This window comes from Pyxidicoccus sp. M15 (assembly GCF_056858435.1).
Genome location: NZ_CM166495.1, coordinates 230,159 through 345,501, shown reverse-complemented (window position 1 = coordinate 345,501; position 115,343 = coordinate 230,159). Strand labels below are relative to the sequence as shown.

Annotated in this window: 78 protein-coding genes (2 of these 78 running past the window's edge); 51 read left to right on the top strand and 27 right to left on the bottom strand. The window is 72.0% G+C overall.

Features of this window, described 5'->3' with window-relative positions:
- The 6 genes from ACX9TP_RS01285 to ACX9TP_RS01260 form a co-directional block, all read left to right on the top strand.
- Nucleotides 1-1,352, top strand: the 3' portion of a protein-coding gene (locus ACX9TP_RS01285) for a tetratricopeptide repeat protein (protein ID WP_482977864.1). It extends 1,564 nt beyond the left edge of the window; 1,352 of the gene's 2,916 nt are visible here — the last part of the coding sequence; the start codon falls outside the window, past its left edge; the stop codon is at nucleotides 1,350-1,352.
- A 61-nt stretch (nucleotides 1,353-1,413) separates the two neighbouring features.
- The gene (locus ACX9TP_RS01280; protein ID WP_482977863.1) at nucleotides 1,414-3,147 is read left to right on the top strand and encodes a sigma 54-interacting transcriptional regulator; all 1,734 of its coding nucleotides are present in this window, start codon (nucleotides 1,414-1,416) and stop codon (nucleotides 3,145-3,147) included.
- Between the two features lie 161 nt (nucleotides 3,148-3,308).
- A complete protein-coding gene (locus tag ACX9TP_RS01275) occupies nucleotides 3,309-3,647 on the top strand; it encodes a hypothetical protein (protein WP_482977862.1) in 339 nt (112 codons plus the stop codon).
- A gap of 35 nt (nucleotides 3,648-3,682) precedes the next feature.
- Nucleotides 3,683-4,468: a hypothetical protein gene (locus ACX9TP_RS01270; protein WP_482977861.1), complete on the top strand. Its 786-nt coding sequence runs from the start codon at nucleotides 3,683-3,685 to the stop codon at nucleotides 4,466-4,468.
- 67 nt (nucleotides 4,469-4,535) lie between these two features.
- Nucleotides 4,536-5,051 carry a GreA/GreB family elongation factor gene (locus ACX9TP_RS01265; RefSeq protein WP_482977860.1) on the top strand — a complete coding sequence of 172 codons (516 nt, stop codon included), beginning with the start codon at nucleotides 4,536-4,538 and terminating at the stop codon, nucleotides 5,049-5,051.
- A 100-nt stretch (nucleotides 5,052-5,151) separates the two neighbouring features.
- Entirely contained in the window at nucleotides 5,152-7,704 is a 2,553-nt protein-coding gene (locus tag ACX9TP_RS01260) for a sensor histidine kinase (protein WP_482977859.1), read from the top strand.
- Between the two features lie 57 nt (nucleotides 7,705-7,761).
- Here the strand turns inward: ACX9TP_RS01260 and ACX9TP_RS01255 are convergent, their stop codons facing one another.
- Nucleotides 7,762-9,498: a sensor histidine kinase gene (locus ACX9TP_RS01255; RefSeq protein WP_482977858.1), complete on the bottom strand. Its 1,737-nt coding sequence runs from the start codon at nucleotides 9,496-9,498 to the stop codon at nucleotides 7,762-7,764.
- Nucleotides 9,499-9,721: 223 nt separating this feature from the next.
- Between ACX9TP_RS01255 and ACX9TP_RS01250 the strand changes: the two genes are divergently transcribed.
- The 3 genes from ACX9TP_RS01250 to ACX9TP_RS01240 all read left to right on the top strand — a co-directional run bounded on the left by ACX9TP_RS01250 (nucleotide 9,722) and on the right by ACX9TP_RS01240 (nucleotide 15,260).
- A complete protein-coding gene (locus ACX9TP_RS01250) occupies nucleotides 9,722-12,574 on the top strand; it encodes a PAS domain S-box protein (protein ID WP_482977857.1) in 2,853 nt (950 codons plus the stop codon).
- Between the two features lie 131 nt (nucleotides 12,575-12,705).
- Nucleotides 12,706-14,133 (top strand): vWA domain-containing protein, encoded by a 1,428-nt coding sequence (locus ACX9TP_RS01245; protein ID WP_482977856.1) that lies wholly within the window; start codon nucleotides 12,706-12,708, stop codon nucleotides 14,131-14,133.
- Nucleotides 14,134-14,150: 17 nt separating this feature from the next.
- Nucleotides 14,151-15,260, top strand: coding sequence for a hypothetical protein (locus tag ACX9TP_RS01240; RefSeq protein ID WP_482977855.1), 1,110 nt, complete (start codon nucleotides 14,151-14,153; stop codon nucleotides 15,258-15,260).
- Nucleotides 15,261-15,345: 85 nt separating this feature from the next.
- Here ACX9TP_RS01240 and ACX9TP_RS01235 read toward each other — a convergent pair whose 3' ends face one another.
- Complete coding sequence (locus ACX9TP_RS01235) at nucleotides 15,346-15,669, bottom strand: hypothetical protein (RefSeq protein WP_482977854.1); 324 nt, start codon at nucleotides 15,667-15,669, stop codon at nucleotides 15,346-15,348.
- 302 nt (nucleotides 15,670-15,971) lie between these two features.
- Between ACX9TP_RS01235 and ACX9TP_RS01230 the strand changes: the two genes are divergently transcribed.
- The 4 genes from ACX9TP_RS01230 (at nucleotide 15,972) to ACX9TP_RS01215 (ending at nucleotide 20,801) form a co-directional block, all read left to right on the top strand.
- A complete protein-coding gene (locus ACX9TP_RS01230; protein ID WP_482977853.1) occupies nucleotides 15,972-16,802 on the top strand; it encodes a sterol desaturase family protein in 831 nt (276 codons plus the stop codon).
- Nucleotides 16,803-16,944: 142 nt separating this feature from the next.
- Nucleotides 16,945-17,340 (top strand): BlaI/MecI/CopY family transcriptional regulator, encoded by a 396-nt coding sequence (locus tag ACX9TP_RS01225; protein WP_482977852.1) that lies wholly within the window; start codon nucleotides 16,945-16,947, stop codon nucleotides 17,338-17,340.
- Nucleotides 17,337-19,532, top strand: a complete 2,196-nt coding sequence (locus tag ACX9TP_RS01220; RefSeq protein WP_482977851.1) for a M56 family metallopeptidase — start codon at nucleotides 17,337-17,339, stop codon at nucleotides 19,530-19,532. Before ACX9TP_RS01225 ends, ACX9TP_RS01220 begins: the two co-directional genes overlap by 4 nt.
- A 111-nt stretch (nucleotides 19,533-19,643) precedes the next feature.
- The gene (locus ACX9TP_RS01215; RefSeq protein ID WP_482977850.1) at nucleotides 19,644-20,801 is read left to right on the top strand and encodes a 4-hydroxy-3-methylbut-2-enyl diphosphate reductase; all 1,158 of its coding nucleotides are present in this window, start codon (nucleotides 19,644-19,646) and stop codon (nucleotides 20,799-20,801) included.
- A 27-nt stretch (nucleotides 20,802-20,828) separates the two neighbouring features.
- On the opposite strand, the gene ACX9TP_RS01210 is transcribed toward ACX9TP_RS01215, so the two are convergent.
- The gene (locus ACX9TP_RS01210) at nucleotides 20,829-21,230 is read right to left on the bottom strand and encodes a hypothetical protein (protein ID WP_482977849.1); all 402 of its coding nucleotides are present in this window, start codon (nucleotides 21,228-21,230) and stop codon (nucleotides 20,829-20,831) included.
- A gap of 440 nt (nucleotides 21,231-21,670) precedes the next feature.
- On the opposite strand from ACX9TP_RS01210, the gene ACX9TP_RS01205 reads away from it, so the two are divergent.
- Entirely contained in the window at nucleotides 21,671-22,099 is a 429-nt protein-coding gene (locus tag ACX9TP_RS01205) for a fibril protein (protein ID WP_482977848.1), read from the top strand.
- 6 nt (nucleotides 22,100-22,105) lie between these two features.
- On the opposite strand, the gene ACX9TP_RS01200 is transcribed toward ACX9TP_RS01205, so the two are convergent.
- The 5 genes from ACX9TP_RS01200 to sitA6 (ACX9TP_RS01180) all read right to left on the bottom strand — a co-directional run bounded on the left by ACX9TP_RS01200 (nucleotide 22,106) and on the right by sitA6 (ACX9TP_RS01180) (nucleotide 30,866).
- Nucleotides 22,106-23,896 carry a DUF885 domain-containing protein gene (locus ACX9TP_RS01200; protein ID WP_482977847.1) on the bottom strand — a complete coding sequence of 597 codons (1,791 nt, stop codon included), beginning with the start codon at nucleotides 23,894-23,896 and terminating at the stop codon, nucleotides 22,106-22,108.
- Between the two features lie 53 nt (nucleotides 23,897-23,949).
- Nucleotides 23,950-24,897: a GRAS family protein gene (locus tag ACX9TP_RS01195; RefSeq protein WP_482977846.1), complete on the bottom strand. Its 948-nt coding sequence runs from the start codon at nucleotides 24,895-24,897 to the stop codon at nucleotides 23,950-23,952.
- Nucleotides 24,898-26,689: 1,792 nt separating this feature from the next.
- Nucleotides 26,690-29,215, bottom strand: a complete 2,526-nt coding sequence (locus tag ACX9TP_RS01190) for an AAA family ATPase (protein ID WP_482977845.1) — start codon at nucleotides 29,213-29,215, stop codon at nucleotides 26,690-26,692.
- 191 nt (nucleotides 29,216-29,406) lie between these two features.
- Nucleotides 29,407-30,171 (bottom strand): SitI6 family double-CXXCG motif immunity protein, encoded by a 765-nt coding sequence (gene sitI6, locus ACX9TP_RS01185; RefSeq protein WP_482977844.1) that lies wholly within the window; start codon nucleotides 30,169-30,171, stop codon nucleotides 29,407-29,409.
- The gene (gene sitA6, locus ACX9TP_RS01180) at nucleotides 30,168-30,866 is read right to left on the bottom strand and encodes a SitA6 family polymorphic toxin lipoprotein (protein ID WP_482977843.1); all 699 of its coding nucleotides are present in this window, start codon (nucleotides 30,864-30,866) and stop codon (nucleotides 30,168-30,170) included. The genes sitI6 (ACX9TP_RS01185) and sitA6 (ACX9TP_RS01180) overlap by 4 nt, the downstream gene beginning before the upstream one ends.
- 452 nt (nucleotides 30,867-31,318) lie before the next feature.
- Between sitA6 (ACX9TP_RS01180) and ACX9TP_RS01175 the strand changes: the two genes are divergently transcribed.
- The 6 genes from ACX9TP_RS01175 (at nucleotide 31,319) to ACX9TP_RS01150 (ending at nucleotide 39,329) form a co-directional block, all read left to right on the top strand.
- Nucleotides 31,319-34,027 (top strand): AsmA family protein, encoded by a 2,709-nt coding sequence (locus ACX9TP_RS01175; protein ID WP_482977842.1) that lies wholly within the window; start codon nucleotides 31,319-31,321, stop codon nucleotides 34,025-34,027.
- Nucleotides 34,028-34,308: 281 nt separating this feature from the next.
- Nucleotides 34,309-35,007, top strand: a complete 699-nt coding sequence (locus tag ACX9TP_RS01170; RefSeq protein WP_482977841.1) for an MBL fold metallo-hydrolase — start codon at nucleotides 34,309-34,311, stop codon at nucleotides 35,005-35,007.
- Between the two features lie 40 nt (nucleotides 35,008-35,047).
- Complete coding sequence (locus ACX9TP_RS01165; protein ID WP_482977840.1) at nucleotides 35,048-35,725, top strand: rhodanese-like domain-containing protein; 678 nt, start codon at nucleotides 35,048-35,050, stop codon at nucleotides 35,723-35,725.
- Between the two features lie 178 nt (nucleotides 35,726-35,903).
- Nucleotides 35,904-36,278 carry a hypothetical protein gene (locus ACX9TP_RS01160; protein WP_482977839.1) on the top strand — a complete coding sequence of 125 codons (375 nt, stop codon included), beginning with the start codon at nucleotides 35,904-35,906 and terminating at the stop codon, nucleotides 36,276-36,278.
- 122 nt (nucleotides 36,279-36,400) lie between these two features.
- Nucleotides 36,401-38,056 (top strand): formate--tetrahydrofolate ligase, encoded by a 1,656-nt coding sequence (locus tag ACX9TP_RS01155; protein ID WP_482977838.1) that lies wholly within the window; start codon nucleotides 36,401-36,403, stop codon nucleotides 38,054-38,056.
- 25 nt (nucleotides 38,057-38,081) lie between these two features.
- Complete coding sequence (locus ACX9TP_RS01150) at nucleotides 38,082-39,329, top strand: YybH family protein (protein ID WP_482977837.1); 1,248 nt, start codon at nucleotides 38,082-38,084, stop codon at nucleotides 39,327-39,329.
- 85 nt (nucleotides 39,330-39,414) lie between these two features.
- On the opposite strand, the gene ACX9TP_RS01145 is transcribed toward ACX9TP_RS01150, so the two are convergent.
- Nucleotides 39,415-41,016, bottom strand: coding sequence for a methyl-accepting chemotaxis protein (locus ACX9TP_RS01145; protein WP_482977836.1), 1,602 nt, complete (start codon nucleotides 41,014-41,016; stop codon nucleotides 39,415-39,417).
- 457 nt (nucleotides 41,017-41,473) lie between these two features.
- On the bottom strand, nucleotides 41,474-41,863 hold the full coding sequence (locus ACX9TP_RS01140) for a hypothetical protein (protein ID WP_482977835.1): 390 nt from the start codon (nucleotides 41,861-41,863) through the stop codon (nucleotides 41,474-41,476).
- Between the two features lie 355 nt (nucleotides 41,864-42,218).
- On the opposite strand from ACX9TP_RS01140, the gene ACX9TP_RS01135 reads away from it, so the two are divergent.
- The gene (locus ACX9TP_RS01135; protein WP_482977834.1) at nucleotides 42,219-42,686 is read left to right on the top strand and encodes a hemerythrin domain-containing protein; all 468 of its coding nucleotides are present in this window, start codon (nucleotides 42,219-42,221) and stop codon (nucleotides 42,684-42,686) included.
- A 26-nt stretch (nucleotides 42,687-42,712) separates the two neighbouring features.
- Here the strand turns inward: ACX9TP_RS01135 and ACX9TP_RS01130 are convergent, their stop codons facing one another.
- Both ACX9TP_RS01130 and ACX9TP_RS01125 read right to left on the bottom strand, forming a co-directional pair.
- Nucleotides 42,713-44,116 carry an ATP-binding protein gene (locus ACX9TP_RS01130; RefSeq protein WP_482977833.1) on the bottom strand — a complete coding sequence of 468 codons (1,404 nt, stop codon included), beginning with the start codon at nucleotides 44,114-44,116 and terminating at the stop codon, nucleotides 42,713-42,715.
- Between the two features lie 139 nt (nucleotides 44,117-44,255).
- Nucleotides 44,256-46,853 carry an Ig-like domain-containing protein gene (locus tag ACX9TP_RS01125; RefSeq protein ID WP_482977832.1) on the bottom strand — a complete coding sequence of 866 codons (2,598 nt, stop codon included), beginning with the start codon at nucleotides 46,851-46,853 and terminating at the stop codon, nucleotides 44,256-44,258.
- Nucleotides 46,854-47,080: 227 nt separating this feature from the next.
- Between ACX9TP_RS01125 and ACX9TP_RS01120 the strand changes: the two genes are divergently transcribed.
- Entirely contained in the window at nucleotides 47,081-47,758 is a 678-nt protein-coding gene (locus ACX9TP_RS01120; protein ID WP_482977831.1) for a cytochrome b/b6 domain-containing protein, read from the top strand.
- A complete protein-coding gene (locus tag ACX9TP_RS01115) occupies nucleotides 47,751-48,443 on the top strand; it encodes a molybdopterin-dependent oxidoreductase (RefSeq protein WP_482977830.1) in 693 nt (230 codons plus the stop codon). The genes ACX9TP_RS01120 and ACX9TP_RS01115 overlap by 8 nt, the downstream gene beginning before the upstream one ends.
- Nucleotides 48,444-48,453: 10 nt before the next feature.
- Here the strand turns inward: ACX9TP_RS01115 and ACX9TP_RS01110 are convergent, their stop codons facing one another.
- Both ACX9TP_RS01110 and ACX9TP_RS01105 read right to left on the bottom strand, forming a co-directional pair.
- Nucleotides 48,454-48,888 (bottom strand): hypothetical protein, encoded by a 435-nt coding sequence (locus ACX9TP_RS01110; protein WP_482977829.1) that lies wholly within the window; start codon nucleotides 48,886-48,888, stop codon nucleotides 48,454-48,456.
- Nucleotides 48,889-48,919: 31 nt separating this feature from the next.
- The gene (locus tag ACX9TP_RS01105; protein WP_482977828.1) at nucleotides 48,920-49,705 is read right to left on the bottom strand and encodes an alpha/beta fold hydrolase; all 786 of its coding nucleotides are present in this window, start codon (nucleotides 49,703-49,705) and stop codon (nucleotides 48,920-48,922) included.
- 190 nt (nucleotides 49,706-49,895) lie between these two features.
- On the opposite strand from ACX9TP_RS01105, the gene ACX9TP_RS01100 reads away from it, so the two are divergent.
- The gene (locus ACX9TP_RS01100; RefSeq protein ID WP_482977827.1) at nucleotides 49,896-50,645 is read left to right on the top strand and encodes a DNA methyltransferase; all 750 of its coding nucleotides are present in this window, start codon (nucleotides 49,896-49,898) and stop codon (nucleotides 50,643-50,645) included.
- Between the two features lie 33 nt (nucleotides 50,646-50,678).
- Here ACX9TP_RS01100 and ACX9TP_RS01095 read toward each other — a convergent pair whose 3' ends face one another.
- Nucleotides 50,679-51,353, bottom strand: coding sequence for a hypothetical protein (locus ACX9TP_RS01095; protein ID WP_482977826.1), 675 nt, complete (start codon nucleotides 51,351-51,353; stop codon nucleotides 50,679-50,681).
- Nucleotides 51,354-51,559: 206 nt separating this feature from the next.
- On the opposite strand from ACX9TP_RS01095, the gene ACX9TP_RS01090 reads away from it, so the two are divergent.
- Nucleotides 51,560-53,023: a DOMON domain-containing protein gene (locus tag ACX9TP_RS01090; RefSeq protein ID WP_482977825.1), complete on the top strand. Its 1,464-nt coding sequence runs from the start codon at nucleotides 51,560-51,562 to the stop codon at nucleotides 53,021-53,023.
- Between the two features lie 16 nt (nucleotides 53,024-53,039).
- On the opposite strand, the gene ACX9TP_RS01085 is transcribed toward ACX9TP_RS01090, so the two are convergent.
- Entirely contained in the window at nucleotides 53,040-53,930 is an 891-nt protein-coding gene (locus ACX9TP_RS01085; protein WP_482977824.1) for an EamA family transporter, read from the bottom strand.
- A gap of 517 nt (nucleotides 53,931-54,447) precedes the next feature.
- Here ACX9TP_RS01085 and ACX9TP_RS01080 point away from each other — a divergent pair.
- From ACX9TP_RS01080 to ACX9TP_RS01060, 5 genes are all read left to right on the top strand, one after another.
- Entirely contained in the window at nucleotides 54,448-54,765 is a 318-nt protein-coding gene (locus ACX9TP_RS01080; protein ID WP_482977823.1) for a hypothetical protein, read from the top strand.
- On the top strand, nucleotides 54,762-56,105 hold the full coding sequence (locus tag ACX9TP_RS01075; protein WP_482977822.1) for an ATP-binding protein: 1,344 nt from the start codon (nucleotides 54,762-54,764) through the stop codon (nucleotides 56,103-56,105). The genes ACX9TP_RS01080 and ACX9TP_RS01075 overlap by 4 nt, the downstream gene beginning before the upstream one ends.
- Nucleotides 56,102-56,839, top strand: a complete 738-nt coding sequence (locus ACX9TP_RS01070; protein WP_482977821.1) for a hypothetical protein — start codon at nucleotides 56,102-56,104, stop codon at nucleotides 56,837-56,839. The genes ACX9TP_RS01075 and ACX9TP_RS01070 overlap by 4 nt, the downstream gene beginning before the upstream one ends.
- Nucleotides 56,836-57,711 carry a methyltransferase domain-containing protein gene (locus ACX9TP_RS01065; RefSeq protein ID WP_482977820.1) on the top strand — a complete coding sequence of 292 codons (876 nt, stop codon included), beginning with the start codon at nucleotides 56,836-56,838 and terminating at the stop codon, nucleotides 57,709-57,711. Before ACX9TP_RS01070 ends, ACX9TP_RS01065 begins: the two co-directional genes overlap by 4 nt.
- A gap of 142 nt (nucleotides 57,712-57,853) precedes the next feature.
- A complete protein-coding gene (locus ACX9TP_RS01060; protein ID WP_482977819.1) occupies nucleotides 57,854-58,141 on the top strand; it encodes a hypothetical protein in 288 nt (95 codons plus the stop codon).
- A 70-nt stretch (nucleotides 58,142-58,211) separates the two neighbouring features.
- On the opposite strand, the gene ACX9TP_RS01055 is transcribed toward ACX9TP_RS01060, so the two are convergent.
- Complete coding sequence (locus tag ACX9TP_RS01055) at nucleotides 58,212-59,348, bottom strand: aminotransferase class V-fold PLP-dependent enzyme (protein ID WP_482977818.1); 1,137 nt, start codon at nucleotides 59,346-59,348, stop codon at nucleotides 58,212-58,214.
- 437 nt (nucleotides 59,349-59,785) lie between these two features.
- On the opposite strand from ACX9TP_RS01055, the gene ACX9TP_RS01050 reads away from it, so the two are divergent.
- Nucleotides 59,786-60,301 (top strand): carboxypeptidase-like regulatory domain-containing protein, encoded by a 516-nt coding sequence (locus ACX9TP_RS01050; RefSeq protein WP_482977817.1) that lies wholly within the window; start codon nucleotides 59,786-59,788, stop codon nucleotides 60,299-60,301.
- Here the strand turns inward: ACX9TP_RS01050 and ACX9TP_RS01045 are convergent.
- On the bottom strand, nucleotides 60,298-61,269 hold the full coding sequence (locus tag ACX9TP_RS01045; RefSeq protein WP_482977816.1) for a LysR family transcriptional regulator: 972 nt from the start codon (nucleotides 61,267-61,269) through the stop codon (nucleotides 60,298-60,300). The genes ACX9TP_RS01050 and ACX9TP_RS01045 overlap by 4 nt on opposite strands.
- Before the next feature lie 116 nt (nucleotides 61,270-61,385).
- Between ACX9TP_RS01045 and ACX9TP_RS01040 the strand changes: the two genes are divergently transcribed.
- The 6 genes from ACX9TP_RS01040 (at nucleotide 61,386) to ACX9TP_RS01015 (ending at nucleotide 72,689) form a co-directional block, all read left to right on the top strand.
- Nucleotides 61,386-62,042 (top strand): hydrolase, encoded by a 657-nt coding sequence (locus ACX9TP_RS01040; RefSeq protein WP_482977815.1) that lies wholly within the window; start codon nucleotides 61,386-61,388, stop codon nucleotides 62,040-62,042.
- On the top strand, nucleotides 62,003-62,695 hold the full coding sequence (locus ACX9TP_RS01035; RefSeq protein WP_482977814.1) for an NADPH-dependent F420 reductase: 693 nt from the start codon (nucleotides 62,003-62,005) through the stop codon (nucleotides 62,693-62,695). Before ACX9TP_RS01040 ends, ACX9TP_RS01035 begins: the two co-directional genes overlap by 40 nt.
- A gap of 220 nt (nucleotides 62,696-62,915) precedes the next feature.
- Nucleotides 62,916-64,169, top strand: a complete 1,254-nt coding sequence (locus ACX9TP_RS01030; RefSeq protein ID WP_482977813.1) for a metallophosphoesterase family protein — start codon at nucleotides 62,916-62,918, stop codon at nucleotides 64,167-64,169.
- Nucleotides 64,166-67,432 carry an AAA family ATPase gene (locus tag ACX9TP_RS01025; protein ID WP_482977812.1) on the top strand — a complete coding sequence of 1,089 codons (3,267 nt, stop codon included), beginning with the start codon at nucleotides 64,166-64,168 and terminating at the stop codon, nucleotides 67,430-67,432. Before ACX9TP_RS01030 ends, ACX9TP_RS01025 begins: the two co-directional genes overlap by 4 nt.
- 238 nt (nucleotides 67,433-67,670) lie before the next feature.
- Nucleotides 67,671-70,862, top strand: coding sequence for a carboxypeptidase regulatory-like domain-containing protein (locus tag ACX9TP_RS01020; protein ID WP_482977811.1), 3,192 nt, complete (start codon nucleotides 67,671-67,673; stop codon nucleotides 70,860-70,862).
- Between the two features lie 258 nt (nucleotides 70,863-71,120).
- Nucleotides 71,121-72,689, top strand: coding sequence for a cyclic nucleotide-binding domain-containing protein (locus ACX9TP_RS01015; protein WP_482977810.1), 1,569 nt, complete (start codon nucleotides 71,121-71,123; stop codon nucleotides 72,687-72,689).
- A 129-nt stretch (nucleotides 72,690-72,818) separates the two neighbouring features.
- On the opposite strand, the gene ACX9TP_RS01010 is transcribed toward ACX9TP_RS01015, so the two are convergent.
- Nucleotides 72,819-73,877 carry a hypothetical protein gene (locus ACX9TP_RS01010; protein WP_482977809.1) on the bottom strand — a complete coding sequence of 353 codons (1,059 nt, stop codon included), beginning with the start codon at nucleotides 73,875-73,877 and terminating at the stop codon, nucleotides 72,819-72,821.
- 80 nt (nucleotides 73,878-73,957) lie between these two features.
- Between ACX9TP_RS01010 and sitA6 (ACX9TP_RS01005) the strand changes: the two genes are divergently transcribed.
- Nucleotides 73,958-74,623, top strand: a complete 666-nt coding sequence (gene sitA6 / locus ACX9TP_RS01005) for a SitA6 family polymorphic toxin lipoprotein (protein WP_482977808.1) — start codon at nucleotides 73,958-73,960, stop codon at nucleotides 74,621-74,623.
- A gap of 12 nt (nucleotides 74,624-74,635) precedes the next feature.
- Complete coding sequence (gene sitI6 / locus ACX9TP_RS01000; protein WP_482977807.1) at nucleotides 74,636-75,364, top strand: SitI6 family double-CXXCG motif immunity protein; 729 nt, start codon at nucleotides 74,636-74,638, stop codon at nucleotides 75,362-75,364.
- 14 nt (nucleotides 75,365-75,378) lie between these two features.
- Here sitI6 (ACX9TP_RS01000) and ACX9TP_RS00995 read toward each other — a convergent pair whose 3' ends face one another.
- Entirely contained in the window at nucleotides 75,379-76,164 is a 786-nt protein-coding gene (locus ACX9TP_RS00995) for an MBL fold metallo-hydrolase (RefSeq protein ID WP_482977806.1), read from the bottom strand.
- Nucleotides 76,165-76,261: 97 nt separating this feature from the next.
- Here ACX9TP_RS00995 and ACX9TP_RS00990 point away from each other — a divergent pair, with 97 nt between their 5' ends.
- The 10 genes from ACX9TP_RS00990 to ACX9TP_RS00945 all read left to right on the top strand — a co-directional run bounded on the left by ACX9TP_RS00990 (nucleotide 76,262) and on the right by ACX9TP_RS00945 (nucleotide 92,661).
- A complete protein-coding gene (locus tag ACX9TP_RS00990; protein WP_482977805.1) occupies nucleotides 76,262-77,161 on the top strand; it encodes a LysR family transcriptional regulator in 900 nt (299 codons plus the stop codon).
- Nucleotides 77,162-77,267: 106 nt separating this feature from the next.
- Nucleotides 77,268-77,966 carry a lysophospholipid acyltransferase family protein gene (locus ACX9TP_RS00985; protein ID WP_482977804.1) on the top strand — a complete coding sequence of 233 codons (699 nt, stop codon included), beginning with the start codon at nucleotides 77,268-77,270 and terminating at the stop codon, nucleotides 77,964-77,966.
- Between the two features lie 63 nt (nucleotides 77,967-78,029).
- Nucleotides 78,030-81,347, top strand: a complete 3,318-nt coding sequence (locus ACX9TP_RS00980) for a carboxypeptidase regulatory-like domain-containing protein (protein ID WP_482977803.1) — start codon at nucleotides 78,030-78,032, stop codon at nucleotides 81,345-81,347.
- Nucleotides 81,344-82,201, top strand: coding sequence for a phospholipid scramblase-related protein (locus tag ACX9TP_RS00975; RefSeq protein WP_482977802.1), 858 nt, complete (start codon nucleotides 81,344-81,346; stop codon nucleotides 82,199-82,201). The genes ACX9TP_RS00980 and ACX9TP_RS00975 overlap by 4 nt, the downstream gene beginning before the upstream one ends.
- A gap of 45 nt (nucleotides 82,202-82,246) precedes the next feature.
- The gene (locus ACX9TP_RS00970; RefSeq protein ID WP_482977801.1) at nucleotides 82,247-84,970 is read left to right on the top strand and encodes a hypothetical protein; all 2,724 of its coding nucleotides are present in this window, start codon (nucleotides 82,247-82,249) and stop codon (nucleotides 84,968-84,970) included.
- A gap of 121 nt (nucleotides 84,971-85,091) precedes the next feature.
- Nucleotides 85,092-85,979 carry a cupin domain-containing protein gene (locus tag ACX9TP_RS00965; protein ID WP_482977800.1) on the top strand — a complete coding sequence of 296 codons (888 nt, stop codon included), beginning with the start codon at nucleotides 85,092-85,094 and terminating at the stop codon, nucleotides 85,977-85,979.
- Between the two features lie 224 nt (nucleotides 85,980-86,203).
- The gene (locus ACX9TP_RS00960) at nucleotides 86,204-86,860 is read left to right on the top strand and encodes a hypothetical protein (RefSeq protein WP_482977799.1); all 657 of its coding nucleotides are present in this window, start codon (nucleotides 86,204-86,206) and stop codon (nucleotides 86,858-86,860) included.
- 50 nt (nucleotides 86,861-86,910) lie between these two features.
- Nucleotides 86,911-88,308 (top strand): serine/threonine-protein kinase, encoded by a 1,398-nt coding sequence (locus tag ACX9TP_RS00955; RefSeq protein ID WP_482977798.1) that lies wholly within the window; start codon nucleotides 86,911-86,913, stop codon nucleotides 88,306-88,308.
- Between the two features lie 185 nt (nucleotides 88,309-88,493).
- A complete protein-coding gene (locus ACX9TP_RS00950) occupies nucleotides 88,494-90,608 on the top strand; it encodes a vanadium-dependent haloperoxidase (protein ID WP_482977797.1) in 2,115 nt (704 codons plus the stop codon).
- 241 nt (nucleotides 90,609-90,849) lie between these two features.
- On the top strand, nucleotides 90,850-92,661 hold the full coding sequence (locus ACX9TP_RS00945; protein ID WP_482977796.1) for an NUDIX hydrolase: 1,812 nt from the start codon (nucleotides 90,850-90,852) through the stop codon (nucleotides 92,659-92,661).
- Nucleotides 92,662-92,752: 91 nt separating this feature from the next.
- Here the strand turns inward: ACX9TP_RS00945 and ACX9TP_RS00940 are convergent, their stop codons facing one another.
- The 7 genes from ACX9TP_RS00940 to ACX9TP_RS00910 form a co-directional block, all read right to left on the bottom strand.
- Nucleotides 92,753-95,902 carry a serine/threonine-protein kinase gene (locus tag ACX9TP_RS00940; RefSeq protein WP_482977795.1) on the bottom strand — a complete coding sequence of 1,050 codons (3,150 nt, stop codon included), beginning with the start codon at nucleotides 95,900-95,902 and terminating at the stop codon, nucleotides 92,753-92,755.
- A 359-nt stretch (nucleotides 95,903-96,261) separates the two neighbouring features.
- Nucleotides 96,262-97,404 (bottom strand): trypsin-like peptidase domain-containing protein, encoded by a 1,143-nt coding sequence (locus ACX9TP_RS00935; protein WP_482977794.1) that lies wholly within the window; start codon nucleotides 97,402-97,404, stop codon nucleotides 96,262-96,264.
- A gap of 12 nt (nucleotides 97,405-97,416) precedes the next feature.
- The gene (locus tag ACX9TP_RS00930) at nucleotides 97,417-100,422 is read right to left on the bottom strand and encodes an ATP-binding protein (protein WP_482977793.1); all 3,006 of its coding nucleotides are present in this window, start codon (nucleotides 100,420-100,422) and stop codon (nucleotides 97,417-97,419) included.
- Nucleotides 100,412-101,449 carry a hypothetical protein gene (locus ACX9TP_RS00925; RefSeq protein ID WP_482977792.1) on the bottom strand — a complete coding sequence of 346 codons (1,038 nt, stop codon included), beginning with the start codon at nucleotides 101,447-101,449 and terminating at the stop codon, nucleotides 100,412-100,414. Before ACX9TP_RS00925 ends, ACX9TP_RS00930 begins: the two co-directional genes overlap by 11 nt.
- Nucleotides 101,450-101,464: 15 nt before the next feature.
- The gene (locus ACX9TP_RS00920; protein ID WP_482977791.1) at nucleotides 101,465-102,742 is read right to left on the bottom strand and encodes a hypothetical protein; all 1,278 of its coding nucleotides are present in this window, start codon (nucleotides 102,740-102,742) and stop codon (nucleotides 101,465-101,467) included.
- Between the two features lie 181 nt (nucleotides 102,743-102,923).
- Complete coding sequence (locus tag ACX9TP_RS00915; RefSeq protein WP_482977790.1) at nucleotides 102,924-106,850, bottom strand: hybrid sensor histidine kinase/response regulator; 3,927 nt, start codon at nucleotides 106,848-106,850, stop codon at nucleotides 102,924-102,926.
- Nucleotides 106,851-107,044: 194 nt separating this feature from the next.
- Nucleotides 107,045-107,458, bottom strand: coding sequence for a VOC family protein (locus tag ACX9TP_RS00910; RefSeq protein ID WP_482977789.1), 414 nt, complete (start codon nucleotides 107,456-107,458; stop codon nucleotides 107,045-107,047).
- 166 nt (nucleotides 107,459-107,624) lie between these two features.
- Here ACX9TP_RS00910 and ACX9TP_RS00905 point away from each other — a divergent pair, with 166 nt between their 5' ends.
- On the top strand, nucleotides 107,625-114,134 hold the full coding sequence (locus tag ACX9TP_RS00905) for a HEAT repeat domain-containing protein (RefSeq protein ID WP_482977788.1): 6,510 nt from the start codon (nucleotides 107,625-107,627) through the stop codon (nucleotides 114,132-114,134).
- Nucleotides 114,131-115,343 carry the 5' portion of an SWIM zinc finger family protein gene (locus tag ACX9TP_RS00900; RefSeq protein WP_482977787.1) on the top strand. Its footprint extends 626 nt past the window's final position, so only the first 1,213 of its 1,839 coding nucleotides appear in the window; its start codon is at nucleotides 114,131-114,133; its stop codon lies off the right edge, out of view. Before ACX9TP_RS00905 ends, ACX9TP_RS00900 begins: the two co-directional genes overlap by 4 nt.

Genomic DNA, 115,343 nt, shown 5'->3' with positions numbered 1-115,343 from the left:
CCCTGCGCGCGGCGCCGCGCCCTCCCGCCGACCCCGCCGTGCGGGCCCGGCTGGACGTGGCGCGCGGGCACATCGACGAGGCGCGCACCCTCATGGATGCGGCGCGGCTGAAGCCCGCCTTCGCGGCGCTGGAGAAGGCGCGGAGTGAAGCGCGCGCCCTCTCCGCGCTGGACGTGGAGGCCGAGGCCCTCACCGTGGAGGGGCGCGTGCACTGGCGCGCCGGACGCTACGACGTGGCGGCCGAGCGGCTGACGGAGGCCGCCAACGCCGCGAGCGCCGCGGGCGACGCGCCGATGCTCGCGCGCGCGTGGATTGACCTGGCCCAGGTGGAGAGCGGCCTGCTGCGCCGCCATGAGCCCGCGGCGCTGCGGCTCCGGCAGGCGCGGGTGGTGCTGGAGCGGCTGGGGCACCCCGAGCGGCTGGAGGCGCGCTACCACTTCGTGGCGGGGATGAACGCGGAGGACCGCGAGCAGCACGCCGAGTCGCTCGACGCGCTGGACCGGGCGCTGGCCCTCTTCGAGCGGCTGCCCACCCAGCTGCCGGTGATTCAGGTGCTGACGTTCCGGGCCAATGCGCTGATGGGCCTGGGCCGCTTCTCCGAGGCCGAGCAGTCCGTGCGGCGGGCGCTGGCCCTGCGCACGACGGTACAGGGGGCGAACCACCCGGAGCTCGGCGCGGGGTACGTCATGCTGGGCAACGTCCTCTCCTTCCAGAACCGGCTGGCCGAGGCCGTCGAGGCGCAGCGCCAGGCGCTCTCCCTCCTGGAGCCGGCCTATGGGCCGGAGAGCCTCCAGGTCGCGGCGGCGCTGCACAACCTGGGCATCCTCGAGACGTGGCGAGGCAACTTCCAGGACGCCCTGGACTCCGCCGAGCGCTCACGGACGCTCTACGAGAAGAAGCTGGGCGCGGAGCACCCCGAGGCCGCCAAGGTGCAGCGCACCGTCGCGGACCTCTGGCTGGCCCTGGGGCGTGCTCGCGAGGCCCTGCCGCTGCTGGAGCGCGCGCTCAAGCGCTTCGAGGCGAAGGAGGGGCGTGAGAACGAGACGCTCCTCCACTTCCTCACCAGCCTCGGTGAGGCCCACCTGGAATTGGGGCGGCCCCAGCGCGCCGTGGAGCTGCTGGAGCGCGCCCTGCCATTGAGGACGGCCCGCACCCGCGCCGAGGATGTGGCGCGCACGCGCTTCGCACTGGGACGGGCGCTGTGGGAGACGAAGCAGGAGCCGCGCCGGGCTCGCGAGCTGGTCGAGGACGCTCGGGACACCTACGCGGCCCATGCGCAGGCCAACGCCCGCGCGCTCGAAGCGGTGCGGGAGTGGTTGGCGACGCATGCGCTGGGGGAGCAGGCGCCTTGAGACAGGGGGGCCGGCCGGAGGCCTGCGCCGCGCGGAGCCCGTCTGATACAACCGGGAGCCGGTGAGCTCGGAACAGGACACGGTTCCCCTCGCGCGCGAGGGCGGAGAGCAGGGCCCGCGAGGAGGCCCGCTCCGGCTGCTCGTCTTCAGCCCCTCGCTGGCGCTGACATTCCCCCTGCCGGAGACGGGCACGGTCATCATCGGCCGCGGCGCCGAGGCGGACGTGCGCATCGACTCGGCGGCCCTGTCCCGACGACACGCGGAGCTGACGCTCGGCCCGCGCCCGACGGTGAAGGACCTGGGCAGCTCCAACGGCACCCGCGTGGCGGGACGCCGGCTGGCCCCGGAGGAGGTGTGCGAGCTCGCGCCGGGCGGCGTGCTGGAGCTGGGCGAGCTGACGCTGCTGCTCCAGCCCACGCACCCCGTGTCTCCCTCCACTCCCGCGCGGCCCCGCTCGCTGTGGAGTCACGCCGCGCTGGAGGCCCGGCTGGAGGAGGCCTGCCTGCGCGCGGAGGCCGGGGGCCCCACCTTCCGGCTGGTGCGCGTGCGCTGCATCCACGCGCCTCATGCCACGCGCGTGCGCGAGGCCGTGGCCACCGCGCTGGACCCACTGGACGTCCTGGCCGGGTACGCGCCCCAGGAATGGCATGCGCTCGTCTGGGAGGACGTGCCCGGGCGCGGGGATGAGGTGGAGGCCGACCTGGCCGACGAGCTAAGCCGGAACGGGCTGCCCTTCGCCATGGGCCGCGCGCGCTTTCCCCAGGAGGGCCGCACCCCCGAGGCGCTGATGGCCCGCGCGGGCGAGGGCGTCCGGGGAGACGTGACGGAGACGAAGGAGGGAGAGCTCGTCGTGGTGGACCCGGCGATGCAGCGGCTCCACGCGCTGGTGCGCCAGGTGGCCGCCAGCCCCTTCACCGTGCTGCTGCTGGGCGAGACGGGCGTGGGCAAGGAGGTCTTCGCCGAGGCCGTCCATCGCCACTCGCCCCGGGCGCGCGGCCCCTTCGTGCGGCTCAACTGCGCGGCCTTCTCCGAGTCCCTGCTGGAGAGCGAGCTGTTCGGCCACGACAAGGGCGCCTTCACCGGCGCGGTGAAGGCCAAGCCCGGCCTGCTGGAGTCGGCCAACGGCGGCACGCTCTTCCTCGACGAGGTGGCCGAGCTGCCCGCGGGCGTCCAGGCCAAGCTGCTGCGCGTGCTGGAGCAGCGCGAGGTGCTGCGCCTGGGCGAGCTGCGCCCCCGTCCGCTCGACGTGCGCTTCGTGGCGGCCACGCACAAGGACCTCACGGCGGAGGTGGCGCGCGGCACCTTCCGGCAGGACCTCTGCTTCCGCCTGGACGGCCTCAGCCTCACCATTCCCCCGCTGCGCGAGCGCAGCGCGGAGCTGTTCGTCCTCGCGCACGTCTTCCTGCAGCGGGCCGCTCACGCCATGGGCCGCGCGACGGTGCCGTCGCTGTCGCCCGAGGCGCGCGACGCGATGCTGCGCTACCACTGGCCGGGCAACCTGCGCGAGCTGCGCAACGTCATGGAGCGCGCGGTGGTGCTCGGCGCCGTGGACGTGCTGCGGCCCGAGCACCTGCCGCTGGAGAAGCTCCTCGCGCCGCGGCTGCCAGTCGCCTCCGCGCCCGTGCCCGTCGCCCCGGGCGGCGGAGAGCGGCAGCGCATCCTGGACGCCCTGGAGCGCCACGGCGGCAACCAGACGGAGGCGGCGCGCGAGCTGGGCGTGTCCCGCAAGACGCTGGGCGTGTGGATGGACGCGCATGGCATCCCCCGCCCCCGGCGCGGCGCCCCTCCTCGCTGAGCGACTTCCCTTCAAGGGAACCCGTCACTTCCCTTCAAGGCACCTTCCCCTCGCGCTTCCCACGGGGCCACGCGCCCATCCCCTCGGAGCGCCTGGAGCGCGGGGTGCGGCACGGCCCTTGAAAAGAGGCTCCTCCAACACCGCGACACCCGGAGGAACCCATGACGAGCATCGGACCGAAGCCGTTTCCCACCAGCCCCGCCATCCCCGCCACCCCGCCCCGCCCGCAGCCGGGCCCGGTGGCGCTGCCTCCGCCGCCACGGCGCGCGGCGCTCGACTGCTTCGAGGCGCCCGTGCGCACGTCGCCGTCCACCGCGCGCAAGCCGCTGCCCGAGCCGCCGAAGCCGCCGCCGCCGCAGGGCCGCACCGAGGACCCCGCCGTCAGTGCCCGGACGCCCGTGAAGGGCCCCTCGCAGCCGGGCAGCTCCGCGGGCGAGACCACCAAGGCCCGGGGCGTCCTGACGACGGCGCAGACGTCGACGGACCCCACGCGGCGCTGAAACTCCCCACCCTCCACCTCGCACCAGGACCCGACATGAACTCCAACGCCCATCGCGGACTGCTGACCGCCCTCGCCCTCCTCACCTGCGGCCCCGCCGCGCTCGCGCAGCCGGCCAGCAGCCCCACGCGCCAGCAGGAACTGGACGCCGCCATCGCCGAGCTCGAGGCGAGCCAGGCCGGCGCTTCGCCGGACCAGCGGAAGGCGCTCGCGCGGCAGGTCACCTCGCTGGAGAACGCGAAGAAGATGCAGCGCCTGGTCGACGAGGCGAGCGCGAGCAACAAGGCCCGCCGGCCCGCCGTCCCCGAGGCGCGCAAGGCGTTCTTCACGCCCGCGGCCGTCACGAAGCTCCCCACATGGCTTCCCGACACCCTCACCCGCGCCCAGGCGAAGGAGGACGCACTGAAGTGCCCGGCCGGCGCGCGCGTCTACGCGGACGCGCACTCGCTGGAGTGCCGCATCCCGGCCCAGGTCCCCGTGCCGCATGGACTGGCGCTGTGGTTCTACAAGTCCACGGGCCGGCTGAAGGCGCAGCGCTACTACGAGAAGGGGCTGCTGCGCTGGGCCATCTCCTACCACCACACCGGCGGGCGCGACTCCGAGGGGCGGTACGACGACGCGAAGCCGAAGCAGCACCGCGAGAGCGGCCTGCACACGGGCTACGCGCCCAATGGCACCATCGTCCGCCAGGCCGAGTACACCTCCGGTGTGCTCCAGGGCTGGACGCGGCTCTGGGAGGACGACGGCTTCCCCATGGCCGCCACGCGCTACGAGAATGGCAGCAGCGTGGAGCGCAGGGAGCCCTCCGGCCGCGAGGAGTGAGCCGCCCCCGTGGCGCCGGCCGAAAACTGGAGCTGTCGCGGGCCGGCGCTACAGTCATGTATCGACCATGCGACTCGACAAGCATGCACTCCTCACCCAGCTGGCCGACCGCCTCCAGCAGTCCGACCGCCTCGCCCACCGCGCCGAGGCCGAAGCCCGCGAGGCGGCCCGCAGCCTGGCCACGGAGTCGGAGAAGAGGGAGGACGGCCGCGCCGCCATCGAGTTCGGCAGCCTCGCCACCGGACAGGCCGCTCGCGCCCGCCGCGTCCAGGAAGAGCTCAAGGCGCTGTCCACCTTCGGCCAGGGGGAGCTGCCGCGCTTCCCGCGCCAGGGGCCCGTGGCGCTGGGCGCCATTGTCGACATGAGCACCGAGGACGAGGACGGCTTCGCCGAGCGCACCTTCTTCGTGCTGCCCGTGGGCGCCGGCACCGAGCTGACGGGCCCCGGCGGTGACGGCTTCCTCTCCGTCATCACCCCCGCGTCCCCCGTGGGCCGCGCCCTCATGGGCCGCAAGGCCGGGGACGTGGTGGAGGTGACGCTGGCGGGCGAGGTACGGGAATGGACGGTGCTCGAGGTGGCGTGAGGCCGGGTGTAGCGCCCCAGGCGCACACGATGTCCTGCCTCGGACGTAAGCCCCGGGGGCAGTAGAACCGCCAGGCCTGCTCGCGCGTGAATCCGGGAAGATGTTTTCTTCCCTTTCTCCGCAAGCCGAGGCGCCGGCCCCGCCTCCGACCCTGCCGCTGACCTGGCCCGCGGCCCTGGTGGGCCTGCTGTTCGGCGTGCTGATGACGTACGTGCCGTACGAGTTCCGGATGGCCTCGTTCCGGCCACTCTATCCGTACGTGCGCGTGCTCGGCCTCGCGTACCTGGCCGGCAGCATCTCCCTCATGGGGGCGCTGCTGTACCCGCACGCGCCCCGCTGGTTCGACCGGGGCGCGCGGCTGACGCTGGGCGCGGCCATGGCGCTGTACTGGTGGGTGCTGAATGTCCTGCCCGGCAGCCTCACCGGCATCGTCATCTACCCGCTGCTCTTCGGCGGAATGATGCTGGAGGGGTGGCCCTCCATGCGCCGGCGGCCCGTGCTGCGAGCCTTCCTGTCGCTCACCGGCACCGCCTTCGGCGTGGCCATGCTCGCCGCGCCCGAGCGCTTCCCGCTGTCCGTCTATGCGCACCTGGCGCCGCTGCGGCCGCTGGTGGGCGCCCTCTTCACCCTCACGGGCGTGGGGCTGCTCCTGCCCGCGGGCCGGCTGCACGCGCGGCTGCCCAACCTCCTCATGGGCGTGCTGGCCGTGCCCTTCGCGCTGCTGGCGTACGCGCTGGGCCGGGGGGCGTCGTGGCTCGGCGCCAGCGTGTACGCGGTGCTCACCCTGGCGTGCGTGGCGCAGTCGCTGGAGTGGCGTCCGCGCGCACCCCGCACGGTGGGGTGGAAGCTCCTGCGCGGGCTGGCCTTCGCGGGGCTGGTGCCGCTGCTGGCCCTGGGCGGGCTCGCGGCCTTCCTCGCGCAGCGCGCGATTGAGCAGCAGGTGCGCGACGACACGCAGCGCGCCGCCGCGGGGGAGGCGGACTTCCTGCGCCGCTACCTCGACGACTCGCGCGAGTCGTTGGACCTGATGCTGGAGTCGCCGGGCTTCCGCGCCGCCTTCGTCACCGGCGAGCGCGCCGCGCTGGAGCCGTACCTGCGCAACCTCGCCGCCCAGGCGCGCGCCTTCGACGCGGCGCTCGCGGTGGATGCCTCCGGCCGCGTGCTGGCCACCTCGCCGGGCGTGGAGGACTGGCACCTGCCCACGCACACCTTCCTCTCCGACGCGCTCGCCCACGGCGGCGCCGAGGTGTCCCAGGCCTTCATCCGCCCGCCGGACCGGCCGCTGGTGGCGGTGGCGCGCCCCTTCGAGCACGACGGCGAGCTGCGCGGCATGCTGGTGGGCCTGCTCTCGCTGGAGCGGCTGAGTGACGCCACCACGCCCGCGTCGCGGCGCTTCCGCGTGCAGGTGCTGGACAGACGCGGCCTCAAGGTGCTGCGCGACACGGCGCCCGGGGCTCCGCTGCTGGGCGAGGCCCGCCAGCCGGAGGTGATTCACGACGAGCTGCTGCGCCCCGGCAGCGGCGTCATGGAGGCCTTCGACGTGGCGGACCGCCGCATCCTCGCCGCCGAGGCGCCGGTGGAGGACACCCAGTGGAGCGTGCTGGTGACGCAGGAGCTGGTGGTGGCCTACGCGGCGATTACGCGCATGAGCGCCGCGGTGGTGGGGCTCGTCCTGCTGGGCGTGCTGCTGGCGCTGGGCCTGTCGCAGCTCGTGGCCCGCGACGTCATCCGCCGCCTGGACGAGCTGCGCGAGGCCACCGCCGCGCTGGCCGCGGGGGATTTGGAGCGGCGCGTGGAGGACGATGGGGAGGACGACGAGCTGGGGGAGCTGGCGCGCAGCTTCAACGAGATGGCGGCCCGCACCGGCGCCGCGCAGGCGGAGCTGAAGGAGGCGGTGCGCGCGCGCGAGGAGTTCATCAGCGTGGCCAGCCACGAGCTGCGCACGCCGCTCACGCCCCTCAAGGGCTTCGCCGCGCTCACGCTCCAGTGGCTGGAGAAGAACAGCGACTTCCCGGAGCGCGAGCGGCTGCTCAAGGCGCTGCGCTCCATGGCCCGGCAGACGGAGCGGCTGGCGCGGCTGGTGGATGACCTGCTCGACACCGCCCGGATTCAGGGTGGCCGCTTCGAGCTGGAGCGGCAGCGTGTGGACCTGGTGCCGCTGCTGCAGGAGGTGCTGGAGCGCTTCGAGGTGCGCGCGGAGAGCGGCCTCGCCTTCGAGCTGCGCACTCCCGGCCACACCGTGGAGGGCGACTGGGACGCGCCCCGGCTGGACCAGGTGCTCACCAACCTGGTGAGCAACGCCGTGCGCTACTCGCCGCAGGGGGGCACGGTGCGCATGTCGCTGGAGGAGGAGGCCCACCACATCGTGGTGCAGGTGAAGGACGAGGGCATCGGCATTCCTCCGGAGAGCCTGCCCAGCCTGTTCCGTCCCTTCGCCCGCGCGTCCAACGCGCAGGCGCGCCACTACGGCGGGTTGGGGCTGGGGCTCTTCATCTGCCGCGAAATCGTGGAGCGGCACGGCGGCACCATCTGGGCGGAGAGCGCGGGCGTGCAGCGCGGCAGCAGCTTCCACGTGCGGCTGCCCCGCTACGCTTCCACGTCCGAGCCCATCGCCCAGGTACCGACGAAGCCCTCGTCCGTGCACGCGGCCTGAGGCGCTGGGAAGCGCCGGGCTCGGAAGCACTGCGAAGAAGCGCCGGGCCCGGAAGCGCTACGCGGCCGGCGGCTCCGACGTACCCGGCACGGTCAGCCACTCCGCGGGGATGTCGCCGCGCGGCAGCTCCAGCACGAAGGTGGAGCCGTGGCCCAGCTCGCTGGTGGCCGTCACCGTGCCACCGAAGGCCTCCACAATCTGCCGGGTGATGTAGAGCCCCAGGCCCAGGCCGCCGTAGTGCCTGTCGCTCACCGCGCGCTCGAAGCGCTCGAAGATGCGCGGCAGATCCGCGGCGGAGATACCGATGCCGCAGTCCTGCACGGTGAGCCGCGCCAGCCGCCCGTCCGCCTCCACACGCACACACACCGGCTTGCCGGCGCCGTACTTCAGCGCGTTGGACAGGAGGTTCGTCACCACCTGCTCCAGCCGCTGCCGGTCCCACCGGCCCACCACCGCCATGGGCGCGTGCAGCTCCAGCGTGCAGTTGAGCTGCGCGGCGGACGGGGCGAAGCGGTAGAGGATTTCCGCCGCCACGCTCGCCAGGTCCATCTCCTCCAGCTCCAGCTTCAGTCGGCCCGCGGTGATGCGCGACACGTCCAGCAGGTTGTCCACGAGGCTGGTCAGCTTGCGCACCTGGCGCTGCACCACCTCCAGCGTCTCCGACACGCGCTCGGCGGACACCGGCTCGCCCCGGGCCGCGAGCAGCTCCACCTGCTTGTGCAGCAGCTGCACCTTGAGATGCAGCGGCGTCAGCGGCGTCTTCAGCTCGTGGCTGGCGATGCCCAGGAACTCGTCGCGCAGGCGCACCGCCTCGCGCGCCTCGCGCAACAGCCGCGCGCTGTCCACGGAGAGCGCCGTGCGGCGGGCCAGCTCCTCCGCCAGCCGCTCCTCCTCGTCGGTGAAGTCGTGCGCCGTGTCCCCCCGGAAGAGGGCGAGCGCGCCGATGATGCGCCCGCGCGCCACCAGCGGCACGCCCAGGTAGCAGCGCAGCTCCAGCGCCTGCCACGGCAGTGCCGCGTCCAGCGCCGCGTCGGCCCCGGCGCCTTGCGGCTCCACCAGCAACCGCCGCTCCGTCTGGCCGGTGTCGAGCAGCGACAGCAGGCTCCCCGGCACCAGCGAGTCGGACGGGTGCTCGCGCAGCAACTCCAGCAGCAGCACGTGCCGCTCCGGCTCCGCGTGCACCGCGGCCACCGCGCGCAGCGGCTCGCCGGGCGGGCCCAGGTAGAGCACTCCCGCATCCGCCAGCGCTGGAACGAGCAGGCGCAGCAGGGGCTCCACGCGTCCCTCGGCGTCCAGCGCCGCGCCCAGCAGCGCGCCGGCCTCCGCCAGCAGCCGCGCGGCGCTCGCCGCGTCCATCCCCAGCCGCACCTCCTCGCGCGTGCGCAGCAGCGCTCCGGCCGCCTGCCCGTCTCGCACCCCGAGTGGAACCACGGAGCCCCGCAGCAGCACCACCGTCCCGTCCGGCCGGCGCAGGCCCCAGCGCCCCTCCTTCACCCACTCGCCCGCCAGCGCTCGCGCCAGCGGCGACGCCTCCAGCGGACGCGACGTATCCTCCGCACGCACCCAGACGCACCCGGGGAGCCAGCCGTGCTCGATTCGCTCGGGCCGGGGGATCCGAAACTGGCGACCCGCCTCACTATTGAAGGCGAGGACACGGCCTTTCACGTCCACCAGGACGAGCGCGTCTCCTGCCTGCTCCAGGAGCAGCCGAAGTACCGCATCGTTCAGGAGGGCCGCTGCGCCCTCCTCGGGGTCCTGTTGAATCATCGAAGGCCAGGCGCTTCCAGAAGACATGAGGGACTTCCCGGCACTCAGCCATGGTGGCACCCCTGCCCATCCGGAAGGAAGCCGGGCAGAGTTCCCCGTGTCTCGCACAACAGCGGAAGAGGCGCCGCCGAAATCCCGGGGTCATCCCGGCCCTCTTGCTTGCCCGGACAGAAAATCCAGAATGGTTATGAAATTGTGAAGCGCCCGGACGCCCCCGCCCGGGCGGGCGTTCTCTTCCTCGAGCCTCATCATGCAGACGCCGCACTCCAGGCCTGACTGGACCGCTAGCGAGCGCCGCTATCGCCTGGTCCTCGACAACCTCAAGGAGGTGGTCTTCCAGACGGACACCCAGGGTGTCTGGACGTTCCTCAACCGAGCGTGGACGGAGGTGACGGGCTTCACGGTGGACGAGTCCCTGGGCAAGCCCTACGCGGAGTTCCTCCACCCGGAGGACCGGCTGCGCGCGCAGGAGTTGTTCGTCGCGCTCGTGGAGCGGGAGCTGGAGTTCGCCCGTACGGAGGTGCGCTACCTCACCCGCCTGGGCGGCTCCGTCTGGGTGGAGGTGTTCTGCCGGCCGATGCTGGCGGAGGACGGCACCCTGCTAGGCATGTCGGGGACGCTCAACGACATCACCGAGCGCAAGGCCGCGGACGATGCGCTGGCGAGGCGCGAGCGCTACCTCACCGCGCTGGTGGAGATGCAGCAGCGGCTGCTCGCGACGCCCGAGGGCGGTGACCTCTACGGGCCCGCGCTGGCGCCGCTGGGCCAGTCCTCGGGCGCCAGCCGCGTGTACGTGTTCGAGATGCACCGGGCGGACGACGGGGCGCTGTTGTGCAGCCAGCGCGCGGAGTGGTGCGCGCCGGGGGTGAAGCCGGAAATCGACAACCCGGACCTCCAGGGCCTGCCCATGTCCCTGCTCCCGCGCTGGGTGGAGGCGCTGTCGCGCGGGGACGTCATCTCGGGGCTGGTGGCGGACTTCCCGGAAACGGAGCGGGCACTGCTGGACCCGCAGGGTGTCCTGTCCCTGCTGGCGCTGCCCATGCGCGTGCAGGGCATGCTGGTGGGCTTCATCGGCTTCGACAACGTCGCCGAGGCGCGGGCGTGGGACCGGCTGGAGGTGGACCTGCTGTCGGCGGCGGCGGGCGCCATCTCCGTGACGCTGGAGCGGCGCGAGTCGGAGCGGGCGCTGCGCGAGCGCGAGCGGCGCTTCCGGCAGCTCGCGGAGAACGCGTCGGACGTGCTGTACCTCTACCGGCGCGAGCCGCCGCGCGGCTTCGCCTACGTGAGCCGCGTGGCCCACGCCAAGCTGGGCTATGGCCCCGTGGAGCACTACGGCGAGCCGGACCTCTGGTACCAGCGCGTGCACCCCGAGGACCGGGCGCTGCTGGAGCAGCTGCTGGAGGCGCCGCAGCCCTTCCAGGGCGCGCCGGTGGTGGTGCGCTTCCTCCACCCGGACGGGCGCACGCTGTGGCTGGAGCACGTGGTGGCCCCGGTGACGGACGCCTCCGGGCGCGTGGTGGCGGTGGAGGGCCTGGCGCGCGACATCACCGAGCGCCGCGAGGCGGAAGAGGCGCTCCGGCTGTCCGAGGCCAGCTTCCGCGCGCTGCTGGAGGGCGTGCCGGACGCGGCGGCGATTGAGCGCGACGGGCTGATTGTCTACGCCAACGCGGCGCTCGTCTCCACGCTGGGCTTCGAGCGCGCGGAGCAGCTCACCGGCCAGCGCTTCGGCGACTTCGTGAAGGACATGCGCGGGCCGGAGGCGGTGCGGGCCGGGGCGCTCACGGGAGAGCGGCGGCTGGTGCGGCGCGACGGGCGCACGCGCGTGGCGGAGGTGGTGTCGCTGCCCCTGAGCTTCGACGGGCAGCCGGCGGTGGTGTCCATCGCCCGCGACGTGACGGAGCAGCGGCAGCTGCAGGCGCGGCTGACGCTGGCGGACCGGCTGGCGTCGGTGGGCACGCTCGCGGCGGGCATCGCCCACGAAATCAACAACCCGCTGGCCTTCGTGCTCTCCAACCTGGGCTTCATGGCGGACGAGTTCCGCCACCACCTGCCCCCCGGTGACGGCGCGACGGCGCTCCAGGCGCGGCTGAAGGGGGAGCCCGACCTGGCCGAGTGGCACGAGGTCCTCAACGAGGCGTGCGAGGGCGCCGAGCGCGTGCGGCAGATTGTCCGCCAGCTCAAGACGTTCTCCCGGCCGGACGAGGAGCGCGTGTCGCCGCTGGACATGCACTCGGTGCTGGAGTCGGTGGCGATGATGGCGGCGAACGAAATCCGCCACCGCGCGCAGCTGCGGCGGGACTACGGCGACATCCCCCCCGTCATGGCGAACGAGGGGAAGCTGAGCCAGGTGTTCCTCAACCTCGTGGTGAATGCGGCGCAGGCCATCCCCGAGGGCGCGGCGCACCGGCATGAAATCCGCCTGGTCACCCGGCGCGACGGGCACGGGCGCGTGGTGGTGGAGGTGCAGGACACCGGCGTGGGCATTCCCCGCGAGGTCATCGACCGCATCTTCGACCCGTTCTTCACCACCAAGCCGGTGGGCGTGGGCACGGGGCTGGGGCTGTCCATCTGCCACAGCATCATCAGCGGGCTGGGCGGCGACATCACCGTGGAGAGCGAGCCGGGCCGGGGCACCGTCTTCCGCGTGCTGCTGCCCACCTCGGAGCCGAAGCCGCGCCCGGTGCTGGTGGCGGCGGAGCCGAAGCCGCACCGGGGCGCGCCGCGCGGCCGGGTGCTGGTGGTGGACGACGAGCCGGCGGTGGGACGGGTGCTGCAGCGCATCCTCCGCGAGCACCAGGTGGAGGTGGCCAACAGCGGGCGCCAGGCGCTGGAGCTGCTCGAGCGCGGCCTGGAGCCGGACGCCGTCCTGTGCGACGTCATGATGCCGGACCTCACCGGCCGCGACGTGTACGAGGCGGTGCGGCGCGAGCACGCGGGGATGGAGGGCCGCTTCATCTTCGTGTCGGGCGGCGCCTTCACCACCGGCGCGCGCGAGTTCCTCGCCAGCATCCCCAACCTCCTGCTGGAGAAGCCCTTCGACGAGGGCCGCGTGCGCAACGTGGTGGACGAGCTGGTGCGGCTGCGCCAGCCGGCCGGAGCCTGAGCGGGCGGCGCAAACAGGCCTCGGGCCTCCATCGGTCATCGGGAGGACCCTCCTCCCGCTGACCGATGCGCCGGGGGTGGCAGGCAGGCGAACGTGGCCTCACACGCCTTCCCCACCCCCTGAGGCCCTGAATGAACCGCACCCTGCTGCTGGTGTCCGTCGCCGGACTGCTCGCCCTCGGCGCGCTGATGGTGGGCAAACCCCTACCTCCCCCGCCTCCGCCCGTCACCGACACCAGCCACACGGTGGCGAGGCCGGACGAGCCCGACGCCACGGTGACGCTGCCGCTCGTCACCTCCACGTCCCCGGGCGGCGCGCTCACCCTGTCCGGCAAGCTGTCGGGCGCGTACGTGCAGACGGGCACCAGCGAGGTCTTCGCGTGGCTGGAGCTGAAGGCCCACCCGGCCGAGGCCGGCCGCCGCGTCCCCGTCAACCTGGCCCTCGTCATCGACCGCTCCGGCTCCATGTCCGGCCAGAAGCTGGCGGATGCGAAGCGCGCCGCCACGGAGCTGGTGAACCGCCTGACGGCCGAGGACCGGCTCGCCTTCGTCGACTACGGCACCGACGTGAGGGCCCTGCCCAGCCGGCCGGTGACGGAGGAGGTGCGCGCCGAGCTGCTCCTGGCCATCGCCCGCCTCCAGGACGAGGGCTCCACCAACACCAGCGGCGGCCTCACCGAGGCGGCGCGCGCCCTGCGCCCGTACCTGCGCGAGTTCCGCGTCAGCCGCGCCATCCTCCTGAGCGACGGCCAGCCCACCACGGGAATGGTGCGGGAGCCGGAGCTGTACGCGCTGGTGCGCGGCATGCGCGACGAGGGCATCACCGTGAGCGCACTGGGCGTGGGCGGAGACTTCAACGAGGCGCTGATGCGCGGCATGGCCGAGCAGGGCGGCGGCTTCTCCGGCTTCATCGACGACTCGGCGAAGCTGGCCGAGGTGTTCTCCCGGGAGCTGGACCAGGCCACCAGCACCGTGGCCCGGCGCGTGGAGCTGGAGCTGCGGCTGCCCGCGGAAGTCCAGGCCGTGGAGGTCATGGGCCTGCCCGCCACGCGCGAGGGACAACTCGTGAAGGTTCCGCTGTACGACCTGGCGGGGGACCAGAGCGTGCGCGTGGTGGCGAAGCTGACGCTCGCGACGGGGGCGACGGGCGGGGTGCTCCAGGTGCTGGACGCCCAGGTGCGCTACGTGGATGTGGGCAGGGACGCGGCGGTGGACACGGGGCTGAAGCTGTCCGCGGCGGTGACGGCCGACGCGGCGGTGGTGCGGGCGAACCTGGACCGGGACGTGCGCATCCATGCGACACGGGCGTTGGGCACCCAGCACATGGTGGCCGCGGCGGAGGAGATGAAGCGCGGCAACCGGCAGGCGGCACGTGGGCTGCTGGACAACGCCCGGAAGCTTTTCGGCACGTCCGCGTCGGCGCTCGCGGGGGAGCTTGCGGAGCTCGACCAGACAGAGGCAGCCTATGGGAGCGCGTCCGACGAGGAAGGGGTCCGCCGGGAGTCGCGGAACCTCTACAAGAAGACGATGAAGAACTTCGGCACGAACAACGCGTACTAGCCAGGAACGGTGCACCGATGGCCCTCTCCATGCAGTTCCTCCACCGCGAGGAGTTCGAGTCGCGCACCCTCCGCGCGCTGGGAGGCGCCGCCTGCATGGGCATCCTCGGGGCCGCCGCCCAGCGGCTGCACTTCCCCCTGGAGCCGGGCTACTTCGCGGTGGCCGCCGCCGCCATCGCCGGCGCGAAGGCGACGCCCCGCAACGCCATCAGCCTGCGCGTCGGCCTGGCGCTGCTGCCGGCCGTGCCCTTCTTCCTCGACCTGGATGATCCGCTCCCGCAGAGCCTGGCGGCGGCCATCGCCGCCGCGCTGGTGGCGTGGGTGGGCAACGGCCGGGGCGAGTCGGGCCGGCCCTTCTCCGTGGCCGCCAGCGCCGCCGCTGCGGGCGTGCTCGTCCCGCTGTCGCTGTACGTGCGCGAGGTGCTGGAGGCGCGCTTCGTGGGGCACACGGGGCTGCTCCCCGTGCTGGTGGGCTTCCTCACCGTGGCCCTCTTCTGGAGCATCGGCACGCTGCCGGCCAACGTGGTGATGGAGCTGGACGCGGTGGAGGCGCGAGGCCGGCTGCTGGAGGACACGCTCAAGGGCGAGGCCCGTGGGCTGGCCGTGCGCGCGCTGGGGCTCTACCGTCAGTGCAAGGACGTGGTGCGGGGCATGCCGGCCAGCCCCGGGCGCCAGGAGCTGCTGGGCGTGCTGGAGAAGATGGCCGGGGAGAGCTTCTCCCTCGCGGAGGCGCACGCGGGGCTGGAGGCGCAGCTGGGCTCGGTGGTGGCCAACGACGTGGACGCGCAGGTGCGCGAGCTGCGCAACCGCGCCGCCACCACGCAGGACGCGGTGGCCCGGCGCCAGCTGGAGCTGGCCGCATCGTCGCTGGGCGAGGAGCTCAACCACCTGGACGCGCTGTCGCGCCGCCGCGAGCGGCTGCTGGCCCAGCTCCACGCGCAGGTGGCGCTGCTGGAGCGCGCCCGCGTGTCCTTCGTCGGCGTGCAGGGCAGTGAGATGGGCGCCAAGGGCGCGCAGGCGGCCCAGCTGGCGCGCAGGCTCAAGAGCCTGGGCGAGGACTCCGCCGCGCCGCCCGCCGAGGACGCCGCGCCGGTGTCCGCCCCTCAGGGCACGCGCGTCGCGCCCTGAGAGCGCTGCTGCTTCGAGGCCATCGCCCCGGTGTCAGCATCCCGGGGCATGTGCCTCACGCCCCGGGGAATTGCTGCATCGCGGGTCAGTGCTTCTTCGCGGCGCGGCCGCTGCTCCGCTTGCGCGGGGCGTGCGTCTTGTGGTGGACGACGCGCGGCGTGTGGAGCTGGTCGGCGATGCGCTGCTCGATTTCCTCACGCGTGCTGCGGGCGATGACGAGCGCGGCCTCGATTTCCTCGCGCACCCGTGAGGCCTGCTCCTCGGCGGCGGCACGGTACTCGGACGTCGTGCGGCGCAGCGCGATGCTGCCCCGGTCCGCCGCGTTGCCCCCGGCCCGGCTCACGCGGGGCGCCGTGCGCCGCGTGCGACTCTTGGTGCCACTGCTCTGCTGTTGTTCCTTCTCCGCCATCGGAGTCCCCCTGGAAGGTCGTTTCGCTTCCCGGAAGGTGGGGTGCGATCGGGCGCCAGGGAAGCCCGTCCCCGAGTCGCATGCCGGGCAACCAGGGGGACAATCGCCCTACCCTCCAGCAGCGGCCCTTCTCACCGCCCCAAGAAAAGCGCTATAGCGCCCGGTGCCGTATCGGAGCTTTTCCAGGAGCCCCTGCTAGTGACAGTGGCGCCGTTCACCCCCAGGCCGGCGGGGGCGGCGCGGGCTCATCGCCGCTCCATCTGCTCCGGCCGGGGGCAGAGCGGCCACCTGCGAGGGATACCGTGTCAGTCAGCGCACCCTTCTCATTCCTGAAGAATCGCAAGCACAACCTGGACCGGATGACGCTGGGCGACCTGGTCTTCTCGTTCTTCACCTACTACGCCGTCGTCGCCTACATCGCGGTGGGTGTCACCAGCCTGGTGTTCGCGGTGAAGTGGTTCGAGAACCCCGTCCGCATGCTGCTGGCCATGCTGGCCGCGAGCGTCGTCTTCCCGCTGGGCTGGTACCTCGTGCACCGCAACATCCTGCACGGGCGCTTCCTCTATAAGAACCCGCTGACCGCGGCGATGTGGAAGCGCGTCCACTTCGACCACCACCAGGACCCCAACGACTTGCGCGTCCTCTTCGGCGCGCTGGGCAACGTGCTGCCGCTGGTGAGCGCGGTGATTGGCCCCATCGGCTATCTCATCGGCGGGCGCGCGGGCGCCGCCGCGGCGCTGGGCTGGGCCATGGTGGTGGTGTGCTTCTACGAGTTCTGCCACTGCATCCAGCACCTGAACTACACGCCGAAGCTTGGCTTCCTGAAGGAAATCAAGCGGTTGCACCTGTCACACCATTACCACAACGAGCAGGGCAACTACGGCATCACCAACTACTTCTGGGACCGGCTCTTCCGCACCTATTACGCGAAGGCCGGCGAGCTGCCCAAGAGCCCCACCGTCTTCAACCTCGGCTACACCGCCGAGGAGGCGAAGAAGTACCCCTGGGTGGACCGGCTCTCCGGCGGCACCCGCGGCGACGGCCACCCCCGCCGCTTCTGGGAGGGCAAGAACCCCGACTCCGTCCAGACGGTGGTGGAAGAGCCCGCCCGCGCCGCCAGCGGCAAGCACTGACAGCGGCCCACATCCACGGTGCCGCACGCCAGGCCCCCTCCTCCCCGACGGGACAGGGGGCTTTCTTCCGCCACCATCTACGAAGACCTTCGTTGACATCTACGAATGGGTTCGTAATATAGCCGTGTCGAGAGGGAGCGTGATGAGCGAGACGAAGCTGCCGCGTCCGACGGATGGGGAGCTGGCCATCCTCCGGGTGCTCTGGGAACGCGGAGACAGCACGGTGCGCGAGGTGCACGAGGCGCTCACCCGGCACGAGCCGGAGGGCACCGGGTACACCACGGTGCTGAAGCTGATGCAGATCATGACCGAGAAGGGGCTCGTGGAGCGCGACGAGTCCCAGCGGGCACACGTCTACAGGGCGAGGGCCACGGAGCAGCGCACGCAGCGGCAGCTGGTGACGGACCTGGTGGACCGTGCATTCGGCGGCTCGCCTGCCCGGCTGGCGATGCAGGCGCTCTCCTCGAAGAAGACGAGTCCCGGGGAGCTGGCGGAGCTGCGCCGGCTGCTCGACACGCTGGAAGGAGCGGAAGAATGAGCAGCCTCCTGATGGAGTCCCTGGGTTGGGCCCTGCTTCACTCACTCTGGCAGGGCGCGCTGGTGGCGCTGCTGCTCGCGGTGGCGCTCGCCACGGTGGGCCGGCGTGCCGCCCATGCGCGTTATGCGCTGGCATGTGGCGCGCTGGTGCTGGCGCTCGCGCTGCCGGCCGTGACGGGCTGGCGGCACTACTCCGAGGCGCGCGGCGCGGACGTGCTGCCCGTGGAGCGCGGGGCCTCGGTCCGGGCAGCTGAGCGGCAGGCAGTGCTGCCGGGGGCGCCCGGGCGCGTGTCCTCGCTGGAGCGGGCGCGCGGCGCGGCGGCGGACACGGGGACACGCGTGTCGTCGGTGGAGCGGATGCGCACGGCGTCGCGCGTGCAGGCTCCCGAGCGCGCTTCTCCGCTGGACTGGCTGCGCTCCACGGTGGCGGCCCACCTGCGGTGGCTGGTGCTGGCATGGGTGGCGGGCGTGGGACTGTGCTCGGGGCGGATGACGGCCGAGTGGGTGAAGCTGCGCCGGCTCGCGGCCCGGGCCCGGCCCGCGCCCGTCGAGTGGCAGGAGCGGCTGGACGCGCTGGCGGCGCGGCTGGGCCTGGGGCGCGCGGTGCGGCTGCTCCAGTCCGCGGCGGTGGACGTGCCGGCGGCGGTGGGCTGGCTTTCCCCGGTGGTGCTGCTGCCGGTGTCCGCGCTGTCGGGGCTGTCGACGCGCCAGCTGGAGATGGTGCTCGCGCACGAGCTGGCCCACATCCGTCGCCATGACTTCGCGGTGAATCTGGCGCAGGTGCTGGTGGAGACGCTCCTCTTCTACCACCCGGCCGTGCGCTGGGTGTCCCACGTCATCCGCGTGGAGCGCGAGCACTGCTGTGACGACGTCGCCGTGGGCGCCAGCGGCGGTGCCCTCTCCTACGCCCGGGCGCTGACGGCGCTGGAGGAGCTGCGCGTGCTGCCCACCGTGCAGGGCCCGGCGATGTCCGCGCTGGGTGGCTCGCTGCCGGAGCGCGTGCGCCGGCTCGTCACCGCGCCCACCGCGCGCTGCTCCTCGAAGTGGGTGGCCGGAGCGTCGGTGCTCACCCTGGCCAGCAGCCTCGCGGTGGCCGCGCCGCTGACCTCGCTGGTGCTGGCCAGCGCGGAGAAGGAGCCGTCCGCGGAGACGACGTCCGCGGGCTCGCTCACGCAGGAGCACGAGGCTTCGCTGGGTGAGCCGCGCTCGGGAGTGCCCGCCATCCCCGGCGCCGGCGTCCGGGGGCTCTCCGCGGCGCCGCCCGCACCGCCCGCGCCCCCTGCTCCACCGCGGCAGGCCGGCCCCGCCGCGCCGCCCGCGCCGCCCGCCCCCGGGGTCGCCTCCTCGGCGGTGAAGAATGCCCTCACCGCTCCCCCGCTCATCGCGCCGGTGCCCGGAGCCCTGGCCGCGGCTCCAGCGCCCGCGCCCCTCCCGAGGCCGAGCCCGCGTGACTCCGACGACGACGTGGACGAGCGCACGCGGGTGGGCACGGGGCAGCCGCTCTCCGTGGACCAGCTCGTCGCGCTGAAGGTGGCGGGCGTCACGCCGGCCCGCGTGCAGGAGCTGGAGGCCATGGGCTACGCGCCCACGGTGGCCAACCTCGTCGCCATGGGCCACGCGGGTGTCACCCCCGAGTACGCGAAGGACATGAGCGCCCGCTTCGGCCGCAAGCTGGACGCGGACGACCTGGTGCAGATGAAGCACCTGGGCGTCACCCCGGCGTACATCGAGGCGCTCAAGGCCGCGGGCTTCACCACCAATGACCCGGACGACCTGGTGCAGGCGCGCGCCCTGGGCGTCAACGAGGCCTTCGTCCGCGAGCTGAAGAGCGCCGGCTACTCCGGCATGTCGCTGGAGGACGTCTCCCAGCTGCGCGCGGTGGGCGTGGACGCCGGCTACATCCAGGCCCTGGGCCAGCGCGGCCTGCCGAAGCTGGCCGCCGATGACCTGGCGCAGCTGCGCGCCGTGGGCGTCACGCCCGAGTGGCTGGACCGCATGCGCGAGGCCGGCGTGCAGACGAAGGACGCGGACGAGCTGACGCAGCTGCGCGCCCTCGGCGTCGACCCCGCCTTCCTCCGCGAGCTGCGCGACGCCGGCCTGAAGGACCTCTCCGTCGACGAGCTGGTCCGCCTGCGCTCCGGCGGCGTGGACGCCGACTTCATCCGGAAGCTGCGCGACTCGCGGCAGAAGTAGGCCCGCGCGCCGTCGAGCAGTCCCCACCGTTCTCTCAATCTCCCCCGCCCTCACGGACGCGTCCCACCGGACGCGCGCCGGACGGGCGGGGTCTGTCCGAAGGAGCCCACCATGCGTCGCCTGTCGTCCCTTTCCCTCGTGGCCGTGCTGCTCGCGGCCTTCACCGCCACCGCGGCCCCCGAGCTGCGCGGCACCTGGACCGCCCAGCCCCGGAGCAACCGCGACGGCAAGGAGCTGCACCTCCAGCTCCAGCGGCAGGAGGAGCACGGCCAGATGGGCTTCAGCGAGCCCCTGTCCGCCTTCCAGGGCCTGTCCACCAACGACGGCCCGGTGTCCTTCACGATGCCGCGCGAGGCCGGCACCTTCAGCTTCGAGGGCCAGTTCAAGGGCGGCGAGGGCGCGGGCCACTACCGCTTCGCCCCGAGCGACACCTACGCGAAGGCCATGGCCGGGCTGGGCTATCCGAAGCTGTCGTCGGAGGACCACTTCAAGCTCGCAGCCACCGACGTCACCACCGCTCGCATCAAGGACCTGGCGGCCATCGGCTACAAGAACCTGTCGATGGACGAGCTGATGCAGGTGGGCATCTTCGACGTCACGCCCGCCTATGTGAATGAGCTGGCGAAGGCCGGCTACCCGGGGCTGACAATGGAGCAGCTCGTAGCGGGCCGCATCCACCGCGTCGACGGGGCGCGGGTGCAGGGCCTGGCCTCGGCCGGCTTCGCGAAGCTGTCATGGGATGACCTGCTGTCCATGTCCATCCACGGCGTCACGCCCGAGTTCATCAAGGAGGTGCGCGCACTGGGCTTCAAGGACCTGGACGGCGACGAGATTGTCGGCTTCCGCATCCACGGCGTCACCCCGGCCTTCGTGAAGGAGATGCGCGAGCTGGGCTTCAAGGACGTGGACGCCGACGGCTTCACCGGCTTCCGCATCCACGGCGTCACGCCCGCCTTCGTGAAGGAGATGCGTGACGCGGGCTTCAAGGACCTGGACGCCGACGGCTTCACCGGCTTCCGCATCCATGGCGTCACACCCGCCTTCGTGAAGGAGATGCGCGAGCAGGGCTTCCCCGACCTCACCGACGAGCAGCTCATGGCCTTCCGCATCCACGGCGTCACGCCGGACTTCGTGAAGCGGATGCGCGCGGCGGGCTACACCCGCATCACCCCGGACGAGCTGGTGTCGCTGCGCATCCACGGTGTGGATGAGAGCTTCATGCGCGCCATGTCGGGCACCGGGGACGGCGGGGCGGCGAAGAAGAAGTAGGCCGGGCGACGGCGCCCGCTCCCGGGCTCAGCGGGCGCCGCAGGCGGTGGTGATGGCGGAGCGGGCGCCAGTCACGGCGGCGGCGTGGACGGACATCATCTCTCCGAGCACCACCAACCCGGCGCCGGGAATGCCCGCATCGGCGCCAGCGTCCGGGAGCGCGGGCGGGGCCGCGGCCTGGGCCCAGGCTTCCGCGAGCCGGTCGATGCTCTCGTGGTAGCGCTGCACGGCGGCACGGAGGTCCGCGTCCTGGATGTCGAGGGCGCGAAGCCCCGCGCTCACCTCGCGCAACCGCCGGGAGTGGAGGACGATGGACTCCGCATCCTGGACATGGTCATGGAAGCCATCCACGACGCGCACCTCCTCCAGCACGCGGGCCTGCAACGTCGCGCACTCGTCCTGCCTGCGCGGTCTGCACGCGAGCGCCATTCCGAGACACAGGAGCCAACCCCAGGCTCCAGGGCTCCAGGGTGCGCGACGGCCGGCTCGCCCCCGCCGGGCCGGAGGAGATGATTGCCATTGTCTGGCGAAGTCGAACGGCACCCGCCAAAGCTGGCCGCCCGCTCCTTCCCTGTCAAATCCAGACATACGAATGAGGGGCATCCCGCAGCCAACCGTCCTGAACCCTGACATGACTCGCACCGGGAGCGCAGTCAGGAGGTGCAAGGCATTGCGTCACCGACCGGGGCGGGGCGGGAGGCCGGGCCGGGCGGGCGGACCTGGCGGGGCGGACGCAACCGGGCGCGTGGACTGCACGGCAGCGGGCACTCCGGGCGTTGTCCGGAGAACGAAGGGAGGGCAGGCGGCGTGCACGGACGGGGGCGCGGTAACAGCTTCCCCGCAGGTCGATGGTGGGGGTGGAGGGTCGAATGTTCGCGCTTCGCGTTGCCTGCGCAGGGCTGCTGTGCCTGACGGCGTGTGCCTCATCCAACAAGTCCGTGGCACCCGTCCAGGAGTCACGCGCTCCGGCGCGCGCCGCCCCGGTGCGGCAGGGGGGCGCCTACGGCTTCGGCCCGGAGGACCCGGTACGGGTGGGCTGGGGGAATGAGGGGATGATGGCCTTCCTCGCGCTGCTGCGCGGCCCCGAGGGCCAGCGGGTGGCCTGGCGCCGCCTGGGGCCCAGTCAGGGACTGGAGGTCTTCGAAGTCACCTACGAGGGCCTCGCCGCGCCCGTGCAGCTCTACCTGGACCCGCTCAACAGCGGCGCCATCCGCGCGCCCTCGGGCTTCAACATCGAGGGGCTCACGTCCCGCGAGCCCCTGCCGCCCGAGGAAAAGCCCCAGGTCATCGAGCTGTAGCCCGGCTCATTCCAGCGACGGCGCGGTGTCCCCGGGGATGAGGACGCCGCGCGCCAGCGACACGGGCAGGCCGAGCCGCAGGAAGCGGTCGTGGAAGTCCTTCAGCACGAAGGGCTCCCCGCGCGCCTCCAGGTGGCGGCGGTAGTCCTCGCGCAGCTTGAGTATCTGCATGCGCCCGAGCGCGTAATAGAGGTACGTCGGGTTGGACGTGCCGCGCTCCACCTCGCGCAGCGCGGGGAAGGGCTCGAAGTACGCAATCTCCGCGTAGCGCTTCGCCACGGCCTCCACGGGCTCGCCGTAGACGTGGAGCGCCAGGGCCGCGTACCAGCGGGCATGGCGCTGGAGCGCGCGGCGCAGCTGCCCCAGGCGGATGCGCGGGTCTCCGTCACCCAGGCCCTCGTCCACCATCATCTGCTCGGTGTAGTGGGCCCAGCCCTCGACGACGGACGTGGGGGAGAAGACCTTGCGCACGTCGGTGGGAATCTTCGACTCGTAGAGCAGCTGCACGAAGTGGCCGGGAATGCCCTCGTGCACGGAGATGCCGAGCAGGCCCGCGCGGTTGAAGTACGTCAGGTGCTGCGCCTGCTGCTCCGGCGTCCAGCCCGGCTCCACGGGGGTGATGTTGTAGAAGGCCTCGGTGGCCTTCGTCTCGAAGGGGCCCGGCGTGTCCATGGACGCGAAGCCCAGCCGCGCGTACGGCGGCGTCTCGCGCACGGTGGGGAGCCGGTCCGACGGCAGCGTGAGGATGTTCCGCTCGCGCACGAAGCGCTGCAGCTCCACGAGCTGCGCGCGGGCGGTGGGGATGAGCTGGTCGGCGGCGGGGTGGTCCTTCACCAGCTCGGCCATCACCTGCTCGGGCGTCTTCTTCGGGTCCACCTTCGCGGCCTCGCGGGCGACCCAGGCCTTGTACTCGCGGATGGAGCGCTCGTTGATGTCGCGGAGCGGGTCCGCGCCCAGCGTCACGTGCTCCTCCAGCGCGAGCTTCTTCTCGAAGCGCTCGCGGCCCAGGCGGAAGTCGCCGTCCGCGCGGGGCAGCAACTCCTGCTCCAGCCAGAGGGCGTAGACCTCCAGGTGCCGCGCGGCCTGCTCACGGGCGGCGGTGAAGGCCTCGCGCTCGGAGGCGTCCACGTTGGCGAAGCCCTGGGCCTCCAGGGCCCGGGGCAGGTCCGTGCGCAGGAAGGACGCGACGCCCTGGGCATCGCGGTGGGAGAGCCGGGCCCACAGCTTCGGCACGCCGCGGAGGTTGGCCTTCGCCGCGTCGAGCACGCGGGGGATGGACGCCATGCGCGAGCGCAGGGAGCGCATCCGCTCGGCGACGGGGGCGAACTCGCGGGAGGAGAGGTTGGACAGGCCGCTGGCGATGACACCCACGTAGAAGCCGGGGTGGTTCTCCCAGGTGCGCTGCTCCTCCAGCTCCGCGAGGTCCGCGCGGATGGCGTACTCCAGCACGCGCGCGTCGACGGCGGAGTCTCCGGTGAGGGCGCCGCGGTCCACCGTTTCCAGGCGGGTGAGCCAGTCCTGGAGGGCCTTCGACTTGCGGGTCAGCGCGGCGGCGGAGACGTCCGGGAGCCGGGCGTCGTGCTGGTGGAAGCCGAGCGACGTGGCGCGGGTGGGGTTCGTCTCGGTGTACCAGTCGAGGTACTCGCGGGCGAGGCGGGTGTACGCGGCCTCGGCCGCGGACGGGGACGCGGTGGACATGGCGGAGGTCTCCGGCGCGGTCCGCGCGCGAGGGGCGCAGGCGGACACACAGGCCAGCAGGACGAGGGCGGAGCGGAAGCGCATGGGGGCTCGAGGCATGGCGAGGCCTCGCAGTGTCGGCGCTCGGGCGCGATTCGGGAAGGGCGAACGGCTCAGCGGGGGCGGGCGTCCCGTGCCGGAGTGGCACACAGCACGGCGACGAGGGTTTCGTCACCGACGTCGAGGCCCACGTACCCGGGATAGCGGCGCGGGTGCATCTGCGGATGCGAGCCCAGGTCCAGGGAGGTGGGGACGTCGTCCCGCGAGAAGCCCGCGCGGGCGAGCCTGCGCCACCAGCCGCGCACATGCTCGTACCGCTTCGAGCGGGAGTCGTCCGAGTCGTCGAGGACGGCCTCGAGCTCGCGCACGAGGAAGCGCCGGATGGCGTCGCGGTCCTCCTGGGGCAGGGCGAGGCGGTCCACCAGCTGGAAGGTGAGGCCGACGTAGCGCCAGCCCTGGCGGAAGCGCTGCTCCGGGTCCGGGGTGGAGACGTCCAGGCTGGGCTCGGCGAGGACGAGGGCCCTGGGCTCCAGCATGCGCAGCCGGCGCAGCAGGCTGTCCCGGGCCTCCTCGTCGGCCACCTTCCCGCGGACGTGGTGCAGCGCGAAGGCCGAGTGCACGAGCAGCGTCCCGGGCATCGCCGCCATGATGGGCCAGAAGGACGGGTCCAGCTCCTCCACGAGCGAGTGGAAGGCCATGACGTGGACGTCGAGTCCGTAGGCCTGCGCGGCCTCGAGGAGGTTGTGCTCGGCGGCGCGGAGGCTCACGGCATCGGGCTCCACGGCGACCACGGTGAGGTGACGGGGCCGGTCCCCGCGCGCACCGAGCCGCCGCAGCAGGTCCACGCCCTGGCGTCCGGTGCCGGGGCCGATGTCGAGGAGCACGGCCTCGTCGAGGCCGGCGAGGTGATGACACAGCCACTCATTGGCGATGTGCCCCGCCAGGGCCACGGTGGGCAGCGCATCCGAGACGCGCTCCGCCAGCGCCTGGCGCGATTGCGCTTCTCCATGCCCCGCGAGCCCCGAGAGGAAGGACGTGAGACGTTGAAGGTTCTGGCTCAAGACGACGGTCCCCCCGTGGCGCCCCGGAGGCCGGGGGCACACCGAGGATACGCTGACTCGGGCGTTTCCTGGTTGGGGCTTGTGGGCCCTGGCTCGCGGGGCCGCCGTGGATGAGGATGACCTCCCATTGACAGGCTTTGGCGCGGGTCCGACGCTGCTCCAGATGGATGCTCACGTGACGAGTCGCATCGGGAAGGGGCTCCTGCTGCCGCTCCTGCTGATGGGAGTGGGCTGCGCCTCCTCGTCCTCACACGGGTTGACCGCATCAGAGCCGGCTCCCATCCGAGGCCCATGGACGGAAGTGCCCCTCGTCGAGATGCCCACGGGGGACACCTCTCTGCCCATCGAACTGCTCCGGGACGTAGCGGGCGCACTGCTCAAGCTTCCTGGCGCCAGGGTGTGCGACCCGGCGACGAAGAAACCCATCGTGGGCCTTTCCACGGAGTACTGCTCGACGGTCTATGTCGCGGGAGACCGCAACTCACTCTCGTGGCGCGTCACGGCCCCAGTCCGGGGAAGTCATGACCGATGCCGCATCTCTTCTTCAGTGGGGGATGACGACTACCCTTCCGAACAGGTGTGGGTCGTCGGGTATGTCCACAACCATCCCTGTGCCGCGGCGCCCTCTTCACTGGACCTCAGCGCATGGCCGACGGCGACCTTCGACCCATTCGTGGCCATGGCCCAGGTGCGATTGATTCCTGGAAACCCCACGCCCGCCGTCTTCAGGAGCACGGCCATCGAAATGGCCTCGGCGCTGGTGGCGGAGCGTCAGGATGGGACACGCGTGTACCTGCGCTACTTTCCTACCGGTGAAGTACAGCAATGGAGCGACGCCAGGGCTCGATGGGTGACCTTGGGAACCTGTGCTCCAGAGCTGACCCGCTATAACTCGATGCCACGATGCGATAACGGACCTGTGCGACTGCTGCGCGAGTAGGAGCTCGAGATGCTCAAGGCGTTTGCGCTGACAGGACTGGCAGCAGTGCTCTCCGGGTGCGCCTCACGTGCTCCGGCATGGAGGGGAAAGGTCGAGTGGCCCAACGAGGACTCAGCCCGGCTCGTAGGACAGCCCATGGAAGCGGGGGCCGCGTTCGCTGCTGCTGGAGCCGTCCGCGAGATGGTGCGGACCAATCCGTATCCAGACCTGTTCCATGGCTGCGCCAGTCCGGAGCAGGGATTGGATGTCGTCGTCTTCACGGGCCCGACGCCGGGCCTGTATTACGTGGTGCTCCACCAACGTTTCAACCGGTGTGGCGGCCCGGCGGTAAGAGTGCTCGACGGATGGTACTCCTACGCGGTCACGCCCCAGGGCGAGGTGGTCGCCGAGGCGCCACCTCCCGCGGAAGAGGACACTTCGGAGGCCGCGCCTCCCGATACGGCTCCGCGCTCTTCGGAACCCGCTGTCGAGACGAATTCCCAGGTGCCCTCACCACCCGCTGAGCCCGCGCCATCTCCAAAGCAGCCACCAAAGACAGCGCCGACACCAGTGACGCCCTCCTCCCAGCCCGACCCTACCCCTGGGCCGTGAAGCCGGGCCCCCCTTCCCATCCGCCCCCACCGTGTACAAATCCGGAAACTGTCGGGTGGCAGGGGGCGCCATGAGGGCCGGCTGGCGCCCCCGTTTTTCCCGCTTCCGGGGCAGCCGTGCGTCCTCCGACTGTCGGACGCCGTGCATTTCCCCGGGCCAGCGCCGTCAGTTCCCGTGAATGTCTCTCTGCTGCCCCAAGGCAGTTCCACTGCGTCTGGGACGTGCGGACCTACCCCGCCGCACGGAGGATGCGCCGCGCCCCTATCTCAGGGCGGACGCGCCACCGAACCGGTAATGAAGACTGTCGGCGACGCCTTGCCCGCAGTGCCGCTGCGCCTCCGCGAGGAAGCTCTTCACTGCCTCCACGTCCACCGAGCGCGGGCCGGCCGCAAGCGTTGAGGCCAGCATGCTGACCGGGAGTGTCACAGCCACGCGCGACCCCACCGGGGGTGGAGCATTCGACGGCAACACTTGCTGGAGCGCTTGGAGGAACGTCTCATTCACGGCGGCCTCCAGGTCAGCCCCACAGAAGAAGCGCAGCTCGTCGATGTTCGACTCGAAAAGGGGCGTGAGGGCGGAACGGAGCTCACCCACGCCGGGCACCGTCACGTCAGGAGCACCGTGCCCCTCCCGCAGGGTGAGTCGGCGGAGGTAGTAGGCGAGAATGGCCACGGCCTCATCCAGGTCCGGCGGAGGAACGGGAACGAAGAGCCCGAACCGACCGCTGCGGATGGCCGCGTCGTCCAGAGAGCTCACGTAGTTGGTGGTCCCCACCACGAGCCGCCCCAGCCGACTTGCCCGGTCCAGTTGTACCAGGAGCTCGTTCACACTTGCGCGCTCATCGTCGTGCATCTGACCCGTGCGGCGAGAGCGCGCCACTGCGTCCAGCTCGTCGATGACGAGCATCCGCTTCTCCCTCTCGGCCACCCAGTCGAACTGCTCGCGAATCATCAACTGGCCCCAACCGATGTAGGGCCCCCGCAGATCCGAGGGCCCGAGCAACCGCACCTCCTGCTCCAGTTCGCCCGCGATGGCACGAGCCAGACGGGACTTGCCGCAGCCCGGGGGGCCGAAGAAGAGGATGCCGGAGGCCCGCGACAGCCCGCGCATCAGGCCCCGGTGCCGCTCGGGCCAGAGGATGCTGCGCTCGATGCGCTCCTTCGCCGAGGCGTAGCCTGCGATGTCCGCCAGTCGGATGGCCTGCTCGGCAGGTTTCGCCTCCTTGTCGATGGGAGAGTCCCTCCGAGCTTCCTCCTCGGGCTCGGTCACCTGGGAGGCGCTGGCCGTGAGCGCTCGCGGCTCCAGCTGAAGACACACGCCCTCCGCGGCGGGCAGGAGCACTCGGCCGTTTTCTCCCAGGTGGTATGCGATATCCGCGAGGAAGGGCCCGGCCCACAGCAGCGCATCGCTCGGCACGACCAGGGAGAACTGCTCTTTGCGACGCACCCGGGAGAAGACCTTCTGCTGATAGAAGCCTTCCATCGGACCACTTCCGGCCAGGGTCTCCACCTCGAAGACCCCTTCGCCCTCGACGAAGAGGTCCACGCGGGTCGCCCTCCGCACATCGCCGTCCTCGTCCTGGTCCTGCTCCTGACGAGCCTCGAACTTGAGCTGGGCCTTGGGATTGCGGCGTTGCACCCAGCGAGCCAGGTGCGCTTTGAGTGCGAGGGCGGTGCCGCCCTCGCTACTCCCCTTCAACTTCGGCACCTTGCTCCCGGTGAGAACCTCCCCCACCCGGGTCACGGCCTGGGCCTCCACCTGGGCGCTCGCTTCGCGTGCCCAGAGTAGCGCCTTCAAGGGAGAAAGCCTGGAGGCAACCTTGCTGTCCTGGGCCTTGTCGGGTCTGCCTCCCACCAACAGCAGCAACTGCGCGACGTGCGTACCCCCTTGGGTCACCTCCGAGCCATCGAACTCGAAGATGGGACCAGGCCACGCCGCCTTGAGGCGTGGAAAGTCCACCGGAGACTCCGCGTCCTGCCGGAGTGCGATGAGGTTGAGGTTGTGGGGAGCGTCCAGGAGTTGAGGAACATCCGAGGAGATGGCAGTGGGCTTGAGGTAGCTGTGCAGCAGGCCAGCGGGCCCTCGCACCACCTGAGGAGCGGCATGGTCGCTCACCGCGCGGCCAAATCGCTGCGCTCCGTGGAAAGCCCAGGTCATCACGCCTTCCCATGTGGCCTGAAGCCAACCGTGGGCGGCGACGTCCTCCGGAAGATAGAGGAGGGCTAGAATGGGCTCGCGCCCGGTCAACGCCCTCAGGAAGGCCACCTCGCGATCGGCGGGTAGCCCCATTGCAGCTGGCCAGAAGGGCTCGGGCAACGAGGCCTCGATGAGGTTTTCGCTGGCCTCGACCTCGTCGTCAGTTTCCTCGACGGTATCGGGGCCTTCGATGGCGGCTCTCTTCAGCCGGAGCGCGAACGTGTCGTTGCGGTCCCATTCGTCGGATGACGGCTCCACCTCGAGCCCCGCTCGCTCCAGTTGGCGCACCACCCGCTGAAGCGAACTGCGCTTCATCCTCACATCCGCCGAATAGCCGAACTCCCCAACGAGGTCCGCCAGCGTGGAGCCGCCGGTGAGGCTCAAGGAGTTGCTGAACTTCGTCTTGCCCTCCCGCGCTTGTGCCATCCAGAGGGCCAGTGGTGCGATGGCGTCGCGCGGAACCTTCTCCAACTGGTTGTCTTTGTCTGGACGTCGGACGGTGAGCAGACCACCGCTCCTCTGCGTGACGATGGCGATGGGGCTCCCAGACTCTTCCTTGAGAACAATGGTGTCCCCGAGCATCACCTTCATGGCTCCCTCCCTTCGGTGCTCACATGCGCAACCGAAAACCGGGAGCAATTCTACTCCACCTTGGCTGGGCTTTCCGTCTGGGCCCGTACGGCCCCAGGGCCCAGGGCCCGCTCCACTGATTCGACCGTGCGCGGTAACAGCAGGGAGCGACGCCCGGTGGATTCGTGAACCGTCGCTCAACCGGGCGCCGCTCACCTGCGAATGATGATGGCGGCATTGCCAGCGAGCCGCCGAGGCGGCTGGATGCCTGGAGGTCTGGACGTCAAGAGGAGCTTGAGGGTGATGTCGTTCGGCTCGAAGCGGCGAACGACGCTAGCGAATCGCTCGCTGACGACGATGATGCCGGGGAAGTCCGCAAGCCTGAATGCATCCAGGTCTGTTGGGAGTGATGCCGGGTCAGCCCAGTAGTGCAGGGGCCGCATCTCCCCATCGCAGCCGCATACCGCGCACGGCTCGCGGCGGCCCGGCGGAAAGCAGTCGGGGGCCAACCGTCCGTGCGGGAGCAGTTGTAGCTCCGCGACGGCAGGGGCGGGAGAGCGGCGGAACTTCGGCCATACCGGCACGATGCCGCGTAGGTTCTCCAGGGCCCGGAGCGCGTCCTCACGAACGAAGAGCGCGGCCAGGTCCACCAAGGTAAAGGCACCCCACTTGCCGCGTGTTGAGCCCACCAGCGGGCCGAGTCCTGTTCCTGGCTCCAGCGGAGCGCCCGGTGGGCAGTACGGGCGCACCAGGTCGCGGAGCCGTACGTACTCCTCGAACGACGCTGGACGGGGCTTCAGCTCGCGGGCCTCTGGCAGCTCCGAAAGGTCGACGGTTGGGTAGGTGAGGCAGCTGCCGACTGTTGCGCGGCAGCTCGGGCACTGCTCCACGGAGGGCAAATGCCAGCGGCGACTGACGCGGTAGGTGCTGCTCCAGGTGGGCTCGGGGCTCCATGTAATCTCGTAGAAGCTTGTCATGGGCTGGGCGGAAGCGGGGGGAGCTCGAAGGTCTGCCAGTACGTTGCAGGCATGCCCCATAGGTTGTGTTTCCTGATGAGGTAGCTGGCGAACTCGAAGAGCATCGCCTTTGTTACGTCCGGCCAGTGCAGGTCAAGCCAGGTCTTCCACTCCGTGTTCCACGGTCCCCTCATCGCCAACCTGTGGACTCTGGCGTGTTCCGCCGCGTCCATGACGAGCGTCCATTGATGGATGTTGATGCCCCTGGCGTTGAAGTGGCCTTCAAATACCTGGGGAAAGATGTGGTGCCGCTCGTGCGGCCGCTGTCGCCATAGCTCCAGCCGGCGCGCGGTCTCCTTCTGGCTGGGTAGCTCCTCGGGGCGATACCACTGGAAGACGAACACCGGCAGCGCGTCCCCTGGGAGTGCCTCGCTGCTCCCCCAGTTGCGCTGGCTGTTCGCCGGCGGGCGCACAGCCGACACTCCGCGAGTTCGGACGATTCGGTCTGGAGCGAGGTCTTCGCAGCGGTAGAGCCCACACCCGGCCGGCGTGCAGGTAGGGACAAGGCACTTGTCTTCGTCGACGTCCTCGCACTCGTCATCGTTGGAGTCGGCCGCGTCCCACGTGGCGGTGGCGTCGTACAGGTCTTCGTGGGCGGGCGCGGTCGCGCACGCCTGCAACGCCGCGATGAATAGCAGTGACCAGCAGAGCCGCATTCGGTTCCCCCCGGGAGGTCCCGGCAGCTTACCGGCCAGCGCCACTCCGGCTGGATATTTGGAATCCCATAGGGGCCCACCCCTCCGGGGGTATGGCGGGGGTGCTCGCGGTCAAAGTCCACGCCTGACGAGCCCCCTGCCCCCCTTCCCATCCGCCCCCACCGTGTACAAATCCGGAAACTGTCGGGTGGCAGGGGGCGCCATGAGGGCCGGCTGGCGCCCCCGTTTTTCCCGCTTCCGGGGCAGCCGTGCGTCCTCCGACTGTCGGACGCCGTGCATTTCCCCGGGCCAGCGCCGTCAGTTCCCGTGAATGTCTCTCTGCTGCCCCAAGGCAGTTCCACTGCGTCTGGGACGTGCGAGCGGACCGAGGCTGAGCTAAGCGTCTGCTGGCTCCCCGGGCCCCGCACCGAGCCATCCGCCCGTGGCCTGCTCGCTGGAGGAGGTACCAAGCGATGTCCAACACCGTCGTCACCAAGAAGCGCCGCTGGCCCTACGTCCTGGGCGGCATCCTCGCGCTCCTCGTCATCATCGTCGCCGTCGCCCTCTGGCGGCTCGACGCCATCCTGCTCAAGACGGCCAAGGACCAGGCCGCCACGTACTCGCAGAAGCTCGGCCGCCCCATCGAGATTGGCGACATCTCCACCAAGCTCTTCCCCACCCTCGGCGCGGAAGTGGAGAACGTCACCATCGGCCCCGCCGAGGGCGAGGAGCTCCCCCTCGCGCAGCTGGCCTCCATTGACGTCCGCGTCGCCGCCGGCCCCCTGCTGTCCTCGCGTGGCAAGGACATCCAGGTGAAGAACGCCGAGGTGTCCGGCCTCACCGTCAACGTCGTCCGCTTCCCCGACGGCACCACCAACGTCCAGCGCCTCATGAAGCGCCTGGAGGAGCAGTCTCCCAAGGAAGAGGAGAAGCCCGAGGAGGAGCAGCCGCCCACCGACCTCTCCGGCGTCCACGTCGAGCGCGCCGCCCTCACCGACGGCACCATCCGCTTCGTGGACCGCTCGGCGGGCGCCCAGGCCCGGGAGCTGGCCGTGAAGGACCTGGACATCGAGGTGAAGGACTTGCGCGCCGGCAAGCCGCTCGTCGTCGACCTCGCCGCCGCCGTCCTCGCCGACAAGCAGAACCTCAAGATGGCGCTCAACGCCGCGCCCCTGCCCCCCACCCTCATCCCCACCCCCGAGCGCGTGACGCTCAAGGCCGAGCGCATCGACCTCGCGCCCCTGGGCCCCTTCCTCCCTCCCGACGTGGGCCTCCAGGCCGGCACCGTGGACGCGGACTGGCAGGCGGACCTCGGCGGCGCGGTGCCCGGCGGCACGGGCCCCACCCGCCTCGTCGGCGTCGTCAAGGCGCTCGGCCTGCGCTTCGCCGGCACGGAGGGCGGCAAGGCGCTCGACGTGGTGCTCGACACCGACGTGACGGGCGACGTGGCCGTGGGAGACCTCGCGCTCGACAAGCTCAACCTGGACGTGGGCCCGGCGAGCATCACCGGCAAGGGCCGCGTGAAGGGCCTGCTCACCGAGAAGCCCTCGGTGGAGGGCTTCGAGCTTTTGGGGAAGAACCTCGACCCTGCCGCCATCGCCGAGTACTACCCGCCGCTGCGCAAGCAGCTCGACGGCATGATTGCCGGCCCCATCGGCCTCGCGGTGCGCGGCAGCGGCACGCAGGACGCCCAGGCCATCGACATCGACGTGGACCTGACGCCCGTGCGGCTGCGCGTGCCCGCCCAGCTCACCAAGGACGCGGGCGCGAGCATGAAGCTCACCTCCCGCCTCACCGGCGCGGCGGCCAGCGGCGGCGCGCTGCGCTTCACCGCGGACGCCAACCTGGACGGCGTGGACCTGCGCCCCGGCCTCCTCGTGAACAAGGCTCCCGGCCAGCGCATGCAGGTCAGCGCCGCCGGCACGTACACGCCGAGCAAGACCGGCTCCGGCATGAAGGTGGACCTCCCGAAGCTCACGGCGAACCTGCTCGAGGACACCGTGACGGGCAGCGCGTCCTTCGCGCTCGCCGGCCAGGGCAAGAAGCAGACGACGACGTTCTCCGCGGACGTGAAGAGCCCGAAGCTGGACGCGGACGCGCTGCTGATGAACGAGGAAGAGGTCCTGGCCCGCACGGGCGGCGCACCGGTGCCCCCGCCGCCGGATGACCCGACGCGCTTCAACGGCTACCGCGGCGACATCCGCTTCGCGATTGCGGCCCTGCGCTACACGAAGATGGACCTGAGCAACGTGACGGGCGTGGTGAAGATGACCGACGACCTCATCACCGTGGAGAAGTTCTCCTCCGGCCTCTACGGCGGCAAGGTGACGGCGGACGGCACCACCGTGCGCCTGGGCCCGCTGCCGGAGAAGCGCCCCTTCGACGCCAAGGTGAAGGTGGAGGGCGTGGAGATGGCCGAGGCCCTCACCCAGTTCACCCCGCAGAAGGTGATGACGGGCAAGTTCAACGGGAATGTGGACGTGAAGGGCGTGGGCTACACGCCGGACCAGCTCCAGCAGACGCTGCTGGGCGCCATCAACGGCAACATCCTGGGCGGCACGCTCCTGGGCAAGGACCTGGTCGCGGCCGTGTCCGAGCCGCTCGCCAAGGCGCTGCCCTTCGCGGCCAAGAGCCTCAAGAGCGAGCAGGTGACGTCGCTCGGTGACAACCTGCCCTTCGGCGTGGAAATCAAGAACGGCGTGGCGCAGCTCGAGCGGCCCCTGTCGTGGACGCGGCCCGAGGCGGCGCTGAGCTTCAGCGGCGGCATCCGCCTGGACGGCACGCTCGACTTGACGGGCGGCGTGTCGCTGACGCCGTCCACGGTGAAGACGCTGACGCTCGGGAAGGTGACGCCGCCGGAGGCCATCCCCGTGGGCATGAAGCTGACGGGCAAGGCGTGGAAGCCCGAGGTGACGGGCGTGGACGTGAAGCCGGCCGTGACGACGATTGCGAAGCTGGCGGCCTCGTCGCTCGCGGGCAACCTGATTGGCGGCGAGCGCGGCAAGCAGGTGCAGGCCGTCATCGAGGGCGGTGAGGAGAAGGCCCGCGCCGAGGCCGAGGCCAAGAAGAAGGAGCTGGAGGCGAAGGCCGCCGCCGAGAAGGCCCGTCTGGAAGCCGAGGCCAAGAAGAAGGCCGAGGACGAAGCCAAGAAGCGCCTGCGCGGCATCTTCGGCGGGAAGTAGTCCACGCGCCCGGCGCTGGAGCAGGCCGCCACCGTGCGGCCGCTCCAGCGCGGTGACACCACCCTCTCCACCCACCCGACCACGCCGGTGAAGTGCGCCGGGGCGCCGCGGAAAATCATGGACCCGGCCGCGGACCACTTCCGCCGCACCTCCCCCGGGACGGAAGGACATGTGTGGCTCGCGATGGAGGGTAGCCCTCGCGCCCCATCTCATGTCATCTCCATGTCTGGCACGGTGCTGGCAATCCGAGCGCGGCACTCGAACCGAGCAGGAGGTGGACCATGGTGTTCCGGCAGCTGTTCGACGCCGAGTCCTCGACCTACACGTACCTCCTGGCGGACGAGGCCACGCGCGAGGCGGCGCTCATCGACCCGGTGCTGGAGCAGGTGGAGCGAGACCTGCGGCTGGTGGAGGAGCTGGGGCTGAAGCTCGTCCTGGTGCTGGACACCCACGTCCACGCCGACCACGTCACCGGCGCGGGCCTGCTGCGGGAGCGGACGGGTGCCACGGTGATGGCCTCGGCACGGGGCGCGCCCTGTGTGGACCGGAAGCTGGCCCACGGGGACGGGGTGCGCCTGGGCCACCTGGAGCTGAAGGTGCTGGAGACGCCGGGCCACACCGACGACAGCCTCAGCTACCTGTGCGAGGGCCGGCTCTTCACCGGTGACGCGCTGCTCATCCGCGCCACCGGGCGCACCGACTTCCAGAATGGCGACCCGGGCCAGCTCTACGACTCCATCACCCACCACCTCTTCACCCTGCCCGAGGACACCGTGGTGTATCCGTGCCACGACTACGCCGGCCACGCGCTGTCCACCATCGGCGAGGAGAAGCGCCTCAACCCGCGCCTCGCCGGCAAGACGCGCGACGCCTTCATCGCGTTCATGAAGAGCCGCCAGCTCCCGCCCCCGAAGAAGCTGGACGTCGCGGTGCCCGCCAATCGCGCGTGCGGCCACACCGGGCCCCAGCCGAGGCCCTGAAGCCCCGGGCAGGCAGGCCCTCCACGCCCGCTTCCAGGGCGTGAATCCCGCCCCGCCCACCCTCATCCGCCACCTGCTCGCGCCTCACCTGGGACGCGAGATGGAGCCGCTCATGCCCACCCTCTTCGACAGTGCCACGCCGAACCCCGCCGGCTACCGCGACGTGGACGTGCGCCAGCTCGCGGCGCTCCCCGCCGCGGCCGCTCCCCTGCGGGTGGACGTGCGCGAGCCCTCCGAGTTCGACGGCATCCTCGGCCACCTCGACGGCGCGCACCTGGTGCCGCTGGCCACCCTGCGACACGCGGCCCCCGGGTGGCGGCCCGACGCGGACGTGCTGCTGGTGTGCCGCTCCGGGGGGCGCTCGGCGAAGGCGGCCGCCCTGCTGGTGGAGCTGGGCTTCACGCGGGTGATGAACCTGCGCGGCGGCATGCTCGCGTGGAACACCGCGGAGCTGCCCGTGGTGAGGCCGACGTCGGGCCCGCCGCCCGCGCTGTCGCGGGTGCTCGATGAGCTGCTCGTGGGCCTGCACCGCGCCATGGCCCCGGAGACACCCGCCCCCATCTACGGGCAGGGCCCTTCACGTGAGGCGCTGACCGCCCTGCTCGACACCCTCCAGGCGTCCCCTCCCCGGACGGTCCGCGACACCGGAGGCTTCGAGCAGCTGCTGCGCGAGTGCCGGGACCTGCTCGCCGTCGCGCGGCCGGAAGGCCGGCATTGACGCGGTGAGTGGGCGTCGGGCGCGTCGCGGCCCGGCGGCGGCGCCCTGGAGTCCACCCACCTCGACTTGCGGGTTTTCCACGATACCGGCCCGCACCGGGCATTCCTATCTCCCCGAGCCGCAACACCTGGCGGCTTCCAGCCGCCGGCGGCGGTCCAACCCCCACGAGGAGCATGCAATGGCTCGGCTCATCAGGTTCTGTGTGACGTTCGCAGGTGTGGCGATGTTGTGTCTCGGCGCCCAGACGGCCCTGGCGGCGGACAGCGAGGAGCTGCTGGCGTGTGTGCCGGACGGCGGCATCGACGACTCGGGCAGCGCCACGTACTGCTGCAACGGCTACGCGATGCCCGGCAGCACGTACTGCAGCTCCAGCGGCTGCTACCAGTTCTGCGCCACGCCGCCGGTGAATGGCTGCGTGCAGCCGGGTGGCTGGGAGGACACGCTCTACGTCACCAGCTGCTGCAGCGGCCAGGCGGTCCCCGGCAGCACCAAGTGCCTGGACCCGGCCGACTACGGCACCGACTGGAAGACCTGCATCCAGCAGTGCCAGTAGCCCTCGCCGCGAGGTAGGCAGGCCCTCCCGCTCCCTCAGGGGCCGGGAGGGCCCGCCGCCCGAGGCGCCCCCCACGCACCACAATCGTTGACCCGTGCCCGCGCCGCGCGGAGAGTCGCGGCATGACGCTGAGACCCATCGCCGAAGTGGGCGCCGAGCTGGGCCTGTCCCCCGAACACGTGCTGCCGTGGGGCACGAACCGCGCGAAGGTGTCGCTGGACGCGCTCGGCGGGCGGAGCGGGAAGCAGGGCCGCCTGGTGCTCGTGTCCGCCATCAACCCCACGCCTCCGGGCGAGGGGAAGACCACCATGTCCGTGGCCCTGGCCATGGGCCTGCGCAAGCGCGGGCGCCGCGCGGTGGCCGCCCTGCGCGAGCCGTCCCTGGGCCCCGTCTTCGGCGTGAAGGGCGGAGGCACCGGCGGCGGTCAGGCCAGCCTGGAGCCCGCGGCCGACATCAACCTGCACTTCACCGGCGACCTGCACGCGATTACCAGCGCCAACAACCTGCTCGCCGCGCTGGTGGACAACGCCGTGTATTACGGCCAGCCGGTGGCCATCGACTCCACGCGCGTGCGCTGGCGGCGCGCCATGGACATGAACGACCGGTTCCTGCGCAACGTCATCGTCGGCCTGGGTGGCAAGGCGCACGGCGTGCCGCGCGAGGCCGCCTTCGACATCACCGCCGCCAGCGAGGTCATGGCCATCCTCGCCCTGTCCGACGGGCTCAAGGACTTGGAGGCGCGGCTGGCCCGCATCGTCGTGGGCCACTCGCCGGACGGCAAGCCGGTGCGCGCGCGGGACGTGGACGCGGCGGCGGCCATGGTGGCGGTGCTCAAGGACGCGCTGATGCCCAACCTCGTGCAGACGCGCGAGGGCGGGCCGGCGCTGGTGCACGCGGGCCCCTTCGGCAACATCGCGCACGGGTGCAGCTCCGTGCTGGGCACGCGGATGGGGCTGGCCTACGCGGACGAGGTGGTGACGGAGGCCGGCTTCGGCTTCGACCTGGGCGCGGAGAAGTTCCTCGACATCAAGTGCCGGAGCGCGGGCGTCTGGCCCCGGGGCGTGATGCTGGTGGTGACGCTGCGCGCGCTGAAGCACCATGGCGGCGCCGCTGCCGCGCGCGTGGCCGAGCCCGACCGCGAGGCGCTGGTGCGCGGCTTCGCCCACCTGGAGAAGCACCTGGAGTCGGTGGCGGCCTTCGGCCTGCCGGCCGTCATGTGCGTCAACCGCTTCCCGCAGGACACGGAGGCGGAGCTGGAGGAGCTGCGCGCCTTCGGCCGGGAGCGCGGCGTGGAGATGGCCGTGTGCGAGGGCTTCTCGCGCGGCGGTGACGGCTCGCTGGAGCTGGCGGACCGGGTGCTGGAGATGCTGGACCGCACGGACGCCGCGCCGCCCCGCCCACGCTTCCTCTACGAGCTGACGCAGAGCCCCGAGGAGAAGGTCCGCGCGATTGCCCGCACGGTGTACGGCGCGGACGACGTGGCCTTCACGGCGGGGGCGCTGAAGGACTTGCAGATGGTGCGCGAGCTGGGGGGCGCGGAGCTTCCGGTGTGCATGGCGAAGACGCACCTGTCGCTCTCGGATGACCCGACGAAGCAGGGGCGGCCTCGCGGCTTCACGCTGACGGTGCGCGAGGTGCGGCTGTCCGCGGGCGCGGGCTTCATGGTGGCGCTCACCGGCGACATCCTCACCATGCCCGGCCTGCCTCGCGAGCCGGCGGCCCGCCGCATCACCGTGCACGATGACGGCCGCATCACCGGGCTGATGCAGGGCGAATGAGAATGAAGACACCACGGAGGAAGTCATGAAGCAGCAGCTCACGGGAGCCGTCGTCCTCGTGTCACTGGTCACCACGGCCTGCGCCGGTCCGGGCGCTTCCGGACGCGCGCCATCCACGGAAGAAGCCCCCGTCACGGCGAAGGCGGCGCTGTCACCGGCCGAGGCGCGCGAGTCGCTTCGCGCCGCCGAGGCCGCGCTGGCCGACGCGATGGCGAAGAAGGGGTCCGCGGAGGGCATCGCCTCCTCCGCCGCGGAGGACGCACTGCTGCTGCTGGAGGGGCAGTACACGCTGCGCGGCGTCGACGCCATCCGCGCGAAGCTCTCCGCGGAGCCGCTGGAGCGGGATGGTGTCCTCAGCGCGGAGGCCCTCGTCTGGGACGTGAGCGCGGACGGACGGATGGGGTACGCGGTGGGGCAGGTGCTGCTCGACTCGACCGGCGGCGCGACGGGAGGTGCCGCGGCGCCCGGAGCCGCGGGAGCGACAGGGGCCCCCGGTGCTGGCGTTCCCCCGGCGCCCGGCATCTCGTCGCCTGGAGCACCGGCCGCGCCCGCTGCACCTGGTGCACCGGCGGCGCCCGCTGCACCTGGTGCGCCCGGAGCACGCAGCGCCCCTGCCACTCCCGGAGCGCCCAGCGCCTCTGCCGCGCCCGCGGCACCGGGAGCGCCCGCGGCACCGGGAGCCCCTGGAGCGGCGCCCAGGCTGAAGCCCGGCAAGCGCTACCAGCGCTACCTCACGGTGTGGACGCGGACGCCGGAAGGTCCGTGGCGTCTCGCGGCCGCCGTGCTCGGCAGGGCTCGCGGCCCGCTCGCCGTGCCGCCCGCGTTCTCGGCGAGGTCCACCGCCACGGCTCCGGCCGCGGCCACGCCCGCGGCCCCCTCGGACGTGCTCGCGGAGGTGTTCGCCGCCGACTCCGCCTTCTCCGAGCAGTCCACGCGCGAGGGCATGGGTCCGGCCTTCATCGCCTGGGCCGCGCCCGACGCCGTGATTCCCAGCGGCCCCAGCGGCTTCTTCGGCAACGCCGGCATCAAGGAAGGCTACGGGCCCATCCCCCGTGAGGTGGGCCTGCGCTGGGAGCCGAAGCTCGGCGCCGCCGCCAGCTCCGGCGACATGGCCTACACCGTGGGCCGCGCCGTCTCCGTCTCGCCCGGCCCGGACGGAAAGAGCGACACCACGTACGTGAAGTACCTCTCCGTCTGGCGCCGCCAGCCCGACGGCCAGTGGCGCTACGTCGCCGACAGCGGCAACGGCAACCCGGGCCCGGACGGCCCTTGATTCATCGGTAGCGCCCCGCGGAGCCCGGAAGCAGGCCGGGGCGCCACCTCGTACGGTGGCGCCCTCACGGCCCAGCCACGGCGGCTCAGACGCGGAAGGCGGTGGACAGGTCCTTCAGCTGACCCAGCGACGTGTTGATGGACATCACGGCCTCCTCGGCCGTCATCGTCGCCGTCACCACGTCCGCCATCATCGTCGACAGCTGCGTCATCACCTCGGTCATCTGCGCGATGCCCGCGTTCTGCTGGGTGACGGAGGCGACAATCTGCCGGGCGGCCTGGCTGCTCTCCTGCACCACCGTGGTGATTTCCTTCAGCGTGTTCGCCGAGGAGAGCACCTGCTCGATGCCCTCCTCCATCTTCTGGCTGTCGCCCTCCGCAATCGACACCGTCTGGCGGATGGCCTGGTTGATCTCCAGGAGAATCTTGCCGATGCGCTGCGTGCTCTGCAGCGACTGACCGCTGAGCGAGCGCATCTCGCGCGCCACCACCGCGAAGCCCCGGCCCTCTTCGCCCGCGCGCGCGGCTTCAATCGCCGCGTTCAGCGCCAGCACGTTGGACTGGTCCGCCAGGTCCTTCACGCTGCTGATGATTTCGCCTGCGTGCACGGCCTGGTCGCTCAGGTGCGCGATGCTGCCCACCAGCGCGCCCACCCGCTGGCGAATCTGCTGGAGGCCTTCCGCGCTCTGCTCAATCGACTGCTGGCCCGAGGAGCTGAACGCGTCCGCCTGCGCCGCCACCTTCAGCACCATCTCCGCGCGGCTGGCCGCCATGCTGGACGTCTGGGCGATTTCGGCAATCGTGGTGCTCGCCTCGGTGAGGCTGCGGGACTGGTTGGTGAGGAAGTTCACCTGGTCCTGGCTCGCCTGCGTCAGCCGCCCCGCCGCCGCCGTCAGGTCCGTCACCACCGAGGCGATGGTGCTCGGCACGCTGCGCAGCCGGTCCACCATCACCTTGAAGCCGCGCGCCAGCTCGCCCACCTCGTCCTGCGCGCTCGTGTCGATGGCCTGCGTGAGGTCGCCCTCCTGCGCAATCCGCGTGGCCACCGCCGTCAGCCGGCCCACCGGCACCGTCACCTCGCGGTGCAGCCAGAGCGCCAGCAGCACCGTCAGGGCAATGCCCGCCACCACCAGCACGATGACCAGCACCTGCATGGTGACCTGCAGCCCCTTCAGCTCTTCGTACGCGACGCCGATGGTCTGCGCGTCCTCCTCCGCGGCCTGCTTGAACGCGCCGTGGAGCGACTGGTAGGAGGCCTCGAGCTTCGAGCGCGCCGCGTCCGCCTGCGCGTCACCCTTCACCGCGAGCGCCAGGGCCTGCTCGGCATCCGTCCAGTACGCCGTCAGCGCGCCCTTGAGCGCGTCGGCCCGCTCCACCTTCGCGCCCGACACCTCGCGCGCCAGGTCGAGCTTGACCTGGAGCTCCTTCATCTCCGTGCGCAGCGGCTCCAGGCCGCCCTCCGCCTTGCGCGTCACCTCGGCCATGACCCCGCGGTGGAGCCCCGGGTAGCGGAGGTTCACCTCGCGGCTCAGCTCGATGGTGGGCACGTGGGAGGAGTTGATGCGCTCGTACACACGGCCCGACAACATGCCCAGCGTCACGAACGCCACGAGGATGGCGACGAGGAACACGCCAGCCACCGCGGGCACCACCATCATCTTCTGCATCAACTTCAGCTTCAGACGCACCGGGCACTCTCCCTACCGTGAGCGGTCCCCGGGCACTCCAAGCCCTCGCCATTCCTGGCCAGAGCCCGGCAATTGAAGCGCGGCCCAGAGCAGGGCCTGCTGCGCCAGCACATGTCGCCTTCCTTCCGCGGGCCCGAAAATGAGGGCCCCCGATGCCCGGACGGACCGCTGATCCGCCGCGCGGCGTAGGATACCGGACTGAACACCCCCTGCTAAGCCCCCACGGTCCTTGGAGCCTCAGGTGCCAGGGCCGGCCGAAGCGTCGTGGGTATTGCCAGACCCCCACGCGGTGTGACAGGCCGTGCGCCTCCAGAGGGGAGCCGCCTGCTTCGGCTGGGGGAAGGCCGGCTCGCAAAGGCCGGGCGGGGATGTAGGCCCGGGAGCGGCCGGGCGTTCAGCGCGTCGTCGGCCTGCCCGGTGGTGAGATCAGCCGGGTGCCGGTGACGTGAGCGTCCGCCTACCGGGTCGCCGCCGGCATGAAGGGCTCAATCTCGCGCCGGCACGCTTCGTCGCACTCGGGAAAGCGGGCGAGGAAGTCGGCCTGCTTCGCGCAGCGTCCCTTGAAGGCCTTCTTCACGCCCGCGTCGCCCATGCACATCAACCGGATGCTGTCCCGCGTCTCCTGGAACAGGGCCGTTCGCTGCGCGGGAGACATGGCATTCAGCGCCCGGTTCTCTCCGCCCTGCAGGTACAGCCACACGCCGCCGAGCACCAACAACACCACGGCCAGCAACACCATCTGGCGGGCCCGCTTCTCCCCGCCCGAGGGCGGGCGGTCCCGCGTGAAGATGTTGTCGTCGCCATCCCCCGGCGGCGGCCCGCCGGCCATCATCCCGTTCAGACGCATACCCCGCTGTTTCACTGCAACGCGGGGACCAAAGCCAGCACCACTTTGCGGGGTGTGCACGAGACGTCACCGGAACGCGCGGGTTGCGGACTGCAACCAGGATGACGCCCCGCGGTTGCGAGGTGCAGGGAGCAGGGTGGGGGAAGGCCCGGGTGGCTGCTCGTGCCGGACATCACCCGGCCGGGCGCGGCGACCGGCGTCGGCACTGCCGCCCGCGCTGGAGAGGCCGCAGTGGAGCGGCACCGTGCCTCGGGGTGGGAAGCGTGCGAGGCCCCGCGCGCCCGTGCCAGTGATTGCGACACCCGGCGGTCATGCGGACGTTGGATGGCACAGGACCCCAACAAGGAGCGCATCCGTGGACGTCATTGACCTGTTGATTCAGCAGCACCGCGAGGTCGACGCGCTGTTCGAGGCCTTCCGGAATGCCCAGGACGACGCGAGCAAGAAGGAGCTGTGCATCCAGCTCGCGGAGGCGCTCACGCTGCACGCCACCATCGAGGAGCGGTGGATATACCCCGTCGCGCGCCGGGTCATCGGCGAGGACAAGATTCAGCACTCGGTGGACGAGCACGGTGAGATGAAGAGCATCATCGCCGACATGCTCCGCTCGCGGAACGACGTGAACGGGCTGGCGGCGAAGGTGGGCGAGCTGGAGAAGGTGGTGAAGTCCCACGTGGCCGACGAGGAGAAGAACGTGCTGCCGCAGTTCGGGCAGAAGGTGACCGAGAAGGAGATTGGCATGTCGTGCAACGACATCGTCCGCACCGCCTCCGCCGTCCGCCGCGAGGAGATGAGCAAGCTGGAGGGACAGGCCAACGCCTGAGGCGCTGCCGCGCCCCTGGGAACCGCTCAGCCCCTGTCCCCGGTGAGGTCCGACAGCTCCACGATGAACGTGGCTCCGCTCCCGGGCTCGCTCTCGACGCGGATGACGCCACCGTGGGCCTCGACGACCTGCCGGCTCATCCAGAGCCCGAGCCCGAGCCCGCCATGGTTCCGCGAGGACACCGCGCGCTCGAACCGGTCGAAGATGCGCGCCTGGTCCTCGAGCGGGATGCCCATGCCGTAATCCCGCACGGACAGCCGCGCGCGGTTCCGGCTCGTGCCCACCCGCACCTCCACGGGACTGCCAGCCCCATACTTGAGCGCGTTGGAGAGCAGGTTCGTCACCACCTGCTCCAGGCGGAGCCGGTCCCACGTCCCCCTCACGTGCGGCTCCAGGCTCACCTGGAGCTGGCACCGCGCCTGGGCCATGGACTCCGTGGAGCGGTCCAGCACCTCGTGCACGAGCGCCGACAGGTCGCACTCCTCCAGTCGCAGCGTGAGCCGACCCGCGCTGAGGCGCGCGACGTCCAGCAACTCATCCGCGAGCGTGGTGAGCCGCTCGGTCTGCCGCCGCGCCCTCTCCAGCTTCTCCTTCAGGCGCTCGTCCCCCCGCTCCCGCGCCATGCCCAGCAGGGAGTGGACCTGGAGCTGGAGCGCGGTGAGCGGCGTCTTCAGCTCGTGTCCGGCGACGGACAGGAAGTCGTCGCGCAGCTTCAGCGCCTCCAGCAACTCCGTCTCGACCCGCTTGCGATGCTCGACCTCAGCCTCCAGGGACTGGGCCCGCTGCTGGAGGACGGAGACCTCGCGCAGGCGGTCGTCGGAGGACTCGGCGCAGGAGTAGCGCTCGGTGGGAACCACCTGGGAGTGCATGGAACAGACGGCCTGGAACGCCCGCGCATCCTCCTGGGTGCGGAAGTTCCCCATCGCGTAGGCGCACAGCAGGCGGAAGGGGTACTCCCTGCCCAGGTCGTTCCACTGCTCCTCCAGCAGGAGCGCGGCCCGCGGGTTTCCATCCTTCCAGAGCAGGTCCACCATCTCGCCGTAGGCACGGACACACGCCGCCCCGGCCCCCCGATGGCTCTGCTCGAGGACCGGCCCGATGACACTCCTGACCCGATTCCCGTCGGGCAGCCCGTCCACCATGAACCGGTTGAGCGTCTCGCGCGCGTCGAGGAGGACGAGCCGCCCCTCCTCACATGCGCGCTCCACGTCGACGCCCAGGGCCTTCAGCCGCTGCACGAAGCCCGCCCGGTGGTCCTCCGTGGCGATGACGACCGCGGGTTCTCCGAGCTTGAAGCCGGCGTCGAGGAACCGGGCCACGACGTCCGACAGGAACGTGGCGTCCTCGTAGAACTGGACGACGTGGTGGTCCGTGGCGCTCCGCGGAGCCTGGCCATGACGGTGTTCTGAAATGCCAGGTGCGAAGGTCATGTCACAACCATACAGCCAGGGCGCGGCCAATCATCCCCTCCAAGCCCCTGGGTGTTGGCCACCCGAACCCAGCAGGGTCACTCAGCCACACTGTAGATAGAGAGCAGCGCCCGCAGGCCCGGTTGCCAGGCCCCGACGCTCACTCCACCGTCTGCGCCTGCGACGCGCTCACCCCGTCCCCCGTCACCGACACCGTGACGGCTCCGGCCTGCGCGGCGCGGAAGTAGAACATCGCCTCCTGGTGCGGCGCCTCCAGCCGCAACTCCACGCCCGCGCCCGACGCCGGCAGGGCCAGCGTACACCCCGCATCCGAGTAGAACGTCACGCCCGCGCCCTGCACCACCAGCGCGGGCGCCGCCAGCGCGGACAGGTTGCCCACCGTGTCCTGACTCTGCACCACCAACGCCCCCGAGCACGCCCCCGCCGCCACCCGCTGCCCCTCCGTCAGGAAGGCCACGCGCGACGCCGTCCCCGCCACCACGTCCACGTCGAACGTGGCCCCCGGAGACGTCGCCCGGTCATACCCCGCGCCGCTGATGTGATTGCGACTGATGAGGTTGCCACCGCCATAGTCCGAGATGCCCGCCTGGTACGGATACACATTCGTCAGCGCCGCGCTGCTCAGCGTGTTGTCCACCACCAGGATGTTCGTGGACTCCGGCAGCGGCCCGCCGTCCGCCGCCGCCTGCGACAGGTTGATGCCCACGTCGTTGTCCTCCACCGTGTTGTCCTGGATGACCACGTCCCGGCTCAGCGGCACGCCGTAGTACGGCCCGCCCACCACCAGGACGCCCGAGGCCACATAGCCCGGCCCGCTGTACGCGTTGCCCTTCACCACGTTGCCCGTCACGCGCCCCGTCGCCCCGGAGCTCACCTGGATGCCGTTGCGCGCAATCTGTGCCACCGGCCCGCCGCCCTCCACCGTGTTCGCCTCCACCCTCAGGTCCACCTTGCCCGAGCCCAGGATGCCCACCTTCTGGTAGCCCGCCACCCGGTTGCGCAGCACGTCCACCCGCACCACCGTCGCCGCGTCCTGCGCGTTGCGCACCTCGATGGCCGTGCCCTCCTGGCACGCGCCATTGCCGCCCTGCTGGTACAGGTCCTCCACCTCGCTGTCGACGATGGTGCCGCTCGCGCCCTCCAGCCGGATGCCGCTCAGCGCGTCGGCGCCGGCGTCACACTTCCCCGCTCCCGTCAGCGCCCGCCCCCGCACCTTCACGCCCCGCACGTCCGCCGACGCGCCCCGGTTGCGCAGCACCGCGCCCAGGTAGCGGCCCCCTTCCGGGTCCACCGCCGTGAGCACGTGCCCCGCCCCGTCGAACGTGTACCCGTCCGGGATGAACACCGTGCCCTCCGTGGTGCAGTCCGCCCGCAGCGTCACCGTCGCGTCCGCCAGCGTCACGTCGCACGGGGGATGCTGGCCGCACCGCCCACCGCCCCACTCCACCGTGAAGGTGTGCGAGTCACTCAGCCCCGACACGTTGGTCACCGTGAGCTGCACCGTGGGCACCACGTCCGACGGCAGGCAGGACAGCGCGGCCCAGTCCACCTCGCCCGTGCCACCCGACTTCGCCGGAGGCCCCAGCAGCCCCGTGTTCGTCGTCCACGTGAAGGTGAGCGGCTCCTGCTGCGGGTCCTCCGCCGTGGCCAGCAGCCGCACCAGGTCGCCCGCCACGGCGCCCGGCGAGGACTGCGTGGCGGACACGATGACCGGCGGCAGCTTGCGCACCACGCACAGCTCCACCGTGCCCTCGCGCTCGCCGCCGAACCCGTCGCGCACCGCGAACGTCAGCGTGCAGTTGTTGCACGTCCCCGCCGGCAGCGCGGTGGGCGTGAAGCTCGCCCGGGCCGCCGTCGCGTCGTCGAAGGTGCCCTCGCACGAGGCCTTCCACTCCAGGCTGAGCGCGTCCCCATCCTCGTCCACGCTCACCGCCTGGAGCGACACCGGGCTGCCCTCGCTCACCTCCGGCGACGGCTCCGCCGCCAGCTCCGCCAGCGACGGCCAGCGGTTGAAGACGGGCTGTCCGGCCACCTCCGCCCCACCCGCATTCACGCCCATCACGAAGTCCAGCGTCGCCGCCGCGCCCCGCGAGTCCGTCACCTGGAGCGTCAGCGTGACGTCCCCCGGCTCCGTCGGCGCCTTCCACACCGGCGTGGAGGACGTGTCGTCGGAGAAGCTCCCGCCCGTGGCCCGCCATGCGTACGACAGCGTGTCCGCCGCGTTCAAATCCTGCGCGACGGCGCGCAACGTCAGCTCCGCGCCCGGCTTCACGCCCGGCGCCGAGGCCACCACCGCGTCGATGACGGGCGCCACGTTGCCCGTGGGCGCTTCCGGGGCCGGCGGCTGGGGCACCAGCACGAGCAACTCCGAGCGGTGCCGCACCAGCGTCACCCCGGAGACCCGCGCCTGCGCCACCGCCGCGCCCTGCGCGTCGAACACCGCCGCCTCCACCGTGGCGCCCTCGCCCGAGCGCACCCGGCGCAGCCCGCCCCGCCACGACGTGCCCTCGCCGGACAGCTCCTGGGAGACGGGCTCCCCTCCGGCGGGCGTCGCCGTGGCCACCACGCGAGACACCGTGGCCTCCGGCAGCGAGCGCGGCAGCGCCACCACCACCCGCACCGCTCCGGAGGGCTCCAGCTCGATGGGGACCTCATCCTGCAGGTGACAGCCCGCCATCGTGGCCAGCACCCATGCGCCAGCCAGCAGGGTCAGGCGCGTCGTTTCGATTCGGTGCATGTGCATGTCCTCTGTGCGGAGGGGCGGGCCCGCAAAGGATACCGGCAAGCTCCCAGCCCCCCAAGCAACCGCCCCACACTCTACGAACGCGCCAGCCCGCTCTCCGGCGTGGCATCCTCCAGGGCAACCCGCACGTCGGATGCATGACGGACGTGAAGCCCCGGCGTCCGCTGGCGGTCGTTGCGCGCCCGTCCGCGCATGCCGCAGCCGACGCAGGAGGACTCGCGGTGCTCTCCTGCACCGCCGTGCATGCCCCGGAACATCGCCGGCCGCAGCCGTGGCCCATCCGCGTGAGCCATTGGCTCAACGTCCCGCTGCTCGTCATCATGGCGGCCAGCGGCCTGCAGATTCTCGCCGCGTACCCCATGCTCGGTGCGCAGGGCCGGCCCTCCGGCTGGTATCCGTTCCAGGGCGTGGTGCCGCCGGAGTGGAGCCGGCTCGGAGACTGGCTCGCCGGGGCCCGTCACTGGCACTTCGCCTTCGGCTGGTTCCTCGCCCTCAACGGCGCGGCGTACGTGCTCTACCTCGCCTTCAGCGGGGAGTGGCGCCGCCGCCTCTTCCTGCCCCGCCGCGACACGCGCAACGCGCTCGCCACGCTCGCCTTCTACGTGCGCCTGCGCAGGCACGCCCCCGAGCAGGGGCTCTACAACGGCCTCCAGCGACTGGCCTACACGGGCACGCTGGTGCTGGGCGCCCTCTCCATCCTCTCCGGCCTCGTGCTCTACAAGCCCGTGCAGCTCGGGGCGCTCACCCGCCTCTTCGGCGGCTACGACTCGGCGCGCGCGCTCCACCTCCTCGTGCTCGCGGCGTTCGCCCTCTTCACCGTGGGCCACGTCGTCCTGGTGCTGCTCCACCCGCGCACGCTGGGGGAGATGGTGACGGGCGGGAGGAAGCCGGATGCGTAGGCTCATCACCCGGCGCACCGCCCTGCTCGGGGCCGCGGCGCTCACCAGCAGCGCGTGCGACAGCAGCCGCCCCCGCGAAGGCTTCCTCGGCGCCATGGAGCGCTTCAACGCGCGCTTCCAGTCCGCGCTCTTCGATGAGGCGCAGCTCGCGCCGGAGCTGCCCCCGTCGGAGGCCACGCCGCCCGGCGCCTTCCCGCAGTACTTCATCTCCGACGCCATGCCGCGCGCCCCCGCGGGCTGGGCCCTCAAGGTAGGCGGCCTGGTGCAGCGCCCGGGCGTGCTGTCACTGGAGGAGCTCCAGCGGCTGCCGCGCACGGAGTACCGCATCCGCCACCACTGCGTGGAGGGCTGGAGCGCGGTGGCGTCCTGGCACGGCGTGCGCCTGAGGGACTTCGCCGAGCACGTGGGCGCGGACCCGCGCGCCGGCTACGTGGAGTTCCGCTCGTTCGACTCGGGCTACTTCTCGTCCTGGGACAGGCCGAGCGCCTTCCACGCGCAGACGATTCTGGCCTGGGGGATGAACGGGCAGCCGCTGCCGCCGGCGCACGGCGCGCCGCTGCGCCTCTACTCGGCGGTGAAGCTCGGCTACAAGATGGTGAAGTACCTCACCGAGGTGAACTTCCTGCCCGAGCCCACCGGGGGCTACTGGGAGGACCGCGGCTACGAGTGGTACGCGGGCGTGTAGCGCCCGCTGCTCACGCCTTGCTGGGCGAGAAGCCACCGCCGAAGGGCGAGAAGCCCCGCTTGCGCAGCGCCTCGCGCTCGGACTGCAGCGCGGCCAGGGCCTCGTCGCGCGTGGCGTAGTGGTTCACCGCCGCGCCGTTGATGGCCCCGCTGGTGAGCACGAACATGCGCGTCATCTCGTCACCGCCGAAGCGGTAGGAGCGGTGCGTGTAGCGCTCGAGTACCTCGCGCCGCTCCTTGCCGAAGATGCGCCCGGCGGTGAACTTCACCACCAGCCCATCCAGGTTGATGAGCAGGTCCACCTTCCCCGGGTACTTCGAGAACTGCTCCTCCACCTCGCGCCGCCAGCGGAGGACATCCGCCTCGTTGCTCAGGATGCAGTCGGTGAAGTGCGCGGTGACGACGTCGTTCTGCGCGTCGTACTCGAAGTTCATGCTCCAGGCCATCGGACTGCCTCCTGCAATGCCTTGGATGGCGCTATGCCGGCGAGGAGCCGGCGAGGAAGGCGGTCAGCATCGCCGCGGCCTCCACGGGGCGCTCCACCTGCGGGTAGTGGCCCGGGCCCGGCAGGTACGCCAGGCGCGCGCGGCGGATGGGCTTCACGACGGCGTCGCGCAGGAAGGCGGGCGGCAGGAAGGCGTCGTCCGTCGCCACCACCAGCGTGGGCGCCGTAATCGCGGACAGCTTGTCGGCGAAGCCGCCCTTCGTCCACGCGTCGAAGATGTTCTCGATCGCCGGCGCGGACGTGTTCGCCGCGTCCTTCAGCATCGTCTCGAGGAGGTCCGTGCCGAGCGACTTGCAGGACAGGTTGATGATGGTCGTCTGCTTCTCGCGGTTGCCCGCCGACGTGCGGAACAGCCCCGCCGCGTCCGGAGGCAGCGGCAGGCCCGCGGCCGGCACCGGGTTGAGCAGCATCAGCGCCTCCACCCGCGAGGGCTCCTGCGCCGCCACCCACTGCGCCAACTGGCCGCCCATGCTGTGGCCCACCACCGTGAAGCGCTTCGCCCCGGCCGCGTCCGCCACCGCGAGCACGTCCTGCGCGAGCCCCTGCAGCGTGTAGCCCCCGGTCGGCTTCCCCGACTGGCCCGTGCCACGGCCGTCCGGAATCACCAGGCGCAGCCCCGTCAGGTCCATCCGCTCGACCATCGAGTCCCACACCGCGCCGGACACCATCCACCCGTGCACCAGCACCACCGTGCGCGGACCTTCACCGATGACGCGATAGTGCAGCGAAGTCCCGTCAGATGCGGAAGTCGTGGGCATGCAGCCTCCTCGGAGGAAAAGGATAAAACAGTGCGGAAGAAATGTGCAGGACTGAAAGCAAGCCACGCCTGTGAGACATGCGCCATGGGGGGCCATGTAGGAGCGCGCGCGGAGTGAAGGGCCCCCTCACCGGGCTGACGGGAGGACAGGCGTCGTGGAGGGAGGCCGCTCTGGCAGACTGCGCGCCCTCATGGCGGATGAACGGGACGGGACGGGCGGCGCGCCCGCGGTGCAGCCCCTGCGCACGGTGTACTGCGAGGACGCACTCGCGTGGCTGGAGGCGCGGCCGGTGCTGGAGGGGTGCTCGGCCATCGCCTCGCTGCCGGACGTGTCCGAGTTCCCCTCGCTCACGCTCGCGGAGTGGAAGGCGTGGTTCCAGCGCGCGGCGGGGCTCGTCATCTCGCGCGTGCCGGCGGACGGCGTGGCCCTCTTCTACCAGACGGACGTGAAGCAGGACGGCGTCTGGGTGGACAAGGGCTACCTGGTGGCGCGCGCGGCGGAGGAGGCCGGGTGCGAGCTGCTCTTCCACAAGGTGGTGTGCCGCCGCCAGCCGGGGACGGTGACGTTCGGCCGGCCCGCGTACTCGCACCTGCTGGCCTTCTCGCGGGGCGTGCGCGTGGACATGGGGAAGTCCACCGCGGACGTGCTGCCCGACGCGGGCGAGGTGACGTGGACGCGCGGCATGGGCGTGGAGGCGTGCCTCGTCGCGTGCCGCTTCATCCTGGAGCACACCGCCACGCGCACGGTGGTGGACCCGTTCTGCGGACATGGCACCGTGCTGGCCGTGGCCAACGCGCTCGGGCTGGACGCGGTGGGCGTGGAGCTCAGCCGCAAGCGCGCACGCAAGGCGCGCAACCTGCGCGGGGAGTGGGCGGAGGGGAAGCTCGTGCTCGCCGGCGCGGGCGGGACGGGCGCGCCGGAGGACTCCGGCGCGGAGTGAGCCGTCCGGCGCGGCTCGCCGTCGCGTTGAGACCTACTCCACCGCGCGGGCCGGCCGGGCGCCCTCGCCCTGCGTCGCGGTGAAGGACAGTGCGTCATGGCCGGGAGTGGACAGCTCGCGGGCGACGGCCGCCTCCAGCTCGCCGATGAAGGCCCCGAAGAGGCGCTCCTCCAGCGCGAGCGCTTCGTCCAGCGAGGCGCCCACGGCGGACAGGCGCGCCACGCACGCGTCCTCGATGGTGCGCCGGTGGCTCTGCTCCTCGGTGACGACGCGGCCCAGCTCCTCGCGCACGCCAGCGTGGCGCGAGGCGGCCTTGTAGAGCGGGTAGAGCACCATGGCCCGCCGCTCAATCGCCGTCGTGGTGAGCAGGTAGTGCAGGTACATGTCCGGCGCGCCGGTGTGGGCCGTGGCCCAGGTGGCCAGCTCGTGGTCCAGCGCCTGGAAGTAGCGGCCCGCGGCCTCTGGGCAGAGGAAGGCCGTGATTTCGGCGCCGGCCACCTCGGCCGACAGGCGCTTGAAGGCGAAGGCATGGCGCGTCTCGTCCGCGAGGTGGCCGAGCACCTCCAGCGAGGGATGCCGGTCCGCCACGGTGCGCGAAATCTTCCGCGCTCCGATGAACTCCATGAGGGACAGGGTGTGCAGCCAGCGCGCCTCGACCTGCGGCGTCTGGGAGAGCTGGCGGAGCACGGCCTGGATTCGGTCTCGCATGGCGCCGCCGTGTAGCGCGCCGGACGTCAGCGTGCGAGCACGAAGAGGCTCGGCCGGACGCTCGGTGTCGGGTGGTGGGACTCGCGGCCCGGCTCCACGTGTCCTCTCACTGTACGCGGTGCTACACAGGGAAATGCGCTACCAGGCGGTTGCCGGAGGGGCCGGTGTCCTTCGCGCGACCGCCCTCTACATGGGGGAACGACACCATGCTCATGCTGCCCACGACGCTCCTGCTCCTCGCCGCCGCGCCCGCCAACGGCTCCGTCCAGCTCCACGAGGGTGTCCCCTCGGGCTTCAAGGCCGATGGGAAGCTCGACGAGTGGACGCAGCCACCCTCGCTGACGATGGGCGCGACGCACCAGGTGGCGGGAGCGCTCAAGGTCACCTCCCCGCAGGATTTGTCCGCGAAGGTGTGGCTGGCGGTGGGCCCGGAGGGGCTCGCGATTGCCGGCGAGGTGCTCGACGACAAGGTCCAGCTCACCAACAAGAAGGACATCAATGCGGACCACGTCGAGGTGTGGCTTGCGCTGCCGCCGCCGAAGATGCCGCCGCTGGCCTTCATCAGCCACGTGGCCGACAACGCCGTCCCGAAGGAGTCGGACTGCGACAAGGTGTCCGAGGAGGACCCGGCGAAGTGCAAGGCGTGGTGGAAGCAGCAGACCGCGCGGCGCAAGCAGATGCAGGCGGAGCTGGTGGCGCAGTACGGCCTGCTGCCGAAGGGCACGATGCGCTTCGGGCTGAATGGCTCGGTGGGCCCCGCGCGCTACGAGACGTTCCCCGGCGGCTACCGCTTCGAGGCCTTCATCCCCGTGGGCGCCTTCCCGCGCACCGCCCAGGCGCCGCTGCGCGACGTGCGCGTGCTGGTGGACCTGGTGGACAGTGACGAGGGCGGCGCGAAGCAGGAAACTTTCCTGTCCTCGTCGCCGAAGCGGAAGTTCGCGGACGCATCCACGTTCCACGCGGTGACGCTGACGAAGCCGCTGCGCTTCGGGAAGTGGCCGGAGCTCCTGGAGTGGTCGCTGAAGCAGCAGCCCGGCGCGTCGTACCTGCCGGGCCCGGACGCGGACGCGCTCCAGGTCTGGGTGAACCGGGCGGAGTCGTACCAGTTCACCCCCACGGTGCCGAGCCCGGAGGTGACGCAGGTGGACCTGGGCACGGTGACGAGCCTGGGGAAGGTGGGCGACGTGGAGCTCGTCTCCGTCGCGGCGACGGCGGACGCGTACGGCGGGGTGAAGCGGTGGCTGGTGTCGCGCAAGGGGCAGGCGATTCTGCACACGCACGACCTGGGCAATGACCAGGCGAAGGTGACGCCGCGCGCGCCGGGCCTGCACGTGCTCAGCGTGTACGACGGCCCCACCAGCCCGATGGGCAGCGGCGCGTGCGGCGCGTGCCCGCTGGTGTACTTCCGCTCCCTCACCATGGACGCGCAGGGGAGGTTCTCCAAGCCGGTGGACCTGGAGGGCGCGGGCGGCCGGACGGGCAACCCGGTGGAGTACACCGTGAGCGCGGACCTCACGCGCATTGAGGCCTTCGAGGTGGCGGAGGACTCGGACGGCAAGCGCGGCGCGAAGCACCTCACCTCGCGTCACACGCTCGACGCGAAGACGGGGAAGTACACGTCGGAGACGTTCGAGCTCCCCGAGCAGGGCGTGGCGGAAGACACGAAGTAAAGCGGACGCTACCGGCTCACGGTGCCGCTTCCGGCGGCGCCTCCGTCTTCCGAGACGTCGCCGCGCTGCCCGCGGACGCGAGCATGACGCAGCCGACGGCCGCCCACTGCACCACCGTGAGCTGCTCGCGCAGGAGCACGAGCCCCGCCAGCGCCGCGAGCGCCGGCTCCAGGCTCATCAGGATGCCGAACGTCCGCGTCGGCAACGCCTTCAGCGCAATCATCTCCAGCGAGTAGGGCAGCGCGCTCGACAGCACCGCCACGCCCAGCGCCATCGGCAGGAGCGACACGTTCAAGAGCCCCCACCCCGCGTGCGCCACGCCGAAGGGAAACACCATCAGCGCCGCCGTCACCATGCCGAGCGACGTCGCCGTGCCTCCATGCACCGCCGCGCCGGCCCGCTGCCCGAAGAGGATGTACAGCGCCCAGCACGTGCCCGCCGCCAGCGCCCACACCACGCCCACCGGGTCCAACGCCTGCGACGCCTCCGACAGCGGGAGAATCATCAGGATGCCCGCCACCGCGAGCAGCGCCCACACGAAGTCCAGCGGCCGGCGCGTGGCCAGCAGCGCCACCGCGAGCGGCCCGGTGAACTCGATGGCCACCGCAATCCCCAGCGGAATTCGCTCCAGCGCCAGGTAGAACGTCAGGTTCATCCCGCCCAGCGCCGCGCCGTACACCATGACGACGCGCAGCTCGCGGCCGGTGAGCTTCTTCCGCCACGGGCGCCAGAAGGCCAGCAATAACAGCGCGGCGAAGGCCAGCCGCAGCGCCGTGGCCCCCTGCGCGCCGACGACGGGAAACATCCCCTTCGCCAGCGAGGCTCCGAACTGGATGGTGCTCATCGCCGCCAGCACCGCCACCACCGCCATTCCCACCGAGCCTGACTTCATCCGCATTCGAGACATGCGCGGCGCACCTTCGCACGGATGCGGCGTGCGCCCGCGCCCATCCGTCATCCGGCCGTGCCCACAACGACACTCCGCCCCTGTCCACTGCCGTGCACCCACCTGCCCCCGGGGGCGACGCCGAGCCGCTGGACAACAGTCCCGTGACTCATGGGTTTGACGGGACTCGCGTGGCACCGCTTAGCTCACCGTCAGGAGAAAAGTGCGGTGGTCAGCGCAGTCCGGCACCGCGAGGCAACATCCACGTCGGTGACTGGTTCCCGGGGGGGGCGACCAGCATGAAGCCTCGAGAAGGATTGATTCATTCACCCGGCGACTTCGGCGCCCGGGCCGTCTGGCGGCCGAGCCGCGCCATTGCCGCGTCCCACGTGCGCGAGGCCGCCGCCACGGACCCTCTGCGCGAGGCCGCGCCATGACAGCCCCGGAGGCGGACGCATGGACGGGGTGGCGACTCGGGCCGCGGGAAGCATGTACAACCACGATGGGGGCCTGGAAACGGGCCCGGGGGGGTATCTCAGTGGACGGCAGCAACACCACCAACACGCCTCGCATCGTCAACGTCACCCTGGCCAGCTCGCTGGGGGCCTACCTGCTGCGCACGCAGGAGCTGGGAGCGGTGGAGGGCCCGGAGGGCTCACTCGCGCTCCACCCGGCGCTGCAGCCGGTGCTGGAGGCGCTGCACCACGTCCTCGCTGGCGGAGAGATAGCGGTGCACGTGCTGCGCAGCGGCAACCCGGACATCGTCGCGGAGCTGGACCGCCGGGCGGCATACGCCACCCGGGAAGCCAACATCCTCAACAAGGTCTCCGGCTCCGCCCTCACCACCACGGTATGAGCGCTCGCAACGCCGTCACGGCCGCCTTCCGGCGGTGGACCCGCTCCCAGGACGCGGCCGAGGTGCTGGCCGCCGCGGGCGTGGGCCCCTGGCTGGGACTCACCGCCTTCGTGGTGGGCCTGCTGGCCGTGGCGGCGTGGGCGCCGGGCGCGCGTGACTTCTTCGGCATTCCCTTCGGCACGGCGCTGCTGTGCGCCGCGCCCATGCTGGCCAGCGGCCTGCTCTTCTCCGCCGTCCACCGGCGCCGCCGCCGAATCGAGCCGTGGGGCTGGCTGTGGCTCGCCGTCGGCGTGGCCACCGTGCACTTCTTCGTGGCCGCCCTCATGGCGCTGTCCGCGCTGCCGGGCGCCGCCGTCCTCGCGTCCCTCTTCCTCTTCACCACCGCCTTCCACGGCCGGCTGCACCGCGTGACGCCGCGCCAGCCCTTCCTCGCCCTGGGCACCGCGGTGGCCCTGGCCGCCGCGCTCCTCTTGCGCGCGGGCGACGAGCACCTGGCCCTCTTCGCCGTCATCGGCCCCGCGGCGCTCGTCGCCGAGCTCTACCTGGGCACCTTCGCCGTGCAGCATGACCGGGCCCGCGCGGACGCGGAGCGCCTGCGCGCCGCCGTGCACGCGCAGCTGCTGGAGCAGCAGGAGCGCGACGTGGGCCGGCTGTCCCAGGCGCTGGGGGAAATCCTCGGCTACCACCATGGGCTGGACAGCGCGCTCATGTCCGCGGGCAGCGCGGCGGACATGCTCACCGTCATGGGCGTGCAGCGGGGCGCGCTCGGCCGCGGGGAGTTCGAGGAGCTGGTGAAGAAGCTCCGCGACAGCCTGGCGCAGATAAAGGAGATGGTGACGGAGATACGCGCCAAGGGCCGGCGCTACGCGGGCACGGAGCCGGAGCCGGTGGAGCTGCCCCCGCTGCTGGAGGCGGTGCAGGCCAGCGTGGGCCTGCGCTTCCCGGACGTGGACATCCAGGTGGAGGTGGAGAAGGACGCGCCCCTGAGGGCCCTCATGCGTGGCGGCGCGCCCACCCTGCGCCGGGTGGTGGAGAACCTGGTGCTCAACGCGTGTGAGGGAGACGGCGAGCATGGCGCGGAGGAGGTGCGCATCCGCGCGCGCGTGGAGCCGCTCAGCGGGCGGCTGGAAATCGTCATCATCGACGACGGGCCGGGCTTCCAGGCCGCGCGCCTCACCGGCCCCGCCGAGGAGCTGTACACCACCAAGCCGCAGGGCACCGGGCTGGGCCTCTACACCAGCGAGTGCCTGCTGCGCGCCAGCGGCGGCATGCTGCACCGGCAGAACGCGCCCGGCGGCGGCGCCCTGCTGCGCATGCTCATTCCGAGGGAGTACCGATGAGCGGCGGAGCCCTGTACCAGGAGTCCCTGCGACTGCTCCGGCGGCTGGAGCTGCCGGAGGTGTCCGAGCGCGACGTGCTCGCCGCGCTGGAGGCGGGCCAGCCCGGGCCCCTGCCCCTCTTCTATGAAGCGGGCGCCGAGGCCGGGCTGCCCCGGGACATCCTGCTGGCGCGCGGCGCGGGCCTGTTCTTCAGCTTCTGCGCGGGCAACCTCGCCGACGACCTCATCGACGGCGACTGCACCTACCACGAGGCGCCGCTGCGCGTGGGCCCGTGCGTGCAGTTCCTCCTGCAGAACCTGGCCTTCGCCACGCTCTCGGGAGCGCCGGCCCGGGTGCCCGCGCCCGCGCTGGCGGAGGCCACCCTCACCCTGGCGAAGGCGGCCGGCCCCCAGGCGCTGGAGGTCCGCGCGCGCGAGTGGACGGCGCCGCTGTTCCGCCAGGTGGCCGAGGGCATCGCCGGCCAGCAGTGGGCGGCGTACCTGCGCGTGCTGTGGGCGGGCACGGTGCTGGAGGAGCGCGCGGCGCTTGCGGGCCGCGCGCTGGGCGTGGCCGCGCACGTGGTGGAGGACATCCGCTCGCGCGACGCGCGCTTCACCAGCATGCCGCGCGAGGACCGCAACGCGGTGGTGGGCTGGGCCCGCGCAGCCACCGAGTCACTGCGGCGGCAGGACCTGCGCTGCCTGGATGCGGCGCTGCGCCGCATCGAACCGATTCTCCCGGAGGTGGAGTCATGAGGGCTGATGCCCCGATGGTCGACGCGTGGCGTGACGAGGTGGCCGGGTACTACGACGAGAAGACGGAGCGGATTCTGCGGCGGTACGGGCCGGGGCCGCGCGTGCACTACCACGCCGGGCTGGTGGACGCGGTGCCTCCGCCCGGCTCGCCGGAGGACGTGGTGCGCGCGCAGGTGCACGGCGCGCAGGAGGCGCTGCTCGCGGAGCTGGCGCGCGCGGTGGGCCGCTTCCCCGACGGCGGCGAGGTGCTGGACGTGGGCTGCGGCCTGGGCGGCGGCGCGCTGTACTGGGCGGCCGAGCACCGCGCGCGGGTGACGGCGGTGACGAACGTGCCCGCGCACGTGGAGCTGGTGCGGGGCTTCGCGGAGACCGCGGGCCAGGGCGCCAGGGTGCGGCCGCTGTTGTGTGACGCGCTCTCCGTGCCGGGCCGCGCGTGCTTCGACGCGGTGGTGGCGGTGGAGAGCGCGTGCTACCTGCCGCGCGCCGACTGGTTCCGCCGCGTGCGCGCGCTGCTCAAGCCCCGGGGCGTGGTGGCCATCGCCGACTGCTTCCTCGGCCGGCCCGAGCTGGCCGTCCCCTTCGACAGGTACTGGCGCACGCGCATCGGCTCCATGGCGGAGTACCTGTCCGCTGCGCACGCCGCGGGGCTGGAGTTGGAGGTGCGCGACGACGTGTCCTCGCGCGTGGTGGGCTTCTGGTCCCTCACGCTGGAGCTGCTGGCGCACGAGCGGGCGGCCCTCGGCGGGCCGTACCCGTCGCGCATCTCCGCCTTCGCGGGGCGCGAGTCCAGCCGGGAGCACCTGCGGCTCCAGCAGGGGTTGATGGATGGCGGACTGGAGTACGCGCTGCTCGTGCTCCGCCGCGTGGGGTGAGCCGCCCGAAGCCCATGAGATGACGGGCCCGCCTGCCTGGCCGCTGACAGTGCGAGCAGAAGGCAACCGGACCGCGAGGACAGGTGCCGCGGAGCGTCAGCGCTCCCAGCCTTGGGCCAGTCATTTCATGGGAGGTGTCTCGATGAAGACCTGCAAGCGATGGATGGTGCTGGGCGCGGTGGCGGCGGCCATGACGGTGGCGGGCTGCCAGGAGCGCAACCGCGAGCAGGAAGGCGCGGGCATGGAGGGCACCGGTGGCGCGGGCGCCAGCGGCATGGGCAGCGAGGGACAGGGCACGGGAGGCACCACCCCCCCGCGCACCGGCACCGGCGGCAGCGGCATGAAGGCGGATGCCGGCATGAAGATGGACGCAGGCACCGGTGGCTCCGGCAGCATGGACGACACCACGCTTCCCGACACCCAGGAGTGATTCCGTCGGAGCACCTTGAAGGCGCCAGGGGTCCGGGCGGTGCCCGGGCCCCAGCGTCGCGTGCGTGCGCCTACAGCAGCGGCGCCAGCGCGGCGAGCAGCCGGTCCACGTCCTCCGGCGTGTTGTAGAGGTGCGGCGACACGCGCAGGTTCTCCCCGCGCACGCTGACGTGGAGGTCCTGCGCCGCCAGCCGCTGCGCCACCCCGGACGCGTACCCGCCCCGGCGCCGCAGGCCGATGAGGTGCCCCACGCGGTGCGCCTCGGGCGTGACTTCCAGCCGCAACCCGGTTGCACCCCGGGCGATGCGCTCCGTCAGCGTGCGCAGCGTGCGCTGGATTTCGTCCACGCCCCAGTCCAGCAGCTGGGTCAGTCCGGCCGCGGCCATGGGCACCAGCTGGAAGTTGCTGCGCTCGCCCACGTCGAAGCGGCGCGCGCCGGGCTGGTACGCGTCGCGGTAGTCCACCAGCCGGGCGAAGTCCTCGCTGCCCTGGCGCATCAGCCAGTTGTGCTCCAGCGGCTGGCCCTCGCGGTGCTGGGGCGCCACGTAGAGGTAGCCCTGGCTGTAGGGCCCCATCAGCCACTTGTAGCCGGCGACCACGAGGAAGTCCGGCCGCACCGCGCCCACGTCGAAGGGCAGCGCGCCCACCGACTGCGTGCCGTCCACCGCCAGCGCGGCGCCCACCTCGCGTGCCCGCTCGCCCACGCGCACCAGGTCCACCCACGCGCCGTCCGTCCAGTGGCAGTGCGGCACCGCCACCACCGCGCAGCGCGAGTCCACCTGCGCCAGCACCGCGCGCGTCCAGTCACCGTCCTCCGGGCGGTCCACGGTGATGACCTCGGCGTGCGCGCGCCGCGCCACTTCCTGCCACGGGTAGAAGTTGGAGGGGAACTCGCCCGCCAGCACCAGGATGCGCTGGCCCTGGCGCACGCGCACGTTGGCCGCCGCCACCCCCATGCCGTAGCTGGCCGAGGGCACCAGCGCCACGCCGTCCGCGTCCGCGCCCACCAGCCGGGCGAAGAGGCCGCGCAGCGCTTCCGAGTGGGTGAAGAAGTCCTGTGACGTCAGGCGCCACGGCTGCGCCTTCATCCCCAGCGCCGCCTCGCCCGCCGCGCGCACGGCGCGCAGCTGCGGGGACATGTACGCGCAGTTGAGGTACGTGACGCCGTCGGGAATCTCGAAGAGGTGTCGCTGGCCAGGCAGGGGCATGGTGGGCGCGCAGTCTATTGCCGCGCGGCGCGGATGGCGGCGCTTTCGACGGGCCGGCGCCCGGCCCTGTTACCGTGTCGAAACAGGCGGAGGGCGCTCGCACATGCGTCGGTGGATGTCGGGGCTGCTCATCGTCGCCGTGCTCGCGCTCGGAATCCTCGGGCTGCTTCGCGCGGCGCGGAAGCCCGGCGCGTCCCCCCCGGAGCAGACGGCTCCCTCCACCGTCATTCCGCGCACGTCCCGCGCCTCCGTCACCACCGCGGCGCAGCGCCCCGGCGCGGGCCGCCACCTCCGCGGCACGGTGGTGGACACGCACGGCGCCCCCGTGGCCGGAGCCCGGGCAGACGCTCTCCGAGCTGCCCTGCCCCGAAGGCGCACTGGAGCCCTACGAGGACCCGAGGGACCCGAGCCTCCGGGGCCGGATGCTCCCCGAGTGCATGAGTCATGTCACCGCGCTCGTCACGGAGCTCGTCGGCGCGCGCGAGGGCGAGGCCCCCGTCTACGCCGAGGCCACCACCGGCGCGGATGGGCGCTTCCACCTGGGCCCGCTGCCGCGGAGCTTCTACTTCGTCTTCGTCGCGAAGGACGGCTGGCTGCCGGCGCTCGAATCCCTCGACGCCCCCCAGCAGGAGGTGACGCTCCACCGTCCGAGCCGCCTCGACGGCCGGGTGCTCTCCGACGGCGCGCCCGTCCCCGGCATCGAGGTGCGCGTGGCCCCCGACGAGGACCTCGCCGGGGGCACCGCACGGAGCGTCGCCACGGACCCGGACGGCCGCATCTCCCTCGTGCTCCCCGGGGGCCCCTACACGCTCAGCGCCGCGCGGGTGCAGTTCCGTGGAGACACGGGCAGCTTCGACTCCGTGTTCGCCGCGCGAGGCCAGCACGTCCAGCGCGGCCTGCTCCAGGTCCACTTCCAGGAGCAGGAGGGCGGCGTCACGGTGTCCGCCGACTAGCGCTTCGCCCCGGCGCCCTTGCGCGCCCGGGAAGCACCGCCGCCTCCGCTCGCGTCGAGCATCCCGGCGAGGTCCTGGCGCTTGAACTCGGCGACGACGAAGTCCACGAAGACGCGAGTCTTGGCGGGCAGCTGCCGGTGTCCGGCGAAGTAGAGCGACATCGGGCCGATGTCGGCGTACCAGTCCGGCAGCACCCGCACCAACGTGCCCGCTCTCAGGTCCGGCAGCGCATCCAGCGTCGCGACGAAGGCGATGCCCAGGCCCATCACCGCGCACTGGGTGAGGGCCCTGGGGTCATTGAGAATCATGCGCGGCCGCATCTCGACGGCGGCCTGCTCGCCCGCGCGGTTGCGCAGCGGCCACGAGCGGATGCGCCCGGTCAGCGGTGAGCGCAGCAGCAGCCCCTCGTGGCGCGGGAGGTCGGCGGGCGCCTTCGGCATCGACATGCGCGCCACGTAGGCCGGCGAGGCCACCGCGATGATGTGGGCCCGGGCCAGCTCCCGTGCGGCCAGCCCCGAGGGCAGGTCGAAGCCCCCGCCAATCGCCGCGTCGAAGCCCTCGTTGATGAGGTCCACCGCCCGGTTGTCGAAGTGCCAGTCCGGCACGATTGCGGGGTAGCGCGCGAGGAAGTCCTTCAGCAGGGGCACGAGGTAGCCGTTCCCGAAGGCGGGAGCCATGCTGACCTTCAGCACGCCCGCCGGCTGCTCCGCCGCCAGCGACACGTTGGCGATGGCCGTCTGGAGCGTGTCGAGCCCGCCGCTGACCTCGCGCAGGAAGCGCTCTCCCGGCTCGGTGAGCGTCAGCCCGCGCGTGCTGCGCTGGAACAGGCGCACGCCCAGCCGGGACTCGAGCCGCGCGACATTCTGGCTCACGGCCGCGGGCGTCAGGCCCAGCCCGCGCGCAGCCGCGGAGAAGCTGGAGGACTGCGCGCTGCGCACGAACGACTCCAGGGTGATGAGGGTCTCCATGCTTTAAACATCCTGTTGAAAGTGATGCTGTGCATTGCCCTCTACTCCGAAAGGCGGCCCACCTTCATCATCGTTTCCATCAGCAACCCACCCCGGCTGTTCCTCGAGACGACACCATGACTACTTCCCGCAACCCGAAGGCTGGCCTCGACGCGCTGCTCACGCCCGACAACTGCGCGCTCATCCTCATCGACCATCAGCCGTTCCAGTTCGCCGGCCTGCGCAGCCACGACACCCAGACGGTCATCAACAACGTCGTGGGGCTGGCGAAGGCCGCGAAGCTGTTCAACGTCCCCACGCTGCTGACCACGGTGGTGGAGGAGCGCGGCGGCTACCTCCTCAAGCAGCTGCAGGATGTCTTCCCCGAGCAGAAGCCCATCAACCGCACCACCATCAACACCTGGGAGGACGCGCGCGTCGTCGAGTGGGTGAAGAAGACGGGCAAGAAGAAGCTCGTCATGGCCGCGCTGTGGACGGAAATCTGCCTCGCGATGCCGGTGATTCACGCGCTCGGCGAGGGCTACGAGGTCTACATCGTCACCGACGCCTCCGGTGGCGTCTCGCTCGAGGCGCACGAGGTGGCGATTCAGCGGATGGTCCAGGCCGGCGCCGTGCCGCTCACCTGGACGGTCTTCGCGTCCGAGCTGCAGCGCGACTGGGCCCGCGAGGCCACCGTGCCCGGCATCGCGAAGCTGCTCGTCGACCACATGGGCAACGTCGGCACCAGCTTCACGTGGGAGCAGCAGCTCCTCGACACGCCTCCCGCGAAGTGAAGGCGCGGAAGGCCATTCCATCTCTGGTGCAAGGGCAGTCCCTGGAGCGTGTCATGAAGATTGGAATCGTTGGCGCGGGCAGCATCGGTCAGGCCCTGGCGGGCCACATGGCGAAGGCCGGCCATGAAGTGATTGTCAGCAACAGCCGGGGCCCGGAGACGCTGGCGGGCCTGGTGCGCCAGCTCGGCCCCCGGGCCCGGGCGGGCACGCGGCAGGAGGCGGCGGCCGCGGACGTGGTGATGCTCTCCGTCCCGTGGGAGCAGGTGCCCGGGGCGCTGTCCGGCCTGCCCGCGTGGAATGGCCGCATCCTCGTGGATGCCACCAACCCCGTCCTCCTTCCCGGCTTCCGCCTCGCCGACCTGGGAGGGCGCACGTCGAGCGAAGTCGTGGCGTCGCTCGCCCCGGGTGCGCGTGTGGTGAAGGCGGGCAACACGCTCCTCGCCGCCGTGCTCGCGGCGGACCCCCGGCAGTCCGGAGGCCGCCGCGTGCTGTTCATGTCGGGAGACGACGCAGGCGCCAAGACGGAGGTGAGCAGCCTCTTCGGGCAGGCGGGCTTCGCCACCGTCGACGTCGGCGGCCTGGCGACCGGCGGCAAGCTGCAGCAGTTCCCCGGCGGCTCGCTGCCGACGCTCAACCTGCTCGAGCTGGACTGAGTCTCCCCGGCATCCGACCTCCAGCGGAGTCCCTCCACGAGGGGGCCACCCCATGGCCGGGGTTGGCCCCTTCACGGGTGTGCTGTCTCCCCGTCTACATCCGGTATGGCGGTCAGCCGACGCCGCCTCGTCGCGGAGGGCAGGTCGCTGTCCTCCAGCCATCGGCGCGGGGCCGGAAAATCGGGCCCTCTCGCGGCTTCGGGTACGGTGGGAGGCGGCCATGCCCTTCAAGTTCGTCCATGCCGCCGACCTGCACCTGGACACGCCGTTTCGGGGGGTGGCCGCGCCCGGGCCCCTGCCCGGCCGCTTCCAGGAATCCACCTTCCGCGCCCTCGCCCGCATCGTCGACCTGTGCCTGCGCGAGCGCGTGGCCTTCCTGCTGCTCGCGGGAGACCTGTTCGACGTGAAGGACCGCTCGGTGCGCGCGCGCCTCGCGCTGCGCCGCGAGCTGGCCCGGCTGGACACCGCGGGCATCCAGTCCTTCATCGTCCACGGCAACCATGACCCGCTCAGCGGCGACACCGGGACGCTGGGCCTGCCCGCGTCCGTGAAGGTGTTCGGCCCGGACTGGGAGGAAGCGGACGTGGTGCGCGAGGGCCGCCACCTGTGCCGCGTGCAGGGCATCTCCTATCCCGACGTGGAGGTGCGCGAGGACCTGTCCGCGCGCTTCCGCCGCACCGGTGACGGCTTCAGCGTGGGGCTGTTGCACGCCAACCTCGGCGGCGCGGAGGGCCACGCCAACTACGCGCCGTGCACGGCGGCGGGCCTGGGCGCGCGCGGGCTGGACTACTGGGCCCTGGGCCACGTGCACACGCGGGCCGAGCATGCGCTCCCGGGTGGAGGCGTGGCGGTGTACCCGGGCAACCCGCAGGGGCGCCATGCGCACGAGTCCGGCGAGCGGGGCTGCGTGCTGGTGGAGGTGGAGGACGGCGGCACGCGGCGGCGCTTCGTCCCGGTGGACGGCGTGCGCTGGCACAAGCTGGAGCTGCCGCTGTCCGGCGTGGGCACGCTGGACGGGCTGGTGTCCACGGCGCTGGAGGCGGTGGAGGCGCAGTGCGCGTCGGAGCTGGACGGGCATGCGGTGCGGCTCACCCTCACCGGCCGGGGCCCGCTGCACCGCGAGCTGGCGCGGCCCGGGGCGCTGGCGCAGGTGGAGACGGAGCTGCGCGAGCGCCTGGCCCGGGGCCATCCGCCCGTGCTGCTGGAGTCGCTGCGGGACGGCACGCGCCCGGAGCTGGACGTGGAGGCGCTTCGCGCGGCGGGCGGCTTCTCGCGCACGCTGCTGGACGAGGCGCGCTTCCTCGCGGAGAGCCCGGAGGAGCTGACGCGGCTGTGGGAGCAGGAGGCGCTGGGCAGCCTGGGCCAGCGGCTGAAGCGGCTGGGCGTGGACGTGCTGGCCACGCCGCGTCCGGAGTGGGTCGTCCGGGCCGGGCTGCACGGAGCGGAAGCACTGCACGAGGAGGACGCGCCATGAAGCCAGGGCTGCGCATCGACGGGCTGCGCGTGCAGGGCTTCGGCCGCTTCTCCCAGCTCCACCGCGAGCTGGGGCCGGGGATGCACCTGCTGTACGGGCCCAACGAGGCGGGGAAGAGCACGCTGCTCGCCTTCCTGCGCAGCATGCTGTTCGGCTTCGAGAAGAACGGGCACCCGGAGCGCTACGAGCCCCGCGACGGCGGCACCTTCGGCGGCGAGCTGCGGCTGACGACGGAAGCGGGGCCACTGCTGGTGCGGCGCGTGGCGGTGAACAAGAAGTCCACCCGGGGCGAGCCGACGGTGCTCGGGCCGGACGGGCTGCCCCTGCCGTGGGAGCGCGTGCAGGACGCGCTGGGCCATGTGTCGCGCGAGCTGTTCTTCGACGTCTTCGCCTTCCGCCTGGACGAGCTGGCCGGCTTCGAAAGGCTCACCGAGCAGCGCGGCGCCTCCGAGGCCCTCGTCGCCGCGAGCATGCGCGGCGCGCGCAGGCTGCCGGAGGTGGTGGCGCAGCTGGAGAGGAGCGCGGGCGAGCTCTACAAGCCGAAGGGGCAGACGCCGCTCCTGAATGAGGCCCTGCGGGCCCTGGAGGACGTGCAGACCCGGCTGCGCGAGGCGGGAGACCGTCCGGCGCGGTACTTCGCGGAGAAGGAGCGGCTGGCCGCGCGAGGTGAAGAGCAGCGCGTGCTGGAGGCGGAGTTGCACGACGCGGGCCGCGAGCTGGAGCGGCTCGGGCGGCTGGAGGCGGCGCTGGCGGACGTGTCGGCGCTGGCGGAGGCCCGGGCGGAGCTGGCGTCGCTGCCGGAGCTGGAGCACTTCCCCGAGGGCGGCGAGGCCCGGCTGGAGGACGCGCTGCACCGGCGCAGGAACTACCGCGCGGAAGGGGCGCGGCTGGCGGAGAAGCTCTCGACGGTGGACGCGGGGCTGGCGCGGCTGGCCTTGCCCTCTCCGGTGCGCGGGCGGGAGGAGGCGCTGCACCTGGCGCTGGCCGCGTACACGGAGCGCTCGGGGTTGCTGCGGGCACTGCCCGCGCGGCGCGCGGCGGTGGAGGAGAAGCGCCGGCAGGTGGAGCGCGAGCTGCGGGAGCTGGGGCTGCCGGTGGACGGGCCCGGGCTGCTGGCGCTGGACTTGAGCGCGAGCGTGCGCGCGGCGCTGGAGGAGCTGGCCACGCGGCTCGCGGCGGTGGAGACGGAGCGCCGCGAGGCCCTGGGCGCTCGGATGCGGACGCGCTCGGAGCGGGAGCGGCTGGACGGCGCGGTGGCGCGAGCGCGCGGGGAGCTGGCGGGGTTGCCGGACGTGCGGCCGGCGCAGGTGCGCCAGCATCAGGCCGGACTGGGGCGGCTGCGCGGCGTGCGCGGGGAGCTGGACCGACTGGGTGAGCAGCGCGCCGAGCTGCGGCGACAGTTCGAGAGCGCCCGTGCGCAGGGAGAGCCGCCTCCGGTGGAGGTGGTGCTGCCCATGTGGTGGGTGCCCGCCGTCGCGGGAGTGACGGTGGTGCTCGCGGTGGTGGCGTGGCTGCTGGCGGGGACCGTGGCCGGAGCGCTGAGCCTCGTGGGCGGACTGGTGCTGACGGGCGTGCTGGAGGTGGCGAGGCGCCGCGTGGAGGCCGCGCGCGACGCGGGGCTGGAGGCGCACGCGGCGCGGCAGCGCGGGAGGCAGCAGGAGGAGGAGCGGCTGCGCTCGACGCTGGCGGGGCTGGCGGCACGCGAGGAGATGCTGCACCGCGAGTTGCTGTCCGCGGCGGCGGAGGCCGGCATGACGCCGGTGGCGACGGCGACGGACCTGGCGGCACGGGAGGCCGCGCTGGCGGAAGCGCTGGAGCAGGCCGGGCGGCGCGAGGTGCTCCTGCGCGATGAGGAGAAGCTCCGGGAGGGGCATGGCGAAGCGGTGCGTGAGGAGCAGCGCGCGGAGGAGACGCTGCGGGAGACCGAGGCGCGACACGGGACGCTCGCGAAGGAGCTGGCGGAGCACCTGTCCGCGCGGCACTTCCCTCCCACGCTCCCGGCGCTGGCGGCCCTGACGCTGTGGCGGGACGCGGCGGCGCTCCGGCAGCGGCTGCTGGACGTGGGCACGGAGGAGGCGGCGCTCGCGGTGGATGAGCGGGCCTGCGCGCCCGTGGCGCTGAAGCTGTGGGAGGAAGCCGAGGCGGCGGGACTTGCTTCGGGACTGGTGGCCACGGTGACGAGGGAGAGCGTGGCGAAGCGAGCCACCGCCATCATGGCGGCGCTTCCACCGGGCGCCCTGGAGACTGTCGCCGCGCGGGTCGCCGCCGCGCTGGAGACGGCGCGCGAGGAGACCGCCGAGCGCCGGGTCCTGGAGGAGAGCCGCCGCGAGCTGCTCGCGGAGAAGGCCCGGCTGGACGGGCTGTCGCACGAGGAGGAGCTGGCGCTCGCGCTGCTGCTGGCCGAGGGCGGTGGCGCCGACGAGGAGTCCTTCCGCCGCCGGGCCGCGCAGGCCCGCCGCTACGCCGAGCTCACGCACCGCGCACGCGAGCTGTCCCAGCGAATCGAAGCACGCACCGGCCTGACGGAGGCCCACGTGCGCGAGGCCCTCCGCGAGGTGGGCGGAGAGGAGGGACTGCACGCCTCCCTGGGCTCCCGGCGCGCGCGCCACACCGAGGCCCAGGAGCGGCACAAGGCCGTGCTCACGGAGCTGGGCGCCCTCAACAACCAGCTCGAAGCCTGGGAGAACGACGACGAGCTGGCGCGGCTGCGCATCGAAGAGGAAGCGCTGCGCGCACGCGTCGCCGAGCTGGCCACGCGCTACGCCGCCGACCGCTTGACGCTGGCCCTGCTCGCCCGGGCCCGACGCCGCTTCGAGGAGGAGCAGCAGCCGCGCGTGGTGCAGCTCGCCTCCGAGCACTTCGCCGAGCTCACCGGAGGCCGCTACCGCCGCGTCTTCATCCCCACGGGAGAGGAGCGCGAGCTGCGCGTGGGCGACGGCGAGCGAGACTGGAGCGCGGCGCAGCTCTCCCGGGGCACGCGCGAGCAGCTCTACCTCGCCTTCCGCCTCGCGGTGGTGCGCGACTTCGGAGAGACACGCGGCGCGCTGCCGCTCATCGTGGACGACGTGCTGGTGAACTTCGACCCGGAGCGGGCCCGTGGCGCCATCCGCCTGCTGGCCCGGCTCTCCACGCAGCACCAGGTGATTGCCTTCACCTGCCACCCCTGGCTGCGCGAGGCCTTCGCCGCCGAGGGCGCCCGGGTGCAGGAACTGGACTCCAACCTGAGCGCGGCCCAGCCCGCTGCCGTGCTCCAGGCCGGCTGACGCAGCAAGCGGGTCCGGGGAGCTCGAGGGAGCGTCCTGTTCGGAAATGTCGGGGGTTTGCGCGGCGAAATGTCCCGACATTTCCGAACAGCACGCCCCCGGGCACGTCCGGCGCCCGGCCCGTCATTCCCACCGGCCGGGCAGACGGTTCGTGACGTCCCGGTCGCTCGGGAACCCAGCCTCATGCCCGCGCCGTGATTCCCCGCTGCTACACTCGCTGGCGGTTCGCGGAGGGAGCATGCGCAAGGGGAAGGGGCTGGCGGTGGCCATCGGCGTACTGGCCCTGGCCGTGGGACTGGGCATCGCCCTGAGCCGGCCGGTGGCGCGCTCGGCACCGGAGCGGGTGACACGCTCCACCCGCGAGAGCACGAACTTCCTCCTCGCCGCGCCCGCACCGCGCCCGGATGGCCACCTGCACCTGCGCGGCGTCGTGCTCGGGGACGGTGGCCCGCTCGCCGGAGTGCACGTCTTCGCGACGAGGCCCCAGCCCGGGCAGACACTGTCGGAGCTGGTCTGCGGCGACGTGCTGCAGCGGCCCCTGTGGCGCCAGAAGCTCCCGAAGTGCATGAACGCAGCCGCCAGCGCCGTGCTGGACTTCGTCCTCGGGCGCGAGGGCGAAGCCCCTCTCCATGCTGAGACCTCCACCGCGGAGGACGGCACCTTCTCCCTCGACGGGCTGCCCTCCGGAAGCTTCGCGCTCTGGGCGGTGGACGCACGCGGCGCGAGCATGTGGCCGGACGTCGCGGCCGGGCAGGAGGGCCTCACCCTGACGCTCGGCGCGGGCCTCACGCTGGAGGGCATCGTCCTCAGCGAGGACGGAGCCCCGCTGGCCGGCGCGCGGGTGACGGCGGTGCACACGGAGCACACCCGCTTCTTCGACACGGAGACTGGAGCGGACGGCCGTTACCGCCTCGGCCCGCTGCCGCTCGCGAGCTACCGCGTCGCCGTCTCGAAGGAGGGCTGGACTCCGGAGCTCGCGCAGGGAACGGAGCACGAGCAGGTGGTGCTCGGCCGTCCGCGCCGCCTCGTGGGCCGGGTGCTGGACAATGGCCGGCCCACCCCCGGCGTCCAGGTCCGGGCCACGCTCTGGCCCGAGCTCGACGACGGTGAGCAGAAGGGAGTCCACCCGGACCACCTGGCCACCACGGACGCGGAGGGCCGCTTCATCTTCGAGGGGCTCTGGTCCTCCTCCGGCTATCTGCTCACGGCCACGCGGGGCGAGCAACACGCCGCCCTCCATGTCGAGCGGGGCACGTCTCCACCCGAGGTCCTCCTGGAGCTGGGCAGCGCGCTGCGCGTGGAGGGCACCGTCCGTGACGAAGCCGGGCACCCCCTCGCCGGAGCGTTCGTCACCGGCAAGGGACACGACGTCTTCACGGACGCCACGGGCCACTACCAGCTCGGCCCGCTGGAACCCGGCCGCTTGAGCATCAGGGTCACCGCGACCGGATACGCCTCGGACTCCCAGGTCGTGGAGTCCGGGCCGGGAAACGTCCGGGTGGACTTCACGCTCGAGGCCACCATCCCCATTGAAGGCGTGGTCGTCGACGACGCGGGCCATCCGGTGGAAGACGTCGTCCTGGAGCTGGAGCAGTTCTTCGAGGATGGGGACGGTGAGACCTACAGCGTCGGCTTCGCCATTTCGGACGAAGCGGGCCGCTTCCTGATGGAGGCTCCCGCGCCGGGGACCTTCTACCTCGACGCCCGGGTCGAGGACGGCCGCCTCCGTGCGCAAGAGTTCGTCACGGCCCCGTCGTCCAACGTCCGGGTGGTGCTGCCTCGCAAGGCCCGCGTGTCGGGGACGCTCACCGACGAGCGGGACACGCCCATCCCCGCGGCCTGGGTGAAGCTGTGGCGCGAGGGGGAGGACGTCAAGGCCGCGTATGAGGGCACCACGGACGCGCGCGGACACTTCTCGCTTCAGGGGCTGGAGCCGGGCCGCTTCGTGCTCGAGGCAACGCACGTGTCGGGCGGAGTGGAGCGCTCCACGTCCCGGCCCCTCGAGCTGCGCGAGCGCGAAGCCGTGGAGGTGGCCCTGCGGCTGGAGGCGGGGTGGACGCTCACGGGGCTCGCCGTGGACGAGGCCGGCCAGCCCGTGGCGGGGGTCCGCGTGCATGCGATGCTTCCCCTGGGGACAGCCCCCCCGTGGCGGCGCGGGGACGAGTCGGGAGGGCCTTCTCCGTACACCCTCACCGGGGCGGACGGCCGCTTCACGCTGCGGCACCTCCAGCCGGAGGAGGTCTGGCTGCACGTCCTCGCCAACGTTCATCGCTTCGTGCCCGCCCGCTCGGTGGGTGGACAGCCGGAGCTCCAGCGGCTGCGCGTGCGCGCCGGAGCCCCGGAGGTGCGCCTCGTGCTGGAGCACCTGGGCCGCATCCATGGACGGCTCACCGGTCCGGACGGCGCGCCGGTGACGCGCTTCAGCTTGAATGGGAAGGAGCTGGCGGACCCGCGCGGCGTCTTCTCCCGCCCCATCGAGACGTCGGGCACCTGGCGCATGGAGCTGTCCGCGAAGGGAATGGCCCCGGTGCTGCGCGAGGTGGAGGCGCAGGCGGGCACCGACGTGGACCTGGGGGAGATTCGGCTGGGCCCGGGCCGCCGGGTGTCGGGCCGGGTGCTGGACGCGAAGACGGGCGAGCCCTTGGAGGGAGTCAGTGTCCTCGCCACCCGCGCGCGAATCGGCACCGTGCCCATCGGGAGCCATCGGGGCGCGGTGCGAACGGACGCGGACGGAAACTTCTCCCTGCCCTCCGTCGAGCCCGGCCCGCTCCAGCTCTTCGTGGAGGCGGACCACTACCGCGCCTGGCGCCTCGACCTCGGAGCCGGAGACGAGGAGGGACTGACGGTGCGCCTCGAACAGGGCGCCGCGGTGGAGGTGTCCGTCCGGGACGCCCAGGGCAGGCCCATGGATGCCACCCTCTACCTGGACCGGCGGGGAGAGGCCCTGACGATGCGCTCCTACTCGATTCCGAAGGGCGCTGGCGTCCACCAGGGCCTGGAGCCCGGAAGCTACCGGGTGTACGCGTTCGCCCCCGGCATCCGGCGCGGCTCCACCGTCTTCGACCCGCAGGACGTGCAACTTCCCGCCAGCGGCACGGTGAAGCTCGACCTGGTGGCGCGCAGCACGGGGGCCACGCTGGAGCTGCGCGTGGACGACTCCGTGGGCTTCAGCATCCTGTTCCCGGGCGTCGCGCCTCCACCCCGCCTCTTCCGGGACTTCCCTCCCGTGGAGGCCCGCGCCTTTCCCTATGAGGGCCAACTTCCGGGCACCGTGACGTACCGGAACCTGCCGCCGGGACGGGCCACGCTCTTCCTCGTGGAGCGCTCGCTGCAGGCCTTCCACCGCGAGGAGCTGGACCTGCCCGCCGGAGGCCAGGTGGTGCGCGAGGTAACACCCGACTGGCGGCTCTTCGTGTTCGACGGGTTCTGAGGGACACCGAGCGGCCCCGCGTCACCCGCGCACGCTCGCGCGTTCTCCCCAGACGCGGCCGGCTCCATCCCCCCAACATGGCGTCGCCCACGCACGCGCCCGCGTTCCCTCCCGACGCGCACAGGCCCCCACTCCCCGTCCTCTTCCTCACACCGGCGGCGGGGGTTTCCCTCGGGAAACCCCACCCGTGACAGCGCGCGCGAACCCTGGCCGCGCGCTTGCACAAGGGGCCCGCCAGCAGAGCCGGGAGGAACCGCCATGCCCCGTATCGCGAGCACCGAAGTCATCGTCCCCAAGTCCCTGTCCCTGGAGGCCCGGGCGCGCCTGACGGACGCGCTGTACGCGGTCCACCAGCAGATTTTCGACGGCGTGGAGCGGGAGTCGTTCGCGAAGTACGTGGTGGAGTCCAAGGCCGAGCAGACCTGGATTCAGGTCCACAAGAACGAGGAGGGCGACATCGTCGGCTACTTCGCGATGCACGTCTTCGAGAAGCCGCTGAACGGGGTGACGACGGCGGTGTTCCGCGCGGAAGCCGGCTCACTGCGGGCGTACCGGGGGGCGAACACCAACACGCGCTTCGGGCTGTCGCTGGTGCTCAAGTACATGCTGCGGCACCCGGGCCGGCCCGCGTACTACATGGGCTCGCTGGTGCACCCGTCGAGCTACGCGCTGCTGGCCAAGTACTGCGGCGAGGTGTGGCCGCGCCGCGAGCAGCCGGTGCCGCCGGAGCTGTTGGCCTTCATGGACGGGCTGGCCACGGAGTTCGGCCTGGAGAAGGTGGACGCGGCCAACCCGCTCTTGCGCGAGGTGGGCTGGCGCACGCGTGAGTCCGAGGTGGAGCAGGACTACTGGCGCCAGTGCGACAAGCCGGCGGCGCGCTTCTTCATGGAGTCCAACCCCCGCTACGTGGACGGGCACGGGCTGGTGACGCTGGTGCCGGCGACGGCGGCCAACATCCTGAGCGTGCTGCGCGTGCTGTGTGGCCGCTCGCTGCGCAAGCCGATGGACGCGCTGCGCGCCCTGGCGCGGCGGCTGCCCGGCGGCGCGAAGCTGCGGCGCTCGGAGGTGGTGCGGCAGCTGAAGGCGTCGCCGCTGTTCTCACGCTTCGGCACGCAGGCGCTGGAGTCGCTGGCCGCGAGCGCGCAAATCATGGAGCTGCCCGCAGGACACTACGTGTTCCGCAAGGGTGACGCGAGCGACGAGCTGTACCTGCTGGCGCGGGGCGCGGCCTACGTGCTGGCGGAGAGCGGCGGGGGCGAGGACGGGGTGGTGAACCAGCTCGGCAGCGGGACGGTGTTCGGGGAGATTGCGATGCTGGGGAGCGAGCGGCGCTCGGCCTCGGTGCGCACGGCGGCGGCGTCCACGCTGGTGCGGATTCCGCGCGCGGCGCTGCTGCCGCTGCTGGCGGCGGACGCGGGGCTGCGGTGCAGCGTGTGGGGCACGTTCGCGGAGCGGCGCTTCGATGACCTGGTGCGGGGGATGGACCGCTACGCGCACCTGGGCCGCAAGGCGCGGCTCGGCTGGCTGCAGCGGGGCGAGCAGGTGGAGCTGGCGCCGCGGCAGGAGCGGCTGCTGGAGCCGGGCTCGTACCTGTTGGTGCTGTCGGGCGCGGTGGAGCTGACGCACGCGGCGCCGAGGATGACGGCGCGGGGCACGATGCTGCTGGAGGTGGAGCGGCCGCTGCGCGTGGTGGCGCAGGAGAGCACGCAGCTCGTCGTCCTCCCCCGCCTCGCGTCGCCGGAGCTGCACCTCGCGGTGGAGGCGAGCCTGCCGCAGGTCCTGCCCCCGCCGCGCGTCTCCCTGGAGCAGCCCCGCGCGGCGGCGTGAAGCGGCGGCGCTGGCGCGTTTCGGAGGAACCACGCCGGGTTGCCGAGGGTGCTTCACGGGGAAAGAGGTCAGCGTCGGTGCGTCCCCGCGAACCACGCCCAGTCGGCGGGGTCCTTCACAAAGAAGGGGTCAGCGCTGGCGCGTCCCCGCGAACCACGCCCAGTCGGCGGGGTCCTTCACGGGGAAGGGCATCCGCTCACGCCGGGCCGCCACCTCGCGCCTCCACGCCGAGGCACCTCCCGCGAGCGGCCACGCGCGGGTGATTGCCAGCCGCTGGTACATCTGGTGACTGCGCAGGAGCAACTCGTTCGCGGAGTCGACCCGGGCGGGAGTGATACCCGCTCCGAGAGCGGCCTCTGCCCCCTGCTGGGCGCCCGCGCGCCAGTGGGGATTGTCCGGGAGCGGCCGCTCCTGGATGGGCCACAGTCCCAGGAGGGGCGGAGCCAGCCCTTCGAGCAACGCCGCGTGCAGGCGGTCATGCCCATCCACCACCAGCCACTTCCCGACGAGCTGGAAGTAGAGCAGCAGCACGGGCGGAAGCGTCCCGTCCCGCGCGTGCTTGCGCCAGGCCTTCACCCGGCCGTCGTCCGGTGACGAGGGTTGGCGAAGGGAGAGCACGGCACCGCTCCGCACCGCGTGCCAGTCGGGCGGCTGCCAGACCCAGGACTCCCACCAGAACGGCTCGAAGCGCAGCGCCGCTTCCAGGGAGGAGGGCGGCTCGAGCTGTCCACCCGACCGGGAGGCGGGAATGCGCGGGTACGACGCGGCCTTGCTCTCGGGTACGGGGAGCAGCGGTCGCAGGCCCCAGCGACCGGCGTGCAGGATGGAGGCTTCGGCACGCTCCAGCTCCCTCACGAAGCGGTGCGCCCAGGACGTCCACCACTCCACCGTCGCGGGAGCGTGGGGCACGCCTCGTGCCTCCGCCGAGGTGAAGGAGGGAAGCCGCCAGGGCGCCGGAGCGGGCCCGCGAAGGAAGGCGCAGTCCTCCCACCAATCATCGATTCGCAGCCAGAGGAGCGGCTGCCCACCGCTCGTCACCCGAAGCATGCGGTGATTCGTGGCTTCGATGTGCAGGGACGGGCGCTGGCGCCAGCGGCCTTCATGCGGGACCTCCAGCAGCAGGCCCGGAACCTCCGGGGCCACGCGCCAGTCCGTGTCGTCGGGGCTCACGGCGATTCGCGAGGACATCCGTCCACCTCCTGCCGCGCAGCGACGGGGCCGGGACTCAGACACTGACGCAAACGAGTGACTGAGGTATCTGCCATGACATGCGAGCCCTCCAGGCACTCTCTTTGTCACTGATTACCGTGGTCTGGCTCGGCTGCTCAACCGTCGCGCCGTCCACCCAACTGGCGTCGGCTGACACAGCAGTGGAGTGCACGAATCCGCGCGAGGACACGTGCACCACCCTCGTGTGTGGCGGCGACGCCTGCGGCCTCTACCGCTGCGAAGACGTGCCCGGTGGAGTGCAGCGGGTGCGCTTTCCCCCTGCACGTCCTCCGGCAGCCGCGGCGGCGCCCGGCAGTGGCCCCCAGCGCAACTGGGGAAGCGGGATGAAGCTCCCCCGCGAGGGTGGACCCGTCATGGTCTTCCCCTGGCACGGTGAGCCCAGACCCGCGCCGCCAAACCGCCAGTTGCCGGCGGGCCGCTTCGAGAAACATCACATCTTTCCCCAGGCATCGGATCTGGCGGAGTGGTTCAAGGGAAGGGGTGTCAACATCCACGACTACACCCTGCCCATTGCGCGAGACATCCACATCAGGATTCACAGGGGTGGGGACCGCGGCGGTGAATGGAACAATGCCTGGCGTGACTTCAGGAGGCAGAACGCGACGCCCAGCAGGGAAGAGCTCTTCAAGCACGCAGGAGAGCTCATCTACCGCTTCCAGCTCCTCGGCGGCCCCATTCAGCCCTACCATTCCCGGCCCGGGTGAGGCCCCTGACAGATGACGCGGATTTTCGAGCTCAGAGAGAACAGGGCGGCAACTGCCCGGTACAAAGGCGACTTCAGCGGCGCACACAAGTGGTCCCTTCCATGTGTGGACTGCACCGCATGTGGCGCCATCTGGGGTGCATCAGGGCATGACTACCCCTCCGTGGACCTCTCGCAACTGCCGGAGCGGGCCAAGCTCGCAAGCCCTGGGCCGACCTCAGTGCCCGAGTACGTGCGCCTCCGCGAGTTGGTGCGTCCGCTGGCGCCTCCCTCGGCAACGCTTCCGCCCGGCACGAGCTTCGGGCCGCTGGTAGGCACGGCCCGTGGAGACCTGGGGCCGCTCACGTGGCAGGGGGATTATCTGCTGCTCTTGCGCCGGGACACCCTGGAGCGTCTCCAGGCGGAAGGCGTGCGGGGACTGTTGGGCTGTGGAACGGAGCTGCGGTTTCGCCAGAAGAACCCGCCGGAGCTGCTGGAGCTTCAGATTGAACCCCATGGAAGGCTGCACCCGGACTGCCTACCGCTGGACCTGCCCCCTCCATGCGCCTCCTGCGGACGGGTCGCACTCCGGCTGCCGGAGGCTCCCATCCTCGAAACGGCGTCCCTGCCAGCGGACCTGGACCTGTTCCGGGTAGGCAACTTCGCCACGGTGATTGTGGGAACCGAGCGGTTCATGGAAGCCGCGCGCCGCCTGGAGCTGGACGGCATCACGTTCCGCGAGCTGCCCACCCGCGCGCCTTGAAGCCGAGCCCACCCTCACGCCCACAGTCGCCGCGCCACCACCTCGTCCAGGTTCCGCGAGTGGAAGAACCCCTCGAAGTCACTGCCCCGCACCTCCCCCGGCAGGCACGCACTCAACGGAATCGCCCGCACCCGCTCCGGCACTCCGCGCGCTTCCCTCACCGCCCCTTCCAGCGCCCTCAAGTAATGCCGCGCCGCACCCAGCGTCCGCGGTGACACCACCCCGCCGTGCCCCTGGATGACACGCGAGCGTCCTCGCGCCTCCGAGCGTCCCAGCGCCGCGTCGATGGCCTCCGGCACCCCGTACGCGATGTACGCCATGTGCCCCACCGCCGTGTCCGCGGAGAACAGCAGGTCCAGCGAGGGCACGTCGATGTTCAGCGTGCTCGCCGTGTGCCCCGCATTCGGGAACACCTCCAGCGCATACCGCCCCCACCGCACGTGCATCGGCCCACCGAGCCGCAACTCCGGCGCCCGGAAGAACCGCGACTCCTCCTCCGAGCGGAACCGCTCCGCCTGGAAGGTCTCCTCGAAGCGCTCGTGCGCCAGCACCAGCGCCTCGGGGAACTCCTGGAGCGCCGCCAGGTGGTCGCTGAACCCGTGGGTGCACACGGCCAGTCGCACCCGGGCGTTCAGCTCCTCGTGCACGAAGCGCCGCAGCGCCAGCGCGTCCGCCCGGCTGCCGAGCGCGTCCACCATCAGCACGTCGCGCCCATCCAGGAACAGGGTGGCGTTGGAGGCATACGTCTCCCCGATGACGACCAGGACATCCGGGGCCAGGGACTGCGTATTCAGGCTCATGCGGGCACCTCGAAGCGAGGGAACGCGTCACTTATCCCCAAGTTGCCCACATGCATCCAGCGCATCGTCCGCATGAATCCATGACAGAATCGAATGGATGGTCCTGGACGTCAGACACCTGCGACTCGTGGCGGCGGTGGTGGACACCGGCTCCGTGACGGCGGCCGCCCGCGTGCTGCACCTGTCCCAGCCCGCCCTGAGCCACCAGCTCCGCGACGTGGAGGAGCGCCTCGGCACCGAGCTGTTCCAGCGTCAGGGCCGGCGCATGGTCCTCACCGGCCCGGGCAGGCGCGTGCTGGAGGCCGCGCGCAAGGTGGTGGCCGAGGTCGACGCCGCCGAGGCCGAGGTCTCCCGTCTCTCCCAGGAGTCACGCGGCCTCTTGCGCCTCGCCACCGAGTGCTACACCGCCTACCACTGGCTGCCCTCGGTGCTGCGGCGCTTCTCCGCGAAGCACTCCGGCGTCGAGGTCCGCATCGCCGTGGACGCCACGCGCCGCCCCGTGGAGGCGCTGCTCGCGGGAGAGCTGGACCTGGGCATCGTCAGCGAGCCCGTCCACCACCGCCGGCTCACCGGCGCCCCGCTCTTCGAGGACGAATTGGTCGCCGTCCTGGCCCCGGACCATCCGCTGGCGAAGAAGCGCGTGCTGCACGCGGAGGACTTCGCCCGGGAGCACGTGCTGCTCTACAGCATCCCCCTCACGCACAGCACCCTCTTCCAGCAGGTGCTCGTGCCCGCGGGTGTCACCCCGGCGCGCGTGTCTCGCGTGGAGCTGACGGAGGCCATGGTGGAGATGACCAAGGCGGGGCTCGGCATCGCGGTGCTCGCGCGCTGGGCCATCGCCCCGGAGCTGGCGCGCGGCACGCTCGCCGCCGTGCGGGTGACGAAGCCGGGCCTGCGCCGTCACTGGCACGCGGCCTGGCCGCGCACGGTGCGTCCCGCGCCGTACCTCACCACCTTCGTGGAGCTGCTCGCGAAGGCCGGCCCGCCGGGGCCCTGAGGAAGCAACTCCCCTTCCCTCCCGCGCGCCGGGCTGTGGCACACTGCGCGGCGCCATCCGACTCCTACTTTCCATCCTCTTCTGGTCGTTCCTGGCGCTCTCCAGCGTGGTGCTCTTCGTGGGCGCCGTGCTCCTCTGGCTCGTCACGCTCCCGTTCGACCGGGACGGGCGGGTGTTGCACCTGTATTCGTGCTTCTGGGCGCAGCTCTACTTCTACGTGAATCCGCTGTGGCGCCTGCGCGTGGACGGCCGCGAGCGCCTGCCCTGGCGCGGGCCCGCGGTGCTGGTGTCCAACCACGAGTCGCTCGGCGACATCCTCGTCCTCTTCGGCCTCTACCGCCCCTTCAAGTGGGTCTCCAAGGCGGAGAACTTCCGGCTGCCCCTCATCGGCTGGAACATGCGCCTCAACCGCTACGTCCCGCTGATTCGCGGGGACAAGGTGAGCATCGCGAAGATGATGCGCGAATGTGAGTACTGGCTGGCGCGCGGCGTGCCCATCCTCATGTTTCCGGAGGGCACGCGCTCCTTCGACGGGCAGGTGAAGCCCTTCAAGGACGGCGCCTTCACGCTGGCCATGAAGATGAAGTGCCCCATCATCCCCGTCGTCCTCACCGGCACCGCGCGCACGCTGCCCAAGCACGGCTGGGTGCTGGACACCCAGTCCCACTGCCACGTGGAGGTCATGCCTCCGGTGGACCCGTCCGCCTTCCCCGACGTGCCCACCCTGCGCGAGCACGTGCGCGACCTCATCATCGCGGAGAAGGCCCGGCTGGAGTCGGGAGTGTCCGCTCCCACGCAGGCGTAGCCTGCCCGCCTGGCGACCCGGGGACACCGGGTTTGCTACCGTGGGCCCTCCCGGGAGGGCGCCATGCGCAAGTCGTCGGTGGGGGTCATCGCACTCGGCGTGCTCGCGCTGGGCGCCGCCGTGGCGTTCCTCCAGTTTCGCGACGGCACCTCGACGGAGGCACCCGCCCCCGCCGTCACGCGCTCCGAGCACCGGGCGCTCCCGGGCCCCGGCCTCCCCACCCCGCCGCCGCGCGGCGTGCTGTCCGTGCGCGGGCGCGTCGTGGACATGGAGGGCCAGCCCCTCGCGGGCATCCAGGTCTCCGCCACCCAGGCGCTGCCCGGCGAGTCGCTGTCCCGAATCCCCTGCGGCGAGGAGTCCCCCGAGCTGTCGCTGCTCTCCCCCGACTGCGACAGCGATTCCGAGCGGAGCCTCCTGGACCTCATCACCGAGGAGCGCGGCGGTGCGCCCGTGCTCGCGCAGGTGACGACGGGAGCGGACGGCACCTTCCAGCTCGACGCGCTGCCCGAGGGCACCGTGGCCCTCTGGGCCCTCGGCGCGCGCGGCTCCGCCATGGAGCCCGAGGTGGCGACGGGCCGCGAGGACGTGGTGCTGGCGCTGGATGAAGGGCTCTCGCTCGCGGGCCGCGTCGTGGCCGAGTCCGGCGCACCGCTGCCCGGCGCGAAGGTGACGCTCGTCCACCGCGCGCAGTCGCGCTACTTCACCACGAGCACCGGCGCGGACGGCCGCTTCGCCTTCGGCCCGCTGCCCGACGACGACTATGGCCTCGTCGCGTCCAGCCCCGGCCTGATGCCGGCCTACGTGCCGGACGCGGCCTACGAGGAGCTGGACCCGCTCGTCCTCCACCCGCCCCGGCGACTCACCGGCCGGGTGCTGCTCGCCGACGGCACGCCGGCCCCGGGCGCCGAGGTGCGCGTCTCCCCGGTGTCACTCACCGGGGTGGCGGACGCGGAGGGCCGCTTCGCCCTCGGGCCGCTTCCTCCCGGCGACTACGACGTGTTCGCGGAGCGCGACGGCCAGCACGGCTTCGACCAGGTGAGCCTCACCGAGGGGGGCCCGGACGCGGAGGCCACGGTGCGCCTGGGCACGCTCGTCCATGCCGAGGGCGTGGTGCTGGATGAGGCCGGGCAGCCCATCCCCGAAGCAACAGTCATCGCCTACGCGTCGGACGCGGAGGGCTCCCCGACTGGCGACGCCACCACCGGGCCGGATGGCCGCTTCCGCCTGGGCCCCCTGGCCCCTGGCGCACACACCTTCGGCGTGGATGCGGAGGGCTACCGCGAGCTGGAGATGGAGGGCGTGCAGGTGTCCGCGTCCCCGTCGCCCCTGTCCTTCACCCTCCAGCGCGCCCACGTCCTCGCCGGCCTCGTCACCGACATGGAGGGCCGCCCGCTGGCGGACATCGAGGTGACGGCGGTGCGCCCCGTGACTCGCGCTCCCCGCAGGCTCCACCACGGCATCCCCATTCCCAGGCCGCGGAGCGAGGAGGCCACCGGGACGGATGACGCCGAGGAGCCCTGGGGCGGGTCCTCCAGCGTGTTCACCGACGAGGAGGGCCGCTTCCTCATCGAGCTGCCCGAGCCGGGGCGCTGCACCCTCACCGCCGGCGGCGACAGCTTCCTCCCCGCGCGCATGGAGGTGGACGCGCCGGCCTCCGGCCTCCAGTTCCGGCTGCGTGGCGGCGGCACGCTGGAGGGCGCGGTGACGGACGCCCGCGGCGAGCCGCTCGAGCAGGTGGAGCTCACCGTGCAGCTCGGCCCGGACGCGCAGGGCCGGGTGCTGGAGACGACGAGCGAGGAGCAGGGCCGCTTCACCCTCGGCGGGCTGCCTCCCGGCACGTACGTGCTGCACGCGTCGCTGGACATGAGCGGGTTCGTCCACAGGGCCTCGCGCACCGTGTCCATCCGGGGCACGGAGACGGTGGACGCGTCGCTGCGGATGGACACGGGGAAGTCCGTGTCGGGCCTCGTCGTGGACGAGCAGGGCCGCCCCATGCCGGACGCCGAGGTGGACGCGTACACCCTGCGCGAGCAGCCCGACGACGACTCGGGCTTCTCGCCCTCCACCACGAAGACGGGCCCGGACGGGCGCTTCACCCTGCACCACCTGCCGGAGGGCCCGTGCGTGCTGAGGGCGGAGAAGCCGGGCTACACCTTCCAGGAGCCCGCGCCGGAAGAGTCCCAGCTACGGCCGGGCGTCGTGTCCCGCGCGGGTGCGACGGACGTGCGGCTGGTGCTGCGCTACCAGGGCTATGTCCTCGGACGCGTGGTGCACCGGGACGGCACGCCCGTCACGCGCTTCACCGTCAACCAGGAGCACGTCCGCAGCCCCGACGGCACCTTCCGCCTCGCCATGGAGCGCGCGGGCGCGTTCCAGCTGCGCTTCGACGCGCCCGGCCTCACCCTGGCCGTGCGCGAGGTGGACGTGCCACCCGGCAGGGATTTGGACCTGGGTGACGTGCGGCTGGAGCCGGGGCGCCAGGTGCGCGGCCGCGTGGTGGACGCGGTGACGTCCCAGCCCATCGCCGGAGTGCTGGTCCGGGTGGGGCTCCCGGGTGGGGAAACGAGGCCGGGCCCGGGCCCCGCCCTCGCCATGGACACCACCGCCGAAGACGGCTCCTTCACGCTGCCCCTGCTGGAAGCGCGCCCCCTGGAGCTGGACCTGTCGCGCGACGGCTATCCACGCCAGCGCCAACCCGTTGGAGCGAATGACGAGATGCTGGAGGTGCGCCTGACTCCGGGAGCGAGGGTGGAGGGCACCCTGACGGACGCCGAGGGCCGCCCCGTGGAGACGGACGTCCTCCTGGTGCCCCTGGACGTGCGGAACGGCGGCGGCCCCGGGGACCTCATGGCCAACGGCTCCACCCTCTGGGCCCAGGCCTCCCCGGGCCGCTTCCACGTGGAGACCCTGCCCGCCGGGGACTACATGGTGCACGCTTCCGCGAAGGAGACCGCGGAGGGACGCCGGATGGAGTTCCTCGCCCAGCACGTGCGCCTGCCACCCGGGGGGCGCGTGACGGTGGCCCTGACGGAGCGGGCGGGGAGCGCCTCCATCCGGCTGCGCGTGCGGGTGGACGCGCAGGAGCGCAGCCAGCGGCTGCTGAGCTACTCGCTCATCCCCGGCACCGTGCCCCCCACGGCCGTCCGCCGGGAGCGGCGCTCCCTGGTGTACCTCTCCATCCCGCGCACGGGCTTCGGCCCGGACGGCTCTCTCGTCTACGAGCGCATCCCCCCCGGGCACTACACCTTCTACCTCTTCAGCCAGCTCAGGCCCGGGCAGCCCGAAATCCACCGCGAGGAGCTGGACGTGTCCGAGGGGGACAACCTCGTCCGGGACGTGGCTCCCGTGTGGCAGGCGGTGGCGGTAGACTCCCGGCCATGAGCACCAAACCCACGCTCGCGAACACCGAGGAACTGGAGCTGGACTGGGGCAGCCGCGAGCGGCGCTCGCCGTCGCCCTCGGGGGACATTGCCACGGCGGATGCCGCGCACCTGGTGGAGGTTCCGGCCGGCGCGGCGGGCAAGGGGCCACCGGGAGACCCCCGCTACATGAGCCACGAGCTGCGCACGCAGCTGGCGGGCATGTTCGAGGCCCCCGAGCTGCGCATGCGGCAGATGCGCGAGCTGGCAGAAATCCTCGTCGGCTGGGAAACGAAGAACCGCTACGAGGTGTGCGACCCGACGGGCCGGCCGGCGGTGTATGTGGGCGAGACGGGGGACGGCTGGGGCTCGGCGCTCAAGCGCAACCTCTGGCCCTTCTACAAGGCGCGGCTGGAGTGCGTGACGCTGGGTGGCACGGTGGCGCTCGCGGTGGAGCGGCCGTGGAGCTTCCTGCTGTCCCGGGCGGACGTGGAGGCGTGGGACGGGCGGCCACTGGCGAGCATCCAGCAGCGCTTCAGCCTCCTCGGCCGGCGCTTCGACGTGGTGACGCCGGGCGGCGCCGTCATCGCCACGGTGGAGGGGCCGCTGCTCAGGCCCTGGACGTTCCGCATCCTCCAGCGCGGCGTGGAGGTGGCCGTCGTCCGCAAGCGGTGGAGCGGCCTGTTGCAGGAGGCCTTCACCGACGCGGACACCTTCACCCTGGAGTTCAAACCGGACTGCGCCGACGCCCGGCTGCGGCAGATGGTGCTGGCCGTGGCGCTGCTGATGGACATGACGTACTTCGACAACCGCAGCCGCAAGTCCAGCCTCGGCGCCGGCCTGGACCTCTTCGACATCTTCACTTTCTGGAAGTGAGAGGTGAGGCATACCCCCGGAGGGCTGTGCTAAGTCCCCAGGACCATGTCCACGAGTGATGCGCTGAGCGCAGCAGACCTCGAGCGGCTGGTCCGGGCCGAGGCGCCCGACCTGGCCGAGGCCGTCCTCGCCTTCCTCGGCCAGCCGGAGAAGGCCCCCGAGACGCCGCTGCCGAAGGACGCCTTCACCTTCGACAGGCTGCTCCAGACGCTCCAGCAGGCCCAGGCGCGCTACGACTCGGAGGGCCGGCGCACCGCCTCCACCGAGGCGTGGCAGCGCTTCAACTCCCAGAAGGACGTGCCCCGTCCGCCCAGGCTCGCCCTGGCGGACCTGCTCGTCGGCCTGTACGAGAAGGGCACCGAGACGTCTCGCGCCGCGCTGATGGAGCTCATCCGCCGCGGGGACCTGCGCTTCGGCCTGTGGGGCGGCTTCAAGCGCATCTACAAACTGGCCGAGGCCCGCCACGACGCGGAAATCTTCGGCATCCTCGCCTGGCGCTTCGACGCGGAGCGCGGCCGGGGCGGCTACAACCGCGAAGTCTCGGCCGGCACCATCACCTACCTGCGCCGCCGCGCGTGGCGCTACCTGCGCCACCTGGGCGCCGCCGTGCCGGAGCTGTACCCGCAGTTCGCCGTGGAGGTGCTGCGCCACTACGAGCAGGACCCGTCCTGGTACACCGTCTGGGTGGCCCACCACATCTGGGCGCACGGCACCGGCGACTACTCGGCCACGTCCTTCTCCATCCAGCCGCCCGCGGACATGGTGAAGCACCGCGCCTTCCCGGACGCGTGGAAGCGCTCGCCGGACGCGCTGATGCGCCTCTTGGACACGTGCCAGTCGGACCCGGCCGCGCGCTTCGCGATTCAGGGCCTGCGCAAGGACTTCCCGGAGGTGCTGCGCAAGGTGACGCCCGCGTGGCTGGACAGGCTCGCGCGCCGGCCGCTCGCCAGCGCCCACGACTTCCTCGTGGAGACGCTGCAGGGCTCGCCCGAGTTCCACCAGGGCCGCCTGCGCGCGCTCGGCCTGCACGACGCGGTGCTCGCGCTATTGATGTCCCCCAGCGACAAGGCCCGCGCGTACGCGATTGAGTACGCCCGCGCCCACGCGCAGGATTTGCCCGCCGAGCGGCTCGCGCTGCTGGTGGCCCAGGGCGCCAATGACGTGAAGGCCTTCGCCGCCGCCACGCTGGAGAAGCGCAACCCGCGCGAGCTGGGCGTGGAGCTGCTGGGCCGGCTGCTCGTGTCCAAGCCGACGAATGCCTTCGCGGCGAAGTCGCTGGAGCAGTCCTTCGACCGCGCCGAGCTGTCCCACGGCTTCCTGCGGGACCTGTACCTGGGCGCCGGCGAGCAGCTCAACTGGGTGAAGGGCTACGTCGCGTCCAAGTACCCCGGCACCGAGCTGCCCGTGGCCTTCTGGAAGGAGCTGCTGGAGGACCCACGCCTGGAGAAGAAGCCGCACCCGGTGGAGGGGCTGGCGGTGAAGGCGCTGGGTGCGTACCCGCCCTCGGCCATTGGCCCGGAGTGGCTGCTGGACAAGGCGTCGCACCCGCGCATCGGCGGCACGGTGAGCAACTGGCTCACACGCGCGGACAGCCTGCCCGGGCTGGACGTGGAGCGGGTGAAGGGGCTCGTCTTCAGCCGCAAGCACCGCGACGTGGCGCTGGCCCTGCTGGGCAACCGCAAGCTGTTCAGCGCGCGCCAGCTCACGGTGCCGTGGCTGCTGGCGCTGGCGCGCCGCGCGGACCCGCAGCTGCACGGCTTCGCGCACCGCTACCTGTTGGAGAACGTGGCGCCGGCGGACTTCAGCGACTCGGGCGACGCGGCGGCGGGCCTGGAGCGCCTGTTCGAGCTGGCGCTGGGCGCGAAGCAGCCGGTGCAGGTGCGCGGCTTCGCGCAGACGTACCTGCGCTGCCACCACCCCGTCATCGGCCCGGAGCAGCCGGAATCGAAGTCGTACGAATTGAAGCCGCGCGCGCCGCGCAAGGCGTACACGCCGGAGAAGCTGTGGCCGGCGCTGTTCGACGCGCGCGACGACGTGCGCCGCTTCGCCCTGGCGATAACGCGCGCGGAGCTGCGCGCCTGGGGCTGGCACACGCGCGTGTACGAGCTGGCCGACGCCGAGGCGAAGGAGGTCCGCAACCTGGCCTATGACGCCCTCTTGAAGGCGGGCGAGGAGGGCGCGGACGCGCGGTACGTGCTGCACCCGGAGGAGCTGGACCCGGTAAAGGTCTTCTCGCTGTCGGAGAGCACGAAGCGCAGCACGCGCGAGGTGGCGGTGGAGCTCATCCGCCGGCACTACGCGCGGCTGGGCGGCGCGGAGCGGCTCGCGTGGCTGATGCAGAGCGCGGACCGCGAGGTGGGCCTGTTCGCCGTGCGGCTGCTCTGGGAGAAGCACCGCCCCACGCACCTTCCGGAGGGCTGGAAGCCCGTGGGCGCGAAGGAAGCGCCCGTGGGCGCCACCGAGCGCTTCCCCAACGTGGAGGCGCTGCGCACCTTCCTGCGGAAGATGCTCTTCGGCCTGCCCCCGGGCCGCGCGAAGGAAGCGCGCGAGGGCGAGGTGCAGAAGCGCCTGTCCGCCAGCGTGGCCAAGCGCCGCGTGATTGAGCTGGTGCGCGACCTGGGCCTGGAGGACGAGTCGTTCGCCCGCGTGGTGGCGCCGGTGCTGGGCGAGTTCACCGGCTCGCTGGCCAAGGGCGAGTGGCAGAGCTGCCTCGCGTCGCTGGTGCAGCTGCGGGCGGCGCATCCGGAAGCGCAGCTGGGTGGACTCTGAGGCTCACTGCGTGGAGGCCCCGCCGCGAGGGGCCTCCCTTCGTCACCTGATAAGCATCCCTGGCGGGTGACACCGGAGCGCGCCCCGTGCGCCCGCCCGGGTGCGGCTACGCTGGCGCCACATGCTGCTCGAAGAACTGCTGAACGACTTCCCCCGCGAGCGCTTCCTGCGGGAGCACTATCAACGCAAGCCCTTCTCCGGACGGGCCGCCGCGGAGCGCCTGCGCGAGCTGGGCACCTGGAGCGTCGTCGACGAGCTCGTCGAGCAGACGGAGTGCGACTTGCTCCTCGCGCGGCAGGGCGTGCCCTACGCGGGTGAGCGTCCCTCCACCGCGAAGCAGGCCCGCGAGCTGTTCGCCCAGGGCTACACGCTGGTGCTCCGCCAGCCGGACCAGCACCACGCCGGGCTGGCGCAGCTGGCGCGCACCTTCAGCGCGGAGCTGCACGGCCGCATCAACCTGCACCTGTACTGCACGCCCGCCGGCCACCACGGCTTCGGCTGGCACTGCGACCCGGAGGAGGTCTTCATCCTCCAGACCACCGGCCGCAAGGACTACCTCCTCCGCGAGAACACGCTCCACCCCGTCCCGCTCCCCGACGCGCTGCCCAGCGGTGCGCTCGCCTCTCAGGAGACGACGCCCGTGGAGACGCGCACCCTGGAGGCCGGGGACTTCATCTACATCCCCGCCGGCCACTGGCACATGGCCCAGGCCCCCGAGGACGCGCTCTCCATCTCCATCGGCCTCTTGGCGCCCTCGCTGCTGGACGTGCTCGACGCGGTGCGCGCCAACCTCGCCAGCAACCCCGTGTGGCGGCGGCGCCTGCCCGCGCTCGGGTACGCGTCCGACCTGGATGACCTGAAGAAGGTGGAGGTCCTCCGGACGCTCTTCACCGAGCTGGGGGGCGAGCTGCAGCGCGCCCTGTCAGACCCGGGCCTCCCGCTGCGCTTCCTCGCGCAGACGGCGCGCTTCTACCTGCGCTCCGCCGGCATCCGGGGCAGCCGGCGCTGAAGGCGCGCCGCGTCACGCCTGGGGCGCGGTCGCATCGCTCTCCTCGAATTTGAAGATTTCCCAACATCAAAGAACTCCCCGGAAACTTCAAAACGGCTCACACCCATAATCCCAGTGGCACGAGGTTCGTGCCGCCGAGGTGTCCCGTGAAGATTGCCGGTCCGCGTCATCACCACGTCCCGTCACAAAAGCCCTCCAGGACGCCGGAGCGCGCTGACCACGAGGTGCGCATCGACATCGGGGGCATGGACCCGAACAAGCGGGACGGGATTGGGCGCTCGATGCGGACCGGGAGCGCGCACGCGGACAACACCCAGAGGGTCTGCGAGAAGGTGAAGCCGAAGCCCGACGGCTTCGACCCGGCCGGGAAGCTGCGCGGACGCATCAACCCCGACGTGTTCAAGCCCGGGAGCGGCGCCGAGGGCCCCAAGGGGCCCGTACTTCAAGCGATGCGCGGCCCCGGCTCCTCGGGGAGAGACCACGGCGACCACGTCCTGCTGGGCAACGACGGGCCCCCGGGCGGAATCGGCATCGGCGAAGTCGGCCCCAAGCCGGGCCCCTGGGACAAGCCGGGCATCTTTGATCGCCCGGGAATCCTGCCGCCCGGGAAGTGGCATCCCATCAAGCCGGGCGGGAGCAGCGCCGACAACATCTTCAAGGGCCCCTTCCCGGAGCAGGGCCCGTCGCTCAAGCCGCCCTCGCTGCCCATCCGCCGCCTGGTGGAGCTGCTGTCCCGGTGGCTCGACGCCGCCCAAGGCCTTTCCCTGGGCGGCAAGGACCCGGACGGAGTGCGCGGGCACCACGACCGGCCGCAGTCGCCCGGGCTGACGCACACCAACAACGTCCTCATCCGGGACGAGTCCTCCCGGCGGCGCGAGTAGTCAGCCCGGGGGAGACCCGTAGCGGGCTCCGGGGGTAGCCTCCGCGACGAATGGGGAGCATCGAGCGCTTCGGGCCGTACCGAATCCTCCGCGAGCTGGGCGCGGGCGGCATGGGACGCGTGTCCCTCGCGGAGCGCGAGGACCTGGAAGGCCCCGTCGTCGTCAAGCGGATGAATGCCGAGCTGGCGGCGGACCCGCGCTTCCGGCGGCGCCTGCTGCGCGAGGCGGAGGTGGCCGCGGACCTGCAGCACCCCAACGTCGTCCGGGTGCTCGACACGGGCGTCATCGACGACCAGGTCTACCTGGCCATGGAGTACGTGCCGGGCTCCAGCCTCGCCGGCGTCCTGGCCGCCAGCCGCCCCGAGCCGCTGCCGCTGGTGCCCGTGCTGCACGCGGTGGCCCAGGCGTGTGACGGGCTCGCGTACGTGCACGCCTTCGCGGAGCCGCGCACCGGGAAGTGGATGGAGCTGGTCCACCGCGACGTGTCGCTGGACAACCTGCTGGTGTCGTACTCGGGCGAGGTGAAGCTCGCGGACTTCGGCATCGTGAAGACGGTGGACGGCACGCAGACCACGTCCGGCGTCATCATGGGCAAGCTGCGGTACATGTCGCCGGAGCAGCTGCGCGACGAGCCGCTGGATGCGCGCAGCGACGTGTACTCGCTGGGGGTGTGCCTCTTCGAGCTGGTGGCCGGCAAGCGCCCGCTGCCCACGCACCGGGCGCGCTCGGTGATGGAGGCGGTGCTGTACGACGCGCCTCCGTCGCTGGAGCAGCTCCGGCAGGACGCGCCGCCCCCGCTGGTGGCGCTGGTGGCGCGGATGCTCGCCAAGGAGCGCAAGGCGCGGCCCGGCTCCTGCGCGGAGGTGGCGAAGGAGCTGCGCGCGGTGCTCGCGGGGCGGCAGGAGTCGACGCTGTTCTCCTCGCGGCTGCTGGATGCGCCGCCCCCGAACCGGGCCCGGCCCGCGCCGGCCGAGCTCGCGACGGAGGTGGAAGTGGAGGACCTGTCCGCCACCAGGCCCCAGCGCCTGGTGGGCCCCAGGGGAGAGCCCGTGGCTCCCCGCAGGCCCACGCCCGCGCCCGGAGCGGACATGCGCAGGCCCACGCCCGTGCCCGGAGCGGAAATGCGCAGGCCCGTGCCCGCCCCGGAGGCCCGCGCGCCTCGTCGCCCGACACCTCCGCCCGAGCGCCCGCCGGCGTCCGGGGACCCGGTGTTCTCCGTCCCCACGCGCGCGCCCTCCGCGCCTCCCGAGTCCGAGCACTCCCTCTTCTCCGTCCCCACGCGCGCGCCTTCCCACGTGCCGGCGTCGATGCCCGGGGCCTCCGAGGAAGAAGCACAGCAGTCCACGCGCCTGCTGGCCGTGCCATCCCGCCAGCGCTCCCGGCTGCGGTGGATGGCCCTGGGCGGGCTGGCGCTGCTCGGCGCCGCCGCGTGCTGGTGGTGGATTTGAAGCATTCACGCGTCTGCTTCTTCCGCCACTGCATGCCATCTGCCATCTGCTGAACAACACGTGGCGCGACACGTGCTCGCGACGAAATCGTTGTCGGACCCGCGGGCTAGTGACAGGCACGCCTGGGCGCATCCCCGCCTCGCCACCCGCGTCCAGGTGACGTCCCCCACCGAGGAGACACACCGATGAGCACGTGGTCCCGATATACACCCCTGCTGTCGCTCCTGATTGCACCCCTCGCCCAGGCCCAGAACACGCAGCGCGCGGATGACGCACGCAACGTTCGCGTGCAGGCCGCTGACTTCCAGCGCAGTCAGCCCCTCCCCATCCACACCAACAACAACGACCAGTTCGACTTCGGCATCTACGCCGTCTACACGAAGGGCCTGCAGCACGACTCCACGGGAGAGCCGAATGGCGCCTCCTTCGCCTCCCTGCTCAACGCCATCACCCTCGGCACGCCGGCCGCCTTCGAGAACGTCATCCTCGCGGGCGAGCGCAAGCTGGTGAACCCGCAGGCGGGCCTGTCCTACGTGCTGGAGGGAGCCGACCCGCAGTCGCTCACCATGCGCCCCGCGCCCGACTTCAACAGCGCCGAGGTGTCCGGGGAGATGGACGAGCTGTACTGGATGTCCCTCCTCCGCGACGTGAGCTTCACGCAGTACACCAGTGACGCCGTCGTCGGCCTCGCCATCAACCGCCTCAACCAGGTGCGTCAGTACCGCGGCGCGAAGAGCAGCGCCGGCCAGGTGACGACCGGCACCGTGTTCCGCGCGGACAGCCCCGGCGCCGTCCAGGGGCCGTTCATCTCCCAGTTCCTCTACAAGGGGGTGACGTTCGGCGGCGGCCCGCTCGCCTCCACGGTGGAGGGCAACCCGCCCGCCACGGGCGTGGAGCCCACCGCGCTCCAGCTCATCGACCAGCGCACCCTGACGCGCAAGGGCGGTGATGACAGCCTCACCGACTTCAACGAGTGGCTCGACATCCAGAACGGCTACCCGCCCGCGGACCCGACGGACACCCTGGAGGACTACGACGCCACCCGCCGTTACATCCGCAACGCCCGGGACCTCACCGAGTGGGTGCACCTGGACTACCCCATCCAGGCCAGCCTCAACGCCGCGCTCATCATGGCGCGCCAGGGCGACTTCCTGCCGGACGGCAAGTATGACCCGGACCCCAAGTCCTCGCCCCGCGCGCAGGACCCGAACAACCCCTACAACAACTATTCGAAGCAGGAGCCCTTCGTCACCTTCGGCAACAGCGACTCGCAGTCGCTGACGAGCCTGGTGACGAACACCGTGCTGCGGGCGCAGTGGTACCAGAAGTGGCAGGTGCACCGCCGGCTGCGTCCCGAGGAGTACGGCGGCCGCGTCCACGCCCACCTCGCCGGCCTCCGCACCTACTCGCAGCTGCCCTCCGAGCTGCTCGGCTCGCCGGTGCTGCAGCGCATCTTCCTCTACAACGCCCAGCGGAACCTCGAGCGCGGGCTGAGCACCACCGGCACGTACCTGCTGCCGCAGGCGTTCCGCGAGGGCAGCCCGGTGCACCCAGCCTATGCCTCCGGCCACTCCACGTACATCGGCGCGGGCATCACCGTGCTGAAGGCGATGCACGCGGACTTCCCCATCATCAACCCGCAGGTGCCCAACTCGGACGGCACGGCGCTGGTGCCCTACAGCGGCACGCTGATGATGTTCGACGAGCTGGACAAGCTGGCCTCCAACATCGGCGTGGCGCGGCTCTTCGCGGGCGTGCACTGGCGCAGCGACCATGACAACGCGGTGCGCCTGGGTGAATTGTCCGCGCTGCGCACGCTCCAGGACTGGACGCGCCTGTACCCCGAGGACGACTTCCAGGGCTTCCAGGTGCGCACGCTGGGCGGCAACGTGCTGACGGTGAACGCCACCGGCCCGGCGCTGCCCAACCACGTGAGCGTGGTGAACCACTTCGAGCTCTACGGGCAGACGGCCTCGGGCACCGGCCTCGGGACGCTGGTGACCACCCTCCACAACAACGCCATCATCGACCTGAGCGACCTTGCCGCGCTGGGCTACACGCGCCTCAACATCGTCGCCAACACGTACCTGCCGCCGGGCACCGGCAGCGTCCGCTTCACGCTCGACAGCAGCAACTTCACCAACAACGGCACCCCCTACGCCCTGTACGGGGACAACTACGAGAACGGCAGCACCTTCACCGTGGGGACGCACGTGCTGCGCGCCACGCCGTACAGCGACGCGTCCGCCGGAGGCGTCGGCGGCGTGCCGCTCGTCATCCGCTTCACCGTGCAGAACTGACGCGAAGGGCGCCGGTCCGGCCTGGAGTCAGGGCCGGACCGGGGCCTCGCCCATTGCGGCCCCGCCGGTGGGAGCGCCGGGGCCGCGCGAGCCTCGGTCCAGCGCGGAGTCAGGGCCGGACCGGAGCACCTCCTGGAGAAGACGCGCGGCCTCGCTGGCCCGGTCCGCTCCGGCCCCGCGTGGGCGCCAGACGGTGCACTTCGTGGGGAATACGCACGGGGCCGTGGCAGTCTTGCGCGCCATGCGACTTCCCCACGCAGTGACGCTGGCCCTCGCGGCCCTCACGGCGCTCGCGGCCCCCGCCGCGCAGCCCGCCTCCCCCACCCTGCCCCCGGGCTACTGGCCCGAGGAGAAGGTGGCGGAGATTCTCGCCAAGACGGAGGAGGTCCGGCTCGCCCCCGACCTCTCGCGCCTCACCGCGGACGAACAGGCGGCGGTGAAGGACCTGCTCGAAGTCGGACAGATTCTGCAGGACCTCTACGAGGCCTCGCGCCACCACCAGGCGCTCGCGGCCTCCGCGCGCCTGCAGGCCCTGGACAAGAAGCTGGGCAGCCCGAAGCGCACGCAAGATCTGCTCACGCTCTACCGTCTGTACCAGGGCCCCATCGCCAGCACGCTGACCAACGCGCGCGAGCCCTTCCTGCCCGTGGACCCGCAGGTGCCCGCGCGCAACATCTACCCGTCGGACGCCACGCGCGCGGAGGTGGACGCCTTCCTCGCCGCGAACCCCGAGCAGCGCGACACGCTGATGGACGCGCTCACCGTGGTGCGCCGGGCCACCGCGGACAACCTGCGCAAGGACCTGAAGGTGCTCCAGACGTACCCGGTGCTGGACACGCTGCAGCCCGGGCTGCGCGAGAGCCTCCAGGCCCGCGCGAAGCGGCCGGACGCGAAGAGCCTGTACGCGGTGCCGTACTCGGTGGCCTACGGGCCCGAGCTGGTGAAGGCGTACGCGCTGCTCATGCGCGCGGCGGGACGGCTGGACGCGAGCGACGCGGAGCTGGCGCGCTACCTGCGCAACCGCGCGCGCGACTTCCTCAGCAACGACTACGAGAGCGGCGACGCGGCGTGGGTGACGGGCCGCTTCAAGCACCTCAACGTGCAGCTCGGCCCGTACGAGACGTACGACGACGCGCTCTACGGCGTGAAGGCCTTCCACAGCGTGTCCGTGCTGCTGCTGAACGAGGCGGCGACGACGGAGCTGCGCAAGCGGATGAATGGACTGCAAGGCGTGGAGGACGCGCTGCCCTACCCCGCGAAGAAGCGCATCCGCGAGGACATCCCGGTGGGCGTGTACGAGGTGGTGGCGGACTTCGGCCAGGCGCGCGGCACCAACACCGCGACGATTCTGCCCAATGACCCGCTGTATTCGCGCCGCTACGGCCGCACCATCCTGCTGCGCGAGAACATCATGAAGAACCCGGACCTCTTCGCCGCGGACGAGCGCATCTGGCGCACCGCCACGGTGGACGCGCACGCGAAGGACCTCACCTCCGAGGGCAACTTCCAGCGCACGCTCTGGCACGAGGTGGGGCACTACCTGGGCCCGGACCGCGACGCGAAGGGCCGCACGCTGGACGTGGCGCTGGAGGACTACGCGGACGCCATGGAGGAGATGAAGGCGGACCTCGTCAGCCTCTTCGCGCTGCACTCCTTCCAGAAGAGCGGCGCGCTGGACGCCGCCAGCCTGCGCGCCGTGCAGGCCTCCGGCATCCGCCGCACGCTGCAGAACGTGCGCCCGCGCGAGGACCAGCCGTACCAGCGCATGCAGCTGGTGCAGTTCAACTGGTTCCTGGAGCACGGCCTGATTCGCGCGGACCCGAAGACGGCGCGCCTCACCATCCAGTACGACAAGTACCTGGACACCGTCGGCTCGCTGCTCAAGGAGGTCATCACGCTCCAGCACACGGGCGACAAGGCGGCCACGGCGAAGTTCTTCGAGCGCTGGAGCACATGGACGCCCGAGCTGCACGACGTGCTCGCCGCCCGCATCCGCGAGGCCCAGGGCGCGCGCTTCCGCGTGGTGCGCTACGGAGCGCTCGGCGAGAAGTGACGGAGGAAGCGCTGGAGCTCCGCCGACGGGAACCGCGCCTCCAGGCGCGGGGCCTGCTGGCGGAGCAGCGCGTGGACCTGCGGGTCCGCGCCTACCGCTTCGCGACCTCGTGCGAGGCCACCCAGCGGCGGGCCTCGTCCAGGTCCCTCCGGGCGTACTGGCCGAGCTGCGTGTAGCCCTCCACGGCCTGCTGGGCCAGCGTCATGGCGCGAGGCCTCTCCGTCGGCTTCACCTTCCACAGCGCCTGTGCGAGCGCGAAGCGCAGCCACGAGGACTCCGCGTCGCTCCACCCCAGCGGGGCCAGCACGCGCGCGGCCTCCTCCAGCTCCTTCAGCGCGCGGTCGGGCTTGTTGAGCGCCAGCAGCGTCATGCCCAGGCCCGTGCGCGGATGGACGGTGGCGGCGTGCTCCGCGCCCAGCGTGCGCACCTTGCGCGCGAGCGCGGCGGTCAGCATCGGCAGCGCCTCGCGGGGGCGCTTGCGATGCGTGAGCAGCAGGCGCCCCACGTCCTCCTCCATCGTGTGAAGCGCCAGGTCCTCCGGCGAGAGCACCTTGCGCTGGAGGGCCAGCCCTTCCTGGTAGTGCGCCAGCGCCGCGTCCTCGCGCTCCAGGCGCTCCTCCGCGTCGGCGAGCGCGCGCAGCGCTTCGATGGACTCCAGGCTCTCCGGGCCGAAGACGCGGCGCATTCCCTCCAGCGCCTGCGCGTGGAGCGCCAGGGCCTTGTCCGGCTCACCCGTCAGCTCGTGGATGGTGGCCTGGTCGTTGAGCATCAGCAGCGTCTGCCGGTTGTCCGGGCCGAGCGTGTCCCGGCGCAGCGCGTACGAGCGCTCCATCCACTGGAGGGCTTCCTTGTAGCGGCCCTGCTCCTTCGCGACGATGCCCAGGTTGGCGAGCGTGGAGGCCAGCAGCGGGTGCTGGGCGCCCAGCCGCTCCTCGGTGATGGCGAGCGCGCGCTGGTAGAGCGGCATCGCCTCGTCGTAGCGGGCCTGCCGCACGCGCGCCATGCCCAGGTTGTTGAGCACCTTGGCGGTCTCCACGTGGGTAGGGCCGAGCACACGCTCGCGCAGCGCCAGGGCGCGCGTGTAGTTCGTCACCGCCAGGTCATAGTTGTCCTCGCGGAAGGCGAGGATGCCCTCGTGACTGGCCAGCTTCCCCTCCAGCTCGGGCGAGCCGCCCATGCGCTCCAGCAGCGAGTGGGCCAGGCGGGCCCACAGGTGGGCCTCGGAGAACCAGTCACGCTCACTGCTGAGTCCTCCCACCAGGTCCGTCGCCACTTGCACGGCGACCTCGTCATGACGGCCGGCGGTGGCGGCGGCCATGGCGTCGGTCCAGGCCTTCATGGAGTCGTCGGTGTGGCTCAGCCGCTGGTGCGCCCAGCCGAGGACGTGGAGGGCCTCGGCCTCCAGCGGGCGATAGCCGAGCGCACGCGCCGCGTCCGCCGCGGCCTTCGCGGCCGGGAGCGCCTGCGGGTAGCGCCCCGAGTCCAGCAGCGCCTGCGCCTTCGCGAGGTCGCCACGCACGGCCTCCACCTTCGCGCGCAGGGCGGGGTCCTCCGCGAGTGGCACCGGGGCGGCCAGCGCCTCCACGTTGGCGCAGCCGGACACGCCGCGCAGCGCGTCCACCGCCTCCGTGCTGCGCTTCACCAGGTCCGCGTCCGCGCGCGTGAGCTCCGCGGTGAGCGCGTCCACGGCGCGCAGGCGGCGGTCCAGGCACGCCATGCGCAGCGCGAGATGCGCCTCGGGTTGGGCGCCGCTGACGCGCGTGGCCTCGCACGCCTGCTGGTGCATGGTGCTCCACTGCGTGCCGTACGCGTCCAGCGCCTTCGACACCTGCGTGAAGGCCCCGTCCGCGCCGGGTGCGCCGCTGCTGGTGAAGGCCTTCTCCACGGCGGCCCGCTGCGACGCACTCCATACGTGGGCGAACAGCTCGGGCGCGCCGACGCACGGCTGTGCTTGCGGCTTCGACACCGTCACCGCGACACCCGCGGCCAGCGCGACGCCTCCGAGTACCGCCGCGCCACCCAGCCACTTGCGGCGCGCGGCGGACGGGTCCCTGGACAGTGCGTCCAGCAGTGCGTCCATGGAGGGGAAGCGCGCCTCGGGCGACACGGCGAGGCCGCGCGCCAGGAGACGGTGCACCCAGCCGGGAACGTTGGGATGCGCGGGAGGGGCGAGGTCGGGACGCTCGGCGACGATGGCGCCTTCCTTCGCGCGCGCGGTGTCGAGCAGCGTGACGGCCATGCGCCGCAGCGTGCCCTCCATGAAGGGGCGCTTGCCGGCGAGCGCCTCGTACACGGAGACGCAGTAGCTGAACTGGTCCGAGCGCGCGTCCGCGGGCCGGCCGGCGTACTGCTCCGGGGCCATGTACGCGGGCGTGCCCACCATGGCGCCGGTGGCGGTGAGGGGCGCGTCCTCACCGGGAGGCAGCGCGTGCGGCACGGGGACGGTGGGCTCCTCGGAGGCGTCGCTCTCGCGGGCGATGCCGAAGTCCGTCACCCAGACGCCGCCCTCGGAGCCGAGCAGGACGTTGTCCGGCTTGAAGTCGCGGTGCACGAGCCCGGCCGCATGCGCGGCGGCGAGCCCGCGTCCCATGGACAGGCAGATGGGCAGCACCTGCCGGAAGGGGCGCTGGGTCTTCTTGAGCCACTGGCGCAGGTTGCCGCCGTCCACCTTCGCCATGGCGAGGAAGACGCGCCCGTCATGCGTGCCCACGTCGTGCACGGTGAGCACGTTGGGGTGGGACAGGCGGGCCATGGACTGCGCCTCGCGCATCAGCCGCAGCGCGCGCGTGTCTCGGGATTCACCCAGGAGCTGGCGCTCGTGGAGCACCTTGATGGCCACGGTGCGGCGGAGCTCGGGGTCGAACGCCTCGAAGACCTCGCCCATGCCGCCGCGGCCCAGGCGCGACAGGAGCACGTAGCGGCCCACGCGCGTGTGGTGCAGTGGCGTGCCGCCCTCCGTGTGCGAGCCGTCGTCCCGGCCGCCCGTGCCGTAGCCCTGCGCAGGGGGATGACCGTCCTCCGAGCGGCCCGCGCCATCCTGTCTGCCCGTGCCGTAGGGACCGTCCACCGAACGCCCTGCGCTGGCCTGTGCGCTCGCGGCATGGACTCCTGCCAGCCGGTGACCGTCCTCTGAACGGTCCGCGCCCCCCTGTCCGCCCGTGTCGGGGCTACCGGTGCCGTGGCCACCCGCGTCCGCGTGGCCCTGCTCCGTTTCCTGGGTATCCCGTGAGGTCGAGGTCATCGGGTTCATCCTATCCCGAGGTCACCGAGGGCTCCGAAAGGAGGTCCCCATGGCGATGTTGGCCGTGGACGGTCGGTCCGCAAGGAGGGCGGCCGAGGCGGAGCGGGCGTCGCCTCACGCGATATCCACCGCGTGAGGACGCGGGAATCACGAGGCACAGGCCTGACGGAACCCGGCCAAAGCGCGGGAAAGATGCTGCCTCCTTCGGGCCGGCCGACGGGCGGAAGGAACGTTCCTTCCACCCCGAAAGCTCCCGCCCGGGCAGGCTCTACCCGCGTCCTGCCCCCAGGCCCGGGCGGGCATCACCCTGGTGGAAGGAACGTTCCTTCCGCCTTCATCAGCTCCAGCCGCGTCCCGCCTCAGGCCGGAAGGCCCTGCGCCTGGCGGATTTCCTCCCAGAGCTTGTCGTGGTGCTGCTTCAGGTACGAGCGGATGGCGCCAATGGGCGTGCCCACGTTGACCCAGGCCGTCTTGCGGCCCTGGTACTCCACGCCGTCGATGTCGATGGAGGAACGATGGAGGGCCACGACACGCCACTCGTCATCGAGCACCGGAGAGCCCGAGGAGCCCTGCTCGGTGTCGGTGAAGTAGCGCAGCTCGGTATCAGCAACGTGGGTGACGAGGTTGTTGCGGCAGGCGATCATCTTCGGCCGGCCGAGCGGGTGCTGGATGATGTTGACGGGGGTTCGATTCGCCACCGGGTCGACGCGCAGACCGAGGAACTTCCGCGCCGTCTGCGGCACCGCGAGCCGCAGCAGGGCGAAGTCGAGCACCGGATGCAAAGCCTCCAGCTTCGCGACCTTCGCCGCATCCACGGGCGCACTGGGGTGCTCGTAGTCGAACTGGAGCACCGTCCCAGGCTCGCTCGCCGTCCCGGCAGCCTGGAGGTCGAGGTCCGAGCGCAGCGCATCCGGTTCCCCCGGGACGCGTGCGTTGATGACGTGGTGGTTGGTGAGCACCAGGCTGGAGGTCACCAGCCACGCGGTGCCCATGAAGAGGTACGGGTCGCCATTGGCGAGCGAGCGCTTCGTGCCCGAGTCGTAGCGAGGGACAAGCGCCCGGGCGACACAGCGGCCCGCATTCTGTCCTCCGAGGAGGAAGCCGAAGGGCAGCATGTCGTTCTCATGGACGATGCGCTCCTTCCGCTCGGAGAGCTGATCGCGCTGGATGACGGGCACCGCTGGAGCGTTCTTGGAGATGGACGCGAGGGTGTCGCTGAACAGCTTCGCCGCCGACGTCGGGCCCGCGAGCATCGCGGCGCTACGCAGCCACGAGACCATGGGCACGGTGCCGTCCGTCAGCACCCTCGTGGTGTTGAGCTTGTCCAGCGTGAGCTTGAGCTGGGCGATGGGTTGCGAAATCGCGGGAAGCCCCCCGACGAAGTGCGGGTTCATCCCGCTCAGGAGAGCCTGTTGCGTCTCGGGCCTCGCCAAGTTGGCCTTGATGGCCTCCTGCATGAGGACGTCGAGCTGCTCGTCAGTGAGGAACTTAAAGGTCGTCATGTCACGTCCTCCTCAGGACATCATTTCCAGCAGGAACCCCAGGGGGCCGAAGCTCGCACCCTCGGGTGGCTTGAGGGTGGGGACTGCGTTCTGGCGGTACATTTCCCTGGACTCAAAGGACATCAGGTCTGCCGACAGGAGTCGCGCCAGCGTTTCCGGGGAACGGGCGCCTGCCCCTTCCGAATCACGTGATGCAGAGGCTCCATCAACACCAGGCGTTGGCGGAGAGGCCCTTGGCGGTAGGCGACTTCGGAGGGAGTCCACACCATGCAATCGGACAATGAACTCCTTCATCGCGCCTTCCAGTCCCGAGCCACGGATCCACTGATCGAGGTCCTCCACCAAGGGACGCATCGCCTCCAACGTTGCTTGAGGCTCGGCCGCGTCAACCTCAAGCATCATCTTCATTGCCCTCAGGTAAAGCAGGGGCGTTTCGTGCAATTCAGTATTCGGCATCCGCCGCAATAGTTGCGCCAGCGTCTGCACGGCATGCAGATGGGGCTGTGAGCCGCAGGCGCGCAACATCCAGAGCCGCACGTTGCTCAGTAGGGGCAGCACGCGCGCCGGCTCACAGACCCGCTCCGCCGCGAACCGGTCCGCGTCGTCCAGGATTCCCTGCGCTTCGGACAGGTCCCCGCGTGCCGAGACCAACAGCGCCCTCAGCAGGAGCAGCTTCAACGTGCTCACGGAGTCCGTGTTCCAGCCCGAGCTGTCGATTCCTGCCTGAACGAGACGCTCCGCCTCGTCCCGCTGTCCCAGCAGGATGAGCACGCGCGTTTCGATGGCATAGAGGACACTGCCGGGCGTCCGCTCCCTCCGCTCATGCAGGATTTCGAGCGCCCACTGCGGCTCGCCTTTGAGCAGCAGTTCCTTGAGCCTGCGGAGAACATGCCGCTCCCAATCCACGAGCTGTGCCCGCTCCCAAACCTTCGGCGGCAGGTCCACTCCGAGAAAAGAGGCCGCATAGGCCTGCACCTCGGCGGGCAGTTCATCCAGTGACATGCGCAGGTAGGGCGCCACTCCTGGCATCCACCGGGGATCAATCTCTTCGCGGGGCTGGCCACTCGCCATGCGGTGATACAGCTCTTCCGCGCGGCTCACGACATCCGAATGTTCTTCGTAGTAACGCACCGCCGCGGCATGGATGGCGGCAACCTTCGTGGGCTGGTCCACGCGCAGAGGCTCCAGCATCACGCGTCGCACGTCGGGCCGGTGGTACAGCGCACCGTCGGGCCCGAGCGAGACGAGGGACACCTCCCGCAGGAGCTGGTCGAACAACGCCTGAGCCTGTTCGAACGTCAGCTCTCCGAGTCCGCATGGCTCAGAGAGCACTTCCTGGATGACCTCGGGCGTGAGGCGGCGAACAATGAGCCCCGGATGCGCGAGCTTTCGCACAGTGGGGTCATGCACGTGTTCAAGCACGCGCCGGTAGAGCTGTCCCTGAACCACGGCTTCGCGCGCGGCGAAGAAGAAGAGCCGACGCGTCTTCAAATTGCGCAGTCCCTCCGCATCGACGCCATCTATGCGCGCCACTTCCGCCGCCAGCTTCAGACTGAGCGGGTTGCCACCCACCTGGGCATGGAGCCCACGGCGCATATCCTCACCGCGCACACCGCTCGCTTCGAGCAGTGACAACGCGGAGGCCTCATCCAGTTCCTTGAGGACCAGCTCCGTGGCCTTCAGCCGGGGCTCGGGCGCACGACCGGAAAGGACGACCCGCAGTTGGGGATAGGTGCTGCGAAGCACCGAAAGCAGATGCACCAACTCCCGCACCAGGTCCGTGCTCCGGTACTGGACCTCCTCGAAGGTGTCGAGCAACAGGAGGAAAGGCCCTCCCTGCTCCGCCCAGCGGTGCAGGACGTGCGTCATCAACAGCGTCCCAAACTCCTGCGCCAGGGGCACCCAGATTTCACGGGCGCTCACCGGGAAGAAGTCGCCCTGGCTGAGTCGACTGCCGTTTGTTCTGCGCTGGCGCTCGTCGCCCAGCGCCTTCCGGCACCGGGCATCGAAGGCGGAGAGCAGCATCCGGGAGTCTGGATACTGCAAGGCGAGCTGGCGGCTCGCCTCCAGCAGCAGCGTCGCCGGCTTGTCGAGGCTGACCTGGGGATTGTCGAAGTCGAGATAGGCGAAGGGGACGGCACCGCTGTGCTCCAGCACGAACCTGGAGAGCAGCGTCGACTTGCCCATGCCGCCCGGACCATGGATGAGCAAGGAGGCTCCATCTCCCATGTTCAGGACCCTGCGCGCGTAGGTCGACAGCGTCTTCGACACTGAGGTGTCGAGCACGCCCACGTGGACGCGAAGCTTCTCCAGCTCGTCCTTGCGTCCCCGGAAGTCTTGCCCCGCCAGCTTCCGGAAGGGCGCCAGCATGCGAGCACGAGCCAGTTCCAGCTCCAGGTCCCGCTCTCTCTCTGCCGCGCGCGCAAGCCCCTCGACGACAGCACCGAACCACCTGACCACCTGAAGCGCACGGGTCAGGTGATCCACGTCCCCGACAGTGTACGAGATGAGCGGAGTGGTTCTGGGCTCGTGCTCCGGTTCGGAGAGTTCACCACCCGCCCCTCCGTGAAAGAGGCGATCTTCATTCACCGAGCTGTAAGTGGCTACCGACCGCTCTGGCGGTATCCCGAATCTCACGTAGGAGGTGATGAGGCGCTGAAGCACGTCCGCGCCGTCCTCGCGAGGGTTGCGTTCTAATGCCGCCCTCAAGCCATCGAACCTTCCCAACCGCTCAATGGCCTCCCGCCGAACGGACTCCTTTAACATCCAGCGATGCGCGTTAGCACTTCCGCCTACGACCTCGCAGTCGTCCATCAACCACCGAAGCGCGCCGCCTACACCCGACGCGCCTCCCATGGGCCGCAAGGCTTCTGGGTCGAAGCTACTCAGCACGCACGCCGCCATCCGATAGCTCCACCGCTCCGGAGTGATCTCCTCTTCAGCGACATCCTCCTGGAGCGCCTGTAGCACCGCGCGCCGACGCTCCACCTCTTGCCGCGACAGCGCGCTAGAGTTCACGCGTCACCTCCAGCACCGCCCTGGCTACGGCGGACTGCCACTGCTCGTCGGCGGGCGTCAAGGTGAGCTTCGAGAAGACCTTCGCCACGGCCTTGTCGATGTTGTCCTTCGATGGGTCCGGGTGGACGCGAAGGAAGAACTTTTCCACGTCCGGCTTCTGGATGGGGTCCAGGGTCTCCTCGTCGAAGCCGTAGGGCAGGTCCGCGAGCATCTCCGAGTCATAGTCGATGAGCACGAGGCGCCCGTCGACGTGATGGAGGTTCGACGTCAGGGCGTCCGCCAGGAAGTAGATGAATGCGTGCGTCTCACGAGGCGCGTGCCGGAGCCCGTCCAGGAAGAGGCAAAAGGCCGTGGAGCGCCGTCCCAGCTCGTTGATGACCCAGGTGGCCAAGTTATGTGCCCTGCGGTTGTCCGAGCTGTGCTGCGCGGGCATCTGCGCCACGTTGCCGTCCACCACCGTCACGATGCCGCGAGCCACCTCGTCCGGCGTGTAGTTCTCCGGCTGTCCTCCCACGGTGGAGAACCACACCGGCGCGAAGCCAGAGCACGCGCCCTTGAGGTGGGTGACGAACAGCCTGGAGTACGACTTGCCGGACTTCGGTCGCCCGTTGACCACGAGCAGCCGCCGCGCGGGGTTGCGCGCGACGAAGTCCTGGAGCACCTGCCGGAAGTTCGACCGGTTGATGAAGGGCTTCCGCATGAGCAGACACTGCTCATAGGGGTCCGTCTGGGTGATGTCGGCCTTCTTCTTCCGCAGGTCCGTCAGGACGCCCGCCACCTCCGGATGGATGAGCAGCTCCGGCCGGTCCAGCAGTTTGAGTAGCAGCGGCGCGGGCCCGCTCAGACCGTCCTTCTCACAGAACCTGAGCAACTCCTCGATCTGCTCCTTGTTCGTGGGCATGACGGTGAGGCGGTCCCGCACGTCATTGCCCATCCAGGCGCCAATGAGCGCAAGCGCCTGACCACCGGTCTGTTCCTGAATGCGCCGGAAGACGACATCCCGCTGAATGGGTTCCAGGAGCAACATTCCGTTCGTTCCTCCCTACTTGCCGTCCGCCGCCACCTTCGCGGCGGGCCCCTGCAGCAGCCGCTCGAAGACGGGCTCCGACCTGCCGTCCCGGGTCACCGTGAGCACCACCGGCTCCCTGCTCGCGTCCACGGTGGCCAGCTCCAGCTTCACCGACACCGCGCCGTCCTGCCCCGCCACGCCGCGCGTCCAGCCCAACACCTGGTCGCCCTGGCGCACCTGCAGCTCCACGGGCTCGTGCGGCTTCAGCGCCGAGCCGACCGCATCCAGCGTCAGCTTCCCCTTCGGCGTGAAGGAGAACGCCGTGCCCAGCGAGGGCTCCGGACGCGCGACGGGCGCGGGCACGACGAGCCCGGTCAGCACGTGGACGCCTGCGTTCTTCTCCTCGGCGCCCTGGCCCCGCGAGTACGTCGCCAGCTCCCACGGGCCGTCCTTCGCCTCCAGCTTCGCCACCTCCAGCGTGAGCTCGCCGGTGCCATCCGCCTTCACCGTCTGCGAGCCCTCCAGCAGCACCGCGTTCGGCGAGCCCTGCTTGTGAAGCCTCGCGCCGAAGACGTCACCGGGCTTCATCGCGGTGGCCTTCAGCACCGCGCTCAGCTTCCCGCTGGCATCCCGCGTGTAGCCCGTCGTCACCCGAGCATCCGGCCCCGGCGTGAGCAGCGCCCCCAGCGCCGGGGCCGCACCAGCCAATCCCAGCGCCACCGCGAAGCAGACCGAGGCGACCTTGAGCTGCCCGCTGCGCTCCGTCGCCCGCTCCTCGAGCGCCTTGAGCATGCTGCTCGGGCTGTCCGGGTTGAAGGCCTTCAGGGCCGGCGTCTTCATGCGCGCGGCGAACGCCATGCTGACGCCCAGCAGCAACAGCGCGAGGGTGAAGACGACCTGCGAGCCCACCTTCACCTGGTCATGGACGGTGTACGTATAGAAGCCCACCAGCGTGGTGAAGAAGGCCGTGCCGTTGAACAGCCACGTGCCGAAGGCCTCCAGCCGCTCGGCGGACTTCTGCGGCTCGAACAGGGTCCGCAGCTTGTCGAGCGCCGCGGCCTCCGTCTCCAGGACGGGGCGCCCCTTCACCTCCGCCTCCGTCCGCCGCAGGTCGAACAGCTGCCGCGTCTTGCAGTGCGGGCAGACGACGTCGACATCGAGGAAGCGCGGCTTCGGAGGCGGCGGGGGTGGCGGCTCCGGGTTGTAGACCTCCTGGATGCTGACGGCCTTCCTGCCCGCGGCCACGGTGACCAGCTCGGTCAGGTCCGGGCTCGGACAGGTGCTCGTTGCACACAGCCACTTCGTCGTCATGTGAGGTCCCCCAGGTCGGCGCGCGACAGCATATCCGCGCGCGCCATCCGAGCGCACGAGGAGGGGCCTTGCCAACGAGTCATGCGTGCCCCAGCGGGGCGTCCCCTACAGCGGCACGACGTCGAAGCGGCCCGGCTCAGGCGGGTGCCATCCCGCTCCGTCACCGGCCGGGCCCCGGCGCTCACGCCCGCGCGAGTTGCTCCCGCACCAGCGCGCGCAGCACGTCCGCGGCCAGCGGCTTGAGCAGGCACCGTCCCGGCGGCAGGCTCTCCAGGAACGCGCGGGCCTCCGGGGTGAAGGCGCCTCCGGTGATGAAGACGACGCGCTCGCGCTGGTCCGGCGCCACCTCGGAGAGCTGGTGGAAGAACGCCTCGCCGCTCATCTCCGGCATCATCACGTCACACAGCATCAGGTCGAACCGCTCGCCCTGGGACAGGCGCTCCAGCGCCTCGCGGGCGCTCGACGTGCTCTCCGCCGCGAACTCGTTCGCCAGCAGCCGCGCCACGCCGCGCGCCACCAGCGGCTCGTCGTCCACCACCAACAGCCGCGCCTTCTTCGACACCACCGCGCTCCGCTCCAGCGCCCGTGCCGCCTGCACCTCCACCTCGGCGTCCGCGGGCGCGGGCGGGAGCACCACGCGGAAGCGCGTGCCCTTCCCCACCTGGCTCTCCACCTGGATGTCGCCCCCGAGCACGCTGACGATGCCGTGGCAGATGGACAGCCCCAGCCCCGTGCCCACACCCACCGGCTTCGTGGTGAAGAACGGGTCGAAGATGCGCTCCAGGTGCTCCGGAGCGATGCCGCTGCCCGTGTCCGATACCTCCACCACCGCGCGGCCCAGCGCGTCCGTGAAGGTGGTGAGGACAATCTCGTTGCGCTCCGCCTGCCCGTCCGGAATCGCCTGCGCGGCGTTGACCAGCAGGTTGAGGAACACCTGCCCCAGCCGTGCCTCGTTGGCCACCACCAGCGGCACGTCCCGCAGGTCGCGGCGCACGCGCGCCCGGTGGCGCACCTCGTTGGCGCAGATGGACAGCGCGCTCTCCAGCACCGGCCGCACGTCCAGCGGGCGCGTGGACTCCTCGTCGCCGCGGCTGAAGGTCTTCAAGTCCCGCACGATGTGGCGCACCCGGCCCGCGCCCTCGCTCGCGTCGCGCAGCGCCTCCGCCAGCCCCTGCAGCGTCGACACCGGCACCTGCGCCGTCTCACCCTGCGAGCCCTCCAGCAGCGGCTCCAGGCGCTCCAGCACGAACTGCTGGTTGCCGATGACGTAGGACAGCGGGTTGTTGATTTCGTGCGCCACGCCGGCCGCCAGCGTGCCCACGCCGGACATCCGGTCCGACAGCCGCAGGCGCTCCTCCATGCGCCGGGCCTCCGTCACGTCGCGCGCCACGGAGACCACCGCCTCGCGCCCCCCGAAGCGCAGCAACACCCCGCACACCTCCGCGAGCACCACCGTTCCATCCCGCCGCACCACCCGTGCCAGGCGCTCCGGGAGCACCACGCCCTGGCGCACCGCCTGCATCCGCTCGCGCCACTGGGGATGCTCCTCCTTTGGCAGGTGGTCGAAGACGGAGTGCCCGACCGAGTCCTCCAGCCGCTCGTAGCCCAGCAGGTCGAGCGACGCCCGGTTGGCGTACACCGCGCGGTCCTCCTGGTACACGGTGAGGGCAATGGGCAGCCGGTCGATGAGCAGCCGCAGGCTGCGCTCTCCCTCGGCGGACGTGTCCAGCGCCGTCTTCAGCTCCGCGTTGGCGGCCGCCAGCTCCTTCGTGCGCTCCTCCACGCGCTCGCTCAGCTCCGTCGCCCGCGCGCGCAGCCGTCCCACGCGCCAGCGGTAGGTGCCCAGCGCTCCACCCACCAGCGCCAGCCCCACCGTGAAGAGGAAGGCCGGGGCCTCGAAGAAGCGCGCGGGCCGGTGCAGCAGCACGCCCGTCTCCACCGGGCCCCAGCGCCGGTCCGCGGCCTCGGCCTGGACGCGGAAGCGGTACTCCCCCGGCGGCAGGTTCGTGTAGTACGCCACGCGCCTGTCCTTCGCCTCCACCCAGCCCGAGTCGAACCCCTCCAGCCAGTAGCGGTAGCGCACCTTCTCCGGCGCCACGAAGGTGAGCGCCGCCCAGTGCAGCTCCACGTCCAGCATCCCGGGCGGCAGCCCCTTCTCCGGGTCCACCACCTGCCCGCGCGACAGCACCTGGGTGATGTGCAGCGGCGGGGGGATGCGGGGCCGGGGCTCCGCGGAGGCGGGGACGCGCACCGCGCCCATCACCGTGGGGAACCACAGCTCCCCCGCGCGCGTGCGCAGGCTGGCGGCATTCGAGTAGCTGTTGCACTCGATGCTGCGCATGCCCTCCGAGCGCCCATACGCCACCGCGTGGACGCGGGGCGCGCGCCCGGCGAAGAAGTCCACCAGCTCGCTCTTGGGCACGCGGTACAGGCCGCGGTTGCTGCCCATCCACAGGTGGCCGCGGTGGTCATCCACCACGGACAGCAGGTTGTTGACGAGCAGCCCGTCCCGCCCGCGCGCCACCTTCACGCCATGGGCATCGACGCGCGCCAGCCCGTCGTCGGTGGCCACCCACAGCGTGGACGGGTCGTCCGCGTCCAGCACCAGCCCGCTCACGTCCCGCCCCGCCAGCACGCGCTCCGGGCCCACCTTGCGCACCACGCCACTGGCGTCCAGGAAGTCCAGCCCCGAGGCCGAGCCCAGCCACAGCCCGCCCCCCGGTGCCTCGCGGATGTTGGTGACGGTGTCCTTGGACAGCCCGTCCTGCGTGGTGAAGACGTGCCACTGGCCGTCGGCGAGCCGGGCCAGCCCGCCTCGCGTGCCGAACCACAGGGCGCCTTCGCGGTCCTCGAAGAGGGAGTAGACGATGTTGCTCGGCAGCCCGTCCTTCGTGGTGAGCAGCTCGAAGTGGCCGTCGCGGAAGCGGCTGGCCCCCACGCTGGTGGCGAGCCACAGCGTGCCCGCGCGGTCCTGCAGGATGTCGAGGATGCGGCCCTGGGGGAGCCCTTCCGCCGCGCCGTAGCGGGTGAGCTGCCCGTCCTTCCACCGGTGGAGCACGCCTCCGGAGGTGCCAATCCACACCGCCTCCTCGCGGTCCTCGTACACGCTCCAGACGAAGTCGTCGGCGAGCCCCTCGGGCGTGCCCACCACGTCCAGCTCGGGGCGGCGCAGCTGGTGGAGGCTGGCGGAGAAGGTGCCCACCCACAGGCTGCCCTCGCTGTCCTCGAGGAAGGCCACCACGCCCGCGTTGGGCGTCACGGCCTGCGTCGGCGTGTACTTGCCGCGCTTCAGGCGCCCGAAGCCCGCCGTCTCCGTGCCCACCCACAGGCCGCCGTGACGCGACGTGCGCAGGGCGGTGATGCGGGCGGGGACCTCGGGCGGCCCGGGCTCGAAGCCGCCTTCGGGGGTGCGGCGCCACAGCCCGTGGGTATGCGTGCCCACCCACAGCGTGCCGTCGGCGTCCACGGTGAGCGCCGTCACGTGGTCCAGCGCGCCGGGCGGGCTCACGCGCTCGGCGGAGTCCTCGCGCACGTGCCACAGGCCGGCCGTGCGGGTGCCCACCCACATCCCCATCTTCGAGGCCACCAGCGAGCTGACGTCCAGGGTGCCGAGCGCCGGCACGAAGGTCAGCGGGCGGTCCGACCCCAGGCGCGCGAGGCCATGGTCCGTGCCCACCCACATCGTGCCATCCGGCGTGCGCTCCAGGACGGAAACGCGGTCTCCCCCCTGTCCGGGGCGGGTGGGCACGTGGGTGATGTGTCCCTTCCGGGAGAGGCGCACCAACCCGCAGCCGGCGGTGCCCGCCCACAGCGTGCCGTCCGGCACGGTGGCCAGGGCCATGACCTCCTCGCACGGCATGCCGGCGGCCTGGTCGAACACCTTCCAGGTGCGCCCGTCGAAGCGGGCGAGGCCCTCCTGGGTGCCGACGAAGAGGTGGCCGTCGGGCGCCTGGGCCAGCGCCAGCGCGGAGCTCTGCGGCAGCCCGTCGTCCAGGCCCCACACGCGGTGCAGTGCCCCGACGAGCGGCACGTCGGGCTCCTCGGCGCGGGAGGTCCCCGTCAGGAGCAGCGTGAGCACGGCGAGCGCCATGAGGTGACGCGTCGTCACCGTCGACCTGGGTTGCGCAGACAAGAAGAGGCCCCCGAGGAGAAGCGGGCGGAGAGCCTACATCAATCCGGGACGGGCCGGCCGCCCCCCCGGACGCCCGGTCCCTCCAGGAGTGGGCGTGGGACGGAAGTGACCGCGGGAGCGGGTTGGACGCCTCGAATCCGCCGTGCCACGTCGGTCCGGGGCTCGGGGATTCACGCCCCCGCCGCCTCTCCGTCCGGACTGGCCAGGACGACGACATAGCCATCCGGGTCCTGGAGCCACATCTCCCGGTGCTGCGGCGCCGGGTTGACGTGGGGCTCCTCGAGGACCCGCGCGCCCAGGCGTCTGGCGCGGTCCACCGCGGCATCGAAGTCATCGACCTCGAACCAGAGCAGGACGCCATGGCCATGGGGCGCCCGGTCTGGCTCCGTCAGGTTGGGGTGGTCCTCGGCATCCCAGCGGTGCAGTTGGAGGACCAGGGTGTCCCCGCTCAGGAGCCGGTCATAGACGAGGCGATGGGGATGGTCTGGATCACACCCCGAGCCCACGCCCAGCAGGCTCTGATACCAGCCGCTGCTGGCCTTCACGTCCCGCACTGCAATCAACGTCTGAGGCCTGACCGTCATTCGAGCAGGTGGTCCCAAGGAACCCTCGGATGCGCAGAGCGCGAGAAAGTGCGGCGTCCTGGTTAGCGCGTCCCGGGCAGGATGTGAATGCTCGCCGTTTCCTTGTCCGAAGCTCCTCCCCCGCCTGCGGACCGGGTGCTAAGAAGGTCCCCCCGCAAGGAGCGTCATGCCCGTCCTCGCCATCGGCAACATCGAGAAGGTCCGTGCGCTCGCGGCCAACGCCCGCGTGCTGTTGGTGGGCGGGGCGCGCGCCTCCGCCGCCAGCCGCGTCACCGCGTACGAGCCGGGCTCCAACAAGGTGCTCTGGAGCACCGAGCTGCCCTCCGCCGTGCTCGCCCTCGCCCTCGCCGGTGAGCGCTGGGCCGCCGCCGGCGCTGACGGCACCCTGCACTTCGGCACCCTCTCCGACGGGAAGGCCTCCTTCCAGCTCCACGGCGTCCACCCCGGCGGCGCCACCGCGCTCGCGTCCAGCGCGGACGGCAAGAAGCTCTTCAGCGCCGGCATCGACGGCACCGTGCGCGCCTGGGACTGGGAGTCCACGCGCAAGCTGAGCGAGTGGAAGGCGTCCCCCCAGCCGCTGCGCGCGGTGGCGGTGGACCCGTCCGGCACGTACGTGGCCTGCGGCGGTGACGACGGCGTGGTGCGCTCCTTCACCGTGGCCACCGGCGCCCGGCGCGACATGCCCGGCCACGAGGGCGCCGTGCGCGCGCTCACCTTCACCCCGCGCGACGGCCGCCTCGTCTCCGGCGGCGACGATGGGAAGCTGCGCATCTGGTACCTCGTCGGCGCGGTGGAGTTCGAGGTGCGCGGCGACAAGGACTCCGGCCATGCCGGCTCCGTGCTCGCCCTGCTCTTCCCGCCCACGCCCGCCGCCGAGCCCGGAGGCGAGGAGCCCGCCGACCGCATCTGGTCCGCCGGCAGCGACGGCAAGGTGAAGGCGTGGCGCCTGGACGAGCGCCGCAAGCCGCGCACGCTGGAGGTGGGCAGCAAGCCCGTGAATGCCCTCGCCTTCGTGGCGGCGCAGGGCCGGCAGGCCAAGGCGATGCTGGGCTCCGTCTTCGCGGCCGGAGAGGACCGCCGCACGCACCGCTACGGCGTGGCGGTGGACGGCAAGCCTGGCGACGACCACGACGCCTACCAGCACGGCTTCGACCTGCTGACGGAGTCCCTCAAGGCCGGCCGCCCCAAGCGCGAGGCCTCCGTGCGCGAGGCCGCCGCACTGGACGAGGCCGAGGCGCTCGACTTCGTGCTCCAGGTGCTCGCCTCGGACAAGGACGCCGAGGTGCGCCGGCTGGCCGCGCAGGAGCTGGCCGCACAGGGCCGCACCGCCGCGCGCCCGAAGCTGCGCGAGCGCCTCAACGACGACCACCCCATGGTGCGCAAGGCCGCGCTGGCCGCGCTCCAGACGCTGGAGACCGAGTCGCCGCTGGCCGCCCCGCGCGCCGCGCTGGACTCGCGCTACGCGGACATCCGCGTCTCCGGCCTGGAGACGCTGGCGCTCCTGGGTGGCACGTCCCCGCTGGTGCCGGGCCTCATCGCCGGGAAGCTCGCGGACCCCGAGGCCGCCGTGGGGCTGGCCGCGCTGGACGCCCTCACCGAAGTCACCCCGGGCGGCGGCACCGAGCCGCTGCGCACCGCCTTCGAGCGCGGCCCCGCGCACCTCAAGGTGGAGGTGCTCATCCGCGCCGCCGGGGCCGGCCTGCTGGGCCATCCGCAGCTGCAGCCGCTGGCCGCCCGCGCGCTGGACGACGCCGACACGGACGTGCGCCGCGTGGCCTTCACGGTGCGCGTGCTGGAGCGCCGCGCCCTGGCCCATGCGCTGGAGTCGCGCGACGAGGACTTCGCCCGCGCCGCCCGCGACGTGGCCCGCCGTCTGGCCCAGCGCGCGCGCCGCGCCCAGGGTGCCGCCGCCAACACCCAGCTCACCGACGCGGAGGTCCAGGCCGCCCGGGACACCCTGCCCGCGCAGGGCGCCGTCGGCGGCGCGCTCATCGAGTCGGACATGGAGCCGCTGCTCGCCGCCATGGCCTGCCGCACGCCGGACACGGCGGTGCGCGGCGCGCGCGGCCTGGCGCAGCTCGGGGACGCCCGGGCGCTGGGCGCGCTGCTCCAGCTCTCCCGCGAGCCTGAGGCCGCCATCCGCCGGCAGGCCGCCACCGCGCTCCAGGCGCTGCAGGACGCCCGGGCTCGCGAGCGGCTGGTGTGGATGATGGACGACGCGGACGCGGACGTGCGCTCCGCCGCGCTGGACGCGGTGGTGGCGCTGGACGTGGAAGCGCCCCTGTCCGCCGCCGAGGCCGCGCTGCGCTCCGGCCACGAGGACGTGCGCGTGCGCGGGCTCGACCGGCTGGTGAAGCTGGGCACGGCGACGCAGGGCGCGGAGCCGCTGCTCGGAGACGCCCTGGAGGACGAGTCCGCCAAGGTGCGCAGCGAGGCCTTCCGCACGCTGTGGGCGTGGAACGAGAAGGTGCCCGAGAAGGCGCTGGACCGCGCGCTGTCCGGCCGCTTCCCGGACCTGCGCGGCCGCGCGGTGGAGGTGCTCTCCCAGCGCGGCACCGAGGGCTGGGCGCTGGAGCGCCTGCGCAAGTCGGTGGAGGACCGCGACGCGGGCGTGGCCACCGCCGCGTACGAGGCCTGGGTGAAGCTGGCCGGCAAGGAGAAGCCGGAGCCGCACCTCGCCGCGCTCGCGTCCACGCACGCCGCGCTGCGGATTGCCGGCGCGAAGGGCTCCGTCCACGCGCCCGTGGAGACGCTGCGCTCGCCGCTGCTGAAGCTCGTGCAGGACGAGAATGTCGACGTCGCCGTCGCCGCGCTGGAGGCGCTCGACAAGCTGGTGCCGGGCGAGAATGGCCCGCTGCTGGCGGGCATCGCCTCGGCCTCGCTGTACGTGCGCGTGCGCGCCGCGGAGCTGCTGGCCCCGCGCGGCGCCGAGGACATCATCGAGCCGATGCGGCTCCTGATTACCGACAAGGACCTGGAGCGCCTCTACCCGCCCGCGTTCCTCAACCCGCTGCGCTTCCGCGCCTCGCGCGCGCTGGCCTCGCTGGGCTCGCGCCGGCTGCTCAACTTCTTCGCCACCGTGCTGGTGCCGCACGAGCTGGGCGACATCCAGGAGCAGGGCGCTCGCGGCCTCGCCACCGCCAGCCGCCGGGGTGACGAGGGCTACCTGCTGGACGCGCTGGGCCACGCCAACGTGGCGGTGCGCTCGTGGGCCGCGGACGGCCTGTCCCGCCTGGGCGACGCGCGCGCCCTGCCCGTGCTCACCGGCAACCTGCGCAACGACCACCTGCCGATTCGGCTCGGCGCCATCCTCTCCTTCGCGGCCCTGGGCCCCGACGGGGACGGCGGCCTGCTGCACGGCCTGGAGGACCGCGCCCGCGAGGTGCAGGAAATGGTGTTCGCCATCGTCCTCGCCCGGGACTTGCGCGCCAACCGCCGGGGCGAGCCGCCCGATTTGCTCACCAGCGCGCTCTCCAGCGGCCGGCCGGAGGTGCGCTACGCCGCCGCCCGCGCGCTCGAACTGCGCACGGAAGCGGACGCGTCGCGCGGCCACCTGGTGGAGGGCCTGCTGCCGCCGCGCCCGGAGAAGGCCGGCGACATGAAGGAGTGGCCCGCCGAGGAGGACCGCGCGAAGCGCATGGTGGGCCTCGCCGAGGCCCTCTCCAGCGACCAGCCCGAGCAGCGCTACGCGGCGGCCCAGGTGCTGCTCCTGCGCAACAAGCCGCTCGAATACTTCCGCGAAGCGCAGAAGGTGGCCCGCCCGCGCACGCTGGAGGCCCCGTGGAAGCCGGAGACGGCGCCCACGTCCTCTCCCGTGTCGGCCACGCCCGCGAAGAGCTGGCTGCGGCGCCTCTTCTCGGCGGTGAAGCCGGGAGTGCCGGAGGCCTCGCCCGAGGCCGCCACCAGCGCCGAGCGGCAACACCTGCGCCGGCTCGCCTTCGGTGCCTACGTCGGCCTGCTGCGGCAGGTGTCCGCGGGTGACGACGAGGGCCACCGCGTGCGCCGCGACGCGGTGGACCGCGTGGTGAAGCTGACGCAGGAAGGCTACGCCGGCACGCCCGCCGCCGTGGCCGCCCTGCTGCGCGCCCTGGAGGACCCGCACCAGCTGGTGCGCAAGGCGGCGCTGGCGGGCCTCAAGGAGCTGTACCCCGCCGGCAGCGACGAGCCCCTGTCGCTCGCCCTCGCCTCGCTGTCCCCGGACGTGGCCCGCGCCGCGCTGGACGAGTTGACGGAGCGCGGAGACGTGGCGAAGCCGCGCATCGCCGCCGCGCTCAACTCGCCGCTGGCGGACGTGCGCCGCTACGCCTTCGAGCTGCTGGAGAAGCTCAGCCCGCCCGGCAGCCTGGAGCCGCTGCTGGCCGCGCTGGGCAGCGAGCACGCGGACCTGCGCGTGGGCGTCATCGAGCGGCTGGCCGGCGCCAACGACTCGCGCGTCACCGAGGCGCTGGGCCGGGCCATGGCCAGCGAGCACGAGGACCTGCGCCTGCGCGCCTCGGAGCTGCTGGCGTGGCGTGGGGATGACCGCGCGGTGGAGGTGCTCTCGGCCTTCCTGCGCTCGGAGAACGCGGCCGCCGCGAAGCGCGCGGTGGAGGCCCTGGCCCGGCTGGCCACGCCCGCCGCCGTGGCTGCCCTGGCCGCGCGGCTGGTGGCCGCTCCGGATGCCAACGAGCGGCAGCGGCTGGTGGTGGCGCTCGGCAACACGCGCCGCGCGGAGGCCCTGGACGTGCTGGCCCGCCGCTGCCTGGAGGACGAGTCCGCCGCCGTGCGCGCCGCCTGCGTCACCGCCGCGATGAACGTGGCCGGCACGGACGTGAAGAAGCGCGACGCGGCCCTGGCCGTGCGCTTCCTGCGCCAGGCGGTGAAGAGCCAGGACGCGGTGGTGCGGCAGGCCGCCGTGCGCGAGCTGGAGCACGGCGCCGAGGCCGGCCAGTCCGAGGTGCTGGTGGGCCTCTTCGGGGACCGCGATGTCAACGTGCGCGCGGAGGCGGTGGCGCGCTACGCGAAGCGCGTCGTCGAGCACGGCGCCAGCGTGGAGCCCCTGGAGGAGGTGCTGCGCGGCGGCGCCCGCGAGCTGATGCTGCCCGCCGCCGAGGGCGTGGCGCACCAGGGCCGCGCCAGCGCGCTGCGGCCCCTGCTCCTGTACGCCCGCGCCGGTGAGGACGGACAGCGCGAGCGCGCCCTGCTGGCCCTGGGCACGCTGGGTGACGCGCGCGCCCTCTCCGAGCTGGAGACGGTGGCCGCGGGTGGCACGCCGGAGGCTCCGACGGAGCCCTCCATGATGGTCGCCGCGATTGAGGGCCTGGGCCGCCTCGCCGCGAAGCTGCCGGACGGGGAGGACCGCCGCCGCGTCGAGGAGAAGGTGGAGGCCGCCGCCGTCGAGGGCTCGTCCCTGGACCTGCAGCAGGCCGGCATCCGGGGCCTGCGCGCCATCGGCGGCGAGCGGGCGCGCGTGAAGCTGGAGGCGCTGCTCGGTGACTCGGACACGCACCTGTACGTGCGGACCACGGCGGCGCAGGAACTGGCGAAGCTGAAGGACCCGGAGGCGGAGGCCGCCCTCGCCCTCGCGCTGGACGCCGACGAGCAGGACGTGCGCAAGGAGGCGCGCAAGGCGCTCGACGTGCTCTTCCCGAAAGAGCGCACGCGGGTGGAGTTCCACGCCGTGGCCAGCCGCTACCCGGACATCTCCGAGCCCGCGGCCGCGTACCTCTCCGACGAGGGCGACCCGGCGCTGCTGGTGCCCCGGCTGGCCACGCTCTCCAACGCGGCCCTGCGCCTGCGGCTGCGGCGGGGACTGGCCCGGCGCGGCGCCCTGCCCGTGCCCGAGACGGTGGCGCTGCTCGGCCACGACAAGCCGGAGGCCCGTGAGGAAGCGGCGTCCCTGGTGGGCACGTGGACGGGTGAGGCGCGCGAGCCGGGCACGGTGGACGTGGCCGCGCTGTCCCGCGCGCTGGTGACGGCCGAGCGCAGCACCGCCACCGAGTGGGCCGCCGCCCCCACGCCCCGGCGCAACCCGCTGTCCGCCGCGTGGGAGCGGCTGTTGTGGGCCGGCTCCCGCCTGGGCGTCTCCGCCCTCTTCGACTCCGCGCGCACCATCCTCCAGGGGGGTGAGGCCGGAGCCCCCGCCCGCGTGCGCCAGGAGGCCGCGCGCGCGCTCGGACGGCTGGGCACCGCGGACGGCACGCTGAAGTCCACGCCGGTCCTCTCCGACAAGGAGCGCACCGCCGCGGCGGAGTCCTTGCGCGCGACGCTGAGCGACCCGGACGCCCGGGTGCGCGCGGCGGCGGCGGATGCACTGGCGAAGCTCGCCCCGTCCAACGCCACCACCTGGGCGCTGGAGGTGAAGCCCTTCGACCCGGTGGCCCTCGGCCCCACGGGTGTGAAGCCGGCACCGGACGTGCTCACCACCTCCGAGGGCCGCCGCCTCTCCGTGCCCGGCCTGCTGGGCGCGAAGGCCGTGGAGCCGCTGCTGGCCCTGGCCCGGGGCGCGAAGGCCGAAGTGAAGCAGGACGCCTGGGCCGCGCTGGGCCGGGCGGGCGGTGACGACGCGGCGAAGCTGCTGCACGACGCCGCCTTCGACAACTCGCAACCCGTGGAAGTGCGCAAGGCCGCCTGGCGCGCCCACAAACGGGCACGCCGCGCCGCCGAGCGCGTCCGGAAGGAAGGGACTCCGTCGTGACGACCGCCACCCGTCATCCCGTCGAGCTGCGCTACGCCACCGCCAGCGACGTGGAGGCCGCGCCGGACGCCTCGCGCGTGCTGCTCTCCCTGGAGGGCTCGCGCGGCACCGTGGGCGTGCGCGGCCGAGTGAAGGACTCCGCCCTCTTCCGCGACGCGCTCGCCGCCACCTTCGGCATCCTCTCCAGCGACCTGCGCTACCGGGGCAAGGACCGCACCGCGTACCTCGCGTACCTCATGAAGCAGGGGAAGCGGGCCAGCGCGCAAATCTGGGAGGCGCAGAAGGCCTTCCTCGACAACGCGCTGGAGGGCGAGGAGAAGAAGGACGCGGTGCTGGACCCCGTCCTCACCGTGGACCCGGACAGCGTGTCCCTGGAGGTCTTCTCCCGCGACGAGAGCGCCTACGCGCGCCTGTCCTTCGACAACGCCCTCTTCGACGGCCGCGAGGCCGCGCACGGCTCCACCTTCCTGGACGTGCCCCCGGAATTGCCCGCCCGCCTGGACAGGCTGCGCACCTACGTGCCCGTGTCGCTGGAGGCCCACGTCGCCCTGCCCACGCGCCCCTCGCAGCCCGTGCGCGAGCCGCGCAACGTGGAGGTGCCGCACGCGTGGCTGCGCGGCTTCCTCCAGGTGCAGTCCGCCGCCACGCTGCCGGCGAGCACCTGCCAGCTGGCGCCCGTGGACCTCTACAACCTCCTCTTCGCGCTGCGCACCCGCAAGGCGAAGAAGGCCCCGCGCGCGCTGCGCTTCGAGCTCGTCCCCGGCGCCCCGCCCCGGCTGGTGCTGGAGCCGTGGGAATTGGTGCTGGAGGCCCACGGCGGCACGTACACGGGCAGCGCCCCCGCGGTGGTGCGCACCTTCGGCCGCCAGCGCCTCGCCGCGCTCGCGCGACTGCTGCCCCATGCGCACTCGGTGCGGGTGCAGCTGCTGGGCCCCGGCCTGCCGGTGTTCTGGGTCATCGACATGGGCGCGGCCACGCTGACGCTGGGCCTCACCGGGTGGACGGAGAGCGGCTGGTCCTCGGCCGCCGCCTTCGACGCCCTCATGCCCCGCGCGGTGCCGGACGGGCTCGCGGAGAAGCTGCGCAACCGGCTGCGCGCGGAAGGCCCCCTGTCCTTCGACACGCTCGTCCGCAATGCGGGTGCATCCAACGAGTCCGTGCGCGCCGCGCTCCAGCTGGAGTGCCTGCGCGGCCGCGTCCTCTTCGACG

Excerpts from the sequence above, each read along its gene's own strand:
- ACX9TP_RS01010 (WP_482977809.1), bottom strand. The coding sequence starts at position 73,877 with ATGTCCTCGCGAATCGCCGTGAGCCCCGACGACACGGACTGGCGCGTG.
- ACX9TP_RS01040 (WP_482977815.1), top strand. The coding sequence starts at position 61,386 with ATGACTACTTCCCGCAACCCGAAGGCTGGCCTCGACGCGCTGCTCACG.
- ACX9TP_RS01190 (WP_482977845.1), bottom strand. The coding sequence starts at position 29,215 with ATGAAGGTGATGCTCGGGGACACCATTGTTCTCAAGGAAGAGTCTGGG.
- ACX9TP_RS01045 (WP_482977816.1), bottom strand. The coding sequence starts at position 61,269 with ATGGAGACCCTCATCACCCTGGAGTCGTTCGTGCGCAGCGCGCAGTCC.
- ACX9TP_RS00995 (WP_482977806.1), bottom strand. The coding sequence starts at position 76,164 with ATGAGCCTGAATACGCAGTCCCTGGCCCCGGATGTCCTGGTCGTCATC.
- ACX9TP_RS00910 (WP_482977789.1), bottom strand. The coding sequence starts at position 107,458 with ATGACGGTCAGGCCTCAGACGTTGATTGCAGTGCGGGACGTGAAGGCC.
- ACX9TP_RS01025 (WP_482977812.1), top strand. The coding sequence starts at position 64,166 with ATGAAGCCAGGGCTGCGCATCGACGGGCTGCGCGTGCAGGGCTTCGGC.
- sitI6 (WP_482977807.1), top strand. The coding sequence starts at position 74,636 with ATGACGCGGATTTTCGAGCTCAGAGAGAACAGGGCGGCAACTGCCCGG.
- ACX9TP_RS01250 (WP_482977857.1), top strand. The coding sequence starts at position 9,722 with ATGCAGACGCCGCACTCCAGGCCTGACTGGACCGCTAGCGAGCGCCGC.
- ACX9TP_RS00940 (WP_482977795.1), bottom strand. The coding sequence starts at position 95,902 with ATGACCTCGACCTCACGGGATACCCAGGAAACGGAGCAGGGCCACGCG.
- ACX9TP_RS00990 (WP_482977805.1), top strand. The coding sequence starts at position 76,262 with ATGGTCCTGGACGTCAGACACCTGCGACTCGTGGCGGCGGTGGTGGAC.
- ACX9TP_RS01020 (WP_482977811.1), top strand. The coding sequence starts at position 67,671 with ATGCGCAAGGGGAAGGGGCTGGCGGTGGCCATCGGCGTACTGGCCCTG.
- sitI6 (WP_482977844.1), bottom strand. The coding sequence starts at position 30,171 with ATGACAAGCTTCTACGAGATTACATGGAGCCCCGAGCCCACCTGGAGC.
- sitA6 (WP_482977843.1), bottom strand. The coding sequence starts at position 30,866 with ATGCGGCTCTGCTGGTCACTGCTATTCATCGCGGCGTTGCAGGCGTGC.
- ACX9TP_RS01140 (WP_482977835.1), bottom strand. The coding sequence starts at position 41,863 with ATGCGTCTGAACGGGATGATGGCCGGCGGGCCGCCGCCGGGGGATGGC.
- ACX9TP_RS01220 (WP_482977851.1), top strand. The coding sequence starts at position 17,337 with ATGAGCAGCCTCCTGATGGAGTCCCTGGGTTGGGCCCTGCTTCACTCA.
- ACX9TP_RS00955 (WP_482977798.1), top strand. The coding sequence starts at position 86,911 with ATGGGGAGCATCGAGCGCTTCGGGCCGTACCGAATCCTCCGCGAGCTG.
- ACX9TP_RS01100 (WP_482977827.1), top strand. The coding sequence starts at position 49,896 with ATGGCGGATGAACGGGACGGGACGGGCGGCGCGCCCGCGGTGCAGCCC.
- ACX9TP_RS01205 (WP_482977848.1), top strand. The coding sequence starts at position 21,671 with ATGTTCGCGCTTCGCGTTGCCTGCGCAGGGCTGCTGTGCCTGACGGCG.
- ACX9TP_RS01235 (WP_482977854.1), bottom strand. The coding sequence starts at position 15,669 with ATGGCGGAGAAGGAACAACAGCAGAGCAGTGGCACCAAGAGTCGCACG.
- ACX9TP_RS01110 (WP_482977829.1), bottom strand. The coding sequence starts at position 48,888 with ATGGCCTGGAGCATGAACTTCGAGTACGACGCGCAGAACGACGTCGTC.
- ACX9TP_RS01245 (WP_482977856.1), top strand. The coding sequence starts at position 12,706 with ATGAACCGCACCCTGCTGCTGGTGTCCGTCGCCGGACTGCTCGCCCTC.
- ACX9TP_RS01275 (WP_482977862.1), top strand. The coding sequence starts at position 3,309 with ATGACGAGCATCGGACCGAAGCCGTTTCCCACCAGCCCCGCCATCCCC.
- ACX9TP_RS00920 (WP_482977791.1), bottom strand. The coding sequence starts at position 102,742 with ATGACGACGAAGTGGCTGTGTGCAACGAGCACCTGTCCGAGCCCGGAC.
- ACX9TP_RS01060 (WP_482977819.1), top strand. The coding sequence starts at position 57,854 with ATGAAGACCTGCAAGCGATGGATGGTGCTGGGCGCGGTGGCGGCGGCC.
- ACX9TP_RS01240 (WP_482977855.1), top strand. The coding sequence starts at position 14,151 with ATGGCCCTCTCCATGCAGTTCCTCCACCGCGAGGAGTTCGAGTCGCGC.
- ACX9TP_RS01225 (WP_482977852.1), top strand. The coding sequence starts at position 16,945 with ATGAGCGAGACGAAGCTGCCGCGTCCGACGGATGGGGAGCTGGCCATC.
- ACX9TP_RS00925 (WP_482977792.1), bottom strand. The coding sequence starts at position 101,449 with ATGTTGCTCCTGGAACCCATTCAGCGGGATGTCGTCTTCCGGCGCATT.
- ACX9TP_RS01130 (WP_482977833.1), bottom strand. The coding sequence starts at position 44,116 with ATGACCTTCGCACCTGGCATTTCAGAACACCGTCATGGCCAGGCTCCG.
- ACX9TP_RS01265 (WP_482977860.1), top strand. The coding sequence starts at position 4,536 with ATGCGACTCGACAAGCATGCACTCCTCACCCAGCTGGCCGACCGCCTC.
- ACX9TP_RS01200 (WP_482977847.1), bottom strand. The coding sequence starts at position 23,896 with ATGCCTCGAGCCCCCATGCGCTTCCGCTCCGCCCTCGTCCTGCTGGCC.
- ACX9TP_RS01160 (WP_482977839.1), top strand. The coding sequence starts at position 35,904 with ATGGCTCGGCTCATCAGGTTCTGTGTGACGTTCGCAGGTGTGGCGATG.
- ACX9TP_RS00935 (WP_482977794.1), bottom strand. The coding sequence starts at position 97,404 with ATGACGACCTTTAAGTTCCTCACTGACGAGCAGCTCGACGTCCTCATG.
- ACX9TP_RS01095 (WP_482977826.1), bottom strand. The coding sequence starts at position 51,353 with ATGCGAGACCGAATCCAGGCCGTGCTCCGCCAGCTCTCCCAGACGCCG.
- ACX9TP_RS01055 (WP_482977818.1), bottom strand. The coding sequence starts at position 59,348 with ATGCCCCTGCCTGGCCAGCGACACCTCTTCGAGATTCCCGACGGCGTC.
- ACX9TP_RS01260 (WP_482977859.1), top strand. The coding sequence starts at position 5,152 with ATGTTTTCTTCCCTTTCTCCGCAAGCCGAGGCGCCGGCCCCGCCTCCG.
- ACX9TP_RS01215 (WP_482977850.1), top strand. The coding sequence starts at position 19,644 with ATGCGTCGCCTGTCGTCCCTTTCCCTCGTGGCCGTGCTGCTCGCGGCC.
- ACX9TP_RS01170 (WP_482977841.1), top strand. The coding sequence starts at position 34,309 with ATGGTGTTCCGGCAGCTGTTCGACGCCGAGTCCTCGACCTACACGTAC.
- ACX9TP_RS01105 (WP_482977828.1), bottom strand. The coding sequence starts at position 49,705 with ATGCCCACGACTTCCGCATCTGACGGGACTTCGCTGCACTATCGCGTC.
- ACX9TP_RS01175 (WP_482977842.1), top strand. The coding sequence starts at position 31,319 with ATGTCCAACACCGTCGTCACCAAGAAGCGCCGCTGGCCCTACGTCCTG.
- ACX9TP_RS01075 (WP_482977822.1), top strand. The coding sequence starts at position 54,762 with ATGAGCGCTCGCAACGCCGTCACGGCCGCCTTCCGGCGGTGGACCCGC.
- ACX9TP_RS01015 (WP_482977810.1), top strand. The coding sequence starts at position 71,121 with ATGCCCCGTATCGCGAGCACCGAAGTCATCGTCCCCAAGTCCCTGTCC.
- ACX9TP_RS00945 (WP_482977796.1), top strand. The coding sequence starts at position 90,850 with ATGCGACTTCCCCACGCAGTGACGCTGGCCCTCGCGGCCCTCACGGCG.
- ACX9TP_RS01255 (WP_482977858.1), bottom strand. The coding sequence starts at position 9,498 with ATGTCTTCTGGAAGCGCCTGGCCTTCGATGATTCAACAGGACCCCGAG.
- ACX9TP_RS01030 (WP_482977813.1), top strand. The coding sequence starts at position 62,916 with ATGCCCTTCAAGTTCGTCCATGCCGCCGACCTGCACCTGGACACGCCG.
- sitA6 (WP_482977808.1), top strand. The coding sequence starts at position 73,958 with ATGCGAGCCCTCCAGGCACTCTCTTTGTCACTGATTACCGTGGTCTGG.
- ACX9TP_RS01115 (WP_482977830.1), top strand. The coding sequence starts at position 47,751 with ATGCGTAGGCTCATCACCCGGCGCACCGCCCTGCTCGGGGCCGCGGCG.
- ACX9TP_RS01125 (WP_482977832.1), bottom strand. The coding sequence starts at position 46,853 with ATGCACCGAATCGAAACGACGCGCCTGACCCTGCTGGCTGGCGCATGG.
- ACX9TP_RS01090 (WP_482977825.1), top strand. The coding sequence starts at position 51,560 with ATGCTCATGCTGCCCACGACGCTCCTGCTCCTCGCCGCCGCGCCCGCC.
- ACX9TP_RS01065 (WP_482977820.1), top strand. The coding sequence starts at position 56,836 with ATGAGGGCTGATGCCCCGATGGTCGACGCGTGGCGTGACGAGGTGGCC.
- ACX9TP_RS00970 (WP_482977801.1), top strand. The coding sequence starts at position 82,247 with ATGTCCACGAGTGATGCGCTGAGCGCAGCAGACCTCGAGCGGCTGGTC.
- ACX9TP_RS00965 (WP_482977800.1), top strand. The coding sequence starts at position 85,092 with ATGCTGCTCGAAGAACTGCTGAACGACTTCCCCCGCGAGCGCTTCCTG.
- ACX9TP_RS01070 (WP_482977821.1), top strand. The coding sequence starts at position 56,102 with ATGAGCGGCGGAGCCCTGTACCAGGAGTCCCTGCGACTGCTCCGGCGG.
- ACX9TP_RS01155 (WP_482977838.1), top strand. The coding sequence starts at position 36,401 with ATGACGCTGAGACCCATCGCCGAAGTGGGCGCCGAGCTGGGCCTGTCC.
- ACX9TP_RS00950 (WP_482977797.1), top strand. The coding sequence starts at position 88,494 with ATGAGCACGTGGTCCCGATATACACCCCTGCTGTCGCTCCTGATTGCA.
- ACX9TP_RS00905 (WP_482977788.1), top strand. The coding sequence starts at position 107,625 with ATGCCCGTCCTCGCCATCGGCAACATCGAGAAGGTCCGTGCGCTCGCG.
- ACX9TP_RS00975 (WP_482977802.1), top strand. The coding sequence starts at position 81,344 with ATGAGCACCAAACCCACGCTCGCGAACACCGAGGAACTGGAGCTGGAC.
- ACX9TP_RS01150 (WP_482977837.1), top strand. The coding sequence starts at position 38,082 with ATGAAGCAGCAGCTCACGGGAGCCGTCGTCCTCGTGTCACTGGTCACC.
- ACX9TP_RS01085 (WP_482977824.1), bottom strand. The coding sequence starts at position 53,930 with ATGTCTCGAATGCGGATGAAGTCAGGCTCGGTGGGAATGGCGGTGGTG.
- ACX9TP_RS01210 (WP_482977849.1), bottom strand. The coding sequence starts at position 21,230 with ATGGCGCTCGCGTGCAGACCGCGCAGGCAGGACGAGTGCGCGACGTTG.
- ACX9TP_RS01050 (WP_482977817.1), top strand. The coding sequence starts at position 59,786 with ATGAGTCATGTCACCGCGCTCGTCACGGAGCTCGTCGGCGCGCGCGAG.
- ACX9TP_RS01270 (WP_482977861.1), top strand. The coding sequence starts at position 3,683 with ATGAACTCCAACGCCCATCGCGGACTGCTGACCGCCCTCGCCCTCCTC.
- ACX9TP_RS00980 (WP_482977803.1), top strand. The coding sequence starts at position 78,030 with ATGCGCAAGTCGTCGGTGGGGGTCATCGCACTCGGCGTGCTCGCGCTG.